The sequence below is a fragment of the Stenotrophomonas indicatrix genome (assembly GCF_002750975.1).
GTDB classification, from domain to species: Bacteria; Pseudomonadota; Gammaproteobacteria; order Xanthomonadales; family Xanthomonadaceae; genus Stenotrophomonas; species Stenotrophomonas indicatrix.
Genome location: NZ_PEJS01000001.1, coordinates 112155 through 226901, shown reverse-complemented (window position 1 = coordinate 226901; position 114747 = coordinate 112155). Strand labels below are relative to the sequence as shown.

General features: G+C 66.2%; 103 protein-coding genes and 1 riboswitch (2 of these 104 running past the window's edge). Of the genes, 38 read left to right on the top strand and 65 right to left on the bottom strand.

All coding sequences use genetic code 11. The annotated features are described in order from the left end of the window. Positions 1–1905: the 3' portion of a DEAD/DEAH box helicase gene (locus tag CR918_RS01045; RefSeq protein WP_099841873.1), read on the top strand. The gene continues 714 nt to the left of window position 1, outside the view; the window shows 1905 of its 2619 coding nt (coding positions 715–2619); its start codon lies off the left edge, out of view; it ends in the stop codon at positions 1903–1905. A gap of 344 nt (positions 1906–2249) precedes the next feature. On the opposite strand, the gene rfbD is transcribed toward CR918_RS01045, so the two are convergent. The 4 genes from rfbD to rfbB are packed head-to-tail and all read right to left on the bottom strand — an operon-like array spanning position 2250 to position 5669. Continuing rightward, positions 2250–3161 carry a dTDP-4-dehydrorhamnose reductase gene (gene rfbD, locus CR918_RS01035; protein WP_099841871.1) on the bottom strand — a complete coding sequence of 304 codons (912 nt, stop codon included), beginning with the start codon at positions 3159–3161 and terminating at the stop codon, positions 2250–2252. Beyond that, entirely contained in the window at positions 3158–3715 is a 558-nt protein-coding gene (gene rfbC, locus CR918_RS01030) for a dTDP-4-dehydrorhamnose 3,5-epimerase (protein ID WP_099841870.1), read from the bottom strand. Before rfbC ends, rfbD begins: the two co-directional genes overlap by 4 nt. Further along, positions 3712–4599, bottom strand: coding sequence for a glucose-1-phosphate thymidylyltransferase RfbA (gene rfbA / locus CR918_RS01025; protein ID WP_099841869.1), 888 nt, complete (start codon positions 4597–4599; stop codon positions 3712–3714). The genes rfbC and rfbA overlap by 4 nt, the downstream gene beginning before the upstream one ends. A 14-nt stretch (positions 4600–4613) precedes the next feature. Then, positions 4614–5669 carry a dTDP-glucose 4,6-dehydratase gene (gene rfbB / locus CR918_RS01020; RefSeq protein WP_099841868.1) on the bottom strand — a complete coding sequence of 352 codons (1056 nt, stop codon included), beginning with the start codon at positions 5667–5669 and terminating at the stop codon, positions 4614–4616. Between the two features lie 282 nt (positions 5670–5951). On the opposite strand from rfbB, the gene CR918_RS01015 reads away from it, so the two are divergent. The 5 genes from CR918_RS01015 to CR918_RS00995 all read left to right on the top strand — a co-directional run bounded on the left by CR918_RS01015 (position 5952) and on the right by CR918_RS00995 (position 11999). Continuing rightward, a complete protein-coding gene (locus CR918_RS01015) occupies positions 5952–6698 on the top strand; it encodes an electron transfer flavoprotein subunit beta/FixA family protein (protein WP_099841867.1) in 747 nt (248 codons plus the stop codon). After that, the gene (locus CR918_RS01010) at positions 6698–7639 is read left to right on the top strand and encodes an electron transfer flavoprotein subunit alpha/FixB family protein (protein ID WP_099841866.1); all 942 of its coding nucleotides are present in this window, start codon (positions 6698–6700) and stop codon (positions 7637–7639) included. Before CR918_RS01015 ends, CR918_RS01010 begins: the two co-directional genes overlap by 1 nt. Before the next feature lie 143 nt (positions 7640–7782). After that, positions 7783–9141: a phosphohexomutase domain-containing protein gene (locus CR918_RS01005; RefSeq protein ID WP_099841865.1), complete on the top strand. Its 1359-nt coding sequence runs from the start codon at positions 7783–7785 to the stop codon at positions 9139–9141. A gap of 14 nt (positions 9142–9155) precedes the next feature. Then, positions 9156–10565, top strand: a complete 1410-nt coding sequence (locus tag CR918_RS01000; RefSeq protein WP_099841864.1) for a mannose-1-phosphate guanylyltransferase/mannose-6-phosphate isomerase — start codon at positions 9156–9158, stop codon at positions 10563–10565. Positions 10566–10568: 3 nt separating this feature from the next. After that, entirely contained in the window at positions 10569–11999 is a 1431-nt protein-coding gene (locus tag CR918_RS00995; protein WP_265350030.1) for a UbiA family prenyltransferase, read from the top strand. 20 nt (positions 12000–12019) lie between these two features. Here the strand turns inward: CR918_RS00995 and CR918_RS00990 are convergent, their stop codons facing one another. From CR918_RS00990 to CR918_RS00915, 16 genes are all read right to left on the bottom strand, one after another. Next, positions 12020–12712 (bottom strand): class I SAM-dependent methyltransferase, encoded by a 693-nt coding sequence (locus tag CR918_RS00990; RefSeq protein WP_157804313.1) that lies wholly within the window; start codon positions 12710–12712, stop codon positions 12020–12022. Positions 12713–12892: 180 nt separating this feature from the next. Beyond that, on the bottom strand, positions 12893–14029 hold the full coding sequence (locus CR918_RS00985; RefSeq protein ID WP_099841861.1) for a glycosyltransferase family 4 protein: 1137 nt from the start codon (positions 14027–14029) through the stop codon (positions 12893–12895). Between the two features lie 3 nt (positions 14030–14032). Continuing rightward, on the bottom strand, positions 14033–14383 hold the full coding sequence (locus CR918_RS00980; protein WP_051585010.1) for an EamA family transporter: 351 nt from the start codon (positions 14381–14383) through the stop codon (positions 14033–14035). Positions 14384–14497: 114 nt separating this feature from the next. Further along, entirely contained in the window at positions 14498–16732 is a 2235-nt protein-coding gene (locus CR918_RS00975) for a hypothetical protein (protein WP_133119654.1), read from the bottom strand. Positions 16733–16927: 195 nt separating this feature from the next. Continuing rightward, on the bottom strand, positions 16928–17869 hold the full coding sequence (locus tag CR918_RS00970; RefSeq protein ID WP_099841859.1) for a GDP-mannose 4,6-dehydratase: 942 nt from the start codon (positions 17867–17869) through the stop codon (positions 16928–16930). Then, a complete protein-coding gene (gene gmd, locus CR918_RS00965; protein ID WP_032976373.1) occupies positions 17853–18893 on the bottom strand; it encodes a GDP-mannose 4,6-dehydratase in 1041 nt (346 codons plus the stop codon). The genes CR918_RS00970 and gmd overlap by 17 nt, the downstream gene beginning before the upstream one ends. Before the next feature lie 104 nt (positions 18894–18997). Beyond that, positions 18998–21514 (bottom strand): glycosyltransferase family 4 protein, encoded by a 2517-nt coding sequence (locus tag CR918_RS00960; RefSeq protein ID WP_099841858.1) that lies wholly within the window; start codon positions 21512–21514, stop codon positions 18998–19000. Beyond that, the gene (locus tag CR918_RS00955; RefSeq protein WP_099841857.1) at positions 21514–23628 is read right to left on the bottom strand and encodes a methyltransferase domain-containing protein; all 2115 of its coding nucleotides are present in this window, start codon (positions 23626–23628) and stop codon (positions 21514–21516) included. The genes CR918_RS00960 and CR918_RS00955 overlap by 1 nt, the downstream gene beginning before the upstream one ends. Before the next feature lie 45 nt (positions 23629–23673). Beyond that, positions 23674–24966, bottom strand: a complete 1293-nt coding sequence (locus CR918_RS00950) for an ABC transporter ATP-binding protein (protein WP_099841856.1) — start codon at positions 24964–24966, stop codon at positions 23674–23676. Then, entirely contained in the window at positions 24963–25748 is a 786-nt protein-coding gene (locus CR918_RS00945; RefSeq protein WP_032976376.1) for an ABC transporter permease, read from the bottom strand. Before CR918_RS00945 ends, CR918_RS00950 begins: the two co-directional genes overlap by 4 nt. A 1-nt stretch (position 25749) precedes the next feature. After that, positions 25750–27102 carry a glycosyltransferase family 4 protein gene (locus CR918_RS00940; protein WP_223484575.1) on the bottom strand — a complete coding sequence of 451 codons (1353 nt, stop codon included), beginning with the start codon at positions 27100–27102 and terminating at the stop codon, positions 25750–25752. Between the two features lie 62 nt (positions 27103–27164). Then, positions 27165–28337, bottom strand: a complete 1173-nt coding sequence (locus CR918_RS00935; RefSeq protein ID WP_099841853.1) for a cystathionine gamma-synthase — start codon at positions 28335–28337, stop codon at positions 27165–27167. Positions 28338–28460: 123 nt separating this feature from the next. Then, a complete protein-coding gene (locus CR918_RS00930; RefSeq protein ID WP_099841852.1) occupies positions 28461–29831 on the bottom strand; it encodes a pyridoxal-phosphate dependent enzyme in 1371 nt (456 codons plus the stop codon). A gap of 353 nt (positions 29832–30184) precedes the next feature. After that, positions 30185–30421: an HP1242/YdcH family protein gene (locus tag CR918_RS00925; RefSeq protein WP_025878453.1), complete on the bottom strand. Its 237-nt coding sequence runs from the start codon at positions 30419–30421 to the stop codon at positions 30185–30187. 323 nt (positions 30422–30744) lie between these two features. Continuing rightward, a complete protein-coding gene (locus tag CR918_RS00920) occupies positions 30745–31629 on the bottom strand; it encodes an OmpA family protein (RefSeq protein WP_025878452.1) in 885 nt (294 codons plus the stop codon). Next, positions 31626–31991 carry a DUF4398 domain-containing protein gene (locus CR918_RS00915; RefSeq protein ID WP_025878451.1) on the bottom strand — a complete coding sequence of 122 codons (366 nt, stop codon included), beginning with the start codon at positions 31989–31991 and terminating at the stop codon, positions 31626–31628. The genes CR918_RS00920 and CR918_RS00915 overlap by 4 nt, the downstream gene beginning before the upstream one ends. Positions 31992–32112: 121 nt before the next feature. On the opposite strand from CR918_RS00915, the gene CR918_RS00910 reads away from it, so the two are divergent. From CR918_RS00910 to CR918_RS00900, 3 genes are all read left to right on the top strand, one after another. Beyond that, positions 32113–33240 (top strand): PilT/PilU family type 4a pilus ATPase, encoded by a 1128-nt coding sequence (locus CR918_RS00910; protein ID WP_025878450.1) that lies wholly within the window; start codon positions 32113–32115, stop codon positions 33238–33240. Between the two features lie 130 nt (positions 33241–33370). Continuing rightward, positions 33371–34654: a putative DNA modification/repair radical SAM protein gene (locus CR918_RS00905; protein WP_059065909.1), complete on the top strand. Its 1284-nt coding sequence runs from the start codon at positions 33371–33373 to the stop codon at positions 34652–34654. Continuing rightward, positions 34635–36134 carry a UdgX family uracil-DNA binding protein gene (locus CR918_RS00900; protein WP_099841851.1) on the top strand — a complete coding sequence of 500 codons (1500 nt, stop codon included), beginning with the start codon at positions 34635–34637 and terminating at the stop codon, positions 36132–36134. The genes CR918_RS00905 and CR918_RS00900 overlap by 20 nt, the downstream gene beginning before the upstream one ends. Positions 36135–36167: 33 nt before the next feature. Here the strand turns inward: CR918_RS00900 and maiA are convergent, their stop codons facing one another. Next, on the bottom strand, positions 36168–36836 hold the full coding sequence (gene maiA, locus CR918_RS00895; protein ID WP_099841850.1) for a maleylacetoacetate isomerase: 669 nt from the start codon (positions 36834–36836) through the stop codon (positions 36168–36170). A gap of 14 nt (positions 36837–36850) precedes the next feature. Continuing rightward, entirely contained in the window at positions 36851–37840 is a 990-nt protein-coding gene (locus CR918_RS00890) for a fumarylacetoacetate hydrolase family protein (protein WP_025878446.1), read from the bottom strand. Between the two features lie 944 nt (positions 37841–38784). Between CR918_RS00890 and CR918_RS00875 the strand changes: the two genes are divergently transcribed. Continuing rightward, positions 38785–40200: a DEAD/DEAH box helicase gene (locus CR918_RS00875; protein WP_099841847.1), complete on the top strand. Its 1416-nt coding sequence runs from the start codon at positions 38785–38787 to the stop codon at positions 40198–40200. 596 nt (positions 40201–40796) lie between these two features. Here the strand turns inward: CR918_RS00875 and CR918_RS00870 are convergent. Then, on the bottom strand, positions 40797–43391 hold the full coding sequence (locus CR918_RS00870; RefSeq protein ID WP_099841846.1) for a M14 family zinc carboxypeptidase: 2595 nt from the start codon (positions 43389–43391) through the stop codon (positions 40797–40799). A gap of 64 nt (positions 43392–43455) precedes the next feature. Next, a complete protein-coding gene (locus CR918_RS00865; protein ID WP_099841845.1) occupies positions 43456–46095 on the bottom strand; it encodes a TonB-dependent receptor in 2640 nt (879 codons plus the stop codon). A 195-nt stretch (positions 46096–46290) separates the two neighbouring features. Between CR918_RS00865 and queD the strand changes: the two genes are divergently transcribed. After that, on the top strand, positions 46291–46653 hold the full coding sequence (gene queD / locus CR918_RS00860; RefSeq protein ID WP_099841844.1) for a 6-carboxytetrahydropterin synthase QueD: 363 nt from the start codon (positions 46291–46293) through the stop codon (positions 46651–46653). Between the two features lie 594 nt (positions 46654–47247). Here queD and asnB read toward each other — a convergent pair. Next, entirely contained in the window at positions 47248–49149 is a 1902-nt protein-coding gene (asnB, locus tag CR918_RS00855; RefSeq protein ID WP_099841843.1) for an asparagine synthase (glutamine-hydrolyzing), read from the bottom strand. A gap of 345 nt (positions 49150–49494) precedes the next feature. Between asnB and CR918_RS00850 the strand changes: the two genes are divergently transcribed. Both CR918_RS00850 and CR918_RS00845 read left to right on the top strand, forming a co-directional pair. Then, positions 49495–50184 (top strand): winged helix-turn-helix domain-containing protein, encoded by a 690-nt coding sequence (locus CR918_RS00850; RefSeq protein ID WP_099841842.1) that lies wholly within the window; start codon positions 49495–49497, stop codon positions 50182–50184. Continuing rightward, positions 50181–51524 carry an ATP-binding protein gene (locus tag CR918_RS00845; RefSeq protein ID WP_099841841.1) on the top strand — a complete coding sequence of 448 codons (1344 nt, stop codon included), beginning with the start codon at positions 50181–50183 and terminating at the stop codon, positions 51522–51524. The genes CR918_RS00850 and CR918_RS00845 overlap by 4 nt, the downstream gene beginning before the upstream one ends. Here CR918_RS00845 and CR918_RS00840 read toward each other — a convergent pair. Then, positions 51521–52993: a sensor histidine kinase gene (locus CR918_RS00840; protein ID WP_049466079.1), complete on the bottom strand. Its 1473-nt coding sequence runs from the start codon at positions 52991–52993 to the stop codon at positions 51521–51523. The two genes, CR918_RS00845 and CR918_RS00840, sit on opposite strands and share 4 nt — an antisense overlap. Then, on the bottom strand, positions 52990–53709 hold the full coding sequence (locus CR918_RS00835; RefSeq protein ID WP_025878436.1) for a response regulator transcription factor: 720 nt from the start codon (positions 53707–53709) through the stop codon (positions 52990–52992). Before CR918_RS00835 ends, CR918_RS00840 begins: the two co-directional genes overlap by 4 nt. Before the next feature lie 144 nt (positions 53710–53853). Here CR918_RS00835 and msrB (CR918_RS00830) point away from each other — a divergent pair, with 144 nt between their 5' ends. The 4 genes from msrB (CR918_RS00830) to CR918_RS00815 all read left to right on the top strand — a co-directional run bounded on the left by msrB (CR918_RS00830) (position 53854) and on the right by CR918_RS00815 (position 58565). After that, a complete protein-coding gene (gene msrB, locus CR918_RS00830; protein WP_099841840.1) occupies positions 53854–54429 on the top strand; it encodes a peptide-methionine (R)-S-oxide reductase MsrB in 576 nt (191 codons plus the stop codon). A 2-nt stretch (positions 54430–54431) separates the two neighbouring features. After that, positions 54432–56195 carry a cytochrome c biogenesis protein DipZ gene (locus CR918_RS00825; protein WP_025878434.1) on the top strand — a complete coding sequence of 588 codons (1764 nt, stop codon included), beginning with the start codon at positions 54432–54434 and terminating at the stop codon, positions 56193–56195. 14 nt (positions 56196–56209) lie between these two features. After that, positions 56210–56947, top strand: a complete 738-nt coding sequence (gene msrA, locus CR918_RS00820) for a peptide-methionine (S)-S-oxide reductase MsrA (protein WP_025878433.1) — start codon at positions 56210–56212, stop codon at positions 56945–56947. Between the two features lie 169 nt (positions 56948–57116). Beyond that, a complete protein-coding gene (locus tag CR918_RS00815; protein WP_025878432.1) occupies positions 57117–58565 on the top strand; it encodes an aminotransferase-like domain-containing protein in 1449 nt (482 codons plus the stop codon). Between the two features lie 65 nt (positions 58566–58630). Here CR918_RS00815 and bioD read toward each other — a convergent pair whose 3' ends face one another. Next, entirely contained in the window at positions 58631–59323 is a 693-nt protein-coding gene (gene bioD / locus CR918_RS00810; RefSeq protein WP_099841839.1) for a dethiobiotin synthase, read from the bottom strand. Positions 59324–59389: 66 nt separating this feature from the next. Here bioD and CR918_RS00805 point away from each other — a divergent pair, with 66 nt between their 5' ends. Both CR918_RS00805 and CR918_RS00800 read left to right on the top strand, forming a co-directional pair. Next, positions 59390–59872 carry a GAF domain-containing protein gene (locus CR918_RS00805; RefSeq protein ID WP_099782695.1) on the top strand — a complete coding sequence of 161 codons (483 nt, stop codon included), beginning with the start codon at positions 59390–59392 and terminating at the stop codon, positions 59870–59872. Further along, positions 59869–60231, top strand: a complete 363-nt coding sequence (locus CR918_RS00800) for a TfoX/Sxy family protein (protein WP_025878429.1) — start codon at positions 59869–59871, stop codon at positions 60229–60231. The genes CR918_RS00805 and CR918_RS00800 overlap by 4 nt, the downstream gene beginning before the upstream one ends. Positions 60232–60327: 96 nt before the next feature. Here CR918_RS00800 and CR918_RS00795 read toward each other — a convergent pair whose 3' ends face one another. After that, on the bottom strand, positions 60328–60906 hold the full coding sequence (locus tag CR918_RS00795) for a histidine phosphatase family protein (protein ID WP_099841838.1): 579 nt from the start codon (positions 60904–60906) through the stop codon (positions 60328–60330). Between the two features lie 176 nt (positions 60907–61082). Then, positions 61083–61303: riboswitch (cobalamin riboswitch) on the top strand. 117 nt (positions 61304–61420) lie between these two features. Between CR918_RS00795 and btuB the strand changes: the two genes are divergently transcribed. Further along, positions 61421–63262 carry a TonB-dependent vitamin B12 receptor gene (btuB, locus tag CR918_RS00790; RefSeq protein WP_025878427.1) on the top strand — a complete coding sequence of 614 codons (1842 nt, stop codon included), beginning with the start codon at positions 61421–61423 and terminating at the stop codon, positions 63260–63262. A 78-nt stretch (positions 63263–63340) separates the two neighbouring features. On the opposite strand, the gene gph is transcribed toward btuB, so the two are convergent. Genes gph through CR918_RS00775 form a run of 3 tightly spaced genes read right to left on the bottom strand, consistent with a single transcriptional unit; the run spans position 63341 to position 65777 of the window. Further along, a complete protein-coding gene (gene gph, locus CR918_RS00785) occupies positions 63341–64009 on the bottom strand; it encodes a phosphoglycolate phosphatase (RefSeq protein ID WP_080150129.1) in 669 nt (222 codons plus the stop codon). Positions 64010–64059: 50 nt separating this feature from the next. Then, a complete protein-coding gene (locus tag CR918_RS00780) occupies positions 64060–64851 on the bottom strand; it encodes a class I SAM-dependent methyltransferase (protein WP_080150131.1) in 792 nt (263 codons plus the stop codon). Further along, on the bottom strand, positions 64848–65777 hold the full coding sequence (locus CR918_RS00775) for a LysR family transcriptional regulator (RefSeq protein ID WP_025878424.1): 930 nt from the start codon (positions 65775–65777) through the stop codon (positions 64848–64850). Before CR918_RS00775 ends, CR918_RS00780 begins: the two co-directional genes overlap by 4 nt. Positions 65778–65882: 105 nt before the next feature. On the opposite strand from CR918_RS00775, the gene CR918_RS00770 reads away from it, so the two are divergent. Beyond that, complete coding sequence (locus CR918_RS00770; RefSeq protein WP_033830261.1) at positions 65883–66521, top strand: NAD(P)-dependent oxidoreductase; 639 nt, start codon at positions 65883–65885, stop codon at positions 66519–66521. A gap of 173 nt (positions 66522–66694) precedes the next feature. Beyond that, positions 66695–67606, top strand: a complete 912-nt coding sequence (locus tag CR918_RS00765) for an MBL fold metallo-hydrolase (RefSeq protein WP_099841837.1) — start codon at positions 66695–66697, stop codon at positions 67604–67606. 371 nt (positions 67607–67977) lie between these two features. Here the strand turns inward: CR918_RS00765 and dinB are convergent, their stop codons facing one another. Further along, entirely contained in the window at positions 67978–69072 is a 1095-nt protein-coding gene (gene dinB / locus CR918_RS00760; protein ID WP_025878421.1) for a DNA polymerase IV, read from the bottom strand. Between the two features lie 191 nt (positions 69073–69263). Here dinB and fabA point away from each other — a divergent pair, with 191 nt between their 5' ends. Both fabA and fabB read left to right on the top strand, forming a co-directional pair. Beyond that, positions 69264–69779, top strand: a complete 516-nt coding sequence (gene fabA / locus CR918_RS00755; RefSeq protein WP_025878420.1) for a 3-hydroxyacyl-[acyl-carrier-protein] dehydratase FabA — start codon at positions 69264–69266, stop codon at positions 69777–69779. Beyond that, positions 69779–70987, top strand: a complete 1209-nt coding sequence (gene fabB / locus CR918_RS00750; RefSeq protein ID WP_080150137.1) for a beta-ketoacyl-ACP synthase I — start codon at positions 69779–69781, stop codon at positions 70985–70987. The genes fabA and fabB overlap by 1 nt, the downstream gene beginning before the upstream one ends. Positions 70988–71230: 243 nt before the next feature. Here fabB and CR918_RS00745 read toward each other — a convergent pair whose 3' ends face one another. Genes CR918_RS00745 through CR918_RS00735 form a run of 3 tightly spaced genes read right to left on the bottom strand, consistent with a single transcriptional unit; the run spans position 71231 to position 73679 of the window. After that, on the bottom strand, positions 71231–71914 hold the full coding sequence (locus tag CR918_RS00745; protein WP_032976401.1) for an HAD family hydrolase: 684 nt from the start codon (positions 71912–71914) through the stop codon (positions 71231–71233). After that, on the bottom strand, positions 71911–72612 hold the full coding sequence (locus tag CR918_RS00740) for a pseudouridine synthase (RefSeq protein ID WP_032976402.1): 702 nt from the start codon (positions 72610–72612) through the stop codon (positions 71911–71913). The genes CR918_RS00745 and CR918_RS00740 overlap by 4 nt, the downstream gene beginning before the upstream one ends. Then, entirely contained in the window at positions 72609–73679 is a 1071-nt protein-coding gene (locus tag CR918_RS00735) for a class I SAM-dependent methyltransferase (protein ID WP_099841836.1), read from the bottom strand. Before CR918_RS00735 ends, CR918_RS00740 begins: the two co-directional genes overlap by 4 nt. A gap of 162 nt (positions 73680–73841) precedes the next feature. Between CR918_RS00735 and CR918_RS00730 the strand changes: the two genes are divergently transcribed. Further along, positions 73842–74105, top strand: a complete 264-nt coding sequence (locus tag CR918_RS00730; protein WP_025878415.1) for a hypothetical protein — start codon at positions 73842–73844, stop codon at positions 74103–74105. Between the two features lie 197 nt (positions 74106–74302). Here the strand turns inward: CR918_RS00730 and CR918_RS00725 are convergent, their stop codons facing one another. Further along, the gene (locus tag CR918_RS00725; protein WP_025878414.1) at positions 74303–74593 is read right to left on the bottom strand and encodes a DUF3247 family protein; all 291 of its coding nucleotides are present in this window, start codon (positions 74591–74593) and stop codon (positions 74303–74305) included. 44 nt (positions 74594–74637) lie between these two features. Continuing rightward, positions 74638–76623 carry a hybrid sensor histidine kinase/response regulator gene (locus CR918_RS00720; protein ID WP_223483302.1) on the bottom strand — a complete coding sequence of 662 codons (1986 nt, stop codon included), beginning with the start codon at positions 76621–76623 and terminating at the stop codon, positions 74638–74640. Between the two features lie 249 nt (positions 76624–76872). Between CR918_RS00720 and CR918_RS00715 the strand changes: the two genes are divergently transcribed. After that, entirely contained in the window at positions 76873–77439 is a 567-nt protein-coding gene (locus CR918_RS00715) for a DUF3016 domain-containing protein (protein ID WP_025878412.1), read from the top strand. Between the two features lie 209 nt (positions 77440–77648). On the opposite strand, the gene alr is transcribed toward CR918_RS00715, so the two are convergent. Together alr and CR918_RS00705 are read right to left on the bottom strand one after the other, a co-directional pair. After that, entirely contained in the window at positions 77649–78719 is a 1071-nt protein-coding gene (alr, locus tag CR918_RS00710) for an alanine racemase (RefSeq protein WP_099841835.1), read from the bottom strand. Beyond that, positions 78698–80002: a D-amino acid dehydrogenase gene (locus tag CR918_RS00705; protein ID WP_032976409.1), complete on the bottom strand. Its 1305-nt coding sequence runs from the start codon at positions 80000–80002 to the stop codon at positions 78698–78700. The genes alr and CR918_RS00705 overlap by 22 nt, the downstream gene beginning before the upstream one ends. 149 nt (positions 80003–80151) lie before the next feature. Here CR918_RS00705 and CR918_RS00700 point away from each other — a divergent pair, with 149 nt between their 5' ends. After that, on the top strand, positions 80152–80631 hold the full coding sequence (locus CR918_RS00700; protein WP_025878409.1) for an AsnC family transcriptional regulator: 480 nt from the start codon (positions 80152–80154) through the stop codon (positions 80629–80631). Between the two features lie 57 nt (positions 80632–80688). Here the strand turns inward: CR918_RS00700 and CR918_RS00695 are convergent, their stop codons facing one another. Together CR918_RS00695 and CR918_RS00690 are read right to left on the bottom strand one after the other, a co-directional pair. Further along, the gene (locus tag CR918_RS00695) at positions 80689–80841 is read right to left on the bottom strand and encodes a lana protein (protein WP_099841834.1); all 153 of its coding nucleotides are present in this window, start codon (positions 80839–80841) and stop codon (positions 80689–80691) included. 416 nt (positions 80842–81257) lie between these two features. Further along, positions 81258–81632 carry a classical arabinogalactan protein 4 gene (locus tag CR918_RS00690; protein ID WP_099841833.1) on the bottom strand — a complete coding sequence of 125 codons (375 nt, stop codon included), beginning with the start codon at positions 81630–81632 and terminating at the stop codon, positions 81258–81260. A gap of 138 nt (positions 81633–81770) precedes the next feature. Here CR918_RS00690 and msrB (CR918_RS00685) point away from each other — a divergent pair, with 138 nt between their 5' ends. From msrB (CR918_RS00685) to CR918_RS00665, 5 genes are all read left to right on the top strand, one after another. Beyond that, positions 81771–82238, top strand: coding sequence for a peptide-methionine (R)-S-oxide reductase MsrB (msrB, locus tag CR918_RS00685; RefSeq protein ID WP_099841832.1), 468 nt, complete (start codon positions 81771–81773; stop codon positions 82236–82238). 101 nt (positions 82239–82339) lie between these two features. Continuing rightward, positions 82340–83194, top strand: coding sequence for a flagellar motor stator protein MotA (gene motA / locus CR918_RS00680; RefSeq protein ID WP_012509934.1), 855 nt, complete (start codon positions 82340–82342; stop codon positions 83192–83194). 3 nt (positions 83195–83197) lie between these two features. Further along, positions 83198–84136 carry a flagellar motor protein MotB gene (motB, locus tag CR918_RS00675; RefSeq protein ID WP_059065863.1) on the top strand — a complete coding sequence of 313 codons (939 nt, stop codon included), beginning with the start codon at positions 83198–83200 and terminating at the stop codon, positions 84134–84136. Positions 84137–84269: 133 nt separating this feature from the next. Beyond that, positions 84270–84779, top strand: coding sequence for a hypothetical protein (locus CR918_RS00670; protein WP_032977057.1), 510 nt, complete (start codon positions 84270–84272; stop codon positions 84777–84779). A gap of 13 nt (positions 84780–84792) precedes the next feature. Next, positions 84793–85068 carry a DUF4031 domain-containing protein gene (locus CR918_RS00665; RefSeq protein ID WP_025878403.1) on the top strand — a complete coding sequence of 92 codons (276 nt, stop codon included), beginning with the start codon at positions 84793–84795 and terminating at the stop codon, positions 85066–85068. Between the two features lie 87 nt (positions 85069–85155). Here CR918_RS00665 and CR918_RS00660 read toward each other — a convergent pair whose 3' ends face one another. Continuing rightward, positions 85156–85698 carry a DUF6630 family protein gene (locus CR918_RS00660; RefSeq protein WP_025878402.1) on the bottom strand — a complete coding sequence of 181 codons (543 nt, stop codon included), beginning with the start codon at positions 85696–85698 and terminating at the stop codon, positions 85156–85158. A gap of 90 nt (positions 85699–85788) precedes the next feature. Between CR918_RS00660 and CR918_RS00655 the strand changes: the two genes are divergently transcribed. Continuing rightward, positions 85789–86037 (top strand): DUF3297 family protein, encoded by a 249-nt coding sequence (locus CR918_RS00655; protein WP_025878401.1) that lies wholly within the window; start codon positions 85789–85791, stop codon positions 86035–86037. Positions 86038–86118: 81 nt separating this feature from the next. Here CR918_RS00655 and CR918_RS00650 read toward each other — a convergent pair whose 3' ends face one another. The 4 genes from CR918_RS00650 to CR918_RS00640 all read right to left on the bottom strand — a co-directional run bounded on the left by CR918_RS00650 (position 86119) and on the right by CR918_RS00640 (position 89264). After that, on the bottom strand, positions 86119–87762 hold the full coding sequence (locus CR918_RS00650) for a Na+/H+ antiporter (RefSeq protein ID WP_025878400.1): 1644 nt from the start codon (positions 87760–87762) through the stop codon (positions 86119–86121). A 110-nt stretch (positions 87763–87872) separates the two neighbouring features. Then, positions 87873–88004 carry a hypothetical protein gene (locus tag CR918_RS21365; RefSeq protein WP_264673968.1) on the bottom strand — a complete coding sequence of 44 codons (132 nt, stop codon included), beginning with the start codon at positions 88002–88004 and terminating at the stop codon, positions 87873–87875. Further along, positions 88001–88810, bottom strand: a complete 810-nt coding sequence (locus CR918_RS00645) for a dioxygenase family protein (RefSeq protein ID WP_099841831.1) — start codon at positions 88808–88810, stop codon at positions 88001–88003. Before CR918_RS00645 ends, CR918_RS21365 begins: the two co-directional genes overlap by 4 nt. Before the next feature lie 43 nt (positions 88811–88853). Beyond that, the gene (locus CR918_RS00640; RefSeq protein WP_025878398.1) at positions 88854–89264 is read right to left on the bottom strand and encodes a DoxX family protein; all 411 of its coding nucleotides are present in this window, start codon (positions 89262–89264) and stop codon (positions 88854–88856) included. 94 nt (positions 89265–89358) lie between these two features. Here CR918_RS00640 and CR918_RS00635 point away from each other — a divergent pair, with 94 nt between their 5' ends. Beyond that, positions 89359–90240 carry a LysR family transcriptional regulator gene (locus CR918_RS00635; RefSeq protein WP_025878397.1) on the top strand — a complete coding sequence of 294 codons (882 nt, stop codon included), beginning with the start codon at positions 89359–89361 and terminating at the stop codon, positions 90238–90240. Positions 90241–90468: 228 nt separating this feature from the next. Here CR918_RS00635 and CR918_RS00630 read toward each other — a convergent pair whose 3' ends face one another. Then, positions 90469–93531, bottom strand: a complete 3063-nt coding sequence (locus CR918_RS00630) for a bifunctional diguanylate cyclase/phosphodiesterase (RefSeq protein WP_032952063.1) — start codon at positions 93529–93531, stop codon at positions 90469–90471. A 174-nt stretch (positions 93532–93705) separates the two neighbouring features. On the opposite strand from CR918_RS00630, the gene CR918_RS00625 reads away from it, so the two are divergent. After that, positions 93706–95817, top strand: a complete 2112-nt coding sequence (locus CR918_RS00625; protein ID WP_099841830.1) for a M13 family metallopeptidase — start codon at positions 93706–93708, stop codon at positions 95815–95817. Positions 95818–95914: 97 nt separating this feature from the next. Here the strand turns inward: CR918_RS00625 and CR918_RS00620 are convergent, their stop codons facing one another. Both CR918_RS00620 and CR918_RS00615 read right to left on the bottom strand, forming a co-directional pair. Continuing rightward, the gene (locus CR918_RS00620; RefSeq protein ID WP_099841829.1) at positions 95915–97090 is read right to left on the bottom strand and encodes an MFS transporter; all 1176 of its coding nucleotides are present in this window, start codon (positions 97088–97090) and stop codon (positions 95915–95917) included. Next, positions 97087–98301 carry an MFS transporter gene (locus CR918_RS00615; RefSeq protein WP_099841828.1) on the bottom strand — a complete coding sequence of 405 codons (1215 nt, stop codon included), beginning with the start codon at positions 98299–98301 and terminating at the stop codon, positions 97087–97089. The genes CR918_RS00620 and CR918_RS00615 overlap by 4 nt, the downstream gene beginning before the upstream one ends. A gap of 131 nt (positions 98302–98432) precedes the next feature. On the opposite strand from CR918_RS00615, the gene CR918_RS00610 reads away from it, so the two are divergent. Next, a complete protein-coding gene (locus CR918_RS00610) occupies positions 98433–99020 on the top strand; it encodes a TetR/AcrR family transcriptional regulator (RefSeq protein ID WP_099841827.1) in 588 nt (195 codons plus the stop codon). A gap of 128 nt (positions 99021–99148) precedes the next feature. Here CR918_RS00610 and CR918_RS00605 read toward each other — a convergent pair whose 3' ends face one another. Further along, the gene (locus CR918_RS00605) at positions 99149–100078 is read right to left on the bottom strand and encodes an oxygenase MpaB family protein (RefSeq protein WP_099841826.1); all 930 of its coding nucleotides are present in this window, start codon (positions 100076–100078) and stop codon (positions 99149–99151) included. 309 nt (positions 100079–100387) lie between these two features. Here CR918_RS00605 and CR918_RS00600 point away from each other — a divergent pair, with 309 nt between their 5' ends. Then, a complete protein-coding gene (locus tag CR918_RS00600; protein ID WP_025878393.1) occupies positions 100388–101002 on the top strand; it encodes a hypothetical protein in 615 nt (204 codons plus the stop codon). Positions 101003–101041: 39 nt separating this feature from the next. Here the strand turns inward: CR918_RS00600 and CR918_RS00595 are convergent, their stop codons facing one another. From CR918_RS00595 to CR918_RS00535, 13 genes are all read right to left on the bottom strand, one after another. Next, positions 101042–101386: a hypothetical protein gene (locus tag CR918_RS00595; RefSeq protein WP_099841825.1), complete on the bottom strand. Its 345-nt coding sequence runs from the start codon at positions 101384–101386 to the stop codon at positions 101042–101044. Positions 101387–101418: 32 nt separating this feature from the next. Beyond that, positions 101419–102189, bottom strand: a complete 771-nt coding sequence (locus CR918_RS00590; protein WP_033830239.1) for a LytR/AlgR family response regulator transcription factor — start codon at positions 102187–102189, stop codon at positions 101419–101421. Then, positions 102179–103438 carry a sensor histidine kinase gene (locus tag CR918_RS00585; RefSeq protein WP_032977067.1) on the bottom strand — a complete coding sequence of 420 codons (1260 nt, stop codon included), beginning with the start codon at positions 103436–103438 and terminating at the stop codon, positions 102179–102181. The genes CR918_RS00590 and CR918_RS00585 overlap by 11 nt, the downstream gene beginning before the upstream one ends. Positions 103439–103685: 247 nt before the next feature. Next, complete coding sequence (locus CR918_RS00580; protein ID WP_099841824.1) at positions 103686–105335, bottom strand: M28 family metallopeptidase; 1650 nt, start codon at positions 105333–105335, stop codon at positions 103686–103688. A 391-nt stretch (positions 105336–105726) separates the two neighbouring features. Next, positions 105727–107373: a CsgG/HfaB family protein gene (locus CR918_RS00575; protein ID WP_099841823.1), complete on the bottom strand. Its 1647-nt coding sequence runs from the start codon at positions 107371–107373 to the stop codon at positions 105727–105729. A gap of 16 nt (positions 107374–107389) precedes the next feature. Next, entirely contained in the window at positions 107390–108064 is a 675-nt protein-coding gene (locus CR918_RS00570) for a hypothetical protein (RefSeq protein WP_025878387.1), read from the bottom strand. Positions 108065–108198: 134 nt separating this feature from the next. Continuing rightward, positions 108199–109299: a hypothetical protein gene (locus tag CR918_RS00565; RefSeq protein WP_025878386.1), complete on the bottom strand. Its 1101-nt coding sequence runs from the start codon at positions 109297–109299 to the stop codon at positions 108199–108201. Further along, positions 109290–110486 carry a hypothetical protein gene (locus tag CR918_RS00560; RefSeq protein WP_025878385.1) on the bottom strand — a complete coding sequence of 399 codons (1197 nt, stop codon included), beginning with the start codon at positions 110484–110486 and terminating at the stop codon, positions 109290–109292. Before CR918_RS00560 ends, CR918_RS00565 begins: the two co-directional genes overlap by 10 nt. A 107-nt stretch (positions 110487–110593) precedes the next feature. Then, a complete protein-coding gene (locus tag CR918_RS00555; protein WP_099841822.1) occupies positions 110594–111856 on the bottom strand; it encodes an RNA polymerase sigma factor in 1263 nt (420 codons plus the stop codon). A gap of 45 nt (positions 111857–111901) precedes the next feature. Continuing rightward, positions 111902–112258 carry a DUF1428 domain-containing protein gene (locus CR918_RS00550; RefSeq protein ID WP_025878383.1) on the bottom strand — a complete coding sequence of 119 codons (357 nt, stop codon included), beginning with the start codon at positions 112256–112258 and terminating at the stop codon, positions 111902–111904. Positions 112259–112282: 24 nt separating this feature from the next. Beyond that, positions 112283–112693: a VOC family protein gene (locus tag CR918_RS00545; protein WP_099841821.1), complete on the bottom strand. Its 411-nt coding sequence runs from the start codon at positions 112691–112693 to the stop codon at positions 112283–112285. 37 nt (positions 112694–112730) lie between these two features. Further along, the gene (locus CR918_RS00540) at positions 112731–113153 is read right to left on the bottom strand and encodes a VOC family protein (protein WP_025878381.1); all 423 of its coding nucleotides are present in this window, start codon (positions 113151–113153) and stop codon (positions 112731–112733) included. Between the two features lie 39 nt (positions 113154–113192). Then, the gene (locus tag CR918_RS00535; protein ID WP_099841820.1) at positions 113193–113609 is read right to left on the bottom strand and encodes a YciI family protein; all 417 of its coding nucleotides are present in this window, start codon (positions 113607–113609) and stop codon (positions 113193–113195) included. Between the two features lie 719 nt (positions 113610–114328). Between CR918_RS00535 and CR918_RS00530 the strand changes: the two genes are divergently transcribed. After that, a complete protein-coding gene (locus CR918_RS00530) occupies positions 114329–114736 on the top strand; it encodes a YciI family protein (protein WP_049464203.1) in 408 nt (135 codons plus the stop codon). On the opposite strand, the gene CR918_RS00525 is transcribed toward CR918_RS00530, so the two are convergent. Then, positions 114714–114747, bottom strand: the 3' portion of a protein-coding gene (locus CR918_RS00525) for an SMP-30/gluconolactonase/LRE family protein (RefSeq protein WP_099782651.1). Its footprint extends 2048 nt past the window's final position; 34 of the gene's 2082 nt are visible here — the last part of the coding sequence; its start codon lies off the right edge, out of view; the stop codon is at positions 114714–114716. The genes CR918_RS00530 and CR918_RS00525 overlap by 23 nt on opposite strands.

The following is a 114747-nucleotide window of genomic DNA, read 5'->3' as shown; positions in this document are numbered from 1 at the left end:
CGCCACCGCATCACCCGGGTGGAGGACATCGACCTGGATGTCCGGTCGGTGTCCGCCGACAGCAACGAGCTCGACCTGGCCCTGACCATCGACGTCGATGGCCGCAGCATTGCGCTGGTTCCGCTGCTGCAGGGTGTACTGCAGTCCGATCCGCGCTGGCTGCGCGGCCAGCTGGATGCCATTGGCGATGACGAGAACGTATTGCTGACGACGGCAGACAATGAACGTCTTGCCCTGCGGGCAGCGCGGCTGAAGCCGGTGATCGCGCTGCTTGCGGATCTGTTCGGCGACCGTGGGCAACCGCTGCGCCTGCAGGCGCATGATCGCGGCCGCCTGCAGGCTCTGCAGGACGCTGCGCAGTTACGGCTGCACAGCAGCAACGATACCCGTGCACGCGTGCAGCGCCTGCTGGACGCCCCGGCGATGAGCGCTGTCCCAGCGCCCCAGGGTTTGCGCGCGACGCTGCGCAGCTACCAGCTTGAAGGCCTGTCCTGGCTGCAGTACCTGCGCCAGCAGGGCCTGGGCGGCGTGCTGGCCGATGACATGGGCCTGGGCAAGACACTGCAGACCCTGGCCCATCTGCTGCTTGAAAAGCAGAGTGGCCGCCTGGACAAGCCGGCGCTGGTGGTCGTGCCAACCTCATTGCTGCACAACTGGCAGAGCGAAGCGGCGCGCTTCACCCCGGATCTGCGTGTACTGACCCTGCACGGCCCCGCACGTGACACGCAGTTCGACGCCATTGCCGCCCATGATCTGATACTCACCACCTATCCCCTGCTGTGGCGCGACGAACCGGCGCTGCAGGCGCATTCCTACCATCTGCTGATCCTGGATGAGGCACAGCAGGTGAAGAATCCCAGGTCGCGCGCGGCGGCCACGCTGCGCACGCTGCAGGCGCGTCATCGCCTGTGCCTGACCGGCACCCCGCTGGAGAACCATCTGGGCGAGCTGTGGACGCAGTTCGACTTCCTGCTGCCCGGCCTGCTCGGCAGCGAAAAACAGTTCAACCAGCACTGGCGCCATCCCATCGAGCGCGGCAGCGACCAGCGTCGTGCTCAGCTGCTGGCCCAGCGGCTGCGACCTTTCATCCTGCGCCGGCGCAAGGACCAGGTCGCTTCCGAGCTTCCACCGAAGACGGTCATCACCCGCACCGTGGCAATGGAAGGCGCCCAGCGCGATCTGTACGAAGCCGTGCGTGCGGCGATGGAAAAGCAGGTCCGCGATGCGATCAACGGCAGCGGGCTGGCGCGCAATCACATCGTGGTACTGGACGCGTTGCTGAAGCTGCGCCAGGTCTGCTGCGATCCGCGCCTGCTGCCAGGCGAGACACCCGCGCGCGCTGCCGGTTCGGCCAAGCTGGACCTGCTGCGCGAGATGTTGCCTGCCATGGTCGAGGAAGGGCGGCGCATCCTGCTGTTCTCGCAGTTCACCGGCATGCTGGCGTTGATCGGCCAGGCCCTGCGGGAACTCAGCCTGCCCTACGTGCAGCTCACCGGCGATACCCAGGACCGGGTCACGCCCGTGCAGCGCTTCATGCAGGGCGAGGTTCCCGTGTTCCTGATCAGCCTGAAGGCCGGTGGCGTGGGCCTGAACCTGACCGCTGCCGACACCGTCATCCATTTCGATCCCTGGTGGAATCCGGCCGCCGAGAACCAGGCCACCGACCGTGCCCATCGCATCGGCCAGGACCAGCCGGTGTTCGTCTACAAGCTGATCACCGCCGGCAGCGTCGAGGAACGGATCGCCGAGCTGCAGCAGCGCAAGGCCGACCTGGCCGACTCCATACTGGAAGGGAGCGGCAGCGCAGCACCGCGCTTCGACGCTGCCGACCTGGAGGCGCTGCTGGCACCGCTACCCGGTGCGCCCAGACGCCCTGCTGGGAAACGCAGGACTACCCGCGCCTGATCCCCGGCTGGCCAGGCAACAACCGGGCCGCGTACCGGAAGATATGAGCGCAGACCTGGCCCTCCGCATTGGCGTACAGCGGGCGACAAACCTGTGCAGCACCGGAAGTCAAGTGATCGACCCTGGCCTGTGCGGCAGCGAGCAGCTTGCCATCCGATCCGCTGGAGTGCGCCGCACCAGGAGCCTGCAACGCCGCCGGATTCACCGTGGATCTGGCGTGGCAGGCGCTGCCGGGTCAGCCCGCCAGACTGCAACCGTGGCCGCCAGGAACAGCAGCAGCACGACGGGCTGACGGACCCGGACGGCGCTGGTCTGCAGATGCCAGGCCAGATCCTGCGGCGTACTCAGGTAGACCAGGAAGAGCCGGCGATTTCCGCCATCACACGCTTCAAGCCGTCCTGCCATGCGGGCAGCTGCAGGCTGAAATCACGTTGCAGCCTGCGGTTGTCCAGCACCGACCACGCCGGCCTGCGGGCTGGCGTCGGGTACTCGGCGCTGGTTATGGCCTGCACCCTCGGCACTTCCACCATCATGCCGGTGGCCAGTGCCTCGGCAAAAATCGCCTCGGCGAAACCATGCCAGCTGGTTTGCCCATTCGCTGTCAGGTGCCAGGTGCCGGACAAGCGGCCCGGGTGCTGCAGCGCATGCGCAGTGACATCGGCGATCAAGGCCGCCGGGGTAGGCGTACCAACCTGGTCTGCCACTACCCGCAGCTCGCTGCGAGCAGCGCCAACGCGCAGCATGGTCCGCAGGAAATTGGTGCCATGTGCGGCATACACCCACGCCGTGCGGAAAATCAGATGGCGCCCGCCCGCCGCGCGCACGGCCTCTTCACCACCACGCTTGCTGCTGCCGTACACACCCAGCGGCGCGGTCGGCTCGTCTTCGCGGTAGGGCGTGTTGCCCTGTCCATCGAACACGTAGTCGGTGGAGTAGTGCACGAGCGGGACATCGTGGGCTGCGCACCAGCGCGCGATGACCCCGGGCGCTTCGGCATTGGCACGAAATGCTGCTGCAACATCCTGCTCGGCGCGGTCGACTGCGGTATAGGCCGCGGCATTGACCACGATCGACGGCTGCAGCCGATCCAACAACGCCGGCAGGCTGTCGGGCCGATCGAAATCGGCCACTTCGCAGCATCCTCCGTCGGGCAACTGGCCGCTGCGCGTGGTTGCCACCACGGTACCCAGCGGCGCCAGAGCGCGCAGCAGCTCCTGGCCTACCTGGCCATTGCCGCCGAATACCAGGATCGTCATGGCACGTAGACCGGCAGCCGATCTTCGGCCAACTGATCCAGGAAAGGCGCCTTCTGGTCCTTGGCCGAAAGAATCGGAGCACCTACCGGCCAGTCCACCGCGATATCGGCGTCGTTCCAGCGGATGCCGGCATCGGCTTCGGCCACGTAGATGTCGGTGCACAGATAATTGAACAGGGCCGTTTCGGACAGCACTGCAAAGCCGTGCGCGAAGCCTTCCGGAATCCAGAACTGCTTCTTGTTCTCTGCACTCAGCACCACCGCTTCCCACTGGCCGAACGTCGGTGAGCCGCGACGGATATCTACCGCGACGTCGTACACCTCGCCTTCCAGTACAGAGACCAGCTTGCCCTGTGGGCGCGGCCACTGGTAATGCAGGCCACGCAGAACGCCCCGCGCGGAAGTCGATACGTTGCTCTGCACGAAGCGCTCCGGCAGGCCCAGCGCGGCAAAGCGCTCGGCGTTCCAGGTTTCAAAGAAATAGCCGCGCGCATCGCCGAACACCGCCGGCTCGATCACCATGCAGCCGGGCAACTGGGTTTCAATCACTTTCACGGAACGACTCCACGCAGGGCGAGCTTGTGCAGGTACTGGCCATAGCCATTCTTGATCAGCGGTGCAGCCAGTGCTTCCAGCTGCTCGGCGCTTATCCAGCCCTGGCCGAACGCGATTTCTTCCGGGCAGCAGACCTGCAGGCCCTGCCGGGTCTGGATGGTCTCGATGAAGTTGGAGGCTTCCAGCAGTGACTGGTGGGTGCCGGTATCAAGCCAGGCATAGCCACGGCCCAGTTGTTCCAGATGCAGGTTGCCCTCTGCCAGGTAGCGCTTGTTGAGATCGGTGATCTCCAGCTCGCCACGGGGTGAGGGCTTCAGTTCGGCGGCATGGTCGCTGGCATTGCCGTCGTAGAAGTACAGGCCGGTAACGACGTAGTTGGAACGCGGATTCTGCGGTTTCTCGACCAGACCGACGACCTTGCCATCTTTGTCGAACTCGGCCACACCGTAGCGCTCGGGATCATTCACCCAGTAGCCGAAAACGGTGGCGCCCGCGTCGCGTGCGTCGGCGCGCCGCAGCATGTCGGTCAGGCCATGGCCGTGGAAGATGTTGTCACCCAGCACCAGGCAGCTCGGCTTGCCGCCGACGAAGTCACGGCCGATCAGATAGGCCTGCGCCAAACCATCAGGGCTCGGCTGCACGGCGTACTGGATGTCCATGCCCCACTGCGAGCCATCGCCCAGCAACTGCTGGAACAAGGCCTGTTCGTGCGGGGTATTGATGATCAGCACTTCACGGATGCCCGCCAGCATCAGCACGCTGAGCGGGTAATAGATCATCGGCTTGTCATACACCGGCAGCAGCTGCTTGCTGACGCCCTTGGTGATCGGGTACAGCCGGGTGCCGGAGCCGCCGGCGAGAATGATGCCCTTGCGTTGGGTCATGTCGTGTCCTTGGTTCAGGCCGCGGTGCCGATGCGCTGCAGGCGATAACTGCCGTCGAGCACGCCGTTCACCCATTCCTGGTTGTCCAGGTACCAGTCGACGGTGAAACCGATGCCCTGCTCAAAGGTGTAGGCCGGTTCCCAGCCCAGGTCGTTCTTCAGCTTGGAGGCATCGATCGCATAGCGGCGGTCATGGCCCGGGCGGTCGGCAACGTAGGTGATCTGGCTGCTGCGCGGCTGGCCGTCCGCACGCGGGCGGCGCTGGTCCAGCAGCGCGCAGATCGCCTGCACCACTTCGATGTTCTGCTTTTCGGAGTTGCCGCCGACGTTGTAGGTCTCGCCCACCTGGCCCTTGGCCAGCACGGTACGGATCGCTTCGCAGTGGTCGGACACGAACAGCCAATCACGCACCTGCTTGCCATCGCCGTACACCGGCAGCGGCTCGCCGGCCAGCGCCTTGGCGATCACCAGCGGGATCAGCTTCTCCGGGAAGTGGTACGGACCGTAGTTGTTGGAGCAGTTGGTGGTCAGCACCGGCAGCCCGTAGGTATGGTGGAACGCACGCACCAGGTGGTCCGAGGCGGCCTTGGACGCCGAGTACGGCGAGTTCGGGGCATACGGGGTGGTTTCGCTGAACTTGCCGGTCTCGCCCAAGGTGCCGTACACCTCGTCAGTGGAGACATGCAGGAAGCGGAAGGCCGCGCCCTGATCGGCCGACAGCGCCTTCCAGTAATCGCGCACGGCCTCGAGCAGGCCGAGAGTGCCGACGACATTGGTCTGGATGAACGCGCCCGGGCCGTCGATGGAACGGTCGACGTGGCTTTCGGCCGCGAAGTTCAGCACCGCATCGGGCTGGTGCTCGGCCAGCAGGCGTGAAACCAGCGCGCTGTCGCCGATGTCACCCTGGACGAACACGTGGTTGGGATTGCCGTCCAGGCTGGACAGGGTCTTCAGGTTGCCGGCGTAGGTCAACGCATCGAGATTGACGACCTTGATGCCGCTGGAGACGGCCTCGAGAACGAAGTTACCGCCAATGAATCCGGCACCGCCGGTGACAAGCCACGTGGGCACTACCTGTTCTCCTGTTCGATGTTTCGCCCCCAGGCACTCGCAGCACCCCGGGAGCGCGACAGAATACATCGGCGACCTCTTCACGACTGCCCGCCGCAGGTGAACGAAGGCTCCGAGCGGCCCGTTTCCGCCGCACCGCAGCAAAACCATACGCATTCGCATGGTCGCCTTCGGCCAGTTAGAATCGAGGTCCCACCCCCGAACCGGTTGCTGTGCGAGGACCGGACGTTTCCCGTTACTGTGAGCCGGCCAGCGACCGGCACTACAAGGATCTCGTACCAGATGAAAATCCTCGTCGCGTACAAGCGCGTGGTGGACTACAACGTCCGCATTCAGGTCAAGCCGGACGGCTCCGGCGTGGTCACCGATGGCGTCAAGCTGTCTCCCAATCCCTTCGATGAAATCGCCCTGGAAGAGGCCCTGCGCCTGCGCGACAAGGGCATCGCCAGCGAAGTCGTGGTGGCCACCATCGCCCCGGCCGACGCCCAAGCGCACCTGCGCAATGGCCTGGCCATGGGCGCAAACCGTGCAATCCACGTCGTTACCGACCAGGCCATCCAGCCGCTGACCGCCGCCCGCACCCTGCTCAAGCTGGTTGAGAAGGAACAGCCGGACCTGGTGATCCTGGGCAAGCAGGCCATCGACGACGACGCCAACCAGACCGGCCAGATGCTGGCCACGCTCTGGGGGCGTCCGCAGGCCACCTTCGCCAGCAAGCTCGACATTGCCGACGGCAAGGCCACGGTAACCCGTGAAGTCGATGCCGGCCTGGAAACGCTGGAAGTCGACCTGCCGGCCGTGGTCACCACCGACCTGCGCCTGAACGAGCCGCGCTTCATCAAGCTGCCCGACATCATGAAGGCCAAGGCCAAGCCGCTGGAAACCCTGCAGCTGGCCGACCTCGGCGTGGACGCCGCCGACACCTTCAAGACCACCCAGTACGCCGCACCGTCCAAGCGCAGCAAGGGCGTGATGGTCAAGGACGCGGCCGAACTGGTTGCCGCACTCAAGCAGAAGGGGTTGCTGTAATGAGCAGGATTCTCGTCATCGCCGAGCACCACGACGGCAAGCTCAACGCCGCTACCGCCAAGACCGTCAGCGCGGCCGCCGCCATTTCCGGCGCCAGCATCGACGTGCTGGTGCTGGCCGCCGACCCGACCGCCGTTGCGGCTGAAGCGGCCAAGATCGCCGGCGTCGCCAAGGTCCTGACCGTGGCCAATGCCGCCAACGCGCAGGCGCTGGCCCAGGTACTGGCCCCGCAGATCGCGCAGCTGGCCAAGGGCTACACCCACGTGTTCGGCCCGTCGACCACCTTCGGCAAGGACCTGATGCCGTGCGTGGCCGCCCTGCTCGGCGTCAACCAGGTCTCCGACCTGATGGCCGTCGAAGGCAGCCACACCTTCAAGCGCCCGATCTACGCCGGCAACGCGATCATCACCGTGGAAGCACCAACCGACCAGATCGTGGTCGCCACCGTGCGTGCCGCGTCGTGGCCGGAAGCCGCCCAAGGCGGCAGCGCCTCGGTTGAGGCCGCAAGCGTCGACGCCTCCCTGCCGACCCACACCCGCTTCGTCGGGCTGGCCGCCGGTGCCAGCGACCGCCCGGACCTGCAGAGCGCCAAGCGCGTGGTCTCCGGTGGCCGTGGTGTTGGTTCGGAAGAGAACTTCAAGGTCATCTTCCAGCTGGCCGACAAGCTCGGCGCCGCCGTGGGTGCCTCTCGCGCTGCGGTGGATGCCGGCTACGTGCCCAGCGACCTGCAGGTCGGCCAGACCGGCAAGATCATCTCGCCGGAGCTGTATGTGGCCGTCGGCATCAGCGGCGCCATCCAGCACCTGACCGGCATCAAGGATGCCGGCACGATCGTGGCGATCAACAAGGACGCGGATTCGCCGATCTTCGAGATTGCCGACATCGGCCTGGTCGGGGATCTGTTCACGATCCTGCCGGAGCTGGAAGCGGCGCTGGGCTGATGCGTCTACAGGAATGCCGTGCAATCAACAAGTTGCACGGCATTCCAACATTTTGGAGGGCCCGCAGGGACGCTGGGCAGGATCACTCGTTCCAACAGGGCCAGTCGCTATAATCCGGGGTCAACCCGTGAAGGACTGCATTGATGACGCTCCCGTGTTTCAAGGCCTACGACATCCGCGGCCGCGTCCCGGACGAACTTGACGAACGCCTGGCTCGCCGTATCGGCGCCGGTACTGCGGCGTTGCTCGGCCCGGGCCCGGTGGTTGTGGGACACGACATCCGACTGAGCAGCCCGGCCTTGTTGCAGGCGGCCATCGAAGGCCTGACCGCAAGCGGTCGCGATGTCATCGACATCGGCATGTGCGGCACCGAGGAAGTGTATTTCCAGACGTTCCACCGCAAGGCGGCAGGCGGCATCATGGTGACGGCCAGCCACAATCCGATGGATTACAACGGGATGAAGCTGGTACGCGACGGCGCCAAGCCGATCAGCGGCGACACCGGCCTTTTCGATATCCGCGATTTTGCTGCTTCCGACGCTCCGCTTGGCGACGGCAAGGGATCGGTCTCCAGCGACACCGACAAGACTGCCTATATCCAGCACCTGCTGGGCTATGTCGATGTGGCCAAACTGAGGCCGCTGAAGATCGTCACCAATCCGGGCAACGGCGGTGCCGGCCTGATCATCGACGAACTGGCCCCGCACCTGCCCTTCGAGTTCATCCGCATCCAGCATGAACCCGATGGCAGCTTCCCGAACGGCATTCCCAATCCGCTGCTGCCGGAGAACCGCGCGGCCAGCCGCGACGCAGTGCGTGCCAGCGGTGCGGACTTCGGCATCGCCTGGGATGGCGACTTCGACCGTTGCTTCTTCTTCGATGCCGACGGCAATTTCATCGAGGGCTATTACCTGGTCGGCCTGCTGGCCACTGCCCTGCTCGTCCGCCAGCCCGGCGGCAAGATCATCCACGACCCGCGCCTGACCTGGAACACCGTGGAGATGGTCGAACAGGCAGGCGGCGTACCGGTGATGAGCAAGACCGGCCATGCCTTCATCAAGGAACGCATGCGCGCCGAGGACGCCGTCTATGGCGGCGAGATGAGCGCCCACCACTACTTCCGCGAGTTCGCCTACTGCGACTCCGGCATGATCCCGTGGCTGCTGATCGCGCAGCTGGTATCGAGCAGCGGCAAGTCGCTGGGCGAACTGGTGGCCGACCGCATGAAGGCCTATCCCTGCAGTGGTGAAATCAACTTCCGCGTCGAGGATGCCAAGGCCACCGTGGCCCGCGTGCTGGCCCATTTCGAGCCGCAGCAGCCGCTGCTGGATCGTACCGACGGGGTAAGCGCCGATTTCGCGGAATGGCGCTTCAACCTGCGCAGCTCCAACACCGAGCCGCTGCTGCGCCTGAACATCGAAACCCGCGGAAACGAGGCCCTGCTGCAGGACCGAATCCGTGAACTGACCGACTTGATCGGCGGCACGCCGGCAAATCACTGAGTAAAGGACGCACCATGACTCCAATCGTTCCCGTCATTCTTTCCGGCGGCTCCGGCACGCGCTTGTGGCCGCTGTCGCGCGAGGCATACCCGAAGCAGTTCCTGCCGCTGGTCGGCGATGACACGATGCTGCAGGCCACCTGGAAGCGCGTCGCATCGATCGCCGGTGCTGCGCCGATCGTGGTCGCCAACCAGGAACACCGTTTCATGGCGGCCGAACAGCTGCGCGAGTGCAAGGTCCTGCCGCAGGCGCTGATCCTGGAGCCGGTGGGTCGCAATACCGCTCCGGCCATTGCCATCGCCGCCCTGCAGGCGCTGGCCGGTGGCAATGATGCGTTGCTGCTGGTGCTGCCCTCCGACCATGTCGTGCGCAACGAAGCAGCCTTCCATGCAGCCGTGAAACAGGCCGCGGTTGCCGCTGAAGCCGGCAAGCTGGTGACCTTCGGCATCGTGCCGACTGCTGCGGAAACCGGCTATGGCTACATCAAGGCTGCCAGCGGCGAAGGCGTACGCGCGGTCGACCGGTTCGTGGAGAAGCCCGACCAGGCCACCGCCGAGAAGTACGTCTCCTCCGGCGAGTACTACTGGAACAGCGGCATGTTCCTGTTCAAGGCCTCGCGTTACCTGAAGGAGCTGGAGACCCTGCAGCCGGCGATCCTGGCGGCCTGCCGCGCCGCGCTCGACAAGGCCGCTCGCGACAACGATTTCATCCGCCTGGATGCGGAAGCCTTCGCCGCCAGCCCGAACGATTCCATCGACTATGCGGTGATGGAAAAGACCGCCGATGCCGCCGTGGTCCCGCTGGATGCCGGATGGAACGACGTGGGCTCCTGGTCGGCACTGTGGGAGGTGTCCGACAAGGACGCCGACGGCAATGCCTGCCACGGTGACGTGATCGCGCTGGACTGCAAGGACAGCTATGCCTACGGAAACCGCCTGATCGCGATGGTCGGCCTGCAGGACGTGGTTGTGGTGGAAACCGATGACGCCGTGTTTGTCGGTCACAAGGACCGCGTGCAGGACGTCAAGGAGATCGTTGGCCAGATCAAGCGCGATGGGCGCAGCGAAGCCGCCGCGCACCGCAAGGTCTACCGCCCGTGGGGCGCCTATGACTCCATCGACAATGGTGCCCGGTTCCAGGTCAAGCGGATCACCGTCAAACCGGGTGCGACCCTGAGCCTGCAGATGCACCACCACCGTGCCGAGCACTGGATCGTGGTCAGCGGCACGGCCGAAGTGACGCGCGGCGATGAGGTCATCCTGTTGTCGGAGAACCAGAGCACTTACATCCCGCTGGGTGTGACCCATCGCCTGAAGAACCCGGGCAAGCTGCCGCTGGAACTGATCGAAGTGCAGTCGGGCAGCTATCTGGGCGAGGACGACATTGTGCGGTTCGAAGATCAGTATGGCCGTGCGGGAGTCTGATCAGTGAGTGCACTTGGCGCCGGCCAATCGAGGCCGTTGTGTGTTGATCTGGACGGCACCTTGTTACGCAGCGACCTGCTGTACGAGACCTTCCTGAGGATGCTTGCACGGCAGCCGTGGATGCTGTTTTTGCTGCCGTTCTGGCTGCTTCGCGGGAAAGCGCACCTCAAGCATCAACTGGCCGTACATGGCGCTGGTGATCCTGCACTGCTTCCCTACGACCTGCGCGTGGTGCAACTGTTGCAGGCCAGCAGCGACCGTCGGCGGGTGTTGTGCACTGCATCCGATGCTGCGCTGGTGGACCCGATCGCGCGTCACCTTGGCGTGTTCGACGACGTGTTCTGCAGCGACGGGCAGACAAATTTGGCCGGCCACCGCAAGGCCGAATTGTTGGTGAAGCAGTTCGGGGAACGCGGCTTCGACTATGTGGGCAACGCCCGGGTCGACCTTGCGATCTGGAAGCATGCGCACTCTGCATGGGTGGTCAATGCCGACGCGGGCGTTGCGCGGGCGGCCGCTGATTGTTCGAAACTGGTCGAGCATTGGCCTCGCGAAGGTGGCGGATTGCGGGCGTGGCTCAAGGCGATGCGGGTACACCAATGGTTGAAGAATCTGCTGGTGTTCGTGCCGCTGTTGGCCAGCCACCGTTTCTTGGAACTGGAGACCACACTCAGCGCTGTGCTGGCGTTCATCGCCTTTGGTTTGTGCGCCTCCGGTGTCTACCTGTTCAACGATTTGCTCGACCTCGATGCCGACCGTCAGCACCCCCGCAAGCGTAAGCGGCCGTTTGCCTGCGGCCGTCTGGAACTGCGCTCAGGGCTGTTGGCCACACCGGTGCTGACTTTGACCGGCTTTCTACTCGCCGCCGCGGTCGCACCAGCATTCATGCTGGTGCTGGGAATCTACTTCTGCCTCACCTTGGCCTACTCGCTGCGGTTGAAGCAGGTAGTGATGATCGATGTAGTAATGCTCGCCGCGCTCTATACCATCCGCATTGTCGGGGGTGCGGCAGCAATCGACGTCACCCTGTCGTTCTGGCTGCTGACCTTCTCCATGTTCATCTTCCTCAGCCTGGCGATGCTGAAACGCTATACCGAGCTACGCCTGACCTTGGCCAGTGGCAAACTGAAACCCAGCGGGCGGGGCTACCATGTCGAGGACCTTGGCTTGGTGCAGAACTTGGGGACCGCATCCGGCTTGGCCTCCGTACTAGTGCTTTGCCTGTACATCAACGCACCGGAAAGCCAGAACCTCTACAACCACCCGCTGTTCCTGTGGCTGCTCTGTCCAATCCTGCTCTATTGGATCTGCCGCGCCTGGCTGCTTGCCCACCGAGGCCAGATGCACGACGATCCGGTTGTTTTTGCGGTTAAGGACTCAGGCAGCCTGATCACCGTACTGCTGGGTGGACTATCGGTGCTGGCCGCAATCTGACCGGATGTTCAGGCAAGCGACTAACGCTCCAGCACGAAAATGATCGACTCCCCGCTGCCGGCGGGGAGTAGTGGTCGGGCGAAAATGAACTGGAATAACGTCGGCCAACCAAGCATAAGGACTTCTGCCTTGCCTAACCAAGGCAGGACATACGGAAAATCCCAAAGGCCGTCGGCGAATCGGTGCACGACGCTGAATCCAGCCGCTTCGAACGCGGCCTGCCACTGGGAATGGGACTTCAGGTTGATATGGGTTGGATCGGTGAACGCGATCCAATCTTTACCCTTGCGACGGTGTGCAAACCCCTCGGCATCAGGGGTAACCACCATTGCCTTGGCCCCAGGACGGAGTACGCGGTGCCACTCGGCCAGGACGGCGTCGAGAGCGGGATCTTCGATGTGCTCCACGACATGCACCGACACCAGTGCATCCATGCTGGCATCAGCCAGCCCGGCCATCGACTCATGCACGTCAACCCCTGTCCTGCGCCGCGCCTCCGCGCTGGCCCACGGACTTTGCTCGATACCCACTGCATTGAAATGACGGCGGAGGTGATCCAAGAAGAAGCCAGGACCACAACCGAAGTCAAGGATACGGCCGGGCGGCAGGTAACGCTTGGCCAGACGAGTGAAGAGTCTCAGCGCCGGACGATCGCCGTCCTGCCCGTTACCGCTGTAATACCGCTCGTTGTACTGCTCCGATACCTCGGTCACCATACGCTCCCTATGTCGCGCCAACGCACTCGAGAACCGCTTCAGAACTGCCGCCATGAAGGGTGATGGAGAGGACGCCCGAGCGCAAGGCCCCCCCGACCCGGGAGTCAGAGTGCCTGGGGAGAGCCGCCGTAGCAAGTTCACTGCTATAGGTTTGTGACGGCTGCTTTGGGAGGCGGATCAGGCCGTTGGGTGGGGCGGCTCACGTCCAACCAGCATCGCCTCCTGCAGGTCATAGAAGCGTCGGAGTGGATAGACCCGCAATGCCTGTTCACGTACCCCGTTACGGGTTACTCCATGGCGGCTGGCCATCAGGCGCAGCATTGCCTCAGCCAGCGCGGGTGCATCACCGATGGGCACGACTTCACCGTTACCGGTGTTCTGCACAATGGTTCGAACACCGGGCAGGTTTGAGGCGATTACCCGAGATCCGCTGAGCATCGCCTCCAATTGAACCATGCCGAATGCCTCATAGCGGTTGATGCTGGGAAGTACCAGCACGTCGAGCTGGGAATAAAAGGTTTGAAGCTCTTCTTCAGTGACCCGGCCACGTACTTCAACTGCATCACCGAGAGCAGCGATTGAACCATGGATGGCATCCATGATGCCGCCGCCGGCAATGTTGTGAGTGTCGCCGACCAGCACCAGACGCACCCGTCCGGCGTGCTGCTCATGGACTTGTGCAAATGCCTCCAGCAGCACCGGCAGTCCTTTCTCGGCAACGAACCTGCCCACGAAGCCAAAGCGGAAGACCTCATCGTCCTCAATCTGCGCCACAGGCCAAGGCATTGCCTTCATGGGAGCCAGAACTTCACGCTGTTTGTGCCGAATGCCTTGCAACCAGGCAGATGAACCGGCGTAATCATGCGTCAAGACACCGACCTGACGTGCCCGTCTCACTGCCAGCCAGCATGAGATCCGAGTCACATTGACCGCCACGCGATCAATCAATCCACCGACCACTGCCATATCGCATTGGTAGTTAACCACCAGCTTACGGCTAGGAACCAGCATTGACAGCAGCCCGGACTCCAACATCGGCATGTGCAGATTGACTACATCGCTCTGTCTGGCCAAATGCACGAACTGTGTAATGAGTTTCCAACTCAATACGCCCTTATGCATCCGTGCGAATACCGGTGCACGCACCACACGCACACCATTCATCGCCTCCTCCAGCGGCAGTTCCGCATCGTGCTGGGTAGTGAGTACGGTAACGTCATGCCGCTTAGCAAGATCCTCCGCCAGCATGCGAGCAAACTCAGTAACGCCACTCATGTAAGGCGAGTAATACGTCAGGACGACAAGAATCTTCATGGATCAACTCGCGCTTACCAGCACAACGCCGGCGACAATGAGACCGATACCTGCCATGCGCAGGGGACTGACCTGCTCACCCAGGAACAACACTGCCAGAACCGGCGTCACCACGTAGGTCAGGGCGATCATTGGCTGCAATTTGGTGAGAGGCATGAACTTGAGCAACACCACCCAAGACACCAGCGGAATCATCTGGAGCACGAATCCACACACCAGCGGCGGATTGCGCAACGCTGACTCGAGCAGGGGCAGCAGCCCCTGCGTGTACTGAACCCTCTCCGCACCCATCTTGAGTAGCAGAGTTCCGAATGCTCCCAACAATACCAACCCGAACACGATAAGCAATTGCATGCACAGTTACCTTGAAGAATGGAGTGGAGAAATCATCATCGGGTCACAATGATTCCGTCCTCCCGGAACATTCGCCTCCGGCCTGCCACGATCTCATCGCCGGCCGGGAAAAAACTACTTTGACGCCACCCCAGCGCAGGAACTGGTGACCTCGCGAACGACCCAGAGCGCACCCGGGGTGGCATTGGGATCGGTGAAGGTAATGCGCTGCCATCCCGCGACCAATGGGATATCAATGCCTTCCGGGGCGAGACGATGTGGCTGCAAGCGCGCATTTCCCGCGTCGATGATCACTTCCAGTGAAGGATAGTCAGCAGCATGATCGGCATGCAGGGTCAAATGACAGTCCGTGCCCTGATCAGCCGACACTAGAGCTTCGATCTCAAAGCCAGAAGCGACCGGGCAGCCCTCCGCCTGACACGCAAGCCAACCCCAGCCCGATACAGCAGCCACCGGGCCAGCCTTGGAGAGATCAACCAGGTTGTACTCCGTTGATGGTTTTATCGACTCTGGCGCGTACTTGAATGGCGATTGAACTCCCGTGAAGGACTTCAGCTGTACGACCCAACGTGGATCAGTGGCAGACTTCAGACTGTCTCCCAGCGCACGCCTTGCGTAGCCACCGCGCATTCCCTCTTGATCCAGCTTGGGCAGGTAAGCACGTGACAACCGCTCATGTGCGAGATAAGCGACGTAGTGCGACTTCTGGAATCTCTCTACTCCCTCTACACCGGTATCGTCTATCACCCAAGCTTGGTTGTCAGCTCCGGGCAAATCCCGCTCGAAATCCAGTGAAAGGCCATGCACACCTTTCCAGCCCTCCACAACGCGCATTGATGGACGCGCGTGTTCGTGGATTGCAGCCAGCATAAGCAGAAGAACAATCACACCGTAGACCAAGATTCCCCAGCGCTGCCACTTTCCTCGGTCGGCTTCGCTGAACACTCTGAACAAATTCAACAGCAGCGCCGCGGCAAGCACACAAGCCGCAGGGCCGATCATCTGCACGACCTTGTGTTCACCGTACGCGTAGTCACGGATCTCCACGAACCCGACCAGAAAAAGCGAGACCGCCACCAACGCCAGCAGCGCTGGACGCATTGACTTCAGGTAGACACAACCAACTCCGACGAACAGCGTCAAGGACCATCCGACCAAGAGCATTCCCGGGCTGACGTAGGGGCTGCCGTTGACCACCATCCCAGCGAATGGAGCGGCCAACCAGGTCCAAGGACTGGCATGAAGGTACATTCCTTCCCACGTCCCGCCACTGGCAATACCTTCGACGTCGCTCGCCGACTGCAGCAGTTCGCCGAGCAGGACGTTGGATGCGATGAAAAACGCCCCGGCACACAGAAGTGCCCCTTTAAGGAAGGTGCTCCAAGAACGGTCCAGCAGGGCACCTGCAATCACACCGAAGGCGGCGAAAATCACGGCGGCGGCGGCGGCCTCACCGTAGCAATGCGCCGCCAGCGAGGCACCGAGTCCGAGCAACATCGCCCTGCGCCAACCGCACCGATCAAGGGACGTTGCAAGCGCCAACACCATTGCAGCCGCAGATGCGCCAATAGTGGTCGCGACGTTGCTGTTGATGGCCGCAGCCAACATGCTCGGCGAAAAATAGATCACAACCACAAGCAGCGCCAGCACGGGCAACCACAGGAAGCGCCACTTGGCAGTCCCGACCCTTCCCATTACCGCAACCGGAAGCAGGCCAACACCCATGAACAGGGCACCCAATGCTGAGGCGATAAGCATGTCATTGGCAGCTCGGCCCGCGCCAAAGGAGAGCGCCATGCCCAGCATCGAGTAACTGCCACCCCGATATACCGGACAGTCGATGCCGATGTAAACCGCACCAAGTCGGCATCCGCCTAGATGCAAGGCATCTGAGACCACCTCGGGCTCAACAAAGACCGGGTGGTTTACGGCCCAGCGTGCGCCCTCGAAATAAAAGAGCGTGTCATGGTTCGACGTTTCAACCAGCCAATAGTTGGCGGCGTCCACGCGCAGTCCAACTCCGTAGGCGACAGCGGCAACGGCAGCGGTCAGGATCAACAGCCAGACGAGAATCTCCGCTCCGCCGCTTCGCCGCAGCACGACCAGTCTCAGCAGGCCGCACGCCCCCAGGGCCACCAGCCCGTGATAGACCCACTTGCCCGGGAACCAGAGATTTACGTTGATCACGAAAAGCGCTGTTGCAATAACGCCAAGCGTCAAGCTGGCAGCCGCGCCCACAGCTCCCTGCAGGTCAGCGGGTAACAGCTCACCCTTGTTCGCACGCACGAACAGAGAGCCGCACGTGAGCAACACCATGGAGCATGCGGCGACGCTGAATACCGTCGCCATGTACGGAAGCATATCCAACAATCCCTAGTAGACGCCGTCGACAAAAGCGTCTCGACAGCTTGACAAAATATTCGGCAGCGAACGCTGATGAAAGGCATCTGCCGTGCGGGGGCGGCCTTGAACAGTCGCCTTCCTGCGGGGTTACCAACTAACCGCCCCAGTCGCCTGATCGATTCGAAAGACCGCAGTCTCTTTCTACTGTGTGCGCAGCATCCATTCGAGCGTCTGCTGGATAGGTGGGCTCTGCCAGTCTCCGATCAAATGCCTCAGCCGATCATTGCTACCTCGAAGTACGCGTACTTCGTTCGACCGGACAAAGGCCGGATTGATCTTTATCGAAATATCTTGCCCAGTAATCTGGCGGCAGAGATCGACGATTTCCCTCAGGGAATGTGAGTGTCCTGAGCAGACGTTCACGGTAGTAAGGGAAGCGAGCGGCAGTGCGATGAGTTGTGCATATGCATCGACCACGGCTCTCACATCACCGAAATCGCGCCAGACGTCGATGTTGCCTAGCTCAATTTCGGTGTCTCGCCGCAGGAAATGGGAAACTATCTTTGGAATAAGGTACTTCTCTTCCTGGCCGACACCCGTGTAATTGAACGGACGCGCAATGATCAGCGGAAGCTTTTCGCTCCACAGACCTGCGACGTGCTCCATCGCCAGCTTGCTGACTGCGTAGTCATTTGCTGGCCTGGGTGCGAAAGACTCGGAAATCTCGCCCTCGTAGGCATTCCCATACACATTCGCACTGCTGGCGAGGAGCACGCTGCTGGGCTGATGCCCAGCGTCCTGCATCGCTTGCAGCAGGTTGCGCGTTCCCATCAGATTGACCTGGTAGAAGTCGTCAACCTGACCGTGAGCAACATACGCCAATGCCGCGAGATGGATCACGTGGTCTGGGCGCACCTCGTCCATGACCCGTGTCAGCGCACGAAGATCACGCAGGTCTGCTCGTTTTACGTGCGCGACACCAGCCTGCGACTGTGGCGCGCCATCAGGCAGCCCGACGGCACTGGCCAAGGAAATTACGGAGTAATTTCGGCTTTCCAGCGCCTGCACCATGTAGCGCCCGGTGAAACCAGAGGCCCCCGTGACCAGTACAGTCTTGGGCGCGCCGTCAGAACGAGAAGCCACGCTCGTTCCTCTTGAGATCGGCCTCGACCATCATCTGGCACAGTTGCTCCAACGTGGTTTGCGGCTTCCAACCCAGAATTCGCTCGGCCTTCTCCGGATTGCCGATCAGCAGATCGACCTCAGCGGGGCGGTGGAACTTGGCATTGATGCGCATCACGGTCTTGCCACTGGCCGTATCGATCGCAACCTCATCGACGTCATTGCCCCTGAACTCCACATCGATTCCGGCGCCCTTGAAGGCCATGCTGACGAAATCACGCACGGTCTCGGTGCGATTGGTAGCCAGCACGAAAGTATCCGGCTGATCGGCCTGCAGCATGCGCCACATTCCTTCCACGTATTCCTTGGCAAAGCCCCAGTCACGCTTGGCATCCAGGTTGCCCAGTTCCAGGCAGTCCAGCTGGCCCAGCTTGATCTTGGCAACGGAGTCAGTGATTTTACGGGTCACGAACTCACGGCCGCGCAGTGGGCTCTCGTGGTTGAACAGGATGCCGCTGGAACCGAAGATGCCGTAGCTTTCGCGATAGTTCACTGTCATCCAGTGCGCATAGAGCTTGGCCACGCCATAGGGGCTGCGCGGGTAGAACGGGGTTTCCTCGATCTGCGGAATCGCCTGGACCTTGCCGAACATTTCCGAGGTCGAGGCCTGGTAGAAGCGGATCTTCGGATTGATCAGGCGGATTGCCTCCAGCAGGTGCAGCGCGCCCACACCGGTAATCTGCGCAGTCGTGGTCGGCTGCTCGAAGCTGACGCCGACGAAGCTCTGTGCGGCGAGGTTGTAGATCTCGTCCGGCTGGATCTTCTGCACCATCGAAATGGTGGTACCCAGGTCGGTGAGGTCGTACTCCACCAAGTGGAGGTTGGGGTGTGAAGCCACGCCCAGTTCTTCAAGGCGCCAGAAGTTCACGGAACTACTGCGGCGATACGTGCCATGCACCTCGTAGCCCTTGGCGAGCAGCAGCTCGGTCAGATACGCGCCGTCTTGACCGGTGATGCCGGTGATAATCGCCTTTTTATTGCTCATTCCGATCTCTCTTCAAAAAAGTCCGTTATGGCGGTAGCCGCCAGATCCTACGGGCAGCGCCGGGGGATGGGAACGCGCCCATCGATAGTGATAGGGATGATAGCTCAGGTGCGCCCAGGGGCAGACGTGTCGCCTGCGCCCTCTGGCCGCAGCAGCACATCCTTGAGCTGTGAAGCGCTCTGGGCCCAGGTAAGCCAGGGCAGTCCGTCCGAGCGCGGATGGGTGTCCTCGGCGTGCAGCGCCAGCCACTCGTCAACCGCCGCCGCGATGGGAGCATCGCCGACGCCCCCGAAGTAATGCGCATGGGGACCGGCCACCTCCCTGAATACGGGAATATCGCGCGCAATGATCGGCAGCCCCCGCTGCGCGGCTTCGATCAGCGGAAGCCCGAAGCCCTCACCTTCGGAGGCGGCCATCAGGCAGCTTGATTTGGCGTACACCACGTCCAAGAACTCGTCACTGGCGTTCTCCAGCCAGAACAGCTGCTGTCCGCGCCGCGGGTGCTCTGCCAGCTTCCTGCAGACCGTATCCACCAGCCAGCCCTTGCGGCCGATGATGACCAGGTTGACGTCATGCCCCTTGGCCCAGAGCGCATCGAAAGCGGCCAGGACCGCCTCATGGCCCTTTCGGGGCTCGATGGTACCCACCATCAGGAAGCTGGGGGCGGCGGCAAGGCGTGTGAGAATGTGTCCAGCCTCATCCGGCAGTCCCTTGGAGGGAATGCTCCCGTCCAGATCCGCGCCCAAATGGAACCACTCGATCAGCGCGTGGCTCTGAACCTCGCTCTCCTGCATCCAAGCGCGAACGTCGTCCGCCACAGCCTGCGAAATGCAGATCAATTGGTCGGCGCACGCCAGGATTTCACGCAGCCAAGCCTCATGATGCTGGCCGCCGCCACCCGGCCACCACTGGGGGTGCCTCACTGGCAGAATGTCATAGACAACGAAGGAGACCTTGACGCCGTTGCGACGGAGATGGGCGAACCATTCACTGCCGGCCTTCACGCCTGAACCGACCAGGTCCAACCCCAGGAAAACGTCTCCCGCGTGGCAGATCGCGGGCACATCGGCCTGCGACTCAATGCCCAGCAAGGTGGCCGCATAGCGGTTGGCGCAGACGTAGAGACCCGTATTCCGGTCAAGCCGCACCAGCTGCAGTCGGTAGCCTGCCACCGGTGAGCGTCCCCACTCGGCCAGCACGGCGCGAGTGACGCGCTGAATGCCTGTGCGCAGATCCTTCTCTGCAAGCTCGGTAACGTCCACCAACAACTGGAGATCATCCGCGCAACTGCGGTCCAGCCCGTCGGCCGCTGCCAGTTTTTCGCCTACGCTCGAGCCCTGCATCGATCCCAGTCGAGCGACCGCGCGCTCCATCGCATGCGTCGGCGAAATGCGCTCAAGGCCGAGAGCGGCGACGTGCTCGCAGGCGTCAAGGAAGCGCTCGGCAACCTGCCCCCACGAGAAGGCCTTGGCTCGTTCAAGCGAGTAACGCCGCAGACGCTCGGTCTCTTCGGGACTATTGAGGAAATGTGCCATGCGTTCGCTGATCGAGGCCACATCCTGCGGATCGAACAACGCTGTCTTGTCCGTTGCGATCTCGCGGATGCTCGATGCGTCCGATGCTACCACTGGTGCCCCACAGGCCATCGCCTCCAGTACCGGCAAGCCGAAGCCTTCGTGCCAGGAGGAGAAGACGAACAGGCTGCACTCGTTGTACAGGGCGATCAGCTGCTGGTCTGTGATGTAGTCGGTGAAAACCAGTTCTTGCTCGCCCAAGCTGGCTTCGGCAGCCAGGCGCTTCAGCTCGGCAACCTGCGGGCCGGGCATATGCCCGGCGAACACCAACTGATGGGTGGCGCGCGTGAGTGCGTCGAGGCCGGCATAGGCCTGGACAAGGCGATCGAGATTCTTGCGACGGTCCGCGCCACCGGTGTACAGCACAATACCCTTGTTCAGTCCGAACGCCGCGCGGATGGAGGCGCGCTGCGGGTCAGAGGGCGCCAGCTTTTGGAAAGCACCATCGCAGGCCGCAGAAATGTTGAAGATCCGCTCCTCGGGGAAACCCGCCACCTCGTGGGCTTCCGCTGCGGAGGTCTCGGAGATTGCGACCAGCGCGTCTGCGCGGCTCAGATGCTCAAGCTTCCCATAATAGAAGTCGCGATACCGGGTATTACCCTCCAGGTACACGTTCGCATTCATCAGCGGGATCATGTCGTACAGCGTCACGATCGTCGGCACCCGGCAATGCTGGTTGACGCTTCCCACCGCATTGTCGGCGAAGCCTTCGAACAGGCTGGAAAGGTGCACTATGTCGGGGCGCAGTGTAGCGATGGCCGCCTCGCGGATGATTTCCGCACGCTGGCGTCGTGCTTCGTTGCCGGGCTCACGTTGGAAGACGGGAAGCGGCACATGGAAGACGTGGATGTTGGCCCTCGTCACGACACCTTCGAAAGCGCGCCGGATCTGGTCGATGCTTTCAGGGAATGCGCCGTTCAACAGAAGGTGCAGATCGTGACCTCGACGGTTCCGCGCAACTGCCAGGGCGAGCGACAGCGAGTATCGACCGATGCCCCGGCGCCGGCTTTCGCCCTGAACACCCTGTAGATCCAGAAGGATTCGCATTAACGATGCTCCTTGGAAGAACCGGCTGCAATACCTCGGTAGAACCCACGCGCCCTGATAGACAAGCGGTCGAGGCCCTGACTCTCATTCAGCCCGGCAAAGTCGGCAACACCGCCAACAATACCTTCATGCTCCTTGCTCGCCGGAACTTCGGCAATGATCTGATTATTGACCGCCACAGAGACCAGCTTGGCATGCAGTGGCGGCACCATTCGTGTGACCGCGCTGAGCTGATGTGCCAGATCCGGATGGCGCTTAATGCGGCGCATCACGGCAAGCAGGACGCGACGCAACACCGCAATGGGCTGCTGCAGCAACTGCCGGAAACCACGAAGCGGCCGAGTCAGCCGCCAGGAACGGCTTTGTCGAACCCGCTCCAGCAACGACTCCAGCTCGTTGGCGCGCCCCTGCCAATGATGCAGGGCCCCCAGCACGGAGGCGTTGTCCCCATGGAACCTGCGCGTCTCGGCCTCCTGCACTGCGAGCTGTGCTTTTAGACCTTCCACCATACGCTGCAACGCAGCGACGCTGGCAAGATCGTGTTCACGCGCCTCCGCAAGCAAGGAACCCCGGTGCGCATCCTCGCGTGAGCGATCCAGCTCCTGCCGCGACTGGTCCAGATCCTGGCGCGACTGATCCAGCGCCTGGCGGGCAAGCCTACCCTCATGCTGCTCAGCAGCGAGCGTGCCTTCCAAGCTCAGCATTCCACGCTCAACGGCGACCAACGCGGCGATGTAACCGGTAACTTCGGTCGATTCGCCGGGCCAGCTATTGATCCGCGCAGCGAGTTCCTTGAACGTCCACGCACCCTGAGGCAGCGATAGTGCGTGCGCGAACGCGGCCTGATAGCGCATCGGCAGCATGCATACATCCAGCAGCCCGCGACGTACCGGTAGCACTGGTCCCACGTGGCCCATGAAGATTTCCCGCACCGTGATCAGCAGCGACAGCAGCAGGTCGTGTGGCCAGACGCAGTCCGCGCGCTCCGGTGAAATGGCGCCAAAGTCGATGAGGTGCGCCTGAGAATCCACGTCGACCAGCAGGTTCCAACAGCGCACGTCGTTATGGAAGAGATTCTGCTCTTCCAGTACCACCAACTGGCGGATCAGCCCATCCACCACGCGCTCTGGTGCGTAGGGAACATGCTCCTTCATCATCTCCAGGAGAATACGACCCGGTGTCACTTCCCGCACGATCCAGCAGTTCTCACAATCCACCACCGCCTCCAGCAGCGCGGGCGCTTCCATCGCCTGCGGTGCGTTCGCTAGGAAGCCAGCTTCGTTCTGGTACTCATCGCGATTGAAGTCACGCCTGGTCGAATTCGCGAGCGAGTACTGTTTTAGCATCACATCCTTGCTGAAGAAGTAGCGTCGCGATTTCCGGTGGCTGCTCATATCCATGGGGTGCGACTGGAAGCGCCAGGAATCGAAGGCACGGAAGTCGTTACCGACGAACCAGTATTTTTCACTGGCAAAGTAGAGCGGACGCTCCACGCCGGAAAGGTGGGTAGGCTGCCACGACATGACACGCAGAAACGCATACGGGCTCAGCAGTTCAGCCGGGTGCTCGGGCTGCGAGGGTCCCCAGTACAACGGCTCCTCGCGCACGGCGACTTCGTAGATACCACAATCGATCTTGCTGGCGATGTTGGAGATGATTGCCACGACAGCCGACAACCCATGCTGATGCACCAGATGATGGAAGACGCTTAGGCCCAGGACCAGATCGTAGACACCGTCATTGAGCGTTTCAATGATGTCTTCAATACGGCCACATTCGAACGTGACCCGGGTCAGCCCGGCCTCGACCGCCAGTGCCTGGCAGACGAACACGTTTCGATCGAGAAAATCCACACCGCGGACGGAATGCCCGGCTGCTGCGAGATTCAAGGAGAAGAAGCCCTGGGCGCAGCCAAGGTCCAGCACCCGCAGCGGGCGGCCCAACGCCTTCTGCAGGCGCTGGGCGGTGGCAAGGATCAGCTCAAGGCGGTCCTCACAGCCACGCGAGCTGCCCTCCGACAGCTCCGGGTGACCAAAGATGGGCTGGTACTTTTCAGGCAACGCAGCTACCAGCAATTCGATAGAGCCTGCAGCGCTGGGGTTGACGTCTGTCATATACGAATTTCCAATTCTCGGTAGCACGAACGATGCAACATTTCTTCAGGCAGCCCGCACGCTGAATTCGGCGTGCAGATCCACGATGCCCCAGAACTGCATCGGGCGACTCACATCCAGGAGGATGGAGTCATAACGACGATCCAGCGGCGTCAGCTCGGAGAGCGGATCACCGCTGGAGATACCAAGCGACACCATGTAGTGACCTTCGTTTACGTTCATCGGCAACTGGAACGCGCAGACAAGCACGTCACCCGCTTTAGCAGAGATCACCTTCGCGCCACTGCTGGCCAGGAAAGAGTTGGTGCCGTAGAGGAACAACCCTTCCAGGGTCTTGATGAGGATGCCCGGCACCGCGCTCTCGACGTCCTGGTCAAACACGACCTTCATCATGAATTCCGTGCGGGCACCGCTGTCTAGGCGTGCAGGATGCTCTTCGCCGCAGCTGACGACGGCGTAGTCGATGATGCGCGCGCCGCCCTGCCCCCATCGATGCTCTCCCTTGTTATAGCCGCGTCGCGTATGGAAGAGATCCTCGATACCTGCCCCCATCGAATTCGGGGGGGAGGCGGGACCGTCCGGCTCCGCGACCACCGCATTGCCCGTCTTGCGGCCAAACAGTTCATCAAGATAGAGATTTGAAATCTCGCGTGACGGTCCGTCCGCGTGAACGCCCCCGTCCTTGATGAAGATCACCCGGTCGCAGTGTTTGACGATGTCGCCCACGGAGTGACTGACTAGGATCAGCGTGGTCCCCTGCTCCTTGAACTCCTGAACGCGTTTGAAGCACTTGGCCTGGAAGTAGGCGTCGCCCACTGAAAGCGCCTCGTCGACGATGAGGATATCCGGGCGGAATGCGGTAGCGACCGCGAAGGCCACGCGGACCTGCATGCCGCTGGAGTAGGTGCGCACGGGCTCATCGAAGTATTCACCGACTTCCGCGAAGGCTTCGATGGAGGGCATCACCCCTTCGATCTGCTGCTGCGTGTAGCCCATCAGCCCCGCAGAATGGAAGCAGTTCTGGCGCCCGGTCAGGTCGGGGTTGAACCCCATGCCCAGCTCGAGGATAGCCGCAATGCGCCCTCCCCGGGAAATGCGGCCTTCGGTGGGCTGGGTCGTACCGGTGATCAACTTCAGCAACGTGCTCTTCCCTGCACCGTTGCGGCCCACCACGCCCACGGCTTCACCAGCCCCAATGGTCAGGGTCACGTTGCGCACGATCCAGTGTTCTTCCTTGGGGCGAACGGGCAGGCCGAACCAACTGGCCGCACGCAGCCATTCGCTTCCCCAATGGCGATAGGCCTTGCCTACGCCTTCGAGCGTGAGCTGACCACTCATAGCGCGTCCACCATTTCAGGACTGGCCTTGCGGAACACGATCAACGAGGCAATCAGCAGCACCAGCGTGGCAACGGCCATCGGCAACAGATCCGCCCAGACCGGCGGCTGGTTGTAGAGAAGTACCTGCTGGTAGCTGGTCACCAGCGGGTAGAGCGGATTGAGCTTGAATGCTTCCCGCGCTGCCTCCGGCAGGATGCTCACGTTGTAGACGATCGGGGTCAGCCAGAACAGCGCCTGCAGCACCACGGGCACGACCTGGCTGATGTCGCGCATGAAGACATTGAACACCCCCAGCAGCAGGCCGATCGACATCGCGAACCCGAGCGTGAGCAGCATCAGCGCCGGCAGCCACAGCACCTGCCCTTCGGGGAAGTGCCCCATCACGGCGAACACGGCGAAGATCGCCACAAGCAGCAGCAGGTTGTTGACCAGCATGGTTCCCGCCGCGATGAAGGGCAGGCAGATCCGCGGGAACGCCATCTTCTTCATGAGATTGCCGTTGTCCACGAACAGGTTCACGCACTTGGACACCGTTTCGGAGAACATGCTCCAGCACAGCGTGCCCGCCATCAGGTAAAGCGCGTATCCGTACTTGTTTTCGACCCCGGGCATCTTCGCGGAGAGCACTTCCGACAGGATGGTGGCGAAAATAAGTACCTGCATCAGCGGATGAATGATCATCCAAAGTGCGCCGAGTTTGCTTCGAATGAAACGCATCCTCAGATCATTCCTGATCGAGGAGAGGATGAAGTAGCGATAGGCCCACAGGGACCGCAGCATGTCAATCACGGAGTGTTCCGTCCTCGTGTTCTTTCAGGAGATCGCGCGTGTGGTCCCGCGCAGCTTCGATTTCTTTTATTCGGGCGACGATGCGACGGGCAGCGCTGGTGCCGGACAACGTGATTTCCACCTTCTTCCGGGCGCGCTGCCCCAGTTCCCGGGCGAAGACGGGATCATCCGCCAGTCGGCGCATCCAGCCCGCCGCCTGTTCAATGTCGGCATCAGCCCAGCGCTGCCCCTCTCCCCCCGGATACTGGCCCGCGCCCACTGGCACCAAGGTGTAGTCGACTAATGCCGCACAATCGTGGTCCATGAACTCCATGTTGCCCGACCAGGCCGTGGCGATGACCGGCTTGCCAATTGCCATGCTCTCGGCCATGCCCATGCCGAACCCTTCGGCCCGATGCAGGGATACATAGACGTCGCAACAGCGGTGCAACGCATTCAGGTGCTCGCGCGCAATCACTTCGTCGCGAATGAGAATCCGGTCATCTCCCTGCCCCAACTGCAAGAGGTGCTGTAGCAGGTGCGGGAAGCGATAACCATTGCTGCTTTTGACCAACAGGCGCACGTTACTGCGCTCCGGTGGGAAAGCCTGCCGGAACGCGCGCAGCGCCGCTTCAGGATTCTTGCGCGCCATCAACGAACTGAAGTCGAACGACACCAGGAACACGAATGCGTCGTCGGGAAGCCCGAAGTCCGCTCGCTGCAGGCCGCTAGCGTGCAGCTCACCCAAGGGCATGGGCACGTGCAGAACCGGATTGGGGCTGACCCGCCGGACTGCCCGTTCCACGAAAGTGGTGGCGACCAGCACTTCGTCCACCAGGGCCAGCGCGGGCAGCCAGCGTTCGGGAACGTTCTCCAGCTCCCAGAACCAGCAGGCAATCAAGTACCGCCCTTGCCGCCGGGCTTCGCCGATGCTGTCCAGCGCCTGCGCCAGATAGTCCGGATTGACGAAAATGATGCTCACCGCATTCGGCGCAGCGGAGTTGAGCCAGGCATCGAAGGTGTGATCGTCGCGGGTATGTGGCAGGCCCAAGTCCACATCCACCAGGGCCACCGGTACTCCGTCGCGAATGAGCGCCCGCGCATAGCTTCGCGCCGCCTCCGCCAGCCCAAACTGCCCGTGGATGTATCCGATGATATTGACGCCGGAGCACGCCGACGACGGCGCAGTCGATGAGGTAAGCCGCGCATCCGTGTTCGGCGGCACGACATCCCACGCCGGCGTGCGCGGGAAGCGCGTCTTCGCCTGCAGCCGCCTCGTGAGCAGTCGGAGCCCGCGCTCACGTACCACACCCGGCAGCGCGCGATACGCTCCGCGCAGCCATGACTGCCCGCGCAGCCACGCCATGAGGCGTATCCGAGCATTCGGTTGAGGGGGGCCAGGCGGTGTCATGGCAGTTCGCGGGGCGCTCAGCCCAGCGCCCGCTCCAGATCCACCTGCAGATCCCCCAGGTCCTCAACACCCACGCTCAGCCTTACCAGTGCATCACTGATGCCCAGCTGCTCGCGGCGTGCCACCGGGATCGACGCATGGGTCATCACCGCCGGGTGGTTCACCAGGCTTTCCACCCCGCCCAGCGACTCGGCCAGGGTGAACAGTTCGGTCTTCTCGCAGAAGCGCTTGGCCGCGTCGAAACCACCCTTCAGCACGATCGAGACGATGCCGCCGTAGCCGGCCATCTGCTTGCCCGCCAGCTCATGCTGCGGGTGCGAGGCCAGGCCCGGGTAGATCACCTTCTCCACCGCCGGGTGCTTTTCCAGCCACTGTGCAAGCGCCATCGCGTTGGCGCAGTGCGCCTTCATGCGCAGCGGCAGGGTCTTCAGGCCACGCAGTGCCAGGAAGCTGTCGAACGGGCCCTGCACGCCGCCCACCGAGTTCTGCAGGAAGGCCATCTGCTCGGCCAGTTCGGCGTTGTCGCCGACCACGACCATGCCACCGACCATGTCCGAATGGCCGTTGAGGTACTTGGTGGCCGAATGCAGCACCAGGTCCGCGCCCAGCTCCAGCGGACGCTGCAGCATCGGCGAGGCGAAGGTGTTGTCGACCACTACGATCAGGCCATGGCGCTTGGCGATGGCGGCGACCGCGGCGATGTCCACGATCTTCAGCATCGGATTGGTCGGGGTTTCAATCCACACCATCTTGGTCTTCGGCGTGATCGCCGCTTCGAAGGCGGCCAGATCGGTCAGGTCGACGAAGCTGAAGTCCAGCGCGGCGGTGCGGCGACGCACGCGCTCGAACAGCCGGAAGCTGCCGCCATAGATGTCGTCCATCGCCACCACGTGGCTGCCGGCATCCAGCAGCTCGATCACGGTGGAGCTGGCAGCCATGCCCGAGGCGAAGGCGAAGCCGCGGGTGCCGCCTTCCAGCGAGGCCACGCAACGCTCGTAGGCGAAGCGGGTCGGGTTGTGGGTACGCGAATACTCGAAGCCCTGGTGCTCGCCCGGGCTGGACTGCGCGTAGGTCGAGGTGGCGTAGATCGGCGGCATCACCGCGCCGGTGCTCGGGTCGGGCGACTGGCCGCCATGGATGGCCAGGGTGGCCAGCGCCAGCGCGCGGTCCGGGGAAGAAGCGTTGGACATGTCGTTTCCTGATTGGCGCCGATGACCGGCGCCGTCGAAGGAGCGGGAGTCTATCAGCGCGGCCTTAACGAGCTTTGACGCGGATAAACCGGGGTTCAGCAGCGATCTGCGGCGATAAACGCCTTACTGAACGCGCCGACGCAGGTAATTCAGCAGGTCGATGCGGGTGATCAGGCCGAGGAAGGTGTCACCATCCATCACGATCGCCACCTGGCCGCGGTCGAACACCGGCAACAGCGCCTCGATCGGCGATTTCACATCCAGCCGGTCCAGCTTGCTGACCATCGCGGTGGCCACCGGGTCACGGAAGCGTGCTTCGTCGCCGTAGACGTGCAGCAGCACGTCGCTTTCGTCGACGATGCCGACCAGCTGGTCACCGTCCAGCACCGGCAGCTGCGACACGTCATACAGCTTCATGCGCTGATAGGCGGTGGTCAGCAGGTCGTTCGGGCCGATCACGACGGTGTCGCGCTGGCCGTACGGGCGCAGGATCAGGTCGCGCAGGTCACCGTGCTGCGGGCGCTCAAGGAAGCCGTTGTCCAGCATCCAGTAGTCGTTGTACATCTTCGACAGGTACTTGTTGCCGGTGTCGCAGACCAGCACCAGCACCTTCTTCGGCGTGGTCTGCTCCTTGCAGTACTTCAGCGCCGCCGCCAGCAGGGTGCCGGTCGAGGAGCCACCGAGGATGCCCTCCTTGCCCAGCAGCTCACGCGCGGTATGGAAGCTCTCCGCATCGGTGATGGCGTAGGCCTTCTTCACACGGCTGAAATCGGAGATCGAGGGCAGGAAATCCTCGCCGATGCCTTCCACCAGCCAGCTGCCCGACTTGTCGTTGAGCACACCGTCGTTGATGTACTCGGCCAGGATGGAGCCGACCGGGTCGGCCAGCACCAGCTCGGTCTTCGGCGACAGCGTGGCGAAGGCGCGCGACAGGCCGGTCATGGTGCCGGAGCTGCCGCAGCCGAACACGATGGCATCCAGATCGCCATCCATCTGCTCGAGGATCTCCGGGCCGGTGCCGAATTCATGCGCGGCCGGGTTGTCCGGGTTGCCGAACTGGTTGATGAAGTAGGCGCCCGGGGTCTGCTCGGCGATGGTCTTGGCCAGGTCCTGGTAGTACTCCGGGTGGCCCTTGGCCACGTCCGAGCGGGTCAGGCGCACTTCGGCACCCATCGCCTTCAGGTTGAAGATCTTTTCCCGGCTCATCTTGTCCGGGACCACCAGGATCAGCTTGTAGCCCTTCTGCTGGGCCACCAGCGCCAGGCCCAGGCCGGTATTGCCGGCGGTGCCTTCCACCAGGGTGGCGCCGGGCTTGAGGTCGCCGCGCTTCTCTGCCGCTTCGATCATCGACAGGCCGATGCGATCCTTGATCGATCCGCCCGGATTGGCGCTTTCGAGCTTCAGGTAGAGCTCGCAGACGCCAGCATCCAGGCGCTGGGCCTTGACGATAGGGGTCTGGCCGATGAGTTCGAGGACGGAAGAATGGATGGGCATTCGGGGGACTTCGGTTCGCGCCACACAGGGCCGGACCGGTGATTATCCGATGGATGGCGACGAAAGTCAGGAGCCGTTTCTGTAGCGCCGGGCCATGCCCGGCGGGAGGCGTGCTGACCCACGGTCGGCACCCACCAGCTCGGCTGGCGGCCCAAGGGGATGCGGACGGCCCCGGATCGACGAGGAGACCGGTACCGCCCGCATCGGGGGACGTACCTGCGGGGCCAAGGCACCACCGCGTGTGGTGCCTTGGCGCGACGCCTGCGTTCAGCGGCGCCGCGTTGCCAGGTCAGGAGAGCCTGGCAGGGCCATCGATGGCCGGGTCATGCCATTCCGGGCACGACAGGGGTGCGTCAATGCGTGGGGGACGAGGTTGCGAGCGGTGTTTCGTACATTCGCAGAAGGCGTTGCTTGGCCAGCAGCTTCTCGCGCTTCATTCGACCCAGGGTGACATCATCGATCGGGAGTACACCCAACTCCGCATCCATGCACTTCTTGTTCAACTTGCGGTGCTGGTCATGGAGTGCCCGGAACTCCGGATCGCGCGCGCGACGGGCGTCGATCTCGCTCTGGGGCTGATCTTCAAACATGATGGACCTCCTTCGACAGATACACGAACGCCCCGGCCGCAAGGCACGGGGCGTTGTTCATGGAGGAGTGCCGGTCGATGCCCACATGGGTGCCCACAACGACGTGCGGCACTGGCCTGCGCACTTCGATCTGCTGCGGTTCGCGCCCTGCTTGCATCGGCCCGGCCCTCCCATCGTCCGGTCCGCGTTATTGCGTCCCGGACAATTGACCCTACGCTTGCTCTGGACGGGGTTCAAGCCCCTGCGGCAAAAAGACCGAACCCCGCCGAGGCGGGGTTCAGGCTGAATACTCAACACAACGAAAAACAAACAATATCAATCAATTACGGCGCGATGACGACCTCGGCCGAGCGGGCCCGGGTGGAGGCGGCCTTCTTCCCAGCAACCTGGATCCGGCTGCTGGCGACACCGGCCGACACCAGCGCGTCGCGCAGTGCCTCGGCGCGCTTCTGGCCGACGCCATTGGCACTGTCATAGGCTTCGATGCGGATCCTGCCCTTCTTGCCGATGTTCACGTACTCGGCCAGGGCCTTGGCCTGGTTGCGGGCGCCACCGGACAGGCTCGAGGCCCCGGCCGCAAACGCGTCACCGGCAAAGGTGAAGACCTCGCCGCGGCCATCGAACTTCGAGCCCGGAAGTTTCTGCCCGGACACCAGCTCGGCTTCCTCACGGGCCAGCTTGGCCGCGTTCTGCTGGGCGGAGCTGAGGCGCTGCTGCTGCTTGCCGGCCACGCTGGTCAGGGCGTTCTCGGCATCCTGGCGGGCCAGGGTCTCGGCCTCGGCCGCCTGGCGCAGGCGTTCGGCCTCTTCTGCCTGCATCTGCGCCTGCATGCGCAGCTGTTCGGCCTCCTGGCGGGCGCGGGCGGCATCGCGGCGGCTGGCCTCGATCAGCAGGTCGCCGCGGGTGCGCTCCAGGCGGTCGACCTCGCGCGCGGCCAGCGCAGCCCGCACGGCGGTCTCGGCGATCTCGACCCGGCGCTCGGCCAGGTAGGTGGCCAGCTCCTGGTCACGGCGCTTGGCCTTTTCCAGGGTGGCAATGGCCTGCTGCGCCTGCATGCGCTCGAAGGCGCCCAGTTCGGCGGTGTCCGGATTGGCCTGGATCGCCATCAGGCGCTGGCTCAGCTGGCCGACCATCGGGTTGTCAGCGGCCAGTGCCAGCGTCGGCAGGGCCAGCAGCGTGGCCAGGGTCAGCGCGGAAATCGTCTTCATCGGCGGTCCTCCCCGGTCGACAACTGGCGCTGCAGCTGGTTGACCTCGTTGCGGCGCAGCTGCAGCTGTGCGGTCGCCGTGGCTTCCTCGCTGCGGGCACGGGCCAGATCGGCGTCAACGGTGGCACGCAGGGCCAGGGCCGGTGCGTTCTTGCGCTCGCGGCGGTCGCCAGCGGCACGCTGGGCCTGCTCCAGCCCTTGGCGGGCCAACCCGATCAGGTCCGGGGCGTACTGGTCGGCGTCGGCCTGGGTGGCCTTGTCCACCGCCTGCCGGGCCTGGGCCAGTTCCAACGCGCCATCCTGCGCCCAGGCGGGAGCAGAGAGTGCGAATGCAAACGCCATCACATACAGGCTGTGGCGCATTCGTGCGAAGCTAAGTCGTTTCATTGGGGAGGCCGTACCGGTTGTCGGTTCGCGGCCATTGTCGTCAAGCCGGTACCGTGCTTGCAACGGGCACCGGCAGTTTCGTTGGGGAAAATTCGCAATGGATATCGGCTACTTCCTGAAGCTGATGACCGAAAAGAACGCTTCGGACATGTTCTTGACCACCGGCGCGCCGGTGTACATCAAGATCGAGGGCAAGCTGTATCCGCTCGGCAATACCGGCCTGCCGCCGGGAATGGTGAAGAAGATCGCCTACTCGCTGATGGACGAGGGCCAGGTGCCGCAGTTCGAGCGCGAGCTGGAACTCAACATGGCCATCGCCCTGGCCGATGCCGGGCGTTTCCGCGTCAACGTGTTCAAGCAGCGCGGTGAAGTGGGCATGGTCATCCGCGCCATCCGCAGCCGGATTCCGAGCATCGAAGAGCTCAACCTGCCGCAGGTGCTGAAGGACGTCATCATGACCCCGCGTGGGCTGGTGCTGGTGGTGGGGTCCACCGGCTCGGGCAAGTCCACCTCGCTGGCGTCGATGATCGACCATCGCAACAGCACCACCACCGGTCACATCCTCACCATCGAGGACCCGATCGAATACCTGCACAAGCACAAGATGTCCATCGTCAACCAGCGCGAGGTCGGGCTCGATACCCATGCCTTCCACAATGCGCTGAAGAATGCGATGCGTGAAGCGCCGGACGTGATCCTGATCGGCGAGATCCTGGATGCCGAAACGATGGAGGCGGCGATCGCCTTCGCCGAAACCGGGCACCTGTGCCTGGCCACCCTGCACTCCAACAACGCCGACCAGACCATCGAGCGCATCCTCAACTTCTTCCCGGAAAGCGCGCACAAGAACGTGCTGATGAACCTGGCGCTGAACCTGCGTGCGGTGATCAGCCAGCGCCTGGTGAAGAACAAGGAGGGGCGCCGCCTGCCGGCCACCGAAGTACTGATCAACACGCCGATGATCCGCGACCTGCTGCGTCGCGGCCAGGTACACGAGATCAAGGCGGCGATGGAGGCTTCGCTGGAAGAAGGCATGGAGAGCTTCGACCAGTGCCTGTTCCGGTTGGCCAAGAACGGCACCATCGATCAGGAAGAAGCCCTGCGCGCGGCTGACTCGCGCGATGGCCTGGCGCTGAAGTTCCGCCTGTCCGAAGGCGGCAGCGGCGAGCATGATCCGTATGCGGACTTCTCGGCCGGCGCGCCGAGCATTACCCACGGGTTCTGACGGCGCGCCCGGCGGGCATGGCCCGGCGTTACCGGACGCGTGGTGGCAGCGCCGGGCCATGCCCGGCGGAATCCTGAAGGGTTAAGGGGCGGTCTCATCCAATGAGACCCCTCGTGCGTAGGTTTCTTCAATGGAAACCATACGCAAGCTGGCCATCCTTGCAGATGCCGCAAAATACGATGCCTCCTGCGCTTCCAGCGGTGCGGGCAAGCGCGATTCGCGCGCCTCCGGCGGCATCGGCAGTACCGAGGGCATGGGCATCTGCCACAGCTACACGCCCGATGGCCGCTGCGTGTCGCTGCTGAAGATCCTGCTGACCAACTTCTGCGTGTACGACTGCGCCTATTGCGTGAACCGGGTGTCCAGCAACGTGCCGCGCGCGCGTTTCAGCGTGGACGAGGTGGTCACGCTCACCCTGGACTTCTACAAGCGCAATTACATCGAAGGGCTGTTTCTTTCCAGCGGCATCATCCGCAACGCGGACTACACGATGGAGCGCATGGTGGAGGTGGCACGTCGGCTGCGCGAGGAGCACCGATACGCCGGCTACATCCACCTGAAGACGATCCCCGAGGCATCGCCAGAACTTCTGGCCGCTGCGGGTCGTTACGCCGATCGCCTGTCGATCAATGTCGAACTGCCCACCGAGGCGGGCCTGGCCACCCTCGCCCCGGAAAAGACCAGCACATCGATCCGCGGCGCGATGGGTGAACTGCGCTGGCGCATCGAAGAAGCCAAGGAGGCCCGCAAGGCGCCGGCAGTGATCGCACCGGTTTCCAGCCGCAGCACGCGCCCTCGCCCTCCCCGCTTTGCACCCGCCGGGCAGAGCACGCAGATGATCGTCGGCGCCGACGGTGCCAGCGACCAGCAGATCCTGACCAGTGCCGACAGCCTCTACGGCAACTACCGCATGCGCCGGGTGTACTACTCCGCCTTCAGCCCGATTCCCGATGCGAGCCGCCAGCTGCCGCTGCAGCCGCCTCCGCTGCAGCGCGAGCACCGGCTGTACCAGGCCGACTGGCTGCTGCGCTTCTACGGCTACGGCGTGGAGGAGATCACCGACACCACCCAGGGCGGCATGCTGGATCTGGACATCGATCCGAAGATGGCCTGGGCGATCCGCCATCCCGAACGCTTCCCGGTGGACCTGAATCTTGCGCCGAAGGAGCTGCTGCTGCGGGTGCCAGGCCTGGGAGTGCGCAACGTCAAGCGCGTATTGATGGCACGCCGCCACGGCCGCCTGCGGGTGGCCGACGTTGCACGACTGAAGGCGCCGATGAGCAAACTGCTGCCGTTCGTGCAGCTGGCCGACCACCATCCGCGCAGTGCGCTGGATGATCCGGCGGCGCTGCGCGCGAAGCTGGCGCCACCACCCCGCCAGGGCTCGCTGTTCGATGCCGCACCCGCTGCCTGAGCTGCAGCGCTGGTCGCTGCGCGTAGACCCGCCGTGGTCGCTGGATGCCTGGCGCGGTGCGGCGCGTGAGGCCTTGCTGCGCGGCGTGCTGCCGGAACAGCTGGACTGGATCACGGGTACCGAAGCGTCGCTGCTGGACGCGCCGGCGGTGCAGCAGGCGCCACCGCCCGACGGCGCCACCGTCCCGAACGTGCCGCGCGACTTCGTCGAACTGGCCGCTACCTGCCTGTGCCATCGCGATCCGCAGCGCCTGCCGCTGCTGTACCGCCTGCTGTGGCGCATCGCGCATGGCGAACGCACGGTGCTGTCCAATCCGGCCGACGCCGATGTGCTGCGGTTGATGGCGCTGGCGCAGGCGGTGCGCCGCGACACGCACAAGATGAAGGCCTTCGTGCGCTTCCGGGAGGTGCCCGGCGAGACCGACGCGTTCATCGCCTGGTTCGAGCCCGATCACAACATCGTCGACCGGGTCGCGCCGTTTTTCGCCCGCCGTTTTGCCGGCATGCGCTGGGCGATCCTGACACCCGCGCGCAGTGTCCGCTGGGATGGCAGCGCGCTCTCGTTCGGTGATGGCGGCAGCCGTCGCGATGCACCCGCCGAAGACGCCCGGGAGACGCTGTGGCAGACCTATTACGCCAGCATCTTCAATCCGGCCCGGCTCAACACGCGGATGATGCAGCAGGAAATGCCCGCCCGTTACTGGAAGCATCTTCCCGAAGCGCACCTGTTGCCGGGTCTTGTGCGCGACGCAGCCGGCCGCGTGCAGGAGATGCATGATCGATCGGCACAGGCACCGCAGCGACGTATTCCCGCACGGCCGAACGATGCAACCGGTGCCGGTGCGGACAATGGCAGCCTGCAGGCGTTGCGCCAGCAGGCTGCCGTCTGTCGGCAGTGCCCGCTGTGGGAAGCGTCGACCCAGACCGTGTTCGGTGAAGGTCGTGCCGATGCACGCATCATGCTGGTGGGCGAACAGCCCGGTGATGTCGAGGACCTGAGTGGTCGCCCCTTCGCCGGGCCGGCGGGCAAGCTGCTGGACCGTGCGCTGCAGGAACTGGGCATCGAACGCAGCGCCCTGTACCTGACCAACGCGGTGAAGCACTTCCACCACGAGCGGCGAGGCAAGGTGCGCCTGCATAAGCGCCCTGAGAGCCGCCATGTGCATGCCTGCCGGCCGTGGCTGCAGGGCGAGATCGCACGGGTGAAGCCGCAGGTGATCGTCTGTCTCGGCGCCACGGCGGCCTCGTCCGTATTCGGTCGCGATTTCAACCTGACGCGCGACCGTGGCCGCTGGCTCACGCTCGAGGATGGCACCCGGGGATACGCCACCGTGCATCCTGCCTGGGTACTGCGGCAGAAGGATGATACGCGGCGCGAGGACGCCTACCGGTTGTTCCGCGACGACCTGCGGCAACTGCTGGCGACCGATTCCGCGCCCACCGGGCATGGCCCGGCGCTACCGGTCTCCGGCCCGCGGTAGCGACGGGCCATGCCCGGCGAGCACAGCGGGACGTCAGGCGGCGTCGACCTGATTTTCGGGGCGTGCAGCGATGAAGGCATCCAGCTGCTGGCAGGCCGCTTCAATGCGGTGCAGTGTGGGGTATTCCGCCAGGTCCAGGCCGAAGCGATGGGCGTTGTACAGCTGCGGCAACAGGCAGATGTCGGCCAGGCCCGGGCGGTCACCGTGGCAGAACGTACCGGTGTCAGCGCTGTTGGCCAGCATCGTTTCCATTGCGGCAAAGCCCTCGGCCATCCAGTGCAGGGTCCACCGCGTGCGTGCATCGGCCGGCAACTGCAGATCGCGCTCGAGGTACTGCATCACCCGCAGGTTGTTGATCGGGTGGATGTCGCAGGCCACCAGCTGCGCCAGCGCCCGCACCCGTGCGCGGCCAGCGGCGTCGGCCGGCAGCAGCGGCACCTGCGGGAACCGCTCTTCCAGATACTCCAGGATCGCCAGCGACTGGGTCGGCACGTGGCCGTCATGCAGCAGCGTGGGCACCAGCTGCTGCGGGTTGAGCCCGCGATAGGCGTCATGGTGCTGCTCGCCGCCCTCGCGCACCAGATGCACCGGTCGTGCTTCGAAAGCCAAGCCTTTCAAGGCCAGGCCGATGCGCACGCGGTAGGCGGCGCTGGATCGCCAGTAGGTGTACAGCACGATGCCGTCGTCGACCGGAATCTCCATCGCCGCCTCCATGCTCAGGGCTTGGCCGCCTGTTCGATGCGCTGCTCGATCGCACCGAAGATGCTGTTGCCGGCGGCATCGAGCATCTCGATGCGCACCACGTCGCCGAAGGACATGAACGGCGTGCTCGGCTTGCCGTCGCGCAGGGTTTCCACCACGCGCTGTTCGGCGAAGCACGACGCCCCCTTGCTGGTGTCTTCGTTGGCGATGGTGCCCGAGCCGACGATGGTGCCGGCACTGAGCGGCCGCGTCTTCGCCGCGTGCGCGACCAGCTGGGCGAAGTTGAACTGCATGTCGACACCCGCTTCCGGCGCACCGAACCACGTCCCGTTGATGTGGGTCAGCAGCGGCAGGTGCACCTTGCTGTCCTGCCAGGCAGCGCCCAGTTCGTCGGGAGTGACGAACACCGGCGACAACGCCGAGCGCGGCTTGGACTGCAGGAAGCCGAAGCCCTTGGCCAGTTCGCCCGGGATCAGGTTGCGCAGCGAGACGTCGTTCACCAGGCCGATCAGCTGGATGTGGCCGGCCGCCTGTTCGGGCGTGGCCGCCATCGGCACGTCGTCGGTGATCACCACGATCTCGGCTTCCAGGTCGATGCCGTAGTCCTCGCTGACCACCTTGACCGCATCGCGCGGGCCATGGAAACCGGCGCTGGTGGCCTGGTACATCAGCGGATCACTGTAGAAGCTCTCCGGCACCTCGGCGCCGCGGGCGCGACGTACGCGCTCGACGTGCGGCAGGTAGGCGCTGCCATCAACGAATTCATAGGCGCGCGGCATCGGCGCGGCCAGGGCCTGCGGGTCCAGGTCGAACACGCCATCGGCGTCACCGGCATTGAGCGACTCATACAGCGCATTCAGACGCGGGGCCAGATGGCTCCAGTCCTCCAGAGCCAACTGCAGGGTGGCGGCGATGCCGGTGGCGCGCACGCCGTGGCGCAGGTCACGCGAGACGACGATCAGGGTGCCGTCGCGGCCGCCTTCCTTCAAGGAACCAAGCTTCATGGTGGGTGTCCGGAGTCGTGGGCAAACAAGTTTCAAGTGTAATCAAATATGCAGCGTAGCCAAGCTGCAGCGCGGCATCGCCTCACCCTAGCGCAGGAGGGGGCGGCAGGGTTGCACCCTGCACCGGCAGAGGCAACGGCCAAAGCCAAGGCAACCGCGAAAGCAACTGCAACAGCCGGCTCTGGGTTTTCTGTGGGTTGGGCGGGGCGGTATGGGGCTGCAGGACACGCCGTAAACCCATCCATGGGGGCTCGATGGCGCCATCCATGGCGCCAACGGTCCTGCAGCCCCATACCGCCCCGCCCTCGACAGTTTCCCGATGACGGTGGTAGATCCACGCCATGCGTGGATGAATTTCCAACGAAATCGAATATTTCGACAATTGAACGAAGAGCATCCACGCATGGCGTGGATCTACCGTGTCGACCAAGGTCGACACCCACCAGGAGCGGGCCCTGCCATTCCGACAGATCGCGGAAAACCGTCGAAGGCGGGGTGGGTCCGGTTGCGGGGGCGTGAGCGCCATGGATGGCGCGACCGAGCCTACATGGACGTATTCACGGCGGCCCCCGCAACCGGACCCACCCCGCCATCCCACGGTATGCCCGCTGTTGCTGTTGCCGTCGATTCGGCGGGTGCAGGGCGCAGCCCTGCCGAACCCCCAACCTGAACAGCCTGTTTTGCGTCAGGTCTCATCCTTCCGTTAGACTATGCGGGTCTGCAGCGGCCGTCCGTTTCCCTCCGGGATCGCCGGCGACCGGGGTTCGCCCCATCGCCCGCCCCCACTCCGACGCCGTTCGTCACGCATTCCAGCCTGCGCTTCGCGTTGGCTGCACCCAATTCTCGCAGCGCGGTTCACGGGAACGCTCCGAGTCAGCCGATCAGTTTGATCTGCCCCCGTCTGTCCGTTCGGACAGGCGTTAACTGTACTTGGAGCAATCTCGATGTCTTTTGAATCCTTGGGCCTTGCGCCCTTCCTGCTGCGTGCGCTCGCCGAGCAGGGCTACGAAACCCCGACCCCGATCCAGCAGCAGGCGATCCCGCTGGTGCTGGCCGGTCGCGACCTGCTGGCCGGCGCACAGACCGGTACCGGCAAGACCGCCGCGTTCGGCCTGCCGCTGCTGCAGCACCTGGGCACCGCTTCGCAGGAAGTGCGCACCGGCCCGCGCAAGCCGCGCGCGCTGATCCTGGCACCGACCCGCGAACTGGCCACCCAGGTGCATGACAGCCTGCGCGGTTACAGCAAGTACCTGCGCATCCCCAGCGCCTGCATCTACGGCGGTGTCGGCATGGGCAACCAGCTTGACATCCTGCGTCGCGGCGTGGATCTGCTGGTTGCGTGCCCGGGCCGCCTGATCGACCACCTGGAGCGTCGCAGCATCGACCTGTCCGGCATTGAACTGCTGGTGCTGGACGAAGCCGACCGCATGCTGGACATGGGCTTCCTGCCCTCGATCAAGCGCATCCTGGCCAAGCTGCCCAAGCAGAACCGCCAGACCCTGCTGTTCTCGGCCACCTTCGAGGACAACATCCGCCAGTTGGCGCTGGAATTCATGCGCAACCCGGAACAGATCCAGGTCACGCCGAAGAATACCGTCGCCGAGACCATCACCCACAAGGTGCACCCGGTCGATGGCAGCCGCAAGCGCGACCTGCTGCTGCACCTGCTGGCGCAGGACAGCCGCGAGCAGACCCTGGTGTTTGCCCGCACCAAGCACGGCAGCGACAAGCTGGCCGCGTTCCTGGAAAAGTCCGGCATCAAGACCGCGGCGATCCACGGCAACAAGAGCCAGGGCCAGCGCCTGCGTGCGCTCGGCGACTTCAAGGCTGGCCGTGTCACCGTGCTGGTGGCCACCGATATCGCCGCGCGCGGCATCGACATCAACGAGCTGCCGAAGGTGATCAACTTCGATCTGCCGATGGTGGCCGAAGACTACGTGCACCGTATTGGCCGTACCGGCCGCAACGGTGCGACCGGTGAAGCGATTTCGCTGGTGGCGCAGGATGAAGTGAAGCTGCTGCGCGCGATCGTGCGCCTGCTCGGCCGCGACATGGACATCCGCGATGTGCCGGGCTTCGAGCTGCAGACGCCGATCCGCTGGGGCAACAGTGCTCCGGGCAAGGCCGAGGCCGATACCGGCGAGCGCGTGCCGCGCAAGACCCACGCGCGCCGTCCGCACGGCGATGCGCCGCGTCATGCCCATGCAGGCCCGAAGAAGGCCGGCGGTGGCCGCCGCGAGGGCGCCGGCAACGGCCAGCAGCGCGCAGGCGCAGGTGCCGGTCAGGGCCAGCGTCGCGGTGGCGGCAACAACAGTGGTGGCGGCCGTGGCCGCGGCCAGGGTGGCGGTCGCGCCGGCTGATCCCAGCTGACAGGGACGGCGTCTCCCGCTGCGCGGGGGGCTTATCGAGGGACGGCGCTGACGCGCCGTCCTTTTTTGTTGCTGGCTACCCGGTGTGAGAGCACGCGGTTGGTTCTGTGTGGGCGTTAAGGAGCGGGGGCGACGCAGAACACGCTGTAGATACATCCATGTAAGCTCGTAGGCGCCTTGCTCGTGTGCGCTGTCCTGCGCACACGGCAAGACCGGGGTTGGGCGTCCTGCCCAACCCGCCCGGGGCATGCCTCGGGCCCATGGCGCCTGCGGTTTTGCACCGCCCCCGCTCCCCAACGCTTCAGACATTTCCAGCGCCTACTTGTCCCGCCGGGTAGCCGAGAGAAGAAGGATCAATTCAAAGACAAAAGCAAAAGCCGGAATTCCAGCTTTTGCTTTTGCCCTTGCTCCCGCCTTGGGTTTGATGCATCCGCGCCCGCAGGAAACTGTCTGGGGAGGACGGATGGGCCGCGCAGGACCGCAGGCGCCATGGATGGCGCCTACGAGCCTACACGGACGTACTTGCGGCGTGTCCTGCGCGGCCCATCCGTCCTCCCAATCCCAGCGTCAGTTCGGCGCGTAATGCCTCAACCCCGCGCTTTACTCGGATTCACCAGATTCCCGAAGAAGACCGCGTTGATCAGCATCCGATCAGTGCCATGCCAGTACTTGCGATGCGCCGGATCATCAGCAAACAGGATCACGTTGCCCTGCCCCTGCGCTGACACCAGCAGCCACGCGCTGCCCGCTACGCGACTGCGGTTGCGCTCGGACAGATACCCGTTCACCCGCGGTGTGTCGTCGATCCGCACCACCGTGGAAAACCCGTTCGTGCTCGGCTGCAGGATGACCGTGTTCTCCTTGTTGATCGCCAGTTGCCGGCGCGGCACGCCGAACGCCAAAGGATGACTGGGGTCGACGTCGGCGCTGAGGATGTTGCCGCTGACACGCTCGATCGCGGCGATATCGCGCTGGTCACCGAAGGCGCGGCGCGCGGTGTCTGTTGCTTCCTCGTCCTTGCCCAGCTTCTCGCCGTCGGCAAGTTTCTGTTCGATCGCCCACTTCGACGCGCTGCCATAGGTGACCAGTGACCCGCCGGCCTGGATCCAGCGCTTCAATGCCGCTACCGCGCCCGCGTCGATGCCGGCATAGGTGCCGCCGGACAGCACGATCGTGGTGTAGCGGTCCAGCGATACCTTGCCCAACTGCTGCGGGTCCAGCTTGCTGGCCGGCAGGCGCAGCTGCTGGTCGAGCAGGAACCAGGCCGAACCGATTTCGGTGGCTGCCACGCCCTCGCCCATCACCAGCGCGACGGCGGGCTTGCGCAGTGCCTTGACGCCGTCACTGCCAAGGTCGATGCCATCGCGGCTGCGACCGCTGGCCAGCGCATGCACCTGCACACCGGCGGCCCGCGCGGCGGCGGCGACCGCCTCCTGCAACGCCGCACCCTGCAGCGGCTGCCCGGACACCGGTACCACGATGCTGCCCCCGGCAAAGGCCACCTCACCTTGTGCGGTGGCCGCGGTGAACGGCTGGAAGGTGGCACGCGTGGACAAGCCCTTGGCCTGCAGGGCGGCCAGTGCGCGGCCCGCGTTGTAGTCGCGCCAGTCGATCACGTAGGCGAAGCCCGCTTCACCGCCGGTCAGCCCGCCCTGCACTGCGGGAACCTCGACCACGCGGGCGCCGCCATCGATGCGGCTGCGGCTGCCGGCAAAAGCCACGCCGTAGGCCGGGGCGATCGCGTAGCTGGTGCTGCCGTAGAACACGTCGCCCTTGATCGGCGGGGTCTCGGCGAAGATCGAATGGACCAGGCGGAACTGCGCCTGCTGCACCGGCACCACGTAGGCGCTGCCCGCTTCGAAACGCTGGCCATCTACGCTGACAGCGCGGTCCAGTGCATGCACTTCAATCCTGTGCAGCAACAGCAGTTCCAGCAGGCGTCGGGTCAATGCCGGATCATGCGCGTCGCCGAACACGAAGCTCTTCACCGGCTGTTGTGCGGCCTGCTTCAGCGCGCTCTGGAAGAAACTCTTCTGCAGATCGAACAGCGCGCTGCGCTCGGTCACCGCACCGCGCACCGTACCCAACCCGGTGGCAACCTGGTTGCGGATGGTGAACGGGAACGTCAGCAGGCCATTCACCGATTCCTGCACGCGACCGCGCGAACTGGCCTGCTCCACCGTGACGCCGACCGCGCCGTGGAAATCCGGATAGGTCGAGCCGTACACGGGCGAGAAATTGTCGAAGTTCTCACCGGTGTAGTACAGCGAACCCAGCGCATCGAGCGCCTGGGCGTGGTACTTGGCCAGGGTCTTGTTGAACTCGTACGATGCTGCCGGGATCAACGGACTATGCATGCTCTTCGGCGATGGCTCGAAGTAGTACGTGCTGTCCTTGCCCATTTCGTGGAAGTCGATCTGCACGTTCGGGTACCACTGGTGGAACTGCGCCACCTTCGGCCGCGAATCCTGCTGTGTCAGTGCCAGCCAATCGCGGTTGAGATCGGTGAAGTAGTGGTTGGTACGGCCCTGCGGGAACGGTTCGACGTGTTCCTTGTCGGCCGGATCGGCCGAGGCCGGATCGGACGCCCAGGCGTTGTGCCAGTTGGCGGCGCGATCGCGGCCGTCGGGATTCTGCGCCGGGTCGAACAGCACCACTGCCTGCTGCAGCCACTGCTGCGTTTCCGCGCTGCGGTTGGCCACCAGGTAGTAGGCGGTCAGCATCGCCGCTTCGCCGCTGGAGGTCTCGTTGCCGTGCACGCTGTAGCCCAGCCACACCACCACCGGGCTGCCACCGGCAGCGCTGCGCGGCTGCGCCGGATCGGCCAGGGTCGCGTGCTGCTGGCGGATCTGTTCCAGCCGCGCGTGGTTGCCTGCAGCAGTGACCGTGGCGATCAGCAGCGGTCGGCCCTCATAGCTGCGGCCGATCTCGCGCACGCTGATCTTGTCCGAGTGCTTGGCCAGCTCCTGGAAGTAAGCCACCAGCTGGTCATGGCGGGTGTAGCGGCTGCCGATCGGATAGCCGAGGAACTGCTCCGGCGTGGGAATGGCGGTATCGAATGCCGCGGCATCGGTGGTCTGCGGGAAGAAATAGCCGCTCTGCGCATGTACCGCCGGCGGCAACGATACGGCGGTGGCGACGGCGAGCAACAACGGGAAAACGGCACGGCGGTGGAAGGACACGGTGACTCCCCTGGAACATGGCAACACGGCCGGCCACACAGGGTGGCCGGCCGCGGCGGGTGGATCAGAAGCGGTAGTCGAAGCCCAGCGTGAAGTAGCGGCCACGCAGGTCGTACTGGCTGAAGTCGTACGGCGCGCGGATGCCCGGGAACGAGGCATCGTACGGCGGTGTCTTGTCACCCAGGTTCTGCACCTTGGCGTACACGGTCAGGTTGTCGATGCCGGTGTAGCCCAGGTAGAGATCGAACTGGTTGTAGGCGTCTACGCGGCTCTGCACCGCAGCGGCAGCGGTGCTGGCCTTCTGGTCGTAGCCACTGGTGTAGTACCAGGTCACCGCGGCGGTGTAGTCGCTGTACTTCCAGTCCAGGGTGGTGGTGGCCTTGTTCTTCGGCAGGGTGGCGCCGAGGTTGCTGCCGGCATAGTCCACCAGCGGGCCACCGACCACGGTCGGGCGCCGGTAGTCGCGCACGTGGGTGTAGGCCGAGGTCACGGTGAAGTCACCGAAGGCGGTGGTCGGGATGCGCTGGCGCAGCTCGACGTCGATGCCCGAAGTCTTCAGCTCGCTCAGGTTCTGGTAGCGGTTGTAGACCGCCTGCAGCTTGCCGCGCTCATCGCGCTGCACGGCACCGGCGACGTTGTCGTTGACCAGGGTCTGGGTGTTGTTGGTACCGACCAGGTTGTCCAGCTGGATACGGTAATAGTCGATGCTCAGGTTGGTGTTCGCCCATGGCGACAGCACCACGCCGAAGTTCACGCTCTTGGTGCGCTCCGGCTTCAGGTCGCTGTTGCCGACGGTGAAGAAGGTCGGGTTCTGCCGCGAGCCCGGCACGTCCGGATCACGCGGATCGACCACGCTGCCGTAGGCGATGCTGGTGCTGTTGGAGTTCTCCGACAGCGACGGTGCACGGAAGCCCTTCGACGCGGAGGCACGCACCAGCAGGAAATCCAGCGGCTGCCAGCGCAGGCCGAGCTTGGGCGAGAACGCGTCGCCGAAATCGTCGTAATGATCGGCGCGGGCGGCGGCGGACAGTTCCAGGGTCGAGGCCAGCGGCACGTTGACCTCGGCGTAGGCGGCGCTGACCTTGCGCTCGCCATGCACTTCGGCGATTGCCGGGCGCACCTGCAGGCCGGCATCGATCTGCCACGGGTTGTTCGAATCAAGCTTCTCGCGGCGCCATTCGGCACCGGCGGCGAAACCGATGTCGCCGGCCCAGGTGTGGCCGAGACTGCCGGAGATCTTCGCATCGATGCCCTGCAGCACCGACTCGGCCGGACGCAGGGTGGCGATGTTGATCGAATCGCGCACCGACTGCGGCGTCGCGGCCGGGTTCAGCAGGTTGTAGCTGCCGGTGGCCAGTGCGTTGGCCAGCGCCCAGCGGTTGGCGAAGCCGCCGGAGACGGTTTCGCGCTCGCTGCTGCGCGCGCCGAACGCGGCCACTTCCCAGTCCCACTTCTCGGTGTTGCCACGCAGCCCGAACACACCGCGATAGGCGGTGGACCGGTTGGTCTTGATGGTGCCGCCGAGGTCGAAGAAGGTGTATTCGATCGGGATCGCGCGGCCGTACGGGTTGTACGGGTTGCTGGCCGGCAGGTTGGACGACACCGGCTCGGCCAGGCCGGTCTGCGCGTTCAGTGCGAAGCGACCGCTTTCCAGGGTGAAGAACGGGCTGCTGCCGAACCAGGCAGCACTCTTGATCTGGCTGTACAGCACTTCGCCGAACGCTTCGACGTTGTCGCCGAGGCGGAACGTGCCGTTGGCGTAGGCCTGGTAGCGCTTGGTGGAGGGAATCAGGGTGGTGTACGGGGCCTGGTTGAAGCCGCAGGTATCACCGGCCAGGCCGTCTATCGGCGCGCTGGCCACGCGGGTGGTGCCGGTGGGGCAGTTGCCGTTGGCATCGAGCATCGGCACGGAGTTGCCGTTGACCAGATAGCGTGCACCCTTGGCCGACCAGCCGTTCCAGCGGCCGCCGGGCTGGTCGCTGTAGATGCCGCTCGTGGTCAGATTGCGCTCGTCCTGGTCCAGACGCTCGCGGTTGTAGCCCTGCAGGCTGAAGAGGATGTTGTAGCCGTCCTTGTCGATGTCGCCCAGGCCACCGACGAACTTCAGGTTCTGCTCGTGCAGGCCGCCCTGGTCGGCGCCGCCGAAGCTGCCGCCGATCTCGGCGCCTTCGAAGTTCTGCCGGGTGATGATGTTGACCACGCCGGCCACCGCATCGCTGCCGTACACCGCCGATGCACCGTCCTTGAGCACTTCGATGCGTTCGACGGCCACCAGCGGCAGCGCGTTGAGATCGACGAAGGTGTCCGACAGGCCGCCGGCCGGGAAGCCGTAGTTGGCAAGGCGGCGGCCGTTGAGCAGCACCAGCGTGTTCTTCTGCGAAAGACCGCGCAGGCCGATGCCGGCCGAGCCCGAGGCCCAACCGTTGTTGGTGGTCTCGTTGCTGGCGTTGCCGGTGTTGGCCGAGATCGAGCGCAGCACATCGGCCACGGTGGCCTTGGCGGTCTGTTCCAGCTGCTGGCGGCCGATCACCTGCACCGGGTTGGAGGCTTCGGTATCGGCGCGTTTGATGTTGGAACCGGTGACGCGCACGGCAGCCAGGGTGCTGGCTTCGCCACTGGCGTCGGCGGTGATTTCGGCGGCGGCAGACAAAGGCGCGGCCAGAGCGACGGCCAGGGCCGCCACGAGCAGGGTGTGCTGGGGCATGACGATGTGGGGGAGGTAGTGGAAGGACGAGGTAAGTTCCGCAGTAATCCATGCCTGGCCGGGGCGCGGCCAATAACATCTCTTCATACGGATATAAGAGAAACTATCATCTCTTCATCCGGATGGAAAGAATTTCTTCACGGGAAGGCAACGCAAAGCCGGGCTGATCGGCCGCCCGCGGCGTACAATCGCGCCATGGAAATCTTCAAAGTCTTCATGCTCGAGGCGGCGCACCGCCTCCCCAACGTGCCGCCGGGGCACAAGTGCGCGCGCCTGCACGGCCACTCCTTCCGGGTGGAACTGAAAGTCGAGGGCGAGCCGGGCGCGCAGACCGGCTGGATCATGGATTTCGGTGACGTGAAGGCGGCTTTCCAGCCGATCTACGACCGCCTGGACCACCATTACCTCAATGACATCCCCGGCCTGGAGAACCCGACCAGCGAAAACCTGGCCGTGTGGATCTGGAACGAGCTCAAGCCCACCCTGCCGGCATTGAGCGAGATCACCGTGCACGAAACCTGCACCTCGGGCTGCCGTTTCCGCGGCCCCGCCGCCTGATCAACCCATTGATCTGAAAGGCCTCAAGGCGCCAGAGATGGCGCCTTCGTGATTTTTGTTGCATTGCCGCATGATCGGCGTATGCTGCATTGCATCAATGCAAATGCACGGCGGATGCGACTGGCAGGCAACAGCCACTGGCGCGACGCCCACGCTCATTGCATGGGTCCCTCCCCCCATGCAATCCGGACCCGGCAGATCCCTCCCTCTGCCGGGTCTTTTTTTGCCTGGCGTCTGGATTCTCGAGCGCGTCTTCGTCCGGGTCTCTGCGATCTGAAGGGCCCCGTCGGGGCAGGTGGGGGCCTGGGCAAATGTCCCCCGGCGCCGGCCGTTGGCCGCCACCTCCTCCTTTACTTTGCCCAAACCCCCACCTGCCCCGACGAGGCTCGGCTTGCGGCACCAGGCGCGCAGATGCAGCGCTCGCGACGGCCCTTCAATGAGACGCCGACGAGCTCCGGACGCAGGGCGGAGGCCCTTGCGTGCGAAGTAAAGGGGGAGGCGGTGGCCGCAGGCCGGCGCCGGAGGACATTCGCACGCAAGGGCCTCCGCCCTGCGCTGCGCAGAATGGATCAACCGGGCGCCACGAAGGCACGCTCAGCGCCCGCGATTGCCGTGCCAGTGCTGGTACCACGCCTGGAACATCAACACGTTCCACAGGTGCGTATGCCATTTGCGCTCGCCGCGCAGGAACGCCTCCCAGATCGCGCGCACGCGTACCGCATCGAAGCATCCCTGGTTGCGCAGCAGCTGCGGGTCGAGCAACGCTTCCGCCCAGTCGCGCAGCGGGCCGGCCAGCCAGCGTGCCATCGGTGGGCCGAAACCGCGCTTGGGGCGATAGACCAGCGGCGCGGGCAGGTAGCGCGCCAGCAGATGCTTGAGGATCCGCTTGTGCTCACCGTCGTGGTACTTCAAGTGCTGCGGCAGGCGCCAGGCCAGGCGTATGACCTCCATGTCCAGCAACGGCGAGCGCGTCTCCACGCCGGCCGCCATGCCGGCACGGTCGACCTTGGCAAGGATCCCCTCGGCCAGGTCCATGCGGAAATCCAGCAGCTGGATGCGCGCTTCCGCCGGCAGTGCGGTGTCCTGCTGCTGGAAGATCGTCGCCGGCTCGCGCGCCCCCAATACCACCTGGGTCGGTTGCCGCCAGCGGGTGACGCGCTGCAGGTAATGCCCCTCCACGTCGTTGGCGGCCACCTCGGCCACCAGTGCGCGCCAACCGCCAAGCCGACCACGCTCGACGTTCAAGCGGCTGCTGCCACGCCGCGCAAGATCACGTACCCAGTCCGGCAGGCCACCGCACAGGCGCGCATTGCGCAGCGCGCGGCCATAGCTGGGGTGGCCGAAGAACAGCTCATCGCCGCCGTCGCCGGTCAGCGCCACCGGCTTGCGCGCGCCGAGCAGCTCGCTGGCCAGCAGGGTGGGCAGCTGCGAGGCATCGGCGAACGGTTCGCACCAGACCTGCGGCAAGCGTTGCAGCAGTTCCAGGCCCTGCCGGCTGTCCATCCTGTGCAGGTGGTGATGCACGCCCAGGTGGCGGGCCACCTGCGAGGCCCAGTCGCTCTCGTCGTGACCGGGGTCGTCGAAACCCACCGTCCATGCTTCCACCGGCAACGCCGACTGCGCCTGCATCATCGCCACCACCAGCGACGAATCGGTGCCACCGGACAGGAATGCACCGCAGGCCACGGGTGAATGCATGCGCGTGGCGATCGCCTGCTGCAGCACCACCTCCAACTGGTCGGTGGCCTGCTCCAGGCTGGGCGCCGGCTGCAACGGCTGCTGCAGCGCGGATTGCATCGCATCGCGCGCGCACCAGTAGCGATGGCCGCCCTGCGTGGCCTGCATTGATCCGCCGGCGGCATGATCGTTGAGGTCCACGCGCAGCATCGCCCCGGCCACCAGCTTGCGGATGCCGCGATAGATGGTGTGCGGCGCCGGCACATAGTCATGGCGCAACAGCAGGCTCAATGCATCCTGGTCGATGCTGGGAGCGAATCCGGCAAAGGCCTGCAGCGCCTTCAACTCCGAAGCGAACAGGAACTGGCCCTGGTACCAGCCGTAATACAACGGCCGTTCGCCGACCGGGTCGCGCGCCAGCCAGAGCTCATGCGCGTGGCGGTCCCAGACGCTGAACGCAAATGCCCCTTCGATGCGCGACAGCGCACGCTGCACGCCCCACTCGACGACGGCCTGCAGCAACAGGCGTGCATCGGCGCAACTGCGTGGCAGGTCGCGCAGCTGCGACTGCAGGGCCGCGCGGTTGTAGATGCGGCCATCCAGGCACAGCACGTAGCGCCCGCAGCTGGAGCTGAGCGGCTGCAACGGCATGTCGGTCGGCGCACGGCAATGACCGAGGGCCAGCCCTGCGTCGGCATCGGTCCAGTACCCGATGCGACCGCGGCCGCGCTGCTGCAGCGCCCGCAGCATCGGCGCCAGCTGCTGCAGCAGCTGCTCATCGTCGGCAGGCGGCAGCCAGGCCCCGACCACGCCGCTCATCGCTGGCCTCCATGGCAAGGGCATTCAAGGAAAAGCGCGGGACAGGAGGCGGACGGCATGAGGACGGCACGCGGATGGGGAGAGCTGCCATGCTCGGCCCCGCCGAGCGCCACGTCAGTCGTAGCGCTGTCAGCGACCGTCACCGCAGGCGCGGCTTGCGTAACGTTTTGTAACAACCCGATTGCTACCGTGCGGCCAAGTCGTTGCCCGGCCTGAGGCCCGGCCCGCGCGCCAGCAACCCCGGCTGAATGGCGCCCGCTCCCTGGACCCGAGCGGCCCGGCAGCTGGGATAGCATCGCCGCGCTCGTGCCACGGCGGTACGGAAGCACCCCGGAGGCCTTGTAGATGCTGGATATCGTACTGGTTGAAGACGACGCTCGGCTGGGCACGATGGTCAGCGACTACCTGAAGCGCCACGGTTACCAGGTCGCCCACGAACGCTGCGGCCAGCGCGCGATCGCCCGGATCCTCAGCGAGAAGCCGGCGCTGGTCCTGCTCGACATCGGTCTGCCGGGCCAGGATGGTTTCGAAGTGTGTCGGCAGATCCGGCCCCACTATGACGGGATCATCTGCGTGCTGAGCGCCCGCACCGACAACATCGACCAGGTGCTGGGGCTGGAGCTGGGCGCCGACGACTACATCGACAAGCCGATCGAACCACGGGTGCTGCTGGCCCGGCTGCGCGCCCACCTGCGCCGCCACCGCCGGGTCGAGCCACGCGATGGCGCCCTGCGTTTCGGTGAACTGAGCATCGACCCGTCCACCCGCAACGTGCACCTGCAGGGCCGCCTGCTGGAGCTGACCACCGCCGAGTTCGACCTGCTGTTCCTGCTGGCCGGCAACGCGGGCCAGATCCTCGACCGCGATGCGCTGCTGCGTGGCCTGCGCGGCATCGCCTTCGATGGCCTGGATCGGTCGATCGACGCACGCATCTCGCGCCTGCGGCGCAAGCTCGGCGACAACCCGGAGCAGCCCGAGCGGATCAAGACCGTGCGCGGCCGTGGTTACCTGTTCAGCCGATCGGCATGGGGATGAAGCATCCGTCGTCGGCCATGCGTGGCCATGCCTTCCACTTCCTGCGCTACGGCATCGGTTTCCTCACCGCCCATCTGCTGCTGATCGTGCTCGGGCTGTGGGCCTGGGATGCGCTGCTGGAAGACCGCACCGAGGCCAGCCTGCAGGCGGAAATGCGCGGCCCGCACGCCATGCTGCAACATCGCTTCGCCGAAACGCCGCCGGCGCAGTGGCCAGCCCTGGCGCAACAGTTGGACAGCGATTTCGCCTATCCGCTGCAGCTGATGCCGCTGACCGAAGCTGCCGCGATACTGCCGGCGAAACAGCGCAAGGGCCTGCTCAACGGACACGTGCAGATCGAGCTGGACAGCATGCGCAGCCTGCAGCGCGTCGGCAACAGCAGCAGTGCGCTGATCCTGGGGCCGCTGGACCAGGCCCTGCCCGAAGAAGGCTGGCAGGACAGCGAAGCCTCCGGCGTGGCCATCATCCTGCTGATCCTGATGGTGGCGGTGGCATTGCCGATGTACGTGATGGTCTACCGGTTGTGGCGCGATGTCTCGCAGCTGGCGCAGACCGCACGACGGATGCGCGATGGCCAACTCGACAGCCGGGCGCCACGCGCCGGTACCGCGCTGGTGCGGCCATTGGCCAAGGCGTTCAACCACATGGCCGAACAGCTGCAGCTGCTGCTGGACAGCCAGCGCGTGCTGGCCCAGGCGGTGGCGCACGAAGTACGCACACCGCTGGCACGCATGCGCTTCGGCCTGGCCGACCTGGAAGACACCGGACTGGACGACGCCCAGCGCGATGCGCTGTCCGGCCTGCGCATCGACATCGACCGGTTGCAGCACTTGACCGATGCGGGTGTCGAGTACGCCGCGCTCGGCCGCTGCCATCAGGTCACCCGGCAGCGCCTGCAACTGGCCGCGCTGGTACGCGGCGTGGTCGAGCAGTTCGCACCACTGACGATACCGGTGCAGCAGGACCTGTCACCGGCAGGGCTGGTCAACGTCAACCGGCACATGCTGGAACTGGCGCTGCGCAACCTGCTGGGCAACGCGCTGCGCTATGCGCGCCGGCAGATCCGCATCGTCAGCACGCTCAACGAGGGATGGCTGTGCCTGCAGGTGGAGGACGACGGCCCCGGCATCGCCGTCGAACTGCGCAGCCAGGTGCTGCAGCCCTACGTGCGGCTGGACCTGGCCAGCCCGGGCTTCGGGCTGGGCCTGGCGCTGGTGCAGGTGGTGGCGGACAAGCATCGCGGCCACGTGGAAGTGGCCGATTCGGTGCTCGGCGGTGCCTGCATCCGGCTGCTGCTGCCGATGGAAAGCGGTGTGCCGCCACCGGCAGACAACGTCTAGTTCGCCTCGGCATCGGCACGCGGCAAAGCGAACACGAACAGCGCGCCCTGTTCGCTGTCGCGCAGTTCGATACGGCGGCCATGCAACTGCACGATGCGCTGCACGATCAGCAGGCCGAGCCCGCCGTTCTCGCCACGCCGCGCGCCCAGTGCCGCCGGCGCCTGGAACAGTTGCCCACGCAGCGCCGGCGGCACCCCGGGGCCATCGTCCTGCACCGCCACCTGCACACTGTCGGGCAGCGCCGACAGCTGCACCTGCACACGGCCCCCGTCCGGGGCATGCCGCAGCGCGTTGTCGAGCAGATTTGTCAGCACGCGCTCCACAAGACCCAGGTCGGCGCGCACCAGCGGCAGGCCCGGCGGGAAATCAGCGTGCAGGCGCTGCCCACGTGCCTGCGCGGCCAGCTCGAACTTCTGCAGTACGTCCTGCAGCAGTTCCGGCAGCGCGAACACTTCCCACTCCAGCCGCACTTCACCGTGCTCCAGCCGCGCCAGTTCAAACAACGCCCGGGCCAGACGGCCGACCTTGGCGCTCTGCGCCAGCGCGATACCGAGATAGCGACGACGCTCCTGCGGCGACAGCGTGGCTTCTTTCAGCGCCAGCGTTTCCAGGTAACCGTGCAGCGAGGACAACGGCGTGCGCAGGTCGTGCGAGATGTTGGCCACCAGTTCGCGGCGCTGCAGGTCCTGCTGGCGCAGCTGCTGCCACTGCTCGCCCAGCCGCTGTGCCATCTGCGAATGGGCATGTTCGAGGATCTTCAGTTCATCGCGCTCACCCGCGCGCAGCGGTACCGGCGCGGGCAGTGGCGTCGGTGCGTCGATGTCGAAGGCCTGTATGCGCCGGGTGACCTGGCGCAGGGGCCGGGTCACCCAGTAGAAGGCCACCAGGCCGGCAAGCAGGCCCAGCCCGCCGATCAACAGCACCGACCACAGCGTGGTGTGCCATTGGCTGCCGGCGGCCAGATCGTCGGCCAGCATCTGCCGGTGTTCGCCCACCAGTACCACGTACACGTAACCCGCCTGCCGACCCTGCACCACCAGCGGCGCGACACTGAACACCTTGCGGCCATCGGCACTGCGGGGATCGTCACCGAGGATCGGCAGCGGCGCACCGGACAGCAGGCGCCGCAGCGGTGCCACGTCCACCCGGCTGCGCACCAGGTGGCCGCTGGGCGCATCGTGGCCGAGGATGCGACCCTGCTCATCCAGCAGGTACACCTCGACACTGGGGTTGACCGCCATCAGCTGGCCGAACAATGCGCGCACCGCTGCATCGCGCATGCCGCTGGTGTCCATCAGTTCGCTGCGCTGGGCGATGTGCTCGGCCAATCCAAGCGACAGGCGCTGCACCACTTCCTGCTCATGCCGGGTATTGGTGCGCATCTGCCACGCCAGCAGCGCCATGCAGCACGTCAGCATCAGCGCCGACATCACCAGCGCCAGTTTCTGCCACAGGTTCGGCTTGATCATGCGGCCGCCCCGGCCGGGTCGACCAGCTTGTAACCGCGCCCCCACACCGTCAGCAGGCGCCGCGGGTTGCCCGGGTCGGTCTCGATCTTGCTGCGCAGGCGGTTGATGTGGGTGTTGACCGTGTGCTCGTAACCGTCGTGCTGGTAGCCCCAGACCTGGTTGAGCAGTTCCATCCGCGCAAACACCTGGTCCGGGTGGCGGGCGAAGAACAGCAGCAGTTCGAACTCGCGCGGGGTCAGTTCCAGTGCATTGCCATCGACGGCGGCAGTACGCGCGACCGGGTCCAGCCGCAGCCCCCCGAGTTCGATCGCCCCGGCATCGATGCGCGCGTTCTGTGCCATGGCTTCGGCGCGGCGCAGCAGCGCACGCACGCGCGCCACCAGTTCCGGCATCGAGAACGGCTTGGCCAGGTAGTCGTCCGCGCCCAGTTCCAGGCCGACGATGCGCTGGGTTTCGCTGCCACGTGCGCTGATGATGATGATCGGCACGTAGCGCGCCATCGCCCGTGCGCGCTGGCAGACCTGCAGGCCGTCCACGCCCGGCAGCATCACGTCCAGTACCAGTGCATCCCACGGACCTTCCTGTTCGATCAGGCGCAGGCCGGCATCGCCGCTGGCGGCGTGTGCGACTTCATAGCCCTCATCACCCAGGTGCATGCGCAGCAGGTCGGCGATGTGGGCATCGTCTTCAACGATCAGGACACGTTTGGCGGACATCGGCAGCTTCGGGCCAGTGGGGAGGCTGCCCGCATTGTGGCGCGGGAGCGACGTGGATACCTCACGAAAAATTGAATCCTGCGTGAGGATTCGTTGACCGGAGGGGGCGCAGCATGGCCCCGTCGCCCCTTCCCGGAGTCCACCATGTCCCTCACCCGCCGCCATCTGCTGGGCCTGGGCGGTGCTGTCACCGCCGCCGGCCTGCTGGGCCTGGGCGCGTGCAGCCGCGCGGCCCCGGCCGCTGCCGAGGCACGGCCTGCGCGACAGTTCGAGGTGGTCCGCAGCGATGCCGAGTGGCGCCGGCTGCTGAGCCCGGCGCAGTACGCCGTGCTGCGCCAGCAGGCCACCGAGCGCCCCTGGAGCAGCCCGATGAACAAGGAACATCGGCAGGGCACGTTCGCCTGTGCCGGCTGTGCGTTGCCGCTGTTCTCTTCGTCCACCAAGTTCGAAAGCCACACCGGCTGGCCCAGCTTCTGGGCGCCGCTGCACAACGCCATCGGCGAGGACCGTGACACCACCTTCGGCATGTTGCGGGTGGAAGCACATTGCCGCCGCTGTGGCGGCCATCTCGGCCACGTGTTCAACGACGGCCCGCGGCCGACCGGACTGCGCTACTGCATGAACGGCGCCGCGATGGCGTTCATGCCCGGGACTGCGCAACAGGACGCCGCTGGCGGCTGGCGCGTGCCGGTCGGTTCTTCCCCTGCTTCTGGAGCCTGATGATGCTGCTGTTGCTGCTTGCCTATCTCGGCGGCGTGCTGACCCTGCTCAGCCCGTGCATCCTGCCGGTGCTGCCGTTCGTGTTCGCACGCGCTGATCGTCCTTTCCTGCGCAGCACCCTGCCGCTGCTGCTGGGCATGGCACTGACCTTCACCGTGGTCGCCAGTCTGGCGGCGGTCGGCAGCCAGTGGGTGGCGCAGGCCAACCAGGTCGGCCGCTGGGTGGCACTGGTACTGATGGCGGTGTTCGCCATCGCGCTGCTGTGGCCGACCCTGGCCGACCACCTGCTGGCGCCGTTCCAGCGCATCGGCGCGCGCCTGAGCGCACGTGCCGACGCCGCGGATGCGGCTGGCCGTGGCGGCGCCTGGACCTCGCTGCTGATCGGCATCGCCACTGGCCTGCTGTGGGCCCCCTGCGCCGGTCCGATTCTCGGCCTGGTGCTGACCGGTGCCGCCCTGAACGGCGCCAGTGTCGGCACCAGTTCGCTGTTGCTGGCCTACGCGCTGGGCGCCGTCACCGCACTGGCGCTGGCGGTGTGGGTGGGCGGCCGTGTGTTCCGCGCACTGCAGGCCCGGCTCGGCCTGGGCAATGTGGTGCGCCGGGTGCTCGGCGTGGCCGCGCTGCTGGCGGTTGTGGCGATCGGCCTGGGCTGGGACACCGGCCTGCTGACCCGCCTGTCCGCGGTCAGTACCGCACGCATCGAACAGGGCCTGCTCGATGCCGTGCCCGGCACGCAGCCGGCAGCACCACCGATGATGATGATGGCAGCCGGCCAGGCAGGCGCGCCGCTGCCGGTGGAAGGAACGCTACCCACGCTGGACGGCGCCACCGGGTGGCTCAACAGCCCGCCGCTGAGCCGCGAGCAGCTGCATGGCAAGGTCGTGCTGATCGACTTCTGGACCTATTCCTGCATCAACTGCCTGCGTGCGATGCCGTTCGTGCACGAATGGGCGCAGCGCTACCGCGACCATGGCCTGGTGGTGATCGGCGTGCACACCCCGGAATTCGCGTTCGAGCGCGACCCGCGCAACGTGATGAAGGCCGTGCAGCAGCTGAAGGTCGAGTACCCGGTCGCACTCGACAACCAGTATGCGATCTGGCGCGCGTTCAACAACCGCTACTGGCCGGCGCACTACTTCGTCGATGCGCAGGGCAACATCCGCGGGCATCAGTTCGGCGAGGGCAACTACGCGCACTCCGAACAGGTGATCCGCCGCCTGCTGGTGGAAGCCGGGCAGACCGAGCTGCCGCCGCCTGCTGATCCGGCCGCGGCTGACCTGCAGGGCGTGGCCACGCAGGCCGACATGGGCAACCTGCGCTCGCCGGAAACCTACCTGGGCCACGCACGAGCCGAGCAGTTCGCCTCGCCGGGCGGGCAGCGCGCCGACGCAGCATTCGGCTACACGCTGCCGTCCACCCTGGCGCTGAACCAATGGGGCCTGTCCGGACAGTGGCGGGTCAACGATGAGGCTGCACAACTGCAGCAGGCCGGCGGCCGCATCGCGTTCCAGTTCCACGCCCGCGACCTGCATCTGGTGCTGGCACCGGGCGAGGACGGCAAGCCGGTGCGCTTCCGCGTGCTGCTCGATGGCAAGCCACTGCCCGCGGCCGATGCCGGCGCCGACGTGGCCGCCGATGGCACCGGCACCGTCAACGAGCACCGCCTGTACCAGCTGATCCGCCAGCGCGGCACGATCGGTCCGCATCGTTTCGAGATCGAATTCCTCGACGCAGGCGTGCAGGCCTACGCCTTCACCTTCGGTTGAACCGGGAGCACACGATGAAACTCTCCTTCGAACAGGGCATTGCCGCCGGCGTCGCCGGCCTGGTCGCCACCGCGCTGGTCGCGGGTGTGCTGCTGGTGGACCACAGCGCGATCGCCGCCCCGGCCGAGCCCACCGCACAGCTGCAGGCTCTGCCTGCGCCCAGCGGTGATGCGGCGTTCCGCGATGACGCAAGCCACGCCAGCGTGGTCTTCGCCGGCGGTTGTTTCTGGGGCGTGCAGGGCGTGTTCCAGCACGTCAAAGGGGTGAGCAACGCGGTGTCCGGTTACATCGGAGGCAGTGCCGCCGACGCCCGCTATGAACGCGTCAGCGGTGGCCGCACCGGCCACGCCGAAGCGGTGAAGGTGGACTACGACCCGCGCCAGGTCAGCTATGGACAGTTGATGCAGGTGTTCTTCTCGGTGGTGCACGACCCGACCCAGCTCAACCGCCAGGGGCCCGATCATGGCAGCCAGTACCGCTCGGCGATCTTCGCCGAAGACGCGCGCCAGCAGGCAGCAAGCCGTGCGTACATCGGCCAGCTCGGCCAGGCAGGCAGCTACCGCGCGCCGATCGTGACCCAGGTGAGCAGCGGCCAGCGCTTCTACCCGGCCGAGAGTTACCACCAGAACTACATGAGCAACTACCCGCAGGCCGCGTACATCCGCTACTACGACGCGCCCAAGCTGACCGCGCTGGGCAAGCAGTTCCCGGCGTTGTACCGCCGCGATCCCGCGTTGGTGCCGATGCGCTGACACCCCATGGTGGGGCCGGCCGCTGGCCACCACCACGGCATGAAAAAGACGCACGGCCACAGGGCCGTGCGCTTGGGAAGTATCGACCCGGCCCCGATCAGGCCCGGCCGACAACGACATGCTAGGCTCGTCAGCATCATGGGTACAGAACCAGATGTGGGCCAGGTCGATGGATACAGAAGACGCCACCACGATGATTCCTCCCCGCTACCAGCGGCTATCGGACGAGCTGGCTGAAGCCATCCACGGCGGGCGCCTGCCGGTCGGCAGCCGGCTACCGTCGCTGCGGCAGATGGCATCGCAGCGCCAGCTCAGCCTGAACACGGTGATCGCGGCCTACCGTCAGCTGGAAGACGCCGGTCTGGTCATTCCGCGACCCAAGGCCGGCTTCGAAGTCGCGCCGCGACTGTCGGTTCCGCAGCGCTCGCTGCGCGATGCGCCGTCGGCGCCCACCGCCCCGCTGCAGCAGGTGCTGATGGCGCGGGTGCTGGAAGCGCAGCGGCGCCCCGGCGTGATCGACCTCGCCTTTGCCGGCCCGCGTGGGCGCCAGTTCTACCCGGGTGCGCAGCTGGCCCGGCACACCGCGCAGGTACTGCGCCATGGCCAGCAGACCGTGGAGACCTACGCCCGTCCCAATGGTTCGCCACGCCTGCTGGCGCAGATCGTGCGGCGTGGCCCGCGGATGGGCCTGCATACCCACCCCGAACGCCTGCTGCTGACCCATGGTGCGATGGAAGCACTGCAACTGGCACTGCGCGCGGTCACCCAACCCGGCGATGCAGTCGGCATCGAAGCACCCTCGTACTTCAACCTGTATCCCCTGCTGACCACGCTGGGCCTGCAGCCGATCGAACTGCCCACCCATCCGCAGCGCGGCCTGGACGTGGATGCGCTGGAAGCACTGCTGGAGCACACCCCTCTTGCGGCGCTGGTGGTGATGCCGACCGTGCACAACCCGCTGGGCTGCACGATGCCGATCGCCGACAAGCAGCGCCTGGCCGAGCTGGTCAACGCACGCCAGCTGCCGCTGATCGAAGACGCGGTGTATGCCGAACTGCAGTTCAGCGAGCCGCCGGCGCCGTTGCTGAAGGCGTTCGACCGCGACGGTTGGGTGATGGTGGTCGGTGGATTCTCGAAGACGCTGGCACCGGACTACCGCATCGGCTGGCTCGATGGCGGCCGCTTCGCCGAACGCATCGCGCTGCTCAAATTCCAGTCCACCGGCGGCGAACCGCAGCTGCTCGGTGATGCGGTGGCGGCCTACCTGGAAGCGGGCAGCTACGAGCACCACCTGCATCGCATGCGCCGGTTGTACCGCGAACAGGTCGGTCGCCTGCGGCAACTGGTGGCCGAGCATTTCCCGGCCGGCACCTGCGCCACCGAGCCGCAGGGAGGATTCCTGCTGTGGCTGGAGCTGCCTGGCGTAGACACCCGGGAGCTGTTCGAGCGCGCATTGGCAGAGGACATCGTGTTCATGCCGGGCCAGGTGTATTCGCGTGGCGCGCGCTACCGGCATTGCCTGCGGTTGTCGTGCTGCCAGACCCTGGACGCGCGCTTCATCGCTGCGGTGGAACGGCTGGGTGCGATCGCACGGGAGCTGGTGGCGGCAACACGGTAGTGCCGGCCGCTGGCCGGCAACCTCGAGGTGGTGAAACGCGTGCAGTTGCCGGCCAGCGGCCGGCACTACCTGTGGTCGCTGTGCAGATACGCGCTCAACGCTTCACCATCGGCGCCCGGCAGATGCGGCAGCCGGCCCCAGCAGGGCATCGGCAGACGCTGCTGCAAGGTCGCGAAATTCTCATCCTGGCGCTGCATCGACGGATCGATGTGGTTGCCGATCCAGCCCAGGCACTCCACGCCACTGGCCTGCAGCGCGTGTGCGGTCAACCGCGCATGGTTGACGCAGCCCAGGCGCATGCCGACCACCAGCACCACCGGCAGCCGCAGCGCACGTACCAGGTCAAGCTGGTCCAGCTGCGCCGACAACGGCGCCAGCCAGCCGCCCACGCCTTCGACCACCACCACGTCGGCCTGTGCGCGCAGGCGTTCGAAGGCCGCCACGATCGGGGCCAGTTCGATGCGCACGCCATCTTCTGCGGCCGCCAGTTCGGGCGCCAACGGCTGGCGCAATGCGTAGGGGTTCAGATCGGCGTAGTCAGGCACCGGGAGGCTGGCGGCCTGCAATGCCAGCGCGTCGTCGTTGCGCAGCCCCTGCCCCGCGTCATGGCTGCCGCTGGCCACCGGCTTCATGCCCACCGCGCGCAGGCCGCGCCGGCGCAGCGCGTGCAGCAGCGCGGTACTGGCGGCGGTCTTGCCGATCTCGGTATCGGTGCCGGTGACGAACAGGACCGTCGGCAACGTGGCAGGCAGGGACATCACAGGCTCCAGCGGGGCAACAGAGCCCCATTATCGCTGGCCCGGCACGCTTGCTAGACTGCGGCCATGTTCGCCAACGCCTCGCTCACCGGCAGCAAGCCGGAACAATACGCCCAGCTGCTGGAACAGGCCCGTGGCCTGGTCTACGGCGAGTCCGACCGCATCGCCAATGCGGCCAACCTCGCTGCACTGGTCTACCACGCCCTGCCCGACCTGAACTGGGTGGGCTTCTACCTGTACGACGGCAAGGAACTGGTGGTCGGTCCGTTCCAGGGCCTGCCGGCCTGCGTACGCATTCCGCTGGACAAGGGCGTGTGCGGTGCGGCCGCCAGCCAGCGCGTTACCCAGCGGATCGAAGATGTGGACGCCTTCCCCGGCCATATCGCCTGCGACGCCGCATCGCGCTCGGAACTGGTGGTGCCGTTGCTCCGCGGTGGGGAGCTGATCGGCGTGTTCGATATCGACAGCCCGGTCGTTGGCCGCTTCGATGCCGAGGACCAGGCCGGCCTGGAAGCCATCGCCGAGGTGTTCGTCGGGGCGTTGCCGTGAGCGCGGTCAAGCTGCGCAACATCGGCCCGAAGAGTGCGGCATGGCTGCGCCAGGTGGGCCTGCGCAGCCGCGAGGACCTGGTTGCCATCGGTGCCGTTGGTGCCTTCGTCAAGGTCAAGCGTGCCGGCTTCAAGCCCAGCCTCAACCTGCTGTATTCGCTGGAAGGTGCGCTGCTGGACTGCCACTGGCAGGAATTGAGCGAGCCGCAGCGTACGGCGCTGGTGCAGGACTACGAAGCGCGCATTGCCGTGCATCCGCTGAAGGCGGCAGGTCCGGCATCGGGCCCGGTGCATGAGCAGCGCTTCGACGCCGAGGACGACGGCGAAGAAAGCACGGCCGAAAGCGCCGACGAGGATTGAGGCCTCCGCGTTGCTGGGAATGCCGGCCACCGGCCGGCACCACCACTGTGATGCGTGATCGGTAGCGCCGGGCATGGCCCGGCGCTACCGGATTCGTCAGGATTGCTGCAGCTCCAGCAGCTCGCCCACCAGCCCCGCTTCACCGCGCTCGACCCACACGCGCAGGCGCGTGCCGTGGTCGATGCGCAGCGCCCAGCACAGCGACATCGGCAGGCCGCACACCAGCGACAGCACCATGCGCAGCGGGCCGCCGTGGCTGACCACGACCGTCGGCGGCGGGTCGTCGTCATCCAGCAGGCGATCCAGCGCGCGTGCGATGCGCCGTTCGAAGTGGCCCCAGCTTTCGCCATGCGGCGGCGGAAACGCGTGCGGATCGGCGTGGAACGCGGCCAACGCCTCTTCCGGCAGATCGAACAACGATTGGCCATCCCAGTCGCCGAAATCCAGCTCTTCCCACTCCTCGTCGGCCTCAACATCCAGCGCGCGCGGTGTGGCCAGTGCCATCGCCGTATGCAGCGAGCGCAGGCGCGGCGAACTGATCACCCGTTCCCACGACTGCCCGGCATAGGCATCGACCAGCTCCTGCGGCAGGCGGGCCAGCTGCGGCGGATCGCTGCGGCCATCGAGGAACTCATCGCGACCGTTGCCGGCATGGCGGACCAGGTCGAGGATCATGCGCGTGCCCAGTCAGGGCGGCGCGGGAACAGCGGAAAACAGACGGACATCGGCAACGGCACCACGATAATTCGAGCTGCATTCTAGGCGCTGGCGCAGGTCTGCTGCACCGTGCAGGTGCATCCGCGCCTGCTCAGTCGTGCGGGTTCGACGCTACGGGCCGGCCGCGATGCCGTAGACTGCGCGCACTTCCAGGTGACCTGCGGCCCTGCCGGCAGGTTGAAACGGGAAGCCGGTGACGCGTGACAACACGCCATGCCGGCGCTGCCCCCGCAACGGTAAGCACGTCAATTCCAGGCAACCCGCCACTGTGCCGCAGGCATGGGAAGGCGCCTGGACGGTGGCCTCGGGCCACCCGGCGGCGAGCCCGGAGACCGGCCCGGAAGCCTCAGGTCGCGATGCGGTGGGCATGGCGCTGGATGTCTGTGGCGATGGCCGCGGCATCGGCGCGTGCCTGCCTGTTGTGACTCCTCCCCTTCGCTGCGCGGGCGTGCGCGGCACCTGGAGTCCCCCGATGAAACTGCAGTCCCGAATGCTGTCCCTGGCCGTGCTGGCCGCACTTCCTGCATTGGCCCTGGCCGATGATGGCGCCGCCGACCTCGACCAGGTGCTGGTCACCGCTACCCGTACTCCGATCGCCCTGCAGGACAGCATTGCGCCTGCGCAGGTGATCGACCGCGCGCAGATCGAATCCAGCCAGGCCACCTCCCTGCAGGAACTGCTGCAGGGCCGCGCCGGCATCAACCTGACCAATGCCGGTGGCCTGGGCAAGCAGAGCTCGCTGTTCCTGCGTGGCACCAATTCCTCGCATACCGTGGTGCTGGTCGATGGCGTGCGCATCAACAGCGCCGACCTCGGCCTGGCGATGTACCAGGATCTGCCGCTGGCACAGATCGAGCGCGTGGAAATCGTGCGCGGCCCGCAGTCCAGCCTGTACGGTGCCGACGCCATCGGCGGCGTGATCCAGATCTTCACCCGCCGCAACCAGGGTGATTTCGCTCCGCACTTCCAGCTGGGCGGCGGCAGCAATGGCCTGCGTGAAGCCAGCGGCGGCATCGGTGGCGGCACCGAACGCGGCTGGTTCGGCGCCGACATCGCCTACCAGCATTCGGATGGCATCGATGCCTGCCGCGGTTCGGCCACGCTGTTCACCGGCTGCTTTGCCGATGAACCCGACCGCGATGGCTACCGCAACCTGTCCAAGAGCCTGCGCGGTGGTTACAACCTGAGCGACCAGTGGACCGTGGAAGGCAGCGCCCTGCGTGCCGACGGCAAGAACCACTACGACGGCTACTACAACTACTCCGAGACCCGCCAGCAGGTGCTGGCCGGCAAGGTGCGCTACACCCCGTCCGAGCAGTTGACGCTGACCGCCAACGTCGGCCGCAGCGACAACGAGTCCGACAACTTCGGTGATTTCGGTGCACGCGGCAGCGCACAGACGCACCGCGACAGCGCTTCGCTGCAGGCCGACATCGGTATTGCCGAAGGCCAGCTGCTCAGCGCCGGCGTGGACTGGAGCGAGGACAACCTGGATGGCAGCAGCGCCGGTTACCTGGTCGACAGCCGTCGCAACACCGGCGTGTTCCTGCAGTACCAGGCGCGCTTCGGCCGTCACCAGCTGCAGGCCAGCGCACGCAATGATGACAACCAGCAGTTCGGCAACCATGCCACCGGCAGCCTCGGCTGGGCGATGGAGCTGGGCCACGGCCTGCGCGTCAACGCCAGCTACGGCACCGCGTTCAAGGCACCGACCTTCAGCGACCTGTACGACCCGTGGAGCGGCGTGCCGACGCTGGACCCGGAAAAGTCCAAGAGTGCCAATCTCGGCATCTCGCAGCAGGGCCAGGGCTGGCGCTGGGGCCTGGACGTGTACGAAACCCGCATCGATGACCTGATCACCTACGACGCGGCCACCTTCCGCATGCAGCAGGTCGAAAAGGCACGCATCCGCGGTGCGGAATTGACCGGCGGCGCCACCGTGGCCGGCTTCGACATCAACGCGCAGCTGAGTTTCACCGACCCGCGCAACCGCACCAACGGCAGCGCGCAGTTCGACAACTGGCTGGCACGCCGTGCGCAGCAGACCGCGCGCCTGGACATCGACCGCCGTTTCGGTGATTTCCGCACCGGCCTGACCGTACAGGGCGCGGGCAAGCGCTACGACGATGCCGCCAACGCGGTGAAGGTCGGCGGCTACGGCACGCTGGATCTGCGCGCCGAATACGCGCTGACCCCGGCATGGTCGGTGCTGGCGCGGGTGGCCAATGTGTTCGACCGCGAGTACGAAACCGTGGCGTGGTTCAACCAGCCAGGCCGCGAGTATCAGCTGAGCGTGCGTTACCAGCCCAGGTAAGTGGTAGCGCCGGGCCATGCCCGGCGTCGGGGCGCCAGATCGAAGGGCCGCCGGGCATGGCCCGGCGCTACCGGCGGGTCAGGTCGCCGATACCGCAGCCAATCCCGGCAGTTCACGCAGGTCGTCGATTACCGCGACGGCCTGCGCGTTTTCCAGGTCCAGTCCTCGCGGATAGCCGTAGCGCACCAGCGCGATCGGCATGCCGGCGTCCTCGGCAGCACGATAGTCGGTGAGCGAATCGCCAACCATCAGGCACGCATCGACGGGCAGTTCGAAGTGCGCGGCGATATGCCGCAACGGCTCACCACTGGGCTTGCGCTGCGGCAGCGAATCACCACCCAGCACCAGCGCAAAGGCATCGGCGATGCCCAGGTGCTGCAGCAACGGCGGCACCAGCGCGGCCGGCTTGTTGGTGCAGATGGCCAGCGGCACGTTCAACGCGCGCAACTGCGCCAGCGCGTCCACTACGCCAGCGAACAGCTGCGGGCTGCGCAGCAGGCATTCGCGGTAATGGACCATGAAGGTCGGCATCACCGCTGCCAGATCGATCTGACGCCCGGCGGCCTGCACGGCCTGTTCGACCAGCCGGCGCACGCCGTCGCCGATCCAGCCCAGCACGGTGGCTTCGGGTACGCGCGCCAGGCCGATGTCTTCCAGCGTGCGGTTCAGTGCTTCGGCGATATCGGCGGCGCTGTCGACCAGCGTGCCATCGAGGTCGAACACGACCAGCGGATAGGGATACGACAAGGGACGGCTCACTCGTGAAACGTGGGGCCGCCCATTGTACGCCCGCGTCTTCAGCCGATCCGGCGTGCGCGGGTGGCCAGGAAGGTCGGCAGGTAACGGTCGATCAGGAAGCGCGGCTGCGGCTGCCAGTCTTCCATGAAGCGGTCGATGACGAACCCGGCATCCAGCTGCCCGGCGATCAGATCCCCCAGGCTGTGGCCGAATGTCAACGCTTCGCCACGGGCCAGCTTGGCCTCGCGCGCGGCGGGCTCCAGGTCTTCCAGGTCGGAATAGGGAATCGCGTACTGCGGGCGGATCAGGCCCTGCTCGCTCAGCTGTGCATCACGCGCAGCAACGAACACCACCGGATTGTAGAAGCTGGCCATCAGCAGGCCATCGCGTGCCAGCACCCGGCGGCACTCGGCCCACACCGGACGCACGTCGGGCACGTACAGGTTCGATATGGGATGGAACACCACGTCGAAGCTGTCGCTGGCAAAGGCCTGCAGATCACGCATGTCACCCTGAACGGTGCGCAGCGACAGACCGTCGCGGTCGGCGACGGCGCGGTCCTGCGCCAGCTGCCCGTCGGAAAGATCGAACACGGTCACCTCGGCGCCTGCCGCGGCAAGCACGGGTGCCTGTTGGCCACCGGCCGAGGCCAGGCACAGGATGCGCCTGCCACGCACATCGCCCAGCCAATCCAGCGGCAACGCACGCGGCGTCAGGTGTACCTGCCAGCGTCCCTCGCGTGCGGCGGCAATCGTTTCGGCATCCACCGGTCGCGACCACTCGCGCACCTCGCTGGCCTGGCGGTCCCAGGCAGCACGGTTGTGGTCGATCAACGCCTGTCCATGGTTCATGTGTTCTCCTTGCCCGAAGGGCGCCAGTCCAGATCCTGGAAGGCCGGGCTGGCGAAGCACTCGGCGAGGAAATCCAGGAATCGCCGCATGATAACGGGCTGTTGCCGGCGCGAGGCGTATACGGCATGAATGCCCAGCTCGTCCAGGCTGTACTCGGGCAGCAGTTCGATCAGCTCACCACTGCGCAGCAACGGTGCGACCTGGTAGGTCGGCAACATGGCAATACCGGCATTGGCGCGCACCGCCTCCAGCAACAGGGATGCTTCATTGGCACTGATGTTGCCGCCCACCGCCACCGACAGCGAGCGCCCTTCGCGATGCAGCTGCCACAGGCTTTTGCCGACGTAGTGATGGGTCAGGCAGTTGTGCACGGCGAGGTGTTCGGGCGCGGTCGGCGTGCCACGCGCCTGCAGGTAGGCCGGCGTCGCGCACAGCACCGAACGGCAGATCGCCAAACGACGTGCGATCAGGCTGGGATCGATCTGCCGCGCGATGCGCACGGCCAGGTCGACGCGCTCCTCCACCAGGTTGACCATGCGGTCGACCAGCAGCAGTTCGATGCGTGCGGCCGGATGGCGCTGCACGAAGGCGGCCACCGCACGCGCCAGATGGCTCTGCCCGAACGACACGCTGGCGGTGATGCGCAGCGTGCCGTGTGGCTCGGGATCGTCGCTGGCCAGCTCACCCTGCAGTTCCTCGCCGATCGCCAGCATCTGCCGGAAACGCGCCAGCGCGGCTTCACCGGCCCCGGTCAGGCTGACCCGCCGCGTGGTCCGGTGCAGCAGCCGCGCGCCCAGCCAGCCCTCCACCTCGGCCAGGTAGCGGCTGACCATCGCCCGCGACATGTCCAGCACCTCGGCGGCGGCGGTCAGGCTGCCGCGCTCGGCAACTTCGACGAATACGGTCATGGCGGTCAATCGGTCCATCTGCTCGATCCATGCAACAAACAAGCGCGTTATACGCTGTTTTTCGAGCGACTGCAGCGGCCTACAGTGGCCCCATTCCCAGCCACCACCCCACGGAGTCCTGCCATGAAGATCGCCCTCGTCGGTGCCACCGGCAACATCGGCCGCCAGATCGCCCGCCACGCGCTGGCCAACGGCCATCAACTGACCGTCATCGTGCGCAGCGCGCAGGACCTGCCGGCCGAGCTGGCCGGTGCCCATCCGGTCATCGCCTCGCTGGATGACCAGGACGCCCTGGTCGCCGCCATCACCGGCCACGATGTGCTGGCCAGCGCCTACGGCCCGCGCCCGGGCGACGACATCGGTCGCGTCGGCGAGGTTGCCGCACAACTGGCCAACGCCGCCCGCAAGGCCAACGTGCCGCGCCTGGTCGTGGTCGGCGGCGCCGGCAGCCTGGAAGTCGCCCCCGGCGTGCAGCTGGTCGACACTCCCACCTTCCCGGAGGCCTACAAGCCCTACGCGCTTGCCCACCGCGAAGCGTTCAACCGCCTGCAGGCGGTGGATGACCTGGACTGGACCTTCTTCTCGCCGGCCGCCGAAATCGGCCCAGGTGAAGAGCGTGGGCAGTACCGCGTGCAGCCCAAGGCCTTCCTCGCCGATGCCAGCGGCCACAGCCGCATCAGCTACGCCGACTACGGCGCCGCGTTCGTCGCCGAACTGGAAGCGCACAAGCACCCCAGGCAGATCATCACGGCGGCGTACTGATCGCGCACTCGCCGGCCTGACCGCCCGCCGGGCATGGCCCGGCGCTACCCACCTGTAAAGCCGAAGGCAACGGCAGGAGCCGTTGCCAACGTCGCTTGCGACGGCCCGTAGGGGGCCGGGCAAGGACGCCCGGCATAGCCAACGCTCGGCTCGACACTCCAAGGACACCTCCCATGCGTACTGCTGCCCTGCTGCTTCCTCTCGCGCTGGCTGCCAGCTTCACCAGCGCCCCGCTGCTGGCCGCACCGGCCGCGCCTGCACCCGCCAGCGCTGCAAAATCCCAGCTGCACCTGCAGACCTTCCATCCCGGCCCGCAGGCAATGTTCTCGGTGTCCTCGGTGCTGATCGAAGGGCGCAACGACGCGATCCTGGTCAACGCGCAGTTTGCTGCCGGCGATGCACGCCGGCTGGTCGAGCAGATCCGTGCCAGCGGCAAGCGGCTGACCACCATCTACATCAGCCATGGCGATCCGGACTATTACTTCGGCCTGGCCACCGTGCAGGATGCGTTCCCGCAGGCGCGCATCGTCGCCACCGCGCAGACCGTGGCGCACATCCGTGAATCCCAGGCCGGCAAGCTGGCGTACTGGGGGCCGAAGATGGGCGCCGACGCTCCCGCACGCATCGTGGTGCCCGCAGTGCTGGAAGGCGATGCACTGCAGCTGGAAGGCCAGCGCCTGCCGTTGATCGGCCTGGATGGCCCGACGCCGGACCGCAGCGTGCTGTGGGTGCCGTCGCTGCGCGCGATCGTCGGTGGCATTCCGGTGGTGGCCGGCGAGCACGTGTGGATGGCCGATACGCAGACGCCGCAGTCGCATGCCGATTGGCTGCGCACGCTGCAGCAGCTGCAGGCGCTGAAGCCGAAGGTGGTGGTGCCCGGTCATTACGCGGAGGGGGCGCCACTGGATGCCAGTGCGTTGCGCTTCACCGCGGATTACATCCGTGCCTTCGATGTTGAAACCGCCAAGGCCAAGGACAGCGCTGCGTTGGTGAAGGCGATGCAGGCGCGCTATCCGCAGCTGGCGGGCGTGGCGTCGCTGGAGTTGAGTGCGAAGGTGGCCAAGGGCGAGATGCAGTGGCCGTAAGGTAGGGGGTTCTTTTGCAGGGCTGCGCCCTGCACCCGCCGAAACGGTAGTGCCGGCCGCTGGCCGGCAACCTCAAAGCCAAAGCAACAGCAGGCATTCCGTGGGTAGGCGGGGTGGGTCCGGTTGCGGGGGACGCCGTAAACCCCCAGACCGGCCCAGCCGCTGGCGGCTGTGCGTTCGGGCGCTTGCGAAGCAGTGCTTCGCAAGCAAAGCGCCCTCACCCTTGGGGGCTTGGCCGCGGCATCCATGCCGCGGACACCCCCGCAACCGGACCCACCCCGCCTTCGACAGGTTCCCGCTGCTGTTGGTGGGTGCTGACCGTTGGTCGGCACGCGGCTGTTGGTAGGTGTCGACCTTGGTCGACACATGTATCAGGTCCGTGGGGAATCGTTCGTTGCGTGCTCGAACAATTCGCCCTGCACCACGGCTTCCTTTTCGCGGAAACCGCCGAGGCCGACGCCGACCAGCCGATAGCGAGTGTCGGCGGGTAGATCTACGCGGGCGCGCAATGAAAGCGCGATGTCGCGCAGTTCTTCCATCGACTCGGGCGGGCGTTCGGGGGTGAAGCTGCGGGTGAGGATGCGGAACTGCGCGGTCTTCAGTTTCAGCACCACCGTGTGGCCGATACGTTCGGTCTTGCGCGTGGCCTGCCAGGTCTTCCCGGCCAGCTGCACGATCGCCTCGCTCAGGTCTTCCAGCAGCAGGTCCTCGGCGAAGGTGTCCTCCGAAGAGATCGACTGCACCTGCTGGTCCGGTTCGACCGGCCGCTCGTCGACACCACGTGCGCGGTTGTACAGGCTGCGCCCGAAGCTGCCGAAGGCGTCTTCCAGGTCCGGCAGCGTCCATTGCCGCAGGTCGCCGCAGGTGACGATGCCGCGCGCCGCCAGCTTCCCTTCCATCACCTTGCCCACGCCGGGCACGCGGTTCACCGGCAGCGGCAGCAGGAATGCGTCCACCCGCTGCGGCGGAATCACGAACTGGCCGTCGGGCTTGCGCCAGTCCGAGGCGATCTTGGCCAGGAACTTGTTCGGCGCGATCCCGGCTGAAGCGGTCAGGTTGGTTTCCTCGCGGATCTGCGCGCGGATGGTGCGGGCGATGTCGGTGGCCAGTTCGATGCCACTCTTCGGCTCGGTCACGTCCAGGTAGGCCTCGTCCAAGGACAGCGGCTCGACCAAGTCGGTATGGCGCAGGAAGATCTCGCGCACGTGGCGCGATACCGCCTTGTAACGCGCGAAGTCCGGTGGCACGAAGACCGCGTCCGGGCACAGGCGCTCGGCGCGCAGTGCCGGCATCGCCGAACGCACACCGAACACGCGCGCCTCGTACGAAGCGGCACACACCACTGAACGCGCACCACGCCATGCCACCACCACCGGCTTGCCGCGCAGTGACGGATCGTCACGCTGCTCCACCGACGCGTAGAAGGCGTCCATGTCGACGTGGATGATCTTGCGCAGTGCGTTCATGGTTGGCCCACATGATACCCGCACCGTACCGGTCCAGACGCCGAAGTATGGTCGTTGTGCATCAACGGGATGCGTGGTTTCAGCTGAAAACACTACGCACGCGTACGGAGACGCGGTTTGATATCCGCCTGATCCGTCGTGCATCCTCGGGAACTCGTTGCCTTGTTTTCGCTTCCAGGATTGCGCTTTCCATGACTCGTCTCCACGCGTTCAACCGCGACCAGCTGCTGGCCAGCGCACGCGGTGAACTGTTCGGCGCTGCCGCCGGCCGGTTGCCCAACGACCCGATGCTGATGTTCGACCGCATCACCGAAATCCGCGAGGACGGCGGACCGCATGGCAAGGGCATGGTACGCGCCGAACTGGATATCCGCCCGGACCTGTGGTTCTTCGGCTGCCACTTCATCGGCGACCCGGTGATGCCCGGCTGCCTGGGCCTGGATGCCATGTGGCAGCTGACCGGCTTCTTCCTGACCTGGCTGGGTGCCCCCGGCAAGGGCCGCGCCCTGGGCTGCGGCGAAGTGAAGTTCACCGGCCAGGTGCTGCCCGACGCCAAACTGGTGCGCTACGAGATCGACATCAGCCGCGTCATCAACCGCAAGCTGGTGATGGCCCAGTCCGACGCACGCATGTACGTGGACGACCGCGAGATCTACAACGCCCGCGACCTGCGCGTGGGCCTGTTCACCGAAACCGGGAGCTTCTGATGCGTCGCGTCGTCATCACCGGCATGGGCATCACCTCCTGCCTCGGCAATGATCTGGATACCGTTTCGGCCGCCCTGCGTGAAAGCCGCGCCGGCATCACCGCGCTGGCCGACCACGCCGAAGCCGGCCTGCGCAGCCAGGTCGGCGGTCGCGTCGACCTCGATCTGGATGCGCTGATCGACCGCAAGCAGAAGCGCTTCATGAGCGATGCCGCTGCCTTCGCCTACCTGGCGATGGCCGATGCCATCACCGATGCGGGCCTGACCCCGGAACAGGTCAGCGGCCTGCGCACCGGCCTGATCGCCGGTTCCGGCGGTGGCTCCAGCGAATGGCAGGTGGGTGCGGTGGATCTGCTGCGCAGCCGTGGCGTGCGCAAGGTGGGTCCGTACATGGTGCCGCGCACGATGTGCTCGACCGTGTCGGCCTGCCTGGCCACCGCATTCCAGATCAAGGGCGTCAGCTACTCGCTGTCGGCCGCCTGCGCGACCTCGGCGCACTGCATCGGTGCGGCTGCCGACCTCATCCGCCACGGCGCGCAGGACATCATGTTCGCCGGCGGCGGTGAAGACCTGCACTGGTCGATGAGCGTGATGTTCGATGCGATGGGCGCACTGTCCACCAGCTTCAACGACACCCCCGCCAGCGCCTCGCGCCCGTATGACAAGGACCGCGATGGCTTCGTCATCGCCGGCGGTGGCGGCGTGCTGGTGCTGGAGGACTACGACCACGCGGTGGCACGTGGCGCGCACATCCATGCCGAGCTGATCGGCTATGGCGTGACCTCCGATGGCGCCGACATGGTCGCGCCATCCGGCGAAGGCGCCGTGCGCTGCATGAAGATGGCGCTGCAGAACGTCGACCGTCCGCTGGATTACCTCAACACCCACGGCACCTCGACCCCGCTGGGCGATGTGACCGAGCTGGGTGCGATCCGCGAGGTGTTCGGCGATGCGATTCCGCCGCTGTCCTCGACCAAGGCGCTGTCGGGCCATTCGCTGGGCGCCGCCAGCGTGCATGAAGCGATCTACTGCCTGCTGATGATGCGCGATGGCTTCGTGGCCGGTTCGGCCAACATCGGCGAGCTGGACCCGAGGGTGGAAGGCTTCCCGATCCTGCGCGAAAGCCGCGAGCAGAAGCTGGATACGGTGATGTCCAACAGCTTCGGCTTCGGTGGCACCAACGCGGCGCTGGTGTTCGGCAGAGTGTGATCTGAAAGCGTGCCAACCAAGGTTGGCACCTACCAGAGCGGTAGCGCCGGGCCATGCCCGGCGAGAGCGGTGAAGCGTGCCGGCCAACGGTCGGCACCCACCAGGTTCAAGGTGGCACCACCAGGTTCAAGGTGGCACCACCGGGTTCAAGGTTGGCACCTGCCAGGGCGGTAGCGCCGGGCCATGCCCGGCGAGAACGGTGAAGCGTGCCGGCCAACGGTCGGCACCCACCATCCCCCACCGTTACCTCGGCAACAACGGCAGCAGCAAGGCGTGCGCGTCCACCAGCGAGCCGACGATGCGGTGGCCGAGCGCGCGCAGTTCTTCATCGGGATGCACCAGGTCCGGTACCTGGATCACGGTCATGCCGGCGGCCAGCGCGGCACGGGTTCCCGCCGGCGAATCCTCCAGCGCCAGGCAACGTTCCGGCGCCTGTCCCAGCCGCTGCGCGGCCAGCAGGTAGATGTCCGGCGCCGGCTTCGGCCGCGCCACATCGCCACTGGTGATCACCGCATCGAAGTATGGCAGCAGCCCGGCTGCAGCCAGCTTGCGGTTGGCCCGCGGCTGCCGCGTAGTGGTCGCTACCGCGCGCGGCACCGCATGCGCCTTCAGCAGCTCCAGCAGTTCCAGGATGCCCGGCCGCAGCGGCAGCCCGGTCTGCGTGCGCTCCTCGTACAGATCATGGCAACGCGCGGCCATGGCCTCGATCATGCTGTCTTCGATACCCTGCTGGCGCAGCAGCGCCTGGCTGTCGCGGTCGCCAAGGCCGACCATGCGCACGAAGAAGCTGGCATCCAGGGGCAGGCCGAATTCCTCCGCCGCCTCGCTCCAGCATGCAAGCGACACACGCTCGCTGTCGATCATCAGGCCGTCCATGTCGAAGATGACGGCGTCGGGCAGGAACGGCAGCGCAGCGATGGAGGTCATGGAGCGAACAACGTATCCAGATCGGTGGAGGTCAGCAGCCGCCATTGCCCTTCGGCCAGTCCCTGCAGGTCCAGGCCACCAACACGGCTGCGATGCAGTGCCTGCACATGGTTGCCTGCGGCAGCGAACATGCGGCGTACCTGATGGTAGCGGCCTTCGTGCAGTACCAGTCGCGCCTTGCGCGGCCCGAGCACCTGCAGTTCAGCCGGCAGCAGGGGCGTCTTCTCCGCTTCCAGCATCAGCGTGCCGCTGGCAAACAGCGCCACCTCGTCACCACGCAGGTCTTCGGCCAGCTCCACTTCGTAGACCTTGGGCAGCTTCGACTTCGGCGAAATGATCCGATGCAGCAGGTTGCCGTCGTCGGTCAGCAGCAACAGGCCGCTGGTCTCACGGTCCAGACGGCCGACGGTGGACAGCACCGGGTCGCGGTCGCGGAAGCGCGGCGGCAGCAGGTCGTAGATCAGGCGGCCCTTGTCCTTGGTCGAACAGGTGTAGCCGGCCGGCTTGTACATCGCCAGCGACAGGCCCACCGGCGGGTCCAGTGGCTCGCCGTCCACCCGCACCGCTTCATGCGGCACCTGGTCGTCGGCATACAGCACCTCGCCGTCGGCGTCGGTGACGCGGCCTTCGCGGAACATCCACTGCACCTGCTTGCGGCTGCCGTAGCCGAGGTTGGCGATGTGCTTGACCAGCTTCACCGGCCCTTCCCCTTGCCCTTCACCGCTTCGACCAGCTTGAAGCCATCGCGCTCGGCAACCACGCGCACCGCGCCGAAGCTCTCGTTGAGCGTGTACTCGTAGGGCAGGTGGCGGTTGGCCACCACGTACAGGCGCCCACCCGGGCGCAGCGCCTGCGCGGCCACGGCGATGAAGCGCTGGCCGATGTCCGGGCGATCCGCACGCGAGGGCGTGTGGAACGGCGGGTTGCTGATGATGACGTCGTAGTCCGGCTCGATACCGGCGGTGACGTCGCGCCACAGGAAGCGCAGCGGCACGGGGCGCGGTGGCGGTGCCAGATTGAGTTCGGCCAGGTCCAGCGCGCGCTTCTCGGCCTCGTACAGGTCCAGCGCGGTGATCTTCGGGCAGCGCTCCAGCAGTTCACGCGACAGGTAGCCGTAACCGGCACCGAGGTCAGCTGCACGCCCGGCCAGGTCGGCCGGCAGATGCTCGGCCAGCAGGGCCGACGCCGGGTCGATGCGGTCCCAGGCGAACACGCCCGGACGGCTGAGGAAACGGCCGCCGACGATCGGCCGCACCGCGTCCAGCGCGCCCCAGCGCTTGGCTACGTCCACATCGTGCTGGCCCTGCAGCGGAGCGGTCCAGAACACGCGGCAGTGGTTCTTGGTCAGGCTGCCGCCGAGGCCGGCCAGCTGCTTGAGGTCGCCTTCGCCGGAGCGGGCACCTTCGTTGTTGTGCTGGCAGGCCACGATGCGGCCACCCTCGGCGACCAGCGCCAGGGCGCGGGCGAACAGCGCGCGGGCTTCCTCGCGCTGGCGCGGCGGCAGCACCAGCACCAGCGGGTAACGGCCGCGGCCGGCAACATCATCCAGCTGCCCGCTGACGGTCCAGCCAGTGGCCTGCTGCAGCGGCTGCGCGAACGGGGCGAAGCTCTGCTCGCAATCCACCTGGCGGCCGCCGGCCTGCTCGCGCAGTGGCCAGCCGTCACGGGCGCGCAGGAAGGCCACCGGGCCCTCCGGCCAGCGCAGGGCGCCGCTGGAGAACGGCAGGAACAGGGTCTGCAGGGGGGCGTCGTCGCTGGATGCCATCGGCGCGGGTACTGGAAGCGTGAGGGCCGTCCATTGTACCGGCTTGTCCGCCCCGGCCCCGGCCCCGGCCACCGCTTTGCGAAACTTCAACGTTGCCTTGATGCCGCAGCAACATGCCAGCGTTCAGGGTAGAAGCTCCCCCGCAACCCCTGGAGATCCTGCATGCGTGCCTTGTTCGTCGGAGGTGTCGTCGACAACAGTGAAATGGACCTGGAAGGCAGCCATCCCCCCGTGCATTACCCGGAGGACACCGGCGGCGGCCATTCCCGCTACCGCCTGCACCAGGTTGGTCACGGCGCCGATGGCAGCGTGGCCTACGCCGTCTATGGCGCGCCGGATCTGGCAGACGATGAAGTGACCCGGGTAGCCGAGGAGCGCGCGTATGCGCGCAGGTTCGAAGCGACGGCAACGCTGTTCGAACATTGACCATCGCAGCCACGCATGGCGTGGCTCTACTGTTCGAATGACCATCGCAGCCACGCATGGCGTGGCTCTACTGTTGTAATGATCATCGCAGCCACGCATGGCGTGGCTCTACTGCTCGAATGATCATCGCGGCCACGCGTGGCGTGGCTCTACAGTAGATCCACGCCATGCGTGGATGCAGCCATCTGCAGTTGCCGTCAGAGCCTCGGCGGCAACCTGCGGATGCTGGCGATTTCATCCAGCCACACGTGATGCTGCTGCACCGGCGCATCAAGATCGTCCAGCCGCAGCTGGCCATTGCTGCCTTCGTCGCCGGCGTCGTTGCGGTACTGCTGCAGCGTCGGCTGCACCGCAACCGTGCCCAGCAGGCGTCGGCCATCGTGCAGGGTCAGCTGCACCTCGGTTTCCCCCTGCAACTGCGGCAACAGGGCTTCCAGGCGCGCGATCTGCGCGGAATCAGTATGGATACGGGGAGCAATACGGGACATCGGCGGCCTCCTGAACTGCAGGGTCGCCGATCGTCCGTGAATGCTCAGTGCAGCAGGCTGTCCCCGCGCGTGGCCTGCACGCGCCGCACCACGCCCACCAGCTGGGCCACCGAATACGGCTTGGCCACATGCTCCTGGAAGCCAGAGGCCAACGCACGGCGACGGTCATCGGCACGCGCCAGCGCAGTCACCGCCACCGCCGGCAGCGCTGCCGCGTCTACGCCCAGGTCCTGCCGCAACGTGCTTACCAGGCCATAGCCATCCATGCCCGGCATGCCGATGTCGGTCAGCAGCACCTGGTACTGCAGGTGGCCATTGTCGGCCAGCAGCGCCAGCGCTTCGCCCGCCGAACTGGCGGCGGACACGCTCGCGCCCTGCTCTTCCAGCATGCGCCGCAGGTACTCCAGCACTTCTGGCTGGTCTTCCACCGCCAGCACATGCAGGCCGCGCAGCGGGTACGGTTCGACCACCATCGGTTCCAGGATAGGACCGCTGACGACCTCGCGCAGCGGACGCCGTTCGGCATCGGGCAGATGCTGCGGCAGGCGCACGGTGAAGGTGGAGCCGTGACCGTGGCCATCGCTGGCCGCGCTGACCGAACCGCCGTGCAGCTCGACCAGCTGCTGCACGATGGCCAGGCCCAGGCCCAGACCGCCATGGCGGCGGGTGGTGGTGCCGTCGGCCTGGCGGAAGCGGCTGAACAGATGGTTCAGGAACTCCGGCGCGATGCCGTCGCCGGTATCGCGCACGGTGATCGTCCAATAGTTGCCATCGGCCTGCAGCTGCACGTCGATGCGGCCTTCGGCCGGGGTGAACTTGATCGCGTTGGACAACAGGTTCCAGAACACCTGCTGCAGCCGGGTGGCATCGCCCAGCACCTGGCAGGGCTGTGCCGGCAGCTGCAGGGTGACGTCCAGCGCCTTGCCCTCGGCCACCAGCTCCTGTGCGCCCATCGCTTCGTTCAACTGGTCGCGCAGGTCCAGCACTTCCACTTCCAGCTGCACCTTGCCCAGCAGCATGCTGCTGAGGTCGAGCATGTCCGAGATCAACCGCTTCTGCGCGGTCGCGCTGTTGGCTATCACGCCCAGGCCCTTGTACAGCGGGCTGGTGGAATCCACGCGCTGCAGCAGCAGTTCACTCCAGCCCAGGATCGTGGTCAGCGGCGTGCGCAGCTCGTGCGACAGCGTGGCCAGGAATTCATCCTTCAGCCGCGCCATGTTTTCGGCCGCACTGCGCGCGGCACGCTCGGACTGCAGCAGTTCCTCGCGCGCCAGTTCGATCTCGCGGCGCTCGGTGACATCCGGGCTGCTGCCGGCCAGGCCGATGAAACGGCCCATCCGCGAGAAGCGCGGACGTGCGTTCATTTCCAGCCAGCGCCACTGCCCATCGGCACGACGGGCACGCACCAACGCATGCATCGAACGCTGTGCCTTCAGTGCTTCCTGCAGTTCGTACTCAAATACCGACGCATCGTCGGGATGCACCAGGCCGCGCCAGACATCTTCCGGCACCCGGTTCTCGTCGCCGCCGAAGAACTCGCTGAAGGCACTGTTGACGAAGCGGGCGTGGCCGCGCTCGTCCAGTACCCACACCGGCATCGGCAGGCCATCGGCCAACGCACTGAAACGGGCCTCGCTCTCGCCCAGTTCCACTTCCATCTGCTTGCGCGCGGTCACGTCGAAGAACAGGATGCCAACCTTGTCCTCGCCCGGCTGGCCAACCCGCACGGCATCCACGGCGAACGTGCGCCCCAGAGCACGGGCATCCATTTCGAACTGGGCCGGTCGCCCGGTCCGCGCCACTTCGCCGTAGATCCGGAACCAGTCACCTTCGTGGTGTGGCTCCAGCGTGCTCATGCGCTTGCCACAGGCATCCTTCAGGCCGGTGTGGCGCTCGAAGGCATCGTTGACCTCGAGGAAGCGGTAGTCGATCGCCTCGTCGCCATCGAACAGCACCTGGATCACACAGAAACCTGCGTGGATGCGCTCAAGCACGCCATGGTGCAGGTCGGTTTCGGGCGTCGGCACCATCAAGGGTGAGCGCTCCACGAGGGGCGGCAGTGTGGACAAGGGCGTGGGAGGAAAAGACCGGATGGAGGTACAGCATCTTCCAGAGTGCGTATTCACAGCGTCAAGCGCCGTCAGTCAGGGTTGACGACCATGAATTGGCGGCAACTGTTGACGCATTTGACGCTACTGGCCATTGCTGCGGCCCCGCAGCGGGATCACACTCGATCCGAGATCATCATCCTCCCCGCTTCGGGGACGCAGGAGACTGCCATGAAAGGTTCGCTTTCAACCGCCCTGCTGCTGGCCGGCATGCTTGCCGTGGGCAGCGTGGCCGCCGCACCGCGGACGGTAACCGCGCCCGATGCGCCGCGCGCACTACAGGCCGATGGCCCGGTCAGCGTGCAGTGGAATGATCCGGCCAAGTTCACCGAGATCCGCCAGAGCACCAACCGCTTCGAGGCCGAACGCGGGGACTGGGTGCAGCAGCTGGCACGCTACGTGCAGACCAGCGCCGCCAAGCCCCTGCAGGCCGGGCAGACGCTGGAGGTGACCCTGGTGGACGTCAAGCGCGCAGGCGACTACGAGCCCTGGCACGGCCCGCGTGGCCGCGACATCCGGATCATGCGCGACATCTACCCGCCGCGGATCACCCTGCAGTACACGCTGAAGGACGCCAGCGGGCGCATCATCGACGAAGGCGACGCCCGCCTGAGCGACAGCGGCTACCTGCACAACATCGGCCTGAAGAGCGATACCGATCCGCTGCGCTATGAAAAGCGCCTGATCGATGACTGGGTGAAGCGCCAGCTGACCTCACGCGTTACCGCTGCCCGGTAGGTGTCGACCTTGGTCGACACGCATTCGCAGCGCCGACCAGGGTTTGATCCGATCCGGTAGGTGTCGACCTTGGTCGACACGCATTCACAGCGCCGACCAAGGTCGGCAGCTACCAGAGCCGTGCGCAGCGCTGATCCGATCCGGTAGGTGTCGACCTTGGTCGACACGCAGCCACAGCGCCGACCAAGGTCGGCAGCTACCAGAGCCGGTCAGTCCTGGTAGACGCGTGCCACGCGCTTGACGCCGCACGGCAGCTGGTAGGCACTGACACCGCAGCGCGGCGCCAGCTCGGACAGCGTCGGCGCCGTACCCCACAGTTCCACCACGCTGCCGACACCGGCCTGCGCATGCGCGGTCAGGTCCACGGTCAGCATGTCCATCGACACGCGGCCGATCAGCCCACCGGGTTGGCCATCGATCAGCACCGGCGTGCCATTGGGGGCGAACTGCGGATAACCATCGGCATAGCCCAGTGCGACCACGCCCACGCGTGTGCGCGCCTTGGCCACGAAGCGCGCACCGTAGCCGACCGGCTCGCCGGCTTCGATCCAGCGCTCGGCGAACACCTTGGACTGCATCGTCATCACCGGGCGCAGGCGCGCGGTGAGTTCACTGTTGTCCGGCAGCGGATTGGCACCGTACAGCATCAGGCCCGGGCGCACCCAGTCACTGCGCACGTCCGGCCAGCCGAGAAGCGCCGGCGAATTGCAGATGCTGGTCTCGCCTTCAAGACCATCGATGGCCTCGACGAAGGTCGCGGCCTGCTCACGGGTACGCTCGCTGTCCAGTTCATCGGCGCGTGCCAGGTGGGTCATCATCACGATGCGCGCCACCTGCGGCAGTGCAGACAAACGCGCGTGCGCGGTGCGGAAACCAGGAACGTCCAGGCCCAGCCGGTGCATGCCGCTGTCCAGCTTCAGCCACACCGTCAGCGGCCGCGGGCTGTCGAACGCGACCAGCGCCTCCAGCTGCCACGGCGAACCGACCGAGAACCACAGGTCATGCTCGGCCACCAGCGCCATTTCGCTGGGCTCGAAGATGCCTTCCAGCAGCAGGATCGGCGCACGGATGCCGGCCTGGCGCAGTTCCAGCGCTTCTTCGATGGTGGCCACGCCAAAGCCGTCGGCCTCGCCTTCCAGTGCCTGCGCACAGCGCACCGCACCGTGGCCATAGGCGTCGGCCTTGAGGATCGCCAGCGCCTTGCCACCGCCCAGTTCACGGGCCAGGCGATAGTTGCTGCGCAGTGCGCCCAGGTCGATCAGCGCGCGGGCAGGACGCATGTGCGGTTCTCATGTTGCGGGGCGTGGCGATACTGGCCGTAGCGGAAGATATCCAGGCCTTCGGTGCTGATCTGCGGCTGGCGCGCGCTCATCAGGTCGGCCAGGTAGCGGCCCGAGCCGCAGGCCATGGTCCAACCCAGCGTGCCGTGGCCGGTGTTGAGGAACAGGTTGCGGAACGGCGTGGCGCCGATCACCGGCGTGCCGTCCGGCGTGGCCGGGCGCAGGCCGGTCCAGAACTCGGCCTTGGCCAGGTCACCGCCCTTCGGGTACAGGTCGCGCACCACCAGCTCCAGCGTCTCGCGGCGGCGCGGCGACAGCGACAGGTCGAAACCGGCCACCTCGGCCATGCCACCGACGCGGATGCGGTTGTCGAAGCGGGTCACCGCAACCTTGTAGCTCTCATCGAGGATGGTCGAGGTGGGCGCCATCGCCGGGTCGGTGATCGGCAGGGTCAGCGAATAGCCCTTCAGCGGATACACCGGCAGGCGCATGCCCAGCGGCGCGACCAGTCCCGGCGAATAGCTGCCCAGTGCGACCACGAAGCGGTCTGCGGTTTCCAGCTTGCCGCCGATGCGCACGCCGGTGATGCGGTCGCCGTCGGATTCCACGCCGGTGATGTCCTGGTCGTAACGGAACTCGACCCCCGCTTCGGCCGCCATCTGCGCCAGGCGGCGGGTGAACAGCTGGCAATCGCCGGTCTGGTCGCGCGGCAGGCGCAGCGCACCCACCAGGCCATCGACGTGGGCCAACGCAGGCTCGGCCTTGATGATGCCGGCGCGATCCAGCACTTCGTACGGCACACCGTACTGGGCCAGGATCTCGATGTCCTGCGCCGATGCATCCAGCTGCTGCTGGGTGCGGAACAACTGGGTGGTGCCCAGGTCGCGCCCTTCGAAATCGATGCCGATCTGCGCACGCAGCTCGTTCAGGCAGTCGCGGCTGTACTCGGACATGCGCACCATGCGCGCCTTGTTGATCGCGTAGCGCTCGTGGGTGCAGTTGCGCAGCATCTGCCACAGCCAGCGGTACTGGGCCAGGTCCATGCCCGGCTTGATCGCCAGCGGTGCGTGCTTTTCGAACAACCAGCCGATGGCCTTCTTCGGCACGCCCGGAGCAGCCCACGGCGAGGTGTAGCCGAAGGACAACTGGCCGGCATTGGCGAAGCTGGTTTCCAGCGCGGGACCGGGCTGGCGGTCGACGACGGTGACTTCAAACCCGGCCTGTCGCAGGTACCAGGCACTGGTGGTGCCGATCACGCCGCTGCCGAGGACTAGGACTCGCATGGGAATTCTCCAACCCGATCATTCCCTGCATTTGCATGCGCAGGGGCCATAATCGGGGAAGTATATTCTTCCGTATCCAGATGATTTGCCTGATTTCAGCAATTCAATCAGGATATTTCCCTGTGATTCATTCCCCGAGCTTGACGCCCATGGCCACCCGTCCCCGCGAGCTGGACAAGATCGACCGCAAGATCCTGCGCATCCTGCAGGCCGAAGGCCGCATTTCCTTCACCGAGCTGGGCGAACGGGTCGGCCTGTCGACCACCCCGTGCACCGAGCGGGTGCGCCGGCTGGAGCGCGAAGCGGTGATCACCGGCTACCACGCGCACCTGGACCCCAGCGCGCTGAAAGCAAGCCTGCTGGTATTCGTGGAGATCAGCCTGGCCTACAAGTCCGGCGACATCTTCGAGGAGTTCCGGCGTTCAGCGCTGAAGCTGCCCAACGTGCTGGAATGCCATCTGGTGTCGGGCGATTTCGATTACCTGCTGAAGGCACGGATCAGCGAGATGGCGTCCTATCGCAAGCTGCTGGGCAGCACCCTGCTGACCCTGCCACACGTGCGTGAGTCGAAGAGCTACATCGTGATGGAAGAGGTCAAGGAGACCTGGGCGCTGCCGATTCCGGATTGAACCGACCGGCGGCAGCGGGACCAGACCCCGCAACGCGGGCTCTGGCCCCTGGCTGCATCAGCGCTGCTGCGGGTTCTTCATGGAACCCTGTTGCGGATTCTTCTTCTGCTGCTCGTTCGGCTGCTGTTGCTGTTGCTGCTGGCGCTGCTGTTCCTGCGGTGTTTTGCTCTGCTGTTCCTTGCCGGGATGACGGTTCTGCTGGTTGGCCATGATCGTATTCCAAGGGGACGAGGGAAGCGCGACGACAGGGATGCCGGCGCAGGTCCACCGTGGTCCTGGCACGGTTAATCGCAGGCGAAAAACGGGTGATGCGGGGTGTGCAGGGCGGGGGTTGTTTTCCGGCGTTCATGTGGGTGGCGGGTTTCCTGCCAACGGCTGAGCCCCTCGTGGCTGGGGCCGGGTGCGGTGCTGCGAGTGGGCCGGGCGGGTGGGGTCAGGCGGGGACGCCGTGAACCCGTCCCTGGGGGCTTGGCCGCGGCATCCATGCCGCGGACACCCCGCCTGACCCCACCCGCCCGGCCTCTGACAGGTTCATGCGGGCGCCAGCCACGGAAAAAGAAAAAAAAAGAGCGACAGCGGGTCGCTGCGCTCTCTTTGGGTTGCGCGATTGGTTGCGGGCGCTGGGGTCAGCGCTTGATCTGCTGGCCGTCGCCGGTCGGTACGCTGTCGTAGTAGCGGCCGGTGCGCGAGTCGAACACGCGGTTGGGGCCGACCGGTTTGACGCCGGGAACGATGCGGCCGTTGCTGTCGTAGACCTTGTCCGGCAGCGCCGGCGCGGGCGTGGGGGTCACCTGGGCCGGGCCGGTCGATCGGATCGGCTGTGCCGGCTGCGGCGAGGGCAGCACCTGCGGCTGCGGGCGCGACGCCTGCGGTGGCGGGGCGACAGGCGGCGAGGCCACCGTCGCGCTGCTGCGGGTGGCGGTCGGACTGCCGGTGGGAACCTGCGCCTGGGCAAGCAGAGGCACCAGGGCCGACAGCAACAGGACTAGGCGGGGTTTCATCGCGCGCTCCAGGGTGGGCCAGCCTTACCCTGCGCCTGCCCCTGTGTGCCGGCCATGAACGGCCATCACACTTGCAAGCGTGTGCCGACACCCCCACGTCTGCTGGCATCCCAAGCCACAACCCCACGGAGAGCCGGCATGAGCGCTTTCGATCTGACGCCCCCCACCGCCACGCAGACCGACGCCCTGGTTGCCGGGCTCAGCGCCGAGGAGCGCCGCGTGCTGCTGCAGCACGGCACCGAGGCGCCGTTCTGCGGGGTATTCCTCGACAACAAGCGCGAGGGCGTCTACTGCTGCCGGCTGTGCGCCCTGCCCTTGTTCCGCTCCAGCACCAAGTTCGATTCGGGCACCGGCTGGCCCAGTTTCTTCGCCCCGTTCGACCCGTCGCACGTGCGCGAGATCCGCGACACCAGCCATGGCATGGTCCGCACCGAGATCACCTGCGCCCGCTGTGGCAGCCATCTGGGCCACGTGTTCCCGGACGGTCCGCCGCCCACCTACGAGCGCCACTGCCTGAACTCGGTCTCACTTTCATTCACCGGCACAGGCGAGCCGTGGCCCGATCCGCTGCAGCGTGGCGGCGCGGAGGCCGGCGTGGCGGGCTGACACGCGCCGCAAGGCCCCGCTGACCGACTTCACAGAATTCCCTCTTCAGAAACACCGGTGTCAGGCCGACAAGGAGATATCCCCCCTCCTTGCGTCGCGCCATGCTCATCATCGTTGGATTCCTGGTCGTCATCATCAGCGTGCTGGGCGGCTACCTCGGCGCACACGGCCGCCTTGGGGCGCTGTGGCAGCCCTACGAACTGGTCATCATCGGCGGTGCCGCGCTGGGTGCGTTCCTGGTCGGCACCCCGGCCAAGACGGTCAAGCAGACGCTGCAGGCCATGGTCGGCGTGTTCAAGGGCCCGCGCTACAAGCAGCAGGACTACATCGACGTCCTCAGCCTGGTCTACGAACTGCTCAACAAGGCCCGCCGTGAAGGCTTCATGGCGCTGGAAGACCACGTCGAGCGCCCGGCCGAAAGCGCGCTGTTCGGGAACTACCCGAAGGTGCAGGCCGACCACCACCTGATCGACTTCATCACCGACTGCCTGCGCCTGATGATCGGCAGCAACATCGAGCCGCATGAGCTGGAGCCGCTGCTGGAGCTGGAGCTGGAAAAGCACCACGCCGAAGCGATGGCGCCGTCACAGGTGCTGACCAAGGTCGCCGACGGCCTGCCCGGTTTCGGCATCGTGGCGGCAGTGCTGGGCATCGTCATCACCATGGGCTCGATCGGCGGCGACATCGTCGAAGTGGGTGGCCATGTGGCCGGCGCGCTGGTCGGCACCTTCCTCGGCATCCTGCTGGGCTATGGCTTCGTCGGCCCGATGGCCTCGGCGATGGAAGCCCGTGCCGAGCAGGACAGCCGCATCTACGAGTCGGTGAAGACCGCCCTGCTGGCCTGCCTGCGCGGCTACAACCCGAAGATCGCGCTGGAGTTCGCCCGCAAGACGCTGCCGTCGAACGTGCGCCCGGCGTTCTCCGACTTCGAGCAGCACCTGAAGACGGTCAAGTAAGCCATGGCCGAGACCAAGCCCACCGTCATCGTCCGCCGGGTCAAGAAGGCCGGCCACGCCGCCCACCATGGCGGTTCGTGGAAGGTGGCCTATGCCGACTTCGTGACCGCGATGATGGCTTTCTTCCTGGTGCTGTGGCTGATGGCCAGCACCAGCAAGCCCGAGCGCGCAGCCATTTCCGAGTACTTCCGCAACCCCAGCCCGCTGGTCGGCTCCAGCGCGACGCCGGCGCCAGGCATGGCCGGGCCGGGCGGTGCCAGCACCTCGATGATCAAGCTCGGCGGCGCCACCGATGTTTCGCGCGGCAACAGCAACGATCCCTTCCAGAACCAGCAGAAGTCGATACCGCAGCCGGTGGACGAGCAGCAGCGCGACAAGCAGCAGCTGGAAGCGCTGATGAAGGAACTGCAGGAAGCGATCAGCCGCAGCCAGGCGCTGGAACCGTTCAAGGACCAGCTGCTGCTGGATCTGACCCCGGAAGGCCTGCGCATCCAGATCGTGGACAAGCAGAACCGGCCGATGTTCGACCTCGGCAGCGCCACCCTGAAGCCGTACACGCAGCAGATCCTGCACGAACTGGCCGAGTACCTGAACCACGTGCCGAACCGGATCAGCCTGACCGGCCACACCGACATCACCGCCTATTCGGCCGCACGCGGTTACGGCAACTGGGAACTGAGCGCCGACCGCGCCAATGCCGCGCGCCGCGCGCTGATCGATGGCGGCCTGGAAGACAGCAAGATCACCCGCGTGGTCGGCCTGTCTTCGTCGGTGCTGTTTGACAAGGCCGATCCGCAGAACCCGATCAACCGCCGCATCAGCATCGTGGTGATGACCAAGGCCGCCGAGGAAGCTGCGCTGGCCGGCGCCGGGCCGCAGGTAGGCCTGTCGGCAACCACCGTGGACCCGGACGTGCAGGCCGCGCAGGGGTCAGGAAAGTAATCCGTGGGTGCGGACCCTGGTCCGCACAGCGCTGAACCGGGGTCAGATCCCTTTCCCATGGAAAGGGATCTGACCCCACCTACGCGCGGCCGCTACAATGGCGGTCTTTCCGACTCCAGGTGATCACACCCCCATGTCCAAGTTGTCCAAGGCCAAGCGCGACAAGCGCAAGAAGCAGCAGACCAAGCGTCCGTTCCTCCGTCTGAACGCCCAGCAGCAGGTGCAGAACCATGCCGTGCTGGTCAACGAGGACGGCCAGGCCGTGGCCGCCATCGGCCTGCAGGGCCGCGAGTGGCTGCTGGCCATCGGCGGCCAGACCATGGGCAACGCCGACAACCCGGTGCCGATGCTGGCCATGCTCAAGCACCTGTCCAACGTGCAGGAAGCCGAAGGCCGCAAGGTCACCCTGGAATATTCCGAGCTGATGCAGAAGCTGCTCGACACCCTGGCCGAAGAAGCGGGCCAGACCGCCGAGGAATACCTGGACAAGCTGGTGGCCGAGTTCGCCAGCGAGCAGGCTGAAGATGCAGCCGCTGAAGGCGAAGCGTCCGATGAAGCGGCTGCAGACACTGCCGGCGCCGAAGGCGCTGCCGACGCCGAGGCCACTCCGGCCGCCGACGCCGACGGCAAGCCGCAGGCCTGATCCGGCGGCGGCGGTGTCGGTCTACGTCGATGACGCGGTGCATCCCTGGCGCGGTCAGCGCTGGGCGCACCTGATGGCCGATACCCTGGCCGAGCTGCACGCGATGGCGGCGCAGCTCGGCATTCCTCCACGGGCCTTCCAGAACAAGGCCAGCGGGGCGCATTACGATGTCACCGCCGAGCTGCGTGCGCAGGCACTCGCGCTGGGTGCGGTCGCCATTTCCCGGCATGTGGACCGGGCGCAGGTGAAGGCGGTGATCGCCAACGCCAGGGCGCAGTACCAGCCCTAGGCTGGTACAGGTGGCACCGGGCCGCGCCCGGCGAGCACGCAGCGCGGCGGGAAGCCGCCGGGCATGGCCCGGCGCTACCGGTGAATCTCAGAACGGGTCGCTGCCCAGGCGCACTTCCACGTTCAGCAGCGAGCACAGCGCCAGCAGGGCGTCGTCATCGCGGGTCAGCGCCATCCAGCCACTGAAGCCGTCGTTGCCGGCATCCACGCTCCACAGCGTGTAGTTGTGCTCGCGCAGGCGGTCGAAGGCGGTGCTCATCAGCTGCACCCCATCCAGGTCCGCGGCGAAATCCTCGTCGTCCAGGTCGCCACCCCAGTCCAGCTGCAGGTTGAAGCGCGCCGACAGCTCGTTCACCGCCGACTGCAGCGAATCGAAGTCATCACGCTCGACCTCGAAGCCCGACTGCCAGGCGATGGCCGTGAACAGCGCCGGCAGCCAGTCGCTGTCGGCTTCCAGCGGCTGGCCGTCCTCGGACAGATGCTCGCGCCAGCGGTTGAACTGCTGCAGGGCCAGCTCTTCGTCACCGGGGTTGATCAGCACGAGCAGGTTCCAGACCCGCGCCTCGAAGTCGTCCTCGTCGAAATCGTGGGCGTCTTCCTCGAAGTCGAAATAGTCGCTGTTGTCAGGCATGGCGGAACGTCCTCGGGAGCAGGGGGGCATTCTACGGTTTATCCTGTACCGCTGAAGCCGGCCGTGGTGGCCGTCACTGTGAATGAAGCGATGAGCGATACCCCTCCCGACCACCTGGCGATCAACCCGGCCAGCCCCTTCCACGATGCGCAGGCCCTGGAGCGCGGCGTCGGCGTGCGCTTCAACGATGTCGAGCGCGACAACGTCGAGGAATACTCGGTCAGCGAAGGCTGGATCCGCGTGCAGGCCGGCAAGGCCCGTGACCGTCGCGGCAATCCGATGACCATCAAGGTCAAGGGCAAGGTCGAGGCGTATTTCCTGGAACAGAAGCCGGAGTAACCGGCCGTCCCGGGGCGGGGTCAGATCCCTTTCCTGCGGAAAGGGATCTGACCCCGATCGGCAGCCCGATCGGCATACCGTTCACTCGCGCTTGCGCGATTCCAGCAGGTCGAGGTTGCGGATCAGCCGCCGTGCGATCTCATCCGACACCACGCCGCGGCGGGTCAGCCGGAACAGTTCCTCGCGTTCGGCATTGAGGCCGGCGCTGCGCAGCTGGCGGTAGCCCATCTCCATCCGGTTCACCTTCTCCGGGTCCACGTCGGGGTTGTCGCGGTCCAGATGCCGCTGATACAGCAGGCTCACCCGCGATGCGGCGTCGTTGTACAGCTGCACGTTCTCGGTGTTCTGGTTCAGCACCAGCTGCTGGCGCATGCGCTCCACGCCCGCCAACGCGGCCTTCGAGGACAGCTTGCGGGCGAGATCCTCTTCCTTGCGCTCACCCGAATCGGCCGGCAGCTGCAGGCCCTTCAACAGCTGCGGCAGCGCCACGCTGGCGCCGACCAGCGAGCACAGGATCACCGCAGCAGCCAGGAAGATCACCAGGTCGCGTGCCGGGAACGGGCTGCCATCGGGCAGGAACAACGGCAGCGTCAACACGCCGGCCAGGGTGATCGCACCACGCACACCCGCCACCGAGGTGGCCACCACGATGCGCCAGTTCGGTGCCTCGCCACGCTCCAGGCCGCGGCGACGCGCACGCAGCAGGTTCCAGCGCAGCGACAGCCACACCCACAGCAGGCGCAGCGCGATCAGCGTCGCGTTGATCACCAGCACGTACACCAGCAGCCACCACGCGCTCTGGTGGCCGCTCTCGTTCATGGTGGTGGTGGCGCGTTCGACGATGCCCGGCAGCTGCTCGCCCAGCAGCACGAACATGATGCCGTTGAAGCTGAACTGCAGCATGTTCCAGACGCCGGCGCGCTGCACGCGCATGCTGCCGGAGACACGGCCGGTCATTTCCACGTAGCTCATCGAAATACCCGCTGCGACCGCAGCAAGGATGCCCGAAGCATTGATCTCTTCGGCCAGCAGGTACGCCGCGAACGGGATCAGCAGGTTGACCAGCATCGCCGCGCCCGGCTCTTCGCCGAAACGGCGCCACAGCCAGCGCTGGAACGTGGACACGCCCAGGGTGACCGCCACGCCGACGGCCAGGCCGGCCACCGCCACCCACACGAAGGTCAGCGAGGCGGTCGCCAACGAGAAGGTACCGGTCATCACCGCCGCCACCGCGAAGCGGAAGCAGACCAGGCCGGAGGCATCGTTGAGCAGCGACTCGCCTTCCAGGATGTGCATCAGGCGCTTGGGAATCGGTGCCTTGGCAGCGATCGCGCCGACCGCCACCGGGTCGGTCGGTGACACGATCGCGGCCAGCGCGAAACACACCGCCAGTGGCATCACCGGAATCATCCAGTGGATCAGCAGGCCCGCGCCGATCACGGTGAATACCACCAGCCCGAACGCCAGTTCGAGGATCGCGCCCTTGTCGCGGAACAGGCCCTGCTTGGGAATGCGCCAGCCATCGAGGAACAGCAGTGGCGGCAGGAACAGCAGGAAGAACACTTCCGGTTCCAGTGCATGGCCGCGGTTGAATACCCCGGCGATCACCGCGCCGAGGCCGATCTGCACCAGCGGCAGCGGCAACGAGAATGGCAGGACGCGAACCAGGTAACCGCTGGCGACAACGGCCACCAGCATCGCCAGGACGACTTCGATGGTGTGCATGCTTCTTCCACAGGAGCGGCGCGTGGGGCCGGAAAAACCGGAGTGCGCCGGGGGACGGGAAAAAACTTAACACAGCAGGCCGCCACTGCGCCCAGCCATCTGAATGCGCGTCAGGACCGCGACAGCAAGCGCCGCCCGATCCAGGCCGGCGTGCTGGCCACGTCGTCATGCAGCACTGCCAACCGGCCCTGCACGTGTCCTTGTGCAGGGCGTTCCAGCCCTGGCAGCAGCGGTGGGGTCATGCCGCGTCCCGAGCGCGGTCCTCACCATCGAAGCGATAGAGGTCCATCGCCAGGAAGCCGGCATCGACACCCGCATCGATGCGCTTGGCACCGAAGCCACCCTCCCCCGCCGCACCCATCGCAAAGTACAGCGGCAGCAGATGCTCATCGGTGGGATGCGCACGCTCGGCGAACGGTGCCTGTCGGCGGTAGTCGAACAGGGCATCGCGGTCATTGGCGGCCAGCCGCTGCTCCACCCAGTCGATGAAGGGGCGCACGTAGGGCGCTTGCTTGCCGTCCTGGTAGTGGCCCCAGTCGTGCAGGTTGTGGGTGATGCTGCCCGAACCGATCAGCAGCACGCCCTGTTCGCGCAGCGGCGCCAGCGCACGGCCCAGCGCGAACTGATGCTGCGGGCCCAGCATCGGCTGGATCGACACCGGCACCACCGGGATGTCGGCCTGCGGGTGCAGCAGGCGCAGCGGCACCCACGCGCCGTGGTCGAGGCCACGTTGCGGATCGAGTGCCACCGGCAGGCCGGCGGCGGCGATGCGGCCCGCCACCTCTTCAGCCAACGCCGGATCACCGGGCGCCGGGTACTGCAGCGCGAACAGTTCGCGTGGGAAGCCGCCGAAATCGTGGAGGGTGGGCGGCTGCGGATGGTTGCCGACCAGCGGCTGCCGGGCCAGCCAATGCGCCGAGGCGATGACGATCGCACGCGGGGTCGGCAGGTCGCGGGCCAGCTCGGCCAGCCGCACGCCGACCTGGCCCGGATGCAGGGCGGTCATCGGCGAGCCGTGGGAGATGTACAGCGAAGACAGGCGGGACATGATCTTCTCCAATCACAGGAACAGACAGCGGGCCGGGGGACGTTCAGCGCGAACGCAGGGTCCAGCGACCATCGCCCAGCAGGAACAGCACGACCAGGGCCAGCGCCCAGAACGCCGGGTATTCCCAGCCACCGCCAGCATTGGCGAAGCTGAAACCGTTGGCGCCGTGCACCGTCACGATGGTGCCCAGCAGCAGCGGCACACCGAGCAGGCCGATCCAGCGCGCGTAGATGCCGAGCAGCAGCGCTGCGGAAATCGCCAGTTCAACGGCGATGGTGAGGTAGCCCAACACGCCGGGCAGGCCCAGCGACTCGAAGAAGGCCGCGGTACCTGCCGGAGTGAACACCAGCAGCTTGGTCAGCGCATGGACCAGGAACAACACGCCCAGGGCCAACCGCAGCAGGGTCGCGGCGTACGGGGCGAGCGGGGACAGGGGGGCGGCGGTAGCGTTCATGGGGTACCTCGGCAGGGACAGGGCACAGGTTATTGCGCCCTCCATTGCCGATAAATACGATGGATCGACCGTATTTATTTCAGAAGGCGCAACAATGGACACCCTGGATGCCATGCGCGTGTTCGTCGCGGTGGTCGAACGCAACGGCTTCAGCGCCGCCGCACAGGCGCTGGACATGTCCACGGCCGGTGTCACCCGCCAGGTCGCCGCACTGGAAAAGCGCCTGTCCACCCGCCTGCTCCACCGCACCACCCGCCGGGTCAGCCCGACCAGCGCCGGTGCCGCCTACTACGCGCAGTGCGTGCGCCTGCTGGCCGAGTTCGATGCGCTTGAGGCCAGCATCGGCGCACAGGCGCTGGAGCCGTCCGGCACGCTGCGCATCAACGCACCGGTCAGCTGGGGCATCGCCCGCCTCGGCCCGTTGCTGGCCGGTTACCGCGAGCGCTTCCCACAGGTCGAACTGGACCTGGCGCTGTCCGACCGCCTGGTGGACATGGTCGAAGAAGGCTACGACGTGGCCATCCGCATCACCCGCGAACCGGGCCCGAGCCTGATCGCGCGGCGCCTGGGCCAATCGCGGATCAGCCTGTGTGCCGCACCGGCCTACCTGGCCGCACACGGAACGCCGCAGGCCCCCGAGGATCTGCAGACCCACGCCTGCCTCGGCTACAGCTACTGGGCCGCCGGCGACCACTGGCCCCTGCAGGGACCGGGTGGCGAAGTGAAGGTTGCAGTGACCACCCTGCTGCGCGCCAACAATGGCGACGTCCTGCGCGAAGCGGCGATTGCCGGCATGGGCGTGATCCTGCAGCCGGACTTCCTGTTGCACGAGGCGCTGGCCGATGGCCGCCTGGTGCGCATCCTGCCCGGATGGGAAGCTGAGCCGATCGGCATCTTCGCCGTCTACACCAGCCGCAGCCATCTCGCCCCCAAGGTGCGCAGCTTCATCGACTACCTGGTGGAAACCGGGGTGTAAGCGTGCGTCCGCCGGGCATGGCCCGGCGCTACCAGAGACGCGCCCATGACACGGCAGCGCCGGGCCATGCCCGGCGAAGCGCGAAGCGCGCCCATGACACGGTAGCGCCAGGCCATGCCCGGCGAAGCGCGCCCATGACACGGCAGCGCCGGGCCATGCCCGGCGAAGCGCGAAGCGCGCCCATGACACGGTAGCGCCGGGCCATGCCCGGCGAGCGCGAAGCGCGGCCTAGGCGACAACCTCATCCAGCTGCGCGATGATCTTTTCCAGCGGTGCCGGCCGCCCCAGCAGGTAGCCCTGCACCTGGTCGCAACCATGCGCGGCCAGCCAGTCCAGCTGCCCCGGCGTTTCCACGCCCTCGGCGATGATCGTCAGCCCCATGCTGTGGCCCAGCGACAGCAGTGCCCGGCAGATCGATGCGTTGCGCGGATTGGTTTCCACGTCGGCCACAAAACTGCGATCGATCTTCAGGACGTCCAGCGGCAGGTGCTGCAGGTAGGACATGCTCGAGTAGCCGGTACCGAAATCGTCCAGCGACACGCGGATGCCCTGCTCGTGCAGGCGCTGCATGGTCTGCATCGCCTGTGCCGGCTTGCGCATCAGGCTGCTCTCGGTCAGTTCCACGTGCAGTGCACCACGGGCCAGGCCGAAATCCTGCTGCGCGCGGGCGAACTCGGCCACCAGATCGCTGTTGAAGAACTGCACCGCCGACACGTTGACTGCGATGGACAGCTCGCCCCACCCCGCTTCGACCAGACGCCGCTGCGCCTGTGCCGCTGCGCGGATCACCCAGCGTCCCAACGCCAGGATCAGGCCGGTGTCCTCGCACAACTGGATGAACTCGCTGGGCGGGATGAAGCTGCCATCGGCCTGCGGCCAGCGCAACAGCGCCTCCAGCGACGCCGGGCTGCCATCGCTGGCGTGCCGGATCGGCTGGAAGTACAGCTGGAATTCGTTGTCGATGGCCGCGTGGATGCGCCCGGCCAGGCGCAGGCGGTCGGCCAGGCGGATGGTCACCGCCGCATCGAACCAGGCCACCACGTTGCCTTCGGCGCGGGCCGCGTGCGCCGCCTGCGCGGCCATGCCGATCGCCTGTTCGGCACTGTGGCCTGCATCGGCGTCATGTACGGCCACACCAATGCGGGGTTCGAACTGGTGCAGCGAATCCTGGCCGCGCATCGGTGCCGAGACGATCTGCAGCAGATCGTCCAGCACGCGCTGGGTGTTGTGTTCCGGCGCGATCGCCAGCACGAAGTCCTCCGCCGGCTGGAACGCCAGCAGGCCGAAGCGCGCGCCCAGCCCGCCCAGGCGCGAGGCCATCGACTGCAGTACCGCATCACCGATCTCGCGGCCCAGCGTATCGGCCACCAGCTGCAGCCCGCGCAGCTGCACATAGGCGATGGTGTAGGCGCCGGCCTGCTCGTCCAGCTGTTCGCTCAGTGCGCGCACGTTGAGCAGGCCGGTGGCCGGGTTGTGGCGTGCGTGATAGGCCAGGTCGCGTTCGTAGGCCAGCCGCTCGCTGACATCTTCGGCCAGCACCAGGCACGCGGGCTGGCCATCGAAATCCAGTTGCGACAGGTGCACGCGCACTTCGAACACCGTGCCATCCTTGCGCTGGTGCAGGCGCACCGCAGCGTCCTGCAGTTCACCACTGCGCACCTGCGCGATCGCGCCCTTGACCTCGTCCCAGCCCTCGCGTGGGCGGATGTCGAGGATGCTCATCGCCAGGAATTCATCGCGGCTGTAGCCGTACTGCTGCACAGCCGCCTCGTTGACCTCGATGAAGCGCAAGGTGTCCGGATCGAACACCCAGAACGGCGCGGGGTTGCGATCGAACAACAGGCGGAAGCGGCGTTCAACCTGGCGCATCTGCTCGCGTGCCTGGTAGCGCTCGCTGAGGTCGGTCAGTGCGCCGATCATGCGCCGCTGCCGATCGACCACCGCTACCCGCTGGCCACGCGCGGCAACCCAGCGCACGGCACCGCCGGGCAGCACCAGGCGGAATTCTTCGTCGAGTACAGCGTTGCCGGCGAAGGCCTGATCGAAGGCCTGCTGCATGCGTGCGCTGTCATCGTGGTGCACGCGGGCGAAGAATTCGGCCACCGGCAGCGCATCGGTCTGCACACCGAAGATCTCGCGCGCCAGCGGTGACCAGCGCAGCAGCGCAGCGTCTTCGTCGACATACCAGGTGCATACGCGGCCCACCTGATGGGCCAGGCGCAGCTCGGCGTGGCCGGTCCGCAGCTCTTCGGCCATCGACTGCTGCCGGTGCGTGCTGCGGCGCACCGCGTACAGCAGCACCAGCAGCAGCGCCACGTAGGCCAGCATGATGGCAATCGCCGCCTGCAGATACGGCCACCACGGCTTCAGCACATCTTCGTTTGCCAGGCCGACCTGCACCGCCAATGGACTGCGCTCAAGGGTGCTGATGGTGGAGATGCGCGGTATCTGGTCCACCGCGCCGGGAATGCTGCCCAGCTCGACCACTGCCTGCCGGCCCAGCAGCGTGCGTGCCGGCAGCGTGTAACGGCGGCCGACGGTGCCGTGCGGATCGGGGACACGGGCCAGCATGTAGCCATCGGCGTCGCTGATCGAGGCCAGGCCACTGGGCCCCACATCCAGACCGCCCACGATCCGCTGCAGTTCGCCGCAGCGCAGCCGTGCCAGCAGCCAGCGATCGCCAGCCATCGGCAGCGCCAGCGGCACCACCCAGCCGCCGTCGCTGGCACGCTGCGGCGGCCCGATGTACAGCGCACTGCCCTGCCCCCGTCGCTGCGGATCGGTCCACAGTGGCAGCTGCAGGTCGCCCTTGCCGGCCGTCAGGGCGCGGCCATAGGTATCGAGCACGACGATGCTGTGCAGCTCGGCGTGCCGGCGCAGCACGCCGGCTATGGCGGCGTCCAGCAGCGCGGGTGCCTGCGCAGGCACCGTGCGGAACAGCTCGGCGGCATCGGCGGCGATGCCGGCCATCGCCCGTTCCAGGTTGCGCAGCTCCAGTGCCAGCAGGCGCTCGCTGCCTATCGCCAGCGCCCGGCTCTGCCGCTGCGCGGCTTCCAGCCGGCGCTGGTAATCGTTGGCCAGCATCGCGGCCAGGCCTGCCGCCAGCAGAACGCCCAGCACCACGCCGCCCCAGGTAATGGCACGCAACGGCCGGGCCAGCGCGTGTCTCAGCGCCGGCATCGGTCGGTCTTCCCTGTGCAGTCGGCTGGCTTCATGCGCGAACGATTCCTCCACATCCCCGACCTCAACGGCCGGCGGACGCCATTCTTGACGCCTCGACCCGTCCTGCATGCGCCCTCCCCCGGGTGCTGCAGACATCCAGTCCGCAGCATGCACCACGCCGGTGACCGCGTGAAGATCGCTGCGGCGTGTTCAGCCAGATCACGCACAGTGCTGGCCCTGTCGAGCACGTCCAGCCGGCCCGCAGCGGATTAGACTTGGAGTTTTCCGCCGCAAGAGAAGTCCATGTCCAAGCTGCGCCGCCCCACCCTGGCACTGGCCATCGTTGCCAGCCTGTCCCTGGCCGCCTGCGACCGCCCGGCCGATCCGGCCGCCGGCACCGCCGCACCGACCGAGGCGACCCCCGCTGCCGCCAAGCCGATGCTGGGCAGCTTTGGTTTCGATGCCAGTGGCATGGACCGCAGCATCGCCGCCGGTGACGACTTCTTCGGTTTCGCCAACGGCAGCTGGGTGAAGAACACCGAGATTCCGGCCGACCGCTCGCGCTTCGGCAGCTTCAACGTGATTGCCGAGAAGACCCAGGCCGACACCCGCGCGATCCTGGAAGGCGCTGCCGGCAACGCCCAGGCCAGCGGCGAAGACAAGCTGATCGGCGACTACTACGCCGCCTACATGGACGAGGCCGGCATCGAGCAGCGCGGCCTGGCACCGGTGCAGCCGCAGCTGAAGAACATCGATGCGATCGCCGACAAGGCCGGCCTGGCGCGCGCCCTCGGCGGCGACGTGCGCGCGGACGTCGACCTGCTCAATGCGACCAACTTCTACACCGACCGCCTGTTCGGCCTGTGGGTGTCGGTGGACCTGCTGCAGCCGGACCGTACCGCGCCGTACCTGGTGCAGGGCGGCCTGGGCATGCCGGACCGCGATTTCTACCTGGGCGGTGGCCGCATGGCCGACCTGCGCAAGCAGTACCAGGCCTACATCGCGCAGGTGCTGCAGCTGGCCGGCGTGGCCGACCCGGCCGGCAAGGCGCAGCGCATCCTCGCCCTGGAAACGAAGATCGCCCAGGCGCATGTCACGCAGGAAGAAACCAATGACGTGACCAAGGGCGCCAACCCCTGGACCCAGGCCGACTTCAACGCCAAGGCCCCGGGCATGGACTGGGCCGCGTTCCTGGACGCCGCCAAGCTTGGCCAGCAGCAGGACTTCATCGTGTGGCAGCCCAAGGCCGTGGCCGGCCTGTCCAAGCTGGTGGCCACCGAGCCGCTGGATGCCTGGAAGGACTACATGACCTTCCACGCGCTGGACCGCGCCGCTGCCTACCTGCCGAAGAAGTTTGCCGATGCGCGCTTCGCCTTCCACGGCACCGCGCTGAGCGGTACGCCGCAGCAGAGCGACCGCTGGAAGCGTGCCGTGGATGACGCCAACCATGCCGTCGGCGAGGCCATCGGCAAGCGTTACGTCGAAAAGCACTTCGATGCCAAAACCAAGGAACGTGCCGACGAGATGGCGAAGAACATCATCGCCGCCTTCGCCAAGCGCATCGATGCACTGGCCTGGATGTCACCGCAGACCAAGGCCAGCGCCAAGGCCAAGGTGGCCGGCCTGACCGTGGGCATGGGCTATCCGGACAAGTGGCGCGACTACACCGGCCTGGACATCCGTCGTGACGATCCGCTGGGCAATGCGCAGCGCGCCGAGCTGTTCGAGTACCAGCGCAACATCGCCAAGCTGGGCAAGCCGGTCGACCACAGCGAGTGGGCGATGCTGCCGCAGACCATCAATGCGATGAACGTGCCGCTGGAGAACCGCCTGGTGTTCCCGGCGGCGATCCTGCAGCCGCCGTTCTTCGACGGTGCCGCCGACGACGCAGTGAACTACGGTGCGATCGGCGCGGTGATCGGCCACGAAATCAGCCATGGCTTCGACAACGCGGGTGCGTTGTTCGACGACACCGGCAAGCTGCACAACTGGTGGACGGCCGAAGACCTCAAGCAGTTCAACGCGGCCGGCGATGCACTGGCCGCGCAGTTCAGCAGCTACGAGCCGTTCCCGGGTGTACATGTGAACGGCAAGCTGACGCTGGGCGAGAACATCGCCGATGTCGCCGGCCTGGGTACCGCCTACGACGCCTACCAGCTGTCGCTGCAGGGCAAGCCGGGCCAGACCCTGGAAGGTTTCAGCCCGGACCAGCGCTTCTTCCTCGGCTTCGCCCAGGCCTGGCGCAGCAAGAGCCGCGAGCAGGCGCTGCGCAATTCGCTGTTGACCGACGTGCATGCACCGGGCCAGTTCCGCGCGTTGACGGTGCGCAACATCGACGCCTGGTACCCGGCGTTTGAAGTGAAGGAAGGCCAGAAGCTGTACCTGGCCCCGGACAAGCGGGTCAAGGTGTGGTGATGTAACGCAGACGGGCGCCGAAAGGCGCCCGTTTTATTTCCATCGGTAGGTGCCAACCTTGGTTGGCAGTTTTTCGCCATCCACACGTGGCGTGGATCTACTGCCTGCGCATACCAGCCACGACCAACGTCGCCGCTGCCGCAAACCCGGCTGCGACCCAGAGATTGGCGCGCAGCCCGATGCCATCCAGCAGCAGCCCCCCACCCCACGCGCCCAGCGCGATGCCGATGTTGAACACGCCCACGTAAAGCGCCGTAGCGATCTCCACGGCCTTGGGGGCCGCCGTCATCATCCACGTCATCAACCCCACCGATACCCCGCCATAGGCCAGGCCCCACAACAGCAACACCACCGCGCCACTGGCCGGCGTGCCGCCGGTCCACAGGAACAACAGCGGTGTCAGCAGCAACCCCAGCGCAATGGCCAGCAGCAACCCGCGCGGACGTCGCGCCGCCAGCAGGCCAACGATGAAGTTGCCGACGATGCCGGCCATGCCATAGGCAAACAGCAGGCCTCCGATCCACGCCGCATCGATGTTCGCCAGCGTGGTCAGCAGCGGCCGCACGTAGGTGAACGCGATGAAGTGCCCCGCCACCAGCAGCAGGGTCAGCAGCAGCCCCTGCTGCAGGCTGCGGTTGCCGAGCTGCTGCACGAACTGGCGCGCGCGCACCGAGCCGTCCACCGGCAACGCTGGCACCACCCACAGGTGCAACAGCAGGACGGCTGCACTGAACGCAGCCATCACCACGAAGGCCCAACGCCATCCCAGCGCCTCGCCAATCAGTGCACCCAGCGGCACGCCCAGCACCGAGGCCGCGGCTACGCCACCGAAGATGATCGAGGTGGCCAGGCCGATGCGCGCTGACGGCACCAGGCGCGCCGCCAGTCCGCCGGCGATGGCCCATATGCCGCCCATGCAGAAGCCCACCAGCACGCGCGCGGCCAGCAACCCTCCGATGCTTGGCGCCAGTGCCGAGGCGACGTTGGCCACCAGCAGCAGGCCGAGCAACGCGCACAGGATGCGGCGACGATCAATGCCACCGGCTGCGATCACCACCAGCGGTGCGAACAGCGCCGCCAGCAGTGCCGGCAAGGAGATCATCAGACCGGCGGTGCCTACGGATGCGCCGAGGCTGTCGGCGATGGGGGTCAGCAGGCCGACCGGCAGCATTTCGGTGGTGACCACGGAGAAGGTAGCGAGGCCGACGGCGGAGGTGGCCCACCACGGATGGCGAGGCACAGGCGACGCTTGCGCGGGCGATGAAGTACTCACGGGACCATCCCAGCAGAGGAGGTGGACGAAGCAGAAGTGCGTAGCGCACCTTGCGCGAGCAGGGCGATCAGCAGCACGACGCTGCCTGCCACCAACGCGACGACGAAGCCGCTGCGCACACCACCGGCATCAACGCTCTGTCCGGACAACGCGGCACCCAGTGCCACGCCGATGTTCAGGCCAGCCAGCAACCAGGTCATGCCCTCGGTGAGGCGCCATTCGGGCACGCGCTGTTCCACCAGCGACATCGCCACGATCATCGTCGGCGCGAAGGACAGCCCAGCCAGCAGCACCACAATGGCCAATGCAGGAAGGGTGCCCACCGACAGCAGCGGCAATGTGGTCAACGCGGTTGCTCCTGCGCCCAGCAGCAACAGGCGCTGCAACGGCACCTGCAGCTTCAGCGCACCAAACAGAAGCCCTGCCACGCAGCTGCCAAGTGCGTACGCCGACAGCACCGCGCTGGCTGCCAGTGGCTGCCCTCGCTGTTCGGCAAAGGCCACGCTGGTGATGTCGACCGTGCCGACAACCACACCCATCGCCAGCATCAGCAATGCGAGCAGGCAGATCTCCGGTTGCCGCAGCAATGAGCGCGAAGGTGCGCCGCCCTCGCAGGCCTGCAGCGGCGGTTCGGTGCCACGCTGCAGCACCAGTAGCGTCACGCCGACGACCAGCAGCAGGGCGGCAGCCAGCACGCCGGCCTGCGGCCATATAGCCACCGACAGCCCGACCGACAACGGCGGCCCGGCGATGAAGGTGACCTCATCGAACACCGTCTCCAGCGAATAGGCCGTCTGCAGTTGCGGGCGACCGCGGTGAATCGCGGTCCAGCGCGCCCGCACCATCGCAGACACGCTGGGCATGCAGCCGGCCAGGATCGCCGCGGCGAACAAGGTCCAGTACGGCGCCCGCAGCAGCGTGCATGCCAGCAGGAGCAACAGGCCTGTAGCGCTGGCTGCGGTGGCCCACGGCAGAACCCTGCGCTGCCCATGGCGGTCGACCCAACGCGACACCTGCGGCGACAGCAATGCATAGGTCAGCACGAAGGTGGCCGACACCGCACCGGCCAGCGCATAACTGCCGCGCAGCTGCGACAGCAAGGTGATGAAGCCGATGCCGGTCATCGGCAGGGGCAGGCGTGCCAGCAGCCCGGCCAGGGCAAGGCCGGTGGTGCCTGGGGCTGCGAACAGGTCGCGATACGGGGTGGCCATCGAAATCTCCAGGGCAGACTTGTCTGGCGCACGCGGCGCCACGACAATACATACAGAACGTATGAATATGAGACTACATTCATACGCTCCGTATGTAAATAATCATGCACGTCGTATGTAAGGAGATCCCGATGGTCCGTCGCACCCGCGCCGAGATGGAAGAAACGCGCGCCAATCTGCTGGCCACCGCCCGTCGCGTGTTCAGCGAACAGGGCTATGCCGCCGCCTCGATGGACGACCTGACAGCCCAGGCTGGGCTGACCCGCGGCGCGCTGTATCACCATTTCGGCGACAAGAAGGGTCTGCTGGCGGCGGTGGTCGTCCAGCTTGACGATGAGATGGACGCGCGCCTGCAGGCGATCAGCGATGGTACCGCCGACACCTGGGACGGCTTCGTGCGGCGCTGTAGTGCCTACCTGGAGATGGCGCTGGAACCAGAGATCCAGCGCATCGTGCTGCGCGATGCACGTGCGGTGCTCGGTGGCGCATCGCCGGAATCGCAGCGGAACTGCGTGCACTCGATGCAACGCCTGATCGAACAGTTGATCGCGCAAGGCCTGGTCGCGCCGGTGGACGCGCAGGCGCTGGCATCGCTGATCTACGGCAGCCTGGCCGAGGCCGCGTTCTGGATAGCCGAAGGTGAAGATGGCGATGCGCGCCTTCGCCAAGCAACGGCGGCACTGGAGATGCTGTTGCGTGGGCTGAAGTCGACCACGTAAAGCCAATCCACGCATGGCGTGGATCTACCGTGTGCCATCCGCGAATGGCGTGGACGAGGCTGGGCGCCAAAGCGTGCGGTCCCAGGTCCACATCCACCACAGCCGGCCAGCGTGCCGAAGGTCGGCGTTTACCGGGGCAATGCCGGCCACTCGCGCAACGATTCCACCGGCACACCCACGCGGGCGCAGGCGCGGCTCGCCAGGCCGTCGGGCAGCGCGCGGCGGAACAGCGGCGCCATGCCCTGCATCAGCTTCGCCGAAGCTGCGGCCTGCGCACGCTGGCGCGTGCTGCGCTCGAGCATGCCCTCGGCCCAGTCCGGCAGCAGCGCGGCACCGGCACCGAGGAAGATCTCGCGCGACAGGCCGGGCACCGGCACCGGCAGGCGCACGCCGGACAGCACCTGCAGCACTTCGCGGGAGCGTTCGTCCACCACCAGCTCCGGCTGCCGTGCACAGAAATACGCATCCACTTCCGCTGCACTGCGTGGTACGTCCACCGCGCCCAGCGCTTCGGCCACGCAGCGGTACTCGTCGTAATAGCGGTCGGCGATCGCGGCAGGCACCTCGCGCCCGTAGCGGCGATAGCCCTGCAGGAAGCCGTAGGCCTCGGTCACGTGCACCCACGTCAGCAGGTGCGGATCATCGGCGGCATACGGCTCACCCTGCGCGGTATGCCCGCGGACCTGCGCGTGGATGCACCGCACCTTGGCCACCAGCGCTTCCACCTCGCGCGCCGGCGCGTAGCTGGTGCCGGCCACGAAGGCAGTGGTACGGCGCAGGCGGCCGACCAGGTCCTGGCGGAAATTGGAATGATCGTAGACACCGGCCAGCGCGCGCGGATGCAGCGTCTGCAGCATCAACGCACACAGACCGCCGGCCAGCATCGAGGGCAGCTCTGCGTGCATCCGCCAGGTCACGCTGTCCGGCCCGAACCAGCCGGGATCGCCCAGTGGATGGTCGTAGTCGATGCCGCTCTGGCCACGCGGAAACGCATCCAGGACCCAGCGCCGGATCGGCGCGGTGACGGGGCGGGAAAGACGGTGCAGCAACGGCGGCATCACGGGTCCAGATCGGCGGAGGGACGGACCACGTCCTGCGCGGTCCACCCCGATTCTGGTCGATCACGACCGGCACAGCGAGCCCATCCGCTCAGCGTCGGTTTCATGTGCGCGCGCAGCACATTTCACCCTGCGACATCTTGTCGCAGGCCACGCGAGCAATGCTGCGTCGCAACAATATTCACCTGTTCAGACAGAACCCTTGTGCCGCGTGGCCTTGAGGCCATTGCACCGCTCGCTGGAAGTGCTAGAACTGAACCCGCCACACCGTCCACTGCAGATCGCCGCACGTTCCACAAGGAGCCAGCCATGATTGCTTTGTTCAAGGGTTTGGGATTACTGCTTCGCGACAACGAGCTCTACAGCAGCCCGTTCGAAAAACAGGTCGCGCACTGGCGCAGCCTCAGCGAACAGCAGATCCGCGATGAAGTGGCGGTGCTGGCCCAGGCCAAGTGCCAATGGCTGATCACTTCGATCGTCGGATGGCAGGCGGCTTCGCTGCTGATCCTCGGCCTGATCACCAATTACCTGTGGCGCGACGATTACCACATCACCTTCACCCGCGTGGTCGTGGTGTTCGGCTCGTGGATCTCGATCCTGTTCGTGATCTGGTTCATGGCCAACATGTTCGACCGCACAGCGGGCTTCGAACGCTGGATGAAGGCCTTCAACAGCCGCGCGCGCATCACCTCCAAGGCCGACAGCGTCGAGCACGTGGCCGAAGCGCTGGACCTGGCTGAACACTATCCGGAAGTGCTGGACTACAAGCAGGCGGTCACCGCCAAGCGCGAGCTGCGCCATGAGGACATCCGCATCATGACCGAGATCGGGCGCATGAAGCAGCACTCCGAACTGGTGGGTCGCCTGAATCATGTCGGTGAAACCGAACACCATCACGACATGACGCTGCAGCCGGCTTACTGAGCCGAACGCAATCCGGGGGGAGCCACAATGCCACCGTGCTCAGTCACGGTGGCATTGTTCTTTCTGCACGTCGCTGACGCACTGGCGGAAGTCCTTCGGCAGGCCACTGACCTGCTCGGTCTTGCCTGCGGCCACCGCGAACCGGCGCAGCGGCGGCGTCGCGCAAGCGGGGTCGGTGCTGCAGCCCGGCGCCAGCACCAGGTAATGGCATTGGCCACTGCTGCTGGCGATGCATTCGAAACGCGCCACGCCATCGACCACCGTGCTCTTGCTGTACAGCGTGTCCACGCCATTGGCATTGGTGCGGGTGATCGACGTGTTGCTGGACTTTTCGCAGCCGGCGATGGCCAGCACGGCGACACCTACAAGCAGGATACGGCGCATGTTCGTTCCTCGGTGGATGGCAATGGCTGCGGCTACATGCCGCGGAACAGGCTCATGAACGGCTGGCTGACCACCAGGGTTTCGGCACGCTGGCGCAGGCGCAGCACGCCACGGCCGGTATCGTCGCGGCTGACGGCTGCCACCGCCTTCATGTTGACGATGGTGGAGCGATGTACCTGGCGGAAGTGCAGCGGATCGAGCACTTCCAGCAGCTCGCGCAGTGGTGTGCGCAGCAGGCTTTCGCCGGCGGCAGTGACCACCGTGGTGTACTTGTTGTCAGCGCGGAAATAGATCACATCGTCGAGCATGATCAGCTGCGTATCGCGGCCATTGCTGGCGGTGATCCAGGCCAAGGGCGGCCGGTCGTTGGCGGCCGGGCCTGCACCCAGGCGCTGCAGCAGGCGCTCCAGCACCGCATCGTCCTGGCGCGTGGATGGCAGCCGCGAAAGAATGCGGTCGCGCGTGGCCAGCAGCCGTTCGTCACTGACCGGCTTGAGCAGGTAATCCATCGCGCCCTGCTCGAAGGCATCGATGGCGTACTGGTCGTAGGCGGTGACGAACACCACCTGCGTGCGCGGGCTCAGTTCGGCCAATGACCGCGCCACTTCGATGCCGCTGATGCCGGGCATGCGGATGTCGAGGAAGGCGATGTCCGGCTGCTTCTCGGCCAGCTGTTCCAGCGCACTGGCACCGTCCTCGCATTCGGCCACCAGCTTCAGCTCCGGCCACAGCCGCCCGAGCTGCTCGACCAGCGAGTGCCGCAGCAGCTCCTCGTCTTCGGCGATCAGCGCTTCAAGCGGCATGGCTGGGCTCCTTGGCCGACTGCGGCAGGGTCATGGTAGCGGCTACACCACTGGGGAAATTGGCCACGATTGCCACTCCGGCCTGCTCGCCGCAGGTCAGCCGCAGGCGCTCGCGCAGGTTCTTCAGGCCGATGCCGGTGCCGCTGGTGCCCTGTCCGAAACCGAGCCCATCGTCGGCGACCGTCACGGTGACATGGTCATCGAAACCACGCGCGAGGATCCAGATCGTGCCGCCGCCGGGCTTGGGCTCCAGGCCGTGCTTGATCGCATTCTCGACCAGGGTCTGCAGCGCCATCGCCGGCATCTTCACTTCGTGCAGCTCGGTGGGCACCTGCACTTCCACCGCCAGCCGTGCGCCCATGCGGATACGCAGGATTTCCAGATAGGCGCGGGTGCGTTCCAGCTCCACGCCCAGCGTGGAAACCGATTCGTCCACCTGCGGCAGCGAACTGCGCAGGTACTGGATCAGGTGGCCGAGCATCTGCTCGGCGCGCGCCGGGTCGGTGCGGGTCAGCACCTGTGCATTGGCCAGCGAGTTGTACAGGAAGTGCGGCTCGACCTGCGCGTGCAGCAGGTTCAAGCGCGCGACCGACAGTTCCTTTTCCACCTGGGTCTGTTCGGCAGCGGCCTGCTCGTCGCGGCGCTGGTCAGCCACGCGGCGGCTGATCGCTCGGGTCACCGCTTCGGCGTTCTCATAGTTGCTGCCTTCATCCAGTGCCAGCAGATCGGCCCACCAGCCGGCGTCCGGTTCGAACAGCAGGGTCACCGTGCTGGTGCCCTGCCCCGGCGTTACCGTGGCCAGCACGCTGTTGCGTTTGATCGCCAGCCGCGCCGGCAGGTTCCAGCGCGACGGTTGCCGGCCGTTCCACAGATCGACGCGCCGCACATAGGCACGCACCTGCAGACTGCCGGCAGAGCTCTCCACCTCTTCCACCCGCGGCAGTTCGCCGACGGCAGCCTCGACCACTGCGAAGGCCTGGCCGGCATCCATCGGCAGTTCGATCTGCCGGCGCTGGCGGCCCGACAACGTGGCGCCATCGAGGCGACCGGCCACCAGCCAGACCCGGCGCACGTGGGTGATCGCGCTGCCCAGCGCGGAGATCATCAGGAACATCACCAGCAGCCCGAACACCCAGCCAGGGCCGTCGTTCATGCCGCTGAAGATGCCACTCCAGACCATGCCGGCAACGAACAGCGCCGCGGCCCAGGCCAGCAGATGACGGATGATGAGGGAGAAGCTGGCGATCACGGCGGCGCCTTGGTGGAAGGGGTGAGCCGAGCATAGAGCGGCCCTTCGGGCAAACAAGCGATGTGCGACGAAGACCGGGAAAGGGTGGATGGAACCGGTTCTGGTAGTGCCGGCCGCTGGCCGGCTCCCCATCGCTTCCGGAAGCATCACCGGGTTGCCGGCCAGCGGCCGGCACTACCAGACATCACACGATTGCCGGCCAGCGGCCGGCAACCGGGGAGGCGCCGGGTGAGCCCGGCGCATTCCCTTATCTGCGCTGGTCGGCGCTGGCGTCACGCACGGCGCGGAACGCCTCGTCCTTGCTCCAGTTCGGCCAGCTGCGCGAGTTGGCCAACTGGTTGCCCAGGGTGTACAGCACTTCCAGGTCGCGGGCGGCGCCAGCGAACACCCAGTCCGGCTGCCACTCGTCGCCCTGCTGGTGGTACCGCTTGGCGGTGTAGTCCTCGGACGCCTTCTTGCCCGCCGCGACGCCACCGTCCACCCAGTCCTGCCCTGCCGACCAGGACAGCGCGGGCACGCCACGCTTGGCGAACGGGAAGTGGTCGGAGCGGAAGAACAGGCCGGCCTCCGGCTTCGGGTCCGGCGTGTAGCGGATGTCCCAGCCCTTGGCCACGTCCTTCAACTGGTCCAGCAGCTCGAAGCGCGCCGCGCCGTAGATGCCGAAATCGCGCGACGGGCCAAACGGCGCCATGCCGTCCATGTTGATCATCGCCACGGTCTTTTCCAGCGGGTACAGCGGGTGCGTTGCGTAGTACTCCGAACCCAGCAGGCCCTTCTCCTCGGCGGTTACCGCCAGGAACACGACCGAACGCTGCGGACGCGGTGCCTTGGCGAAGCCACGCGCCAGTTCGATCAGCGAGGCGGTGCCGCTGGCGTTGTCCAGCGCGCCGTTGAAGATGCGGTCGCCGCGTGCGTCGGGCTCGCCCACGCCGATGTGGTCCCAGTGCGCGCTGTAGATGAGGGTCTCGTCCGGATGCGTGCTGCCTTCCAGGCGCGCGGCCACGTTGTGCGAGGTGATCACTTCGGTCTTCACCGCGTACTTCGCATCCAGGCTGGCGCCGGTCAGCGGCACCGGGGTGAAGTCGCGCTGCTGCGCCTTCTTCTTCAGCGCCTCGAAATCCTGCCCGGCCGAGCGGAACAGTTCGACCGCCAGATCGCGCTGGATCCAGCCTTCCAGCAGCGGATGGCTGTCAGCCGGATTGTCGCGCACCACGTCGAACATGGTGTTGGTGTTGGAGCCGGCCACCGTGGCCCAGCCATACGACGCCGGGGCGGTCTCATGCACGATCAGCACGCCGAGTGCGCCCTGGCGTGCGCCTTCTTCGTACTTGTACGGCCAACGGCCATACCAGGTCATGCCCTTGCCGTCGAAGTCGCCCTTGCCGGTTTCGAAGTCCGGGTCGTTGATCAGCACGACGGCGATCTTGCCCTTCAGGTCCACGCCCTTGAAGTCGTCCCAGTTGCGCTCCGGCGCCTTTACGCCATAGCCAAGGAACACCAGCGGTGCCTTGCTGATATCCACGTTGGTGGCGCCGTTCATGGCTGCACGCACGGCGATCTGCTTGCCCTGCTCCAGCGCGATGGTCTTGCCGCCCTGCTGCAGCGACAGCTGCGGGGTGCCGACGATGTCGCCCTTGCGCAGCGGCACGGCCTGGGTCCACAGGCGCTTGCCGTCCTTCAGGTCGCCGCCGGGCTGCAGGCCGGCGTCGGCGAACTGCTTGCTGAGGAAGGCGATGGTCTTCTGTTCGCCGGCGGTGGCCGGGGAGCGGCCTTCGTAGGCGTCGGAGGCCAGTTCCTTGACGTCGGCGGAGATCCGCGCGCCATCGAATTTCGGGGTGGCCGCCATCAGTGCGCTCGACACCGACAGGGCCAGCACGCCCAGTACTACTCGCTTCATTGCTCTCTCCAGCAGGGAAATCGTTCTGGAGTGTAAGGGGTAAGAGGTTCGGCAGGGCTGCGCCCTGCACCCGGCAGCCGCGGTAGTGCCGGCCGCTGGCCGGCAACCTCAACAGCAACAGCAGAAGCTGCATTCCGTGGGATGGCGCTGAGCGTCCGGCTGCGGGGGAGGCCGTAAACCCATCCTTGGGGGCTTGGCCGCGGCATCCATGCAGCGGACACCCCCGCAACCAGACCCTCCCCGCCTTGGACAGATTTCTGCGATCTGTCGGAACGGCGTTCTGTGATGCTGTTGGTAGGTATCGACCTTGGTCGACACGCAACAAGAAGGGGTCAGATCCCTTTCCCGGTGGGAAAGAGCTCTGACCCCATCTGTGCATTACCGAGGTGTCTTACCAGTTCGGGTCTTCGGCCGGGGCGGCGGCGGGCTTGGGCTTGGGCTTGCTGGCCGGGCGCGCTGCGGCGGCCGGGGCGGCCGATGCGGTTGCGCCGGCGGCGGCCTTGGGCTTGCTGCCCAGCTTCTGGCGCAGTTCGATCTGGCCGGGGCGGAAACCACCGCGCATCGCGTCGACGCCCTCTTCCAGGGTGCCGTAGGACGTCTGCGCGGCAACGCGGTCGATGCGGATGGTGCAGCACGGATGCTCGCTGCGGCCGAGCGAACGGCCGGTCTGCGGGTCCTTCAGCTCTTCGCCCAGGCGCACGGCCTGCCAGCGCTGGCCGACCTGCACGGTGTCACCGCCCTGGCTCAGCACCACCTGGTCGCCATCGACGGACACCACCGACACCGGGAACAGCGTGGTGACGATCGTGCTGCCGATCTGCCCGGACAGCGAGTCCATCATCGAGGCGGCCATGCTGCGGCCATTGACCACGCGCGGCAGCGTGCTGGGGCCGGTCGAGGCCAACTGATGGTCGAAGCTGTCGGACATCACCACCTGGCCGGTGGTGGCGTTGACCAGGCGCAGGGTGATGCGGCCGCCACCGGAATACGAGGTCACCTGGCGATCGGACATGCGCAGGTTGCGCACGCTGCGCGGGTACTCGAACCGCTCGATGGTCGGAATCAGGATCAGGTCGGTCGCCAGCTGCTGGCCAACGCGCGCGGTGTCCTGCAGGCGCACGTTGCCACTGTTGATGTGGTCGATCTCGGCCTGCAGTTCGTCGCCGAACTCGCGGTCCAGCACGATGAAGCGCTGGGTCTGGGTAAGCGTGTCGGACAGCCGCGCGCGGATCGCCTGGGCGACCTCGTCGGCGTTCACCCGGCCATCGCCAACGGCATAGCTGCCCGACTTGGTGCGCGGCAGAGCCACCACGATCTTCGGCTTGCCTTCTTCGTCCGGTGCGCGGTACTGGGCAATCTGCGCGCGGACACGCACCTTCCAGTAGCTGCGCATGCTGCGCCGGGTGACATCCGAATCGAAGGAGCTGGCACCGCGCTTGGCGTCTACCTTGACCTGTTCTTCGTAGTTTTCCTTGACGCTGGCCGACGCCGAGCCGCCCTTGGCGGAGGCTTCGCCGGAAGCGCTGGCCGAGGCCGACCCCTTGAAGCTCCAGCCTTCGTCGCTGGCGCGCACGCGGGCGATGGTTTCTTCGTCGAGCTGGCTCACTTCATCCTGCGAGAGGATTTCATAGCCCAGCACCGCGCCCTGCGAGCCGGCAATCATCTGCTGGGAGAACGCGTCGGCGCGGATATCGCCGACGTGTTCACCGTCCACGTCCACATGCAGGCCTGCGCGCAGGCTCTGCATCTGGCTGGCCACGCGTACGCCGTTGACCTGGGCCACGGCCGACTGCAATGCCGCCAGCACCGCCAGTTCCCGGGTGCTGCCGATACCGTCGGCTTCACGCGCGACCTGGGTGGTGCCGCCGAAATCCGGCGTGCCACGCAGGGGCGCTTCCTGCACCGGCGCATTGCTGGCCAGCGCACTGGCAGCCTTGTCCTTGGCCGGAGCGGTTTCTGCCGGTGCATCCTGCTTGCCGCAGGCTGCCAGCAGGGCCGCTGCCAGGCCCAGGCCGATCAATCGAGTCGTCGTACGCATGCGGAGCTGCCTCGTATCAGAGCGAATCCAGCATCGAATCGGCGTTGGACGGCACCTTCACCTTGCTCTTCTTGGCGAAGGTCACAGCCGACTTGGTCGAGCCGTACAGGCCCTTGATGAAGCCCGGCGATTCCTTGGCAACCCAGGCACCGGCGGCCAGCTTGCGGCCAACGGTGGCCATCTGGGTGGCGCCCAGGTTCTTCATGCCGGCCGCAAAGCCGCTGGCTTCGCCGCTCAGCTTCTGTGCTTCGGCAGCCGAGGCCAGCAGCGAGACCAGGCCTTCGGCGTAGTGCTGCTTGGATTCAGCGTTCAGTTCCGGCTGTGCGGCCTGGCGCTCGTCGATGGCGGCCTGGGCGGCTTCGCTGACCGACACCGACTTCTTCATCGCATCGACGTTCACCGAACCAGACGACAGCGCCTGGCGCTCGGCTTCCAGCAGCTGCACCTGCTCGGCCAGGCCGAAGGCACGGGCGAAGGAGGTCTGTGCCTGCAGCGAGTGCGACTGCGAGCTGACGAAACGACGGACCAGCGCTTCCTGCGCGGCTTCGTCCGGGGCGGCAGCGCTGGCGCTGCTGCTGGAGCTGCCGGTGGCGCCGCCGGCCAGGTCCTTCAGCTTGCCGAACTGGGCGTGGGCCGGCATCGACAGGGTGGCGGCCGCGATGGCCACGACGAGAGCGGTATTACGGATCATGGAAGAGTCCTTTGGGAGAGACGGCCGCAATGCGGCGCGCGGGATCGGGGATAGCAGCGGGTGGGTGCCGAGCACGCTCGGCACCCACCAGAGCCGGTAGCGCCGGGCCATGCCCGGCGATCGCAGCGGTAACGTCAGCGGACCGCCTTGACGTTCAGTTCGTTGATCATCTGCTGGGCGGCCTTTTCGGCAGCCAGCTGCAGTGCATTGGTGCGGGCGACCGTTTCGTTCGGGCCGGTACCGGAGAACTGCACCGGGCCCACCGACGACACGGTGCGCGGGAAGCGACCGGTCACGTCCAGCACCTTGCCGGTGACAGTGACGAACACGCGGGTGTTGCCGCTGGCCGGATCACGGTCGCGCATGCCGACGTCGAGGGTACCGACAGCGATGTACGGGATGTTCGCCGCACGGATGCCGTTGGCGGTATCGCGCAGGGTGGCCGCGGAGAGATCGTTGCCGGTGCTGAAGTCCTTGCGGATGCGCTCGATGCTGAGCAGGCCGCGCGACTCGCCTTCCACGTATTCGGCTTCAACCACTTCGTAGCCGGCGGCGCTGAAGGCACCGGTCATGGCCGTGTTGACTTCGGCGGCGTTGGCCACCTTCCAGCTGATGTTGTCGCTGCGGGCGGTGGTGCTGCCGCCGCTGGTGACCGACACCGAGCCGTTCTGGTTGATGCTGCCGTTGGTGCTGACCGAGTTGCCGCGGAAGCTGTCGCCCTCACGGGTGTTCTCGCTGTAGCTGCTGCTGGCGTCGACGCGGCGGTATTCCTTGTCCTGGAACGACTGCACGGTGTCCTGCGAGCGCGCCATGAACAGGAAGGTCAGCAGCGAACGCTGTGCGGCGGTGGCACCGGCCACGGCCGAACCGGCGTCCAGCTTGGTCTGCAGCAGGGTGGTGTTGATTTCGGCGCGGACGGTGACGCTGTAGGTCTTGGCCTTCTTGTCTTCGTTGTCCGACAGCTGCACGGCGCTGAGCACGTAGCGGTCGATTTCACCGAGGAACTCGGCGCGACGCGATTCGAACAGGCGCAGCTTGGCCGCACCGGATTCGGCGATGTACGCCTCCAGTGCATTGGCCTTGGCCTTGTTCAGGGCCTGCGCACGGGTATCGGCACTCAGGCGCAGGCTGTAGCTGGCCGAACCGGTACCGCGCGAGCTGGCGGTCTGCGCGGCGACCGGCGAGGCCACCGCCAGGGCGATGAGGATGAGCAGGATGGTACGCATCAACGACATGATTTGATCAACTCCTGGAGGGCTTGGGTCTGTTGCTGCAGCGGGCGTCCGCCGGGCTTCTGCTCGTCCAGCCAGGCGCGCGAATCGGCGCGCTTGGCGGCGGCGCCGGCGAAGGCATCGAAGCCGGCCAGCAGGGTTTCGTAGCTGGCCGACCACTGGTCGACCTGCCACTGCGTGACCGGCACCACCTTGGTGGCGCCCTTGCGCAGTGGTTGTTCGAAGTACACCTTGCCGGAGAACGGCTCGGTGACCTTGGCGGTGAAGAACGCGCCGAACAGCATCGTCTTCATCGCCGGCGTTTCACTGATGACGCCGTTCTTCAGCGCATCCACCTGCAGGCTGATGACGTAGTCGGCCTCGGGAATCTTCAGCTGGTAGACCTTGCCGTCGGCAAAGCGCGCGGCCATGGCACCGCCGATCGCCTGGCCCGAGGCCGGCGGCAGCAGGCCGACACCGGTATTGGACGACAGCGTCTTGGACAGCTCATGGGCCAGCGTGGCGCGCAGCGGCCCGGCCCACTTCGGGTCGGGCAGCTTGGCCAGCGTGGCGTCGGACAAGGTCACCGCACCCACCTGCAGGCGACGCGTGGCCGCTTCAGGCAGCTTGGCCTGGGCCAGGGTGGTGGCCAGCACCTGCGACAGGCTGGTATCGGCACCGCCGTACAGCAGATCGGCGACGATCGCATCGATATCGTCGCTGTCCGGGCGGTACTCCTGCACGTCGATGCGCTGCAGGGTAAGCGGATAGGAGGCGATCACCTGGCGCTCGCGGAAATCGAAGAACAGCGCCTGCAGTGCCACTTCCACCAGCACCTTGTACTGGTCGCCGATCGGTTCGACCGATACCAGCTCGCGGTCCAGCGCAGCGGCCAGCACCACGGCGCTGGTGGTGCCGTCGAGCATCGCCACCGGCTGGTCGATCAGTTCCAGGTTGGCCGGTGCGCGGCGCTTGAGCGCCTGTGCCAGGGTCTGGTTGAGCGGAATCAGGCCACGTTTTTCCAGCACGGCATGCGCATGCGGGGTGGTCGCCTGTACGGCGGCGGCGTCAGCGGTATAGGCAAAGCCGGCCCAGTAGGCCTGCTGCGATTTGTCTGCGGCCTGGCTGGCCAACGGCCATACGGCCAGGCACAGGGCATAGGCAAGCAGGCGCGCAAAAGCGCGCGGTGCGCTCTTCGTCCTTGAAAACATCCAACCGCTCCTCGGTCACGACACACGAATGACAGGCGCGAACACGCCCGCTGGGCGCGAAACATAGCCGCTCCGGGGCAAACCGACAAGTGCTGACCTTGTCGGCTTCAATTTTCCTGCGGCAGGCCGGCCCGTTGCCGCAGCAGGGTCCGCTCTGCCTGGTTCTGGCTCAACGCCGCTGCCGAGGCGAATGCGTCACGCGCGTCCTGCTCCCGCCCCAGCTGCTGCAGCAGTTCGCCCCGCACCACCATCAGCGGTGCGTAGCCCTGCAGGCGTGGCTCATCCAGCAGCGGCTGCAACAGTGCCCATGCCGCGAACGCGCCTTCGCTGCGCGACACCGCCACCACCCGGTTCAATGCCACCACCGGCGATGGCATTACCTGCAGCAGCTGCGCATACAGCGCAGCGATGCGTGCCCAGTCGGTGTCTTCGGCACGCCGCGCACTGGCATGGCAGAAAGCGATCCGCGCCTGCAGCACATAGGGGTCATCGCCGCCACCCGCCGACACCGCACGCGCCAGTGCCTGCTGGCCGCGTTCGATCTGCAGCCAATCCCAGCGTGCCCGGTTCTGCTGGTCCAGCAGGATCGGCGCACCCTGCGCATCCACCCGTGCCGCCGCGCGCGAAGCCTGCAGTTCCATCAGCGCCAACAGACCCAGTACCGGCGGCACCGGCATGCGATGGGCGAGGATGCGCGCCAGCCGCAGCGCCTCGGCGCACAGCGCCGGTCGCATCCAGTCGTCGCCTGCACTGGCTGCATAGCCTTCGTTGAACACCAGGTAGATCGCCTCCAGCACCGAGGCCAGTCGCTCCGGCAATGCATCGGCACGCGGCACTTCGTAGGGGATCTGCTTCTGCGCCAACGTGCGCTTGGCACGCACGATGCGCTGGGCGATGGTCGGCTCCGGCTGCAGGAACGCGCGGGCGATCTCGGTCGTGGTCAGCCCGCCCAGCAGGCGCAGGCTCAGCGCTACCCGCGCGTCGGCAGGCAGGACTGGATGGCAGGCCACGAACATCAGCCGCAGCAGGTCATCGCCGATGTCGTCTTCCAGCGCCTGGCTGTCGTCCGGCGAGGGCAATGCGGCCGGATGCAGTTCCTCTCCCCATTGCGCATGCTGCTGCGCCACCCGACGGTGCTGGCGCAGCACATCGATGGCACGGTTGCGCGCGGTGGTCATCAGCCAGGCTCCAGGATTGTCCGGGATGCCCTGCACCGGCCAACGCTCCAGCGCGGCCAGCCAGGTGTCCTGGGCCAGCTCTTCGGCACGACCGACATCGCCGCCGAGCAGGCGCGCCAGGCGCGCGATCAACACTGGCGATTCCATCCGCCAGAGGGTGTCCAGGCGCTGGCTCAGGGCGGGCTCGTGCATGCGCCGATCACAGCATGCGGGCCCGGCCCGCACAAGCGCCGGCGTTCACGCTTCCACGATCGGCTTGAAGCCGCCCCAGAACATGCGCTTGGTATCGAACGGCATGTCCTTCGGGCCGATATGCGCCAGCCGCGGGTCGGCCATCACCTTCTTGTTGATGCGGTCGCGCGCGGCACGCGTGCGGAACACCACGAAGGCCACGATCACCGTTTCGCCCGGCTTGAGCTTCACCGCCTGCGGGAATGAGGTCGATTTGCCGGGTTGCACGTCATCGGCCACGCATTCCATGTACTGCAGCGCGCCATGGTCCTTCCACACTGCGCCGGCCTGGCGGGCAAGGCGGCGATAGGCCGCCACCTTGTCCTGCGGGCACGGCAATACGTAAGCATCCACGTAAGCCATCGGGATTCTCCCTGCGGCGGCCGCTCAGCCCGGCTCGCCGTCCATGTGTGCGATTTCCCAGAGATGCCCATCCAGGTCCTGGAAGCCGCGCTGGTACATGAAGCCGTAGTCGCGCGCCGGCTGCGGTTCGCTGGCACCGGCGGCCAGCGCCTTGTCCACCATGGCGTCCACCGCCTTGCGGCTGTCAGCCGACAGGCAGGTGATCACCTCGGTCTGCGCATGCGCATCGGCGATGCACTTGGTGGTGAACTGCTGGAAGAACGGCTTGACCAGCAGCATCACGAAGATGCTCTCGCTGACCACCATGCAGGCGGCGTTCTCGTCGGTGAAGGCCGGGTTGAAGCTGTAGCCCAACGCGGCGAAGAACGCCTTGGCTTTTTCCAGATCCTGCACGGGCAGGTTGACGAAGATCATCTGCGGTTGCGGTGTACTCATCGGTGCGGTTCCCTGCGATGGATGGAGAAAAGGAAAATCAGGGCTGCTTCATGCAGTTGACCATCCACGGCTTGCCGTAGCGGTCGGTCAACATGCCCCAGCGGTGGGCCCAGAAGGTTTCGGCGATCGGCATCTGCACCTGGCCACCCTCGGCCAGCGCCGCGAAAACGCGCTCGGCTTCTTCGATGCTGTCCACGTCGACGTTGATGGTGGTCGAACCGCCCTCGCCGCCGCCGGGACCATCGGCTGCCATCAGGATCGCCGCGCCGATCTCCAGCTGGCTGTGGGCCACATGGTCGAGGGTGTCGGCCGGCATCTCATTGCAGCCCGGCGAGCCGTCGGACGGCGGCATGTCGCGGTACTTCATCTCCGACGTGACCTGGCCGCCAAGCGCCTTGGCGTAGAACGCCATTGCGTCGTGGGCCTGGCCGCTGAAGCCGAGGAAGGGAATCAGTTTCATGGGAATGCTCCGTAGGATGGGATGAATGCGCGGCCGTGCTCAGGCACGGTCGAGCTGCTCACGCAGACGCTGTTCCTGCTGCTGTAATTCAGGGGTGAAGGCTTCACCGAAGTCTTCGGCCGAGATCAGCGGGCGCAGTTCGAGGGCACCGCCCGCGCCGAAGGGCGCACGGCTGGCCCATTCGGTGGCCTCGTCCAGCGAGCGCACCTCCCACAGCCAGAACCCAGCGATCTGCTCGCCAGCCGGGCCGAACGGGCCGGTCTCGACCTGCGGCGCGCCGCTGCCGAAATGAATGCGGCGGCCACGCTGGGTGGCATGCAGGCCTTCCCCGGCGAGCATGATGCCGGCGGCCACCAGTTGTTCGTTGTAGGCGCCCATGGCGGCCAGTTCCTGTTCGCTGGGCATGCGCCCGGCTTCGGAATCGGCGTTGGCTTTGACGATCACCATCACTTTCATTGCGGTCTCCGCTGGGCTGCGGGTGCGTGCCCTTCCCTCTTACAACGAACCAGGGGCGCGAGGATCGACACCGTCGTGCGAATTATTTTTCCTGCGGAGAGCGCGCCTTCGGCGGGGATCGGCGAACGGCGGGGCCCCTCCGTGGTGGGGGTGGTTTGTCGTGAAGAGCTGCATCTCTGTGGGTTGGCCGGGCGGGTGGGCTGCGCAGGGGACGCCGTGAATACGTCCCTGTAGGCTCGGGCGCGCCATCCATGGCGCTTACGCCCCTGCGCAACCCACCCGCCCGGCCACGGACAGATTCCTGCCTCCGATCCACCACGGGAAGATCAGGAAAAAAAGGCAGAAGCAACAGCAAAGGCGGTTGGCTGGCGGCCTCGGCTTTGCGAGCGAAGCGACCCGCTTTTTGCCTTTGTTTGTGATTTTCCGTGGTGGACGCCGCAGGAAACTGTCCAGGGCCGGGTGGGTAGGCGGGGCGGGGGTGTCCGCGGCATGGATGCCGCGGCCAAGCCCCCAGGGATGGGTTCACGGCGTCCCCCGACCCGCCTACCCACCCGGCCAATCCCATGGCTCATGCTTGTGCTTGTGCTTCCACCACGGAGGGGCCCCGCCGTTCGCCGATCCCCGCCGAAGGCGCGCTTCCCGCTCTGCCTTTCGCAGTGCAGCATGCCCCCGCGCAAACCTGCGCGATCATGGTCCCCCGCCGCCGCCAGGACTCCGCCATGCAGCAGTACCTGCTTCTGATCTACATTGACCCGTCACTGCTGCGCACACTGCCCATCGACGACTTCAATACGTTGATGCGCGACTGCCTCGCCCATGCCGACAAACTGCAGGCCGAAGGCACGTTGCTGGCCGCGCAGAAACTGCAGCCGATCGAATCGGCGCAGACCCTGCGCGTGCGCGATGGCCACAGCCGGGTACTCGATGGCCCCTTCGCCGAAACCCGCGAACTGCTGGCCGGCTTCAACCTGATCGTCGCCCGTGACCGCGATGAGGCCATGCGTATCGCCCAGGGCTTCCCGTGGGCCCGCTTCGGCAGCATCGAGGTGCGGCCGCTGGAAGACATGGACGCCGAGCGCGAACGCTGCGGCGCCCCGGCCGCGGCTATGGCAGCAGCCGTACCCTGATGTCGCGCGGG

Excerpts from the sequence above, each read along its gene's own strand:
- CR918_RS00900 (WP_099841851.1), top strand. The coding sequence starts at position 34,635 with ATGCCGCACCCGCTGCCTGAGCTGCAGCGCTGGTCGCTGCGCGTAGAC.
- CR918_RS00935 (WP_099841853.1), bottom strand. The coding sequence starts at position 28,337 with ATGTCCAACGCTTCTTCCCCGGACCGCGCGCTGGCGCTGGCCACCCTG.
- motB (WP_059065863.1), top strand. The coding sequence starts at position 83,198 with ATGGCCGAGACCAAGCCCACCGTCATCGTCCGCCGGGTCAAGAAGGCC.
- CR918_RS00725 (WP_025878414.1), bottom strand. The coding sequence starts at position 74,593 with ATGTCCCGTATTGCTCCCCGTATCCATACTGATTCCGCGCAGATCGCG.
- CR918_RS00865 (WP_099841845.1), bottom strand. The coding sequence starts at position 46,095 with ATGCCCCAGCACACCCTGCTCGTGGCGGCCCTGGCCGTCGCTCTGGCC.
- CR918_RS00610 (WP_099841827.1), top strand. The coding sequence starts at position 98,433 with ATGGTCCGTCGCACCCGCGCCGAGATGGAAGAAACGCGCGCCAATCTG.
- CR918_RS00960 (WP_099841858.1), bottom strand. The coding sequence starts at position 21,514 with ATGCGAATCCTTCTGGATCTACAGGGTGTTCAGGGCGAAAGCCGGCGC.
- CR918_RS00625 (WP_099841830.1), top strand. The coding sequence starts at position 93,706 with ATGTCCAAGCTGCGCCGCCCCACCCTGGCACTGGCCATCGTTGCCAGC.
- CR918_RS00575 (WP_099841823.1), bottom strand. The coding sequence starts at position 107,373 with ATGCGTACGACGACTCGATTGATCGGCCTGGGCCTGGCAGCGGCCCTG.
- asnB (WP_099841843.1), bottom strand. The coding sequence starts at position 49,149 with ATGAGCGGCGTGGTCGGGGCCTGGCTGCCGCCTGCCGACGATGAGCAG.
- CR918_RS00720 (WP_223483302.1), bottom strand. The coding sequence starts at position 76,623 with ATGGTGCCGACGCCCGAAACCGACCTGCACCATGGCGTGCTTGAGCGC.
- CR918_RS00650 (WP_025878400.1), bottom strand. The coding sequence starts at position 87,762 with ATGCACACCATCGAAGTCGTCCTGGCGATGCTGGTGGCCGTTGTCGCC.
- CR918_RS01005 (WP_099841865.1), top strand. The coding sequence starts at position 7,783 with ATGACGCTCCCGTGTTTCAAGGCCTACGACATCCGCGGCCGCGTCCCG.
- CR918_RS00775 (WP_025878424.1), bottom strand. The coding sequence starts at position 65,777 with ATGGACCGATTGACCGCCATGACCGTATTCGTCGAAGTTGCCGAGCGC.
- CR918_RS00705 (WP_032976409.1), bottom strand. The coding sequence starts at position 80,002 with ATGCGAGTCCTAGTCCTCGGCAGCGGCGTGATCGGCACCACCAGTGCC.
- CR918_RS00530 (WP_049464203.1), top strand. The coding sequence starts at position 114,329 with ATGCAGCAGTACCTGCTTCTGATCTACATTGACCCGTCACTGCTGCGC.
- gmd (WP_032976373.1), bottom strand. The coding sequence starts at position 18,893 with ATGAGCAATAAAAAGGCGATTATCACCGGCATCACCGGTCAAGACGGC.
- CR918_RS00590 (WP_033830239.1), bottom strand. The coding sequence starts at position 102,189 with ATGCCGCTTGAAGCGCTGATCGCCGAAGACGAGGAGCTGCTGCGGCAC.
- CR918_RS00645 (WP_099841831.1), bottom strand. The coding sequence starts at position 88,810 with ATGTCCCGCCTGTCTTCGCTGTACATCTCCCACGGCTCGCCGATGACC.
- CR918_RS00570 (WP_025878387.1), bottom strand. The coding sequence starts at position 108,064 with ATGATCCGTAATACCGCTCTCGTCGTGGCCATCGCGGCCGCCACCCTG.
- fabA (WP_025878420.1), top strand. The coding sequence starts at position 69,264 with ATGACTCGTCTCCACGCGTTCAACCGCGACCAGCTGCTGGCCAGCGCA.
- CR918_RS00560 (WP_025878385.1), bottom strand. The coding sequence starts at position 110,486 with ATGTTTTCAAGGACGAAGAGCGCACCGCGCGCTTTTGCGCGCCTGCTT.
- rfbA (WP_099841869.1), bottom strand. The coding sequence starts at position 4,599 with ATGACCCAACGCAAGGGCATCATTCTCGCCGGCGGCTCCGGCACCCGG.
- rfbD (WP_099841871.1), bottom strand. The coding sequence starts at position 3,161 with ATGACGATCCTGGTATTCGGCGGCAATGGCCAGGTAGGCCAGGAGCTG.
- CR918_RS00565 (WP_025878386.1), bottom strand. The coding sequence starts at position 109,299 with ATGTCGTTGATGCGTACCATCCTGCTCATCCTCATCGCCCTGGCGGTG.
- CR918_RS00945 (WP_032976376.1), bottom strand. The coding sequence starts at position 25,748 with ATGCTGCGGTCCCTGTGGGCCTATCGCTACTTCATCCTCTCCTCGATC.
- maiA (WP_099841850.1), bottom strand. The coding sequence starts at position 36,836 with ATGGAGATTCCGGTCGACGACGGCATCGTGCTGTACACCTACTGGCGA.
- alr (WP_099841835.1), bottom strand. The coding sequence starts at position 78,719 with ATGCGTCCTGCCCGCGCGCTGATCGACCTGGGCGCACTGCGCAGCAAC.
- fabB (WP_080150137.1), top strand. The coding sequence starts at position 69,779 with ATGCGTCGCGTCGTCATCACCGGCATGGGCATCACCTCCTGCCTCGGC.
- CR918_RS00640 (WP_025878398.1), bottom strand. The coding sequence starts at position 89,264 with ATGAACGCTACCGCCGCCCCCCTGTCCCCGCTCGCCCCGTACGCCGCG.
- CR918_RS00770 (WP_033830261.1), top strand. The coding sequence starts at position 65,883 with ATGAAGATCGCCCTCGTCGGTGCCACCGGCAACATCGGCCGCCAGATC.
- CR918_RS00890 (WP_025878446.1), bottom strand. The coding sequence starts at position 37,840 with ATGAAGCTTGGTTCCTTGAAGGAAGGCGGCCGCGACGGCACCCTGATC.
- CR918_RS00805 (WP_099782695.1), top strand. The coding sequence starts at position 59,390 with ATGTTCGCCAACGCCTCGCTCACCGGCAGCAAGCCGGAACAATACGCC.
- dinB (WP_025878421.1), bottom strand. The coding sequence starts at position 69,072 with ATGAACGCACTGCGCAAGATCATCCACGTCGACATGGACGCCTTCTAC.
- CR918_RS00600 (WP_025878393.1), top strand. The coding sequence starts at position 100,388 with ATGATTGCTTTGTTCAAGGGTTTGGGATTACTGCTTCGCGACAACGAG.
- CR918_RS00630 (WP_032952063.1), bottom strand. The coding sequence starts at position 93,531 with ATGCAGGACGGGTCGAGGCGTCAAGAATGGCGTCCGCCGGCCGTTGAG.
- CR918_RS00780 (WP_080150131.1), bottom strand. The coding sequence starts at position 64,851 with ATGAACCATGGACAGGCGTTGATCGACCACAACCGTGCTGCCTGGGAC.
- CR918_RS00715 (WP_025878412.1), top strand. The coding sequence starts at position 76,873 with ATGAAAGGTTCGCTTTCAACCGCCCTGCTGCTGGCCGGCATGCTTGCC.
- CR918_RS00915 (WP_025878451.1), bottom strand. The coding sequence starts at position 31,991 with ATGCGCCACAGCCTGTATGTGATGGCGTTTGCATTCGCACTCTCTGCT.
- CR918_RS01015 (WP_099841867.1), top strand. The coding sequence starts at position 5,952 with ATGAAAATCCTCGTCGCGTACAAGCGCGTGGTGGACTACAACGTCCGC.
- CR918_RS00940 (WP_223484575.1), bottom strand. The coding sequence starts at position 27,102 with ATGGCGTGGCTGCGCGGGCAGTCATGGCTGCGCGGAGCGTATCGCGCG.
- CR918_RS00580 (WP_099841824.1), bottom strand. The coding sequence starts at position 105,335 with ATGAAGCGAGTAGTACTGGGCGTGCTGGCCCTGTCGGTGTCGAGCGCA.
- msrB (WP_099841840.1), top strand. The coding sequence starts at position 53,854 with ATGTCCCTCACCCGCCGCCATCTGCTGGGCCTGGGCGGTGCTGTCACC.
- CR918_RS00905 (WP_059065909.1), top strand. The coding sequence starts at position 33,371 with ATGGAAACCATACGCAAGCTGGCCATCCTTGCAGATGCCGCAAAATAC.
- CR918_RS01010 (WP_099841866.1), top strand. The coding sequence starts at position 6,698 with ATGAGCAGGATTCTCGTCATCGCCGAGCACCACGACGGCAAGCTCAAC.
- CR918_RS00840 (WP_049466079.1), bottom strand. The coding sequence starts at position 52,993 with ATGATCAAGCCGAACCTGTGGCAGAAACTGGCGCTGGTGATGTCGGCG.
- CR918_RS00745 (WP_032976401.1), bottom strand. The coding sequence starts at position 71,914 with ATGACCTCCATCGCTGCGCTGCCGTTCCTGCCCGACGCCGTCATCTTC.
- CR918_RS00815 (WP_025878432.1), top strand. The coding sequence starts at position 57,117 with ATGGATACAGAAGACGCCACCACGATGATTCCTCCCCGCTACCAGCGG.
- CR918_RS00765 (WP_099841837.1), top strand. The coding sequence starts at position 66,695 with ATGCGTACTGCTGCCCTGCTGCTTCCTCTCGCGCTGGCTGCCAGCTTC.
- CR918_RS00540 (WP_025878381.1), bottom strand. The coding sequence starts at position 113,153 with ATGAAACTGATTCCCTTCCTCGGCTTCAGCGGCCAGGCCCACGACGCA.
- CR918_RS00660 (WP_025878402.1), bottom strand. The coding sequence starts at position 85,698 with ATGCCTGACAACAGCGACTATTTCGACTTCGAGGAAGACGCCCACGAT.
- CR918_RS00545 (WP_099841821.1), bottom strand. The coding sequence starts at position 112,693 with ATGAGTACACCGCAACCGCAGATGATCTTCGTCAACCTGCCCGTGCAG.
- CR918_RS00835 (WP_025878436.1), bottom strand. The coding sequence starts at position 53,709 with ATGTCCGCCAAACGTGTCCTGATCGTTGAAGACGATGCCCACATCGCC.
- CR918_RS00925 (WP_025878453.1), bottom strand. The coding sequence starts at position 30,421 with ATGTTTGAAGATCAGCCCCAGAGCGAGATCGACGCCCGTCGCGCGCGC.
- CR918_RS00655 (WP_025878401.1), top strand. The coding sequence starts at position 85,789 with ATGAGCGATACCCCTCCCGACCACCTGGCGATCAACCCGGCCAGCCCC.
- msrA (WP_025878433.1), top strand. The coding sequence starts at position 56,210 with ATGAAACTCTCCTTCGAACAGGGCATTGCCGCCGGCGTCGCCGGCCTG.
- motA (WP_012509934.1), top strand. The coding sequence starts at position 82,340 with ATGCTCATCATCGTTGGATTCCTGGTCGTCATCATCAGCGTGCTGGGC.
- CR918_RS00875 (WP_099841847.1), top strand. The coding sequence starts at position 38,785 with ATGTCTTTTGAATCCTTGGGCCTTGCGCCCTTCCTGCTGCGTGCGCTC.
- bioD (WP_099841839.1), bottom strand. The coding sequence starts at position 59,323 with ATGTCCCTGCCTGCCACGTTGCCGACGGTCCTGTTCGTCACCGGCACC.
- CR918_RS00735 (WP_099841836.1), bottom strand. The coding sequence starts at position 73,679 with ATGGCATCCAGCGACGACGCCCCCCTGCAGACCCTGTTCCTGCCGTTC.
- CR918_RS00850 (WP_099841842.1), top strand. The coding sequence starts at position 49,495 with ATGCTGGATATCGTACTGGTTGAAGACGACGCTCGGCTGGGCACGATG.
- CR918_RS00535 (WP_099841820.1), bottom strand. The coding sequence starts at position 113,609 with ATGAAAGTGATGGTGATCGTCAAAGCCAACGCCGATTCCGAAGCCGGG.
- CR918_RS00700 (WP_025878409.1), top strand. The coding sequence starts at position 80,152 with ATGGCCACCCGTCCCCGCGAGCTGGACAAGATCGACCGCAAGATCCTG.
- queD (WP_099841844.1), top strand. The coding sequence starts at position 46,291 with ATGGAAATCTTCAAAGTCTTCATGCTCGAGGCGGCGCACCGCCTCCCC.
- CR918_RS00985 (WP_099841861.1), bottom strand. The coding sequence starts at position 14,029 with ATGAAGATTCTTGTCGTCCTGACGTATTACTCGCCTTACATGAGTGGC.
- CR918_RS00825 (WP_025878434.1), top strand. The coding sequence starts at position 54,432 with ATGCTGCTGTTGCTGCTTGCCTATCTCGGCGGCGTGCTGACCCTGCTC.
- CR918_RS21365 (WP_264673968.1), bottom strand. The coding sequence starts at position 88,004 with ATGACCCCACCGCTGCTGCCAGGGCTGGAACGCCCTGCACAAGGACAC.
- CR918_RS00595 (WP_099841825.1), bottom strand. The coding sequence starts at position 101,386 with ATGCGCCGTATCCTGCTTGTAGGTGTCGCCGTGCTGGCCATCGCCGGC.
- CR918_RS00605 (WP_099841826.1), bottom strand. The coding sequence starts at position 100,078 with ATGCCGCCGTTGCTGCACCGTCTTTCCCGCCCCGTCACCGCGCCGATC.
- CR918_RS00730 (WP_025878415.1), top strand. The coding sequence starts at position 73,842 with ATGCGTGCCTTGTTCGTCGGAGGTGTCGTCGACAACAGTGAAATGGAC.
- CR918_RS00920 (WP_025878452.1), bottom strand. The coding sequence starts at position 31,629 with ATGAAGACGATTTCCGCGCTGACCCTGGCCACGCTGCTGGCCCTGCCG.
- CR918_RS00670 (WP_032977057.1), top strand. The coding sequence starts at position 84,270 with ATGTCCAAGTTGTCCAAGGCCAAGCGCGACAAGCGCAAGAAGCAGCAG.
- CR918_RS00690 (WP_099841833.1), bottom strand. The coding sequence starts at position 81,632 with ATGAAACCCCGCCTAGTCCTGTTGCTGTCGGCCCTGGTGCCTCTGCTT.
- CR918_RS00555 (WP_099841822.1), bottom strand. The coding sequence starts at position 111,856 with ATGCACGAGCCCGCCCTGAGCCAGCGCCTGGACACCCTCTGGCGGATG.
- msrB (WP_099841832.1), top strand. The coding sequence starts at position 81,771 with ATGAGCGCTTTCGATCTGACGCCCCCCACCGCCACGCAGACCGACGCC.
- CR918_RS00795 (WP_099841838.1), bottom strand. The coding sequence starts at position 60,906 with ATGATCCTCGACCTGGTCCGCCATGCCGGCAACGGTCGCGATGAGTTC.
- btuB (WP_025878427.1), top strand. The coding sequence starts at position 61,421 with ATGAAACTGCAGTCCCGAATGCTGTCCCTGGCCGTGCTGGCCGCACTT.
- CR918_RS00955 (WP_099841857.1), bottom strand. The coding sequence starts at position 23,628 with ATGACAGACGTCAACCCCAGCGCTGCAGGCTCTATCGAATTGCTGGTA.
- CR918_RS01000 (WP_099841864.1), top strand. The coding sequence starts at position 9,156 with ATGACTCCAATCGTTCCCGTCATTCTTTCCGGCGGCTCCGGCACGCGC.
- CR918_RS00695 (WP_099841834.1), bottom strand. The coding sequence starts at position 80,841 with ATGGCCAACCAGCAGAACCGTCATCCCGGCAAGGAACAGCAGAGCAAA.
- CR918_RS00950 (WP_099841856.1), bottom strand. The coding sequence starts at position 24,966 with ATGAGTGGTCAGCTCACGCTCGAAGGCGTAGGCAAGGCCTATCGCCAT.
- CR918_RS00930 (WP_099841852.1), bottom strand. The coding sequence starts at position 29,831 with ATGCCCATCCATTCTTCCGTCCTCGAACTCATCGGCCAGACCCCTATC.
- CR918_RS00550 (WP_025878383.1), bottom strand. The coding sequence starts at position 112,258 with ATGGCTTACGTGGATGCTTACGTATTGCCGTGCCCGCAGGACAAGGTG.
- CR918_RS00635 (WP_025878397.1), top strand. The coding sequence starts at position 89,359 with ATGGACACCCTGGATGCCATGCGCGTGTTCGTCGCGGTGGTCGAACGC.
- CR918_RS00615 (WP_099841828.1), bottom strand. The coding sequence starts at position 98,301 with ATGGCCACCCCGTATCGCGACCTGTTCGCAGCCCCAGGCACCACCGGC.
- CR918_RS00845 (WP_099841841.1), top strand. The coding sequence starts at position 50,181 with ATGAAGCATCCGTCGTCGGCCATGCGTGGCCATGCCTTCCACTTCCTG.
- CR918_RS00975 (WP_133119654.1), bottom strand. The coding sequence starts at position 16,732 with ATGGCGACGGTATTCAGCGTCGCCGCATGCTCCATGGTGTTGCTCACG.
- CR918_RS00980 (WP_051585010.1), bottom strand. The coding sequence starts at position 14,383 with ATGCAATTGCTTATCGTGTTCGGGTTGGTATTGTTGGGAGCATTCGGA.
- CR918_RS00910 (WP_025878450.1), top strand. The coding sequence starts at position 32,113 with ATGGATATCGGCTACTTCCTGAAGCTGATGACCGAAAAGAACGCTTCG.